The sequence below is a fragment of the Ruegeria sp. ABM4_193 genome, assembly GCF_056158705.1.
In genome coordinates, this window is the sequence record NZ_JBSWTT010000001.1 from 2,444,509 (window position 1) to 2,555,105 (window position 110,597).

Sequence of the window (110,597 nt, forward strand, 5' to 3'; positions counted from 1 at the left end):
TGCTGCCTCGTCCTCATCGGATGTATAAGGGATGCCATGGGAATTCATGGAAATCAACAGGAATTTTTCCATCCGTGACACCTGAGGCACGCGATGTATATACTAAAATACGAGGGTTTTGGCATCAATGCACCACAAATAGTGAAGCTAAATCAAACGCAGACTATATATAGAGAAAATCACTGGGGAAAAATTTCCCGCGTTTTCCCGAAAAAAATTGCATCTTTTCGTTCAGGCTGGATTTTTTGACACGCGTGAAGCAGCCAAACGCAAGAATTGACCATAAAAAGACAACAAAGATTCCGGCATTTCCCTGCCCGCACCAGGATCGCCCACGAATTCCCATAGGTCGTCACTTGGCACTATAAACGCCCTACTTCGTGCTGCCGCCAACCCGAGCGGTTAGAATCGGCAAGACGACTTTGGGCCCTCCAAACAGTCATTTTTTGACATACTGCGCACATCCAGAATCCGTCCTCTGCAATTCAAGTCGCACAAATTCCCGCCGAATGCGCTCAATTCCAAGGCAGTTCACATCGATGCGTTTTTCGGGTCGATCAAGTTGCCCTTGGGTAAAACCTATATTTTAAAGGCGCATATGGTTGCCGGGAAAAAAGCGAACCAATCTATGCGTTTGCTGCATAGCAGCATTGATGACGTGACCCATTGTGCAATCGCAGCATTTGCCTATCTTCAGTCTCAAGCACGGACCGACTGATATCGGTAACGCAAGATAGACGGATGATGAAAATGGCAGTCGCAAGCACACAAACAGCACCCAAGAGCGCACCGGCGTTCGGACTAAACACACTGGTAGAAAACGCCAAGACACGCTTTGCACGCTATCGCATGTACCGCCAGACTGTGAACGAACTTTCCGGCCTGTCGAACCGCGAGCTGGCTGATCTGGGCCTGCACCGTTCGATGATCCGCCGGGTCGCCATGCAGGCGGCAGAAGACCACACCGCGCGCTGAGCGCACCAAATATACAGAGATCAGGCCCTTCCTCCTCCCTTTAGGGTCTGTAATCAGCGGCAACGTCTCTCCTCCTCCCTGACGTTGCCGCACCCTATACCGGCCTCAAGATGCCGGAACCTGATACATCGAGGCTCTCCTCCTCCCTGCCTTGATGTTGAAAGCGCGCGGCGACGTCGTCCTCCTCCCTGACGTCGCCGCGTCTTCCCCATACCGGGCTCAAACCCGGGTTCGCATACATCGGGGCTCTCCTCCTCCCTGCTCTGATGTTGACAAGACGGCGGTTCCCCTTCCTCCTCCCTGGGAACCGCCGTTTTTTGTTGGCAAAACTGACTGCCCCTCGTAGGCTTGGCTTATTTTAGTCAACTGTTTGCTTTGTCTCTTATGAAGAACGCTCTTTCAAAAACCTGGTCGGTAGTCCTGTGGGCCGAACTGTTGTGTTATGTCGCGGGATGGGCATATTACCTTTATTTCATCACAAATCCTGAAGGGTTCATTTCATTCGAACTCAGCCAAGATCCCATGGCCTGGAGCGGGTTTGGCTTGCTATTGATCGGTCTGGCCATCACGAGGTTGGTTCAGTCCAGGTTTGACGAACGTGTGCTCGCCGCAATTCGAAGCGGTGCGATCGAACTAGATTGGTCCGACCAAAGAGTGTCGGCATGGACGCGGGAAATTGCGGGACGGATCTTTATTTTTGTGTTCGCCACTTTGGCGCCGCTCTACCTTTTCGGATTAAGTCAGGTTGACTCAGACGCTCTTGGGGCGATTCATCTAAAGATTGGCGGACTGATGGGCATATTTATGGTCTCTGCCCGTTTTTCCTATGGGATAGCCACCGGTGTCTGCGCAGTTATACTCGTTCGACAATCCAAGAACTTTGTTCTTACACCAAACCATCCGGACAAAGCTGCAGGGTTTGGCAACTTGGGGTACTATTATTTCGAACAGGCGCTGACCCTCTTGTTGCCGGCAGTGTTCATGCTGTTCTGGATCATCGCAATTCAGGTCGATATCGGCAAATACCAACGAACAGATTTCGCCAACGAAATCATCGCTTTTATGGAAGGATCGCCGGAAAACAAGCAAACCACCCAGTTTTCAGAGGCGACCAAAACATATGTGGTTTGTTCATCTGAAGATATGGACCTTTACGAATGCCCGCGAGACAACCTGCGTTTTCTCTGGCTAGAGCAGTTCGTTTCCTTAATTCTTTACAATCTTTTGATCTTTACGCTTTCCTGGATGATCCCGATGGTCATCCTTGGCTACAAAATGCGTGCCTACCGTAAAGAACACATAGATCCAGAAACCAAGAACCTTGAAAAGTCGCTCAGAATAGCCCGCGCTCAAGCATTCAAAAGCGACCCTCCAGCAAATCAAAGTCTGCTTCTTTTGGGAACGTGGAACGAAGTAGAACAACTGAGTGCATTCAGAAATTGCCCGGCCTTTCCGATCCCGCTGGGAACAGCTGTAACCGCTTTGCTCTCCAACGTTTCGGCAGTGTTAGGCATTGTGGGCGCGTCAGTCTTCTGACCTTAGAACGGAACGTCATCTTTGTTGGTCAGAAAACGTGACACCACCTTTTTGGTGCCCGCCTTGTCAAAGTCGACCTCAACCTTGTCGCCCTCGATACCGATGACCGCGCCATAGCCGAACTTCTGGTGAAACACGCGCTCACCCAGCGTGAAACTGGCCAAGGCGGTGGCGTCGATCACCGTGTCGCGACTTTCGCGGGGTTGCGACATGCCATATTGCCCCTGCCGCGCCTGCATCCGTTTCCAGCCCGGTGAGTTATAGACATTGGCTTCGGCTGCGCGCGTTTCGATTCCCGCTGTCTGGTGCCCGCCGCCATAGAGGCCGGGAGGAGTCAGAACCTCGACATGGTCTTCCGGCAATTCATCGATGAAACGCGAAGGCATAGAGTTCTGCCACTGCCCAAAAACCCGCCGATTGGCGGCGAATGAAATAGTACAAACCTCTTCCGCGCGGGTGATGCCGACATAGGCCAGACGCCGCTCTTCCTCGAGCCCCTTGAGACCCGTCTCATCCATTGAGCGTTGCGAAGGGAACAACCCGTCCTCCCACCCTGGCAGGAAGACAACCGGGAATTCGAGCCCCTTGGCAGCGTGTAGGGTCATGATCGACACCTTTGCCCCGTCGCTGTCTTGTTCGTTGTCCATCACAAGGCTGACATGCTCAAGAAAACCTTGCAGGTTTTCGAAATTGTCCAGTTGGTTGACCAGTTCCTTAAGGTTTTCCAAACGCCCCGGCGCTTCGGGAGTCTTGTCGTTCTGCCAATGGGCCGTATAGCCGGATTCGTCGAGGATGATCTGGGCCAATTCGATATGAGTGTGCTCGGGCGCACCGAACCGCAGGGGCGATCCGTCATCGATCACCGAGTCGTCGTCCACCTCGATCCTCGGGCCGCGCGTCATCGCGTTCCACCGCGCCAGCCCATCAATCAACTCGCGCAGGGCTTTGCCACCCTTCCCCTTGATCAGCCCATGGTCGACGGCGATCCGTGCACCATCGACCAGAGAAACGCCGTTTTCGCGTGCGGTCATCTGAATGGTCTGCTGCGCCTTGTCGCCAAGGCCGCGTTTTGGCGTGTTCACAATACGCTCAAAGGCCAGATCGTCTTCGGGGCTGATCACCAGTCGGAAATAGGCCATGGCATCGCGAATCTCCATCCGTTCATAGAATCGCGGGCCGCCGATCACTTTGTAAGGCAGACCGATTGTCAGGAAGCGGTCTTCGAACGCGCGCATCTGGTGCGAGGCGCGGACAAGGATGGCGATTTCATCCAGATTCACCGGACGGATACCGCGTGTACCGCCTTGCATCGCGTCGATTTCCTCGCCGATCCAGCGGGCCTCTTCCTCGCCATCCCAATGGCCGATCAGGTTGACCTTGTGACCGTCCTCGGCATCGGTCCAGAGCTCTTTGCCCAGCCGGTTTTCGTTCCCTCGAATGACGTTCGATGCTGCCGCCAGAATATGCGGGGTCGAGCGGTAGTTCTGCTCCAGCCGCACCACATAAGCGCCCGGGAAATCCTTTTCGAACCGTAAAATGTTGCCCACTTCGGCACCGCGCCAGCCGTAAATCGACTGATCGTCGTCCCCCACACAACATATATTCTTGTGTCCTCCGGCCAGCAGACGCAGCCAAAGGTATTGGGCAATGTTGGTGTCCTGATACTCGTCCACCAGAATGTAGCGGAACCAGCGCTGGTATTGCTCCAAAACGTCCGGATGGGTTTGGAAGATCGTGACCATATGCAGCAGCAGATCGCCAAAATCCACCGCATTCAATTCGCGCAGGCGCGTCTGGTACTGTGCATAAAGCTCAATACCCTTGTTGTTGTACGCCCCAGCATCGGCAGAAGGCACCTTGTCCGGTGTCAACGCACGGTTTTTCCAATCGTCGATGATACTGGCCAGCAAGCGCGCAGGCCAACGCTTGTCATCGATGTTCGCCGCCTGAGTAAGCTGTTTCAGCAGTCGCTTTTGATCATCGCTGTCCAGGATCGTGAAATTCGATTTCAGATCGACCAATTCCGCGTGACGGCGCAACAGCTTGACACAGATCGAGTGGAACGTGCCCAGCCACGGCATCCCTTCGGCAGGCTGGCCCAGCAGGCGACCGACACGCTCTTTCATCTCACGCGCGGCCTTGTTTGTGAATGTCACAGAGAGAATCTCGTTCGGACGGGCCCGTGCCGTATTGAGCAAGTGCGCGATCCGGGCCGTCAGAGCCTTGGTTTTGCCCGTCCCTGCCCCAGCCAACATCAGAACCGGGCCCTCCAGATGTTCGACCGCCTCCCGTTGCGCTGGGTTCAGTTCATCCAGATAGGGTGACGGGCGCGCGGCCATAGCCCGCGCCGACAGCGATGCGCCCTCGAAGGCGTCCATTTCGTCAAAACTGCTCATGGGCCCAAACTACGCCGGATAAGCCCGAAGGGAAAGAGTTTGTTCACGGCTTGTTCACAGGCTTTTTGCCTCTGTTCGCATAAATCTTAAACATTTGCTTTGGTGTTTTCCGGGCTGAGTTAAGGCACTGTCAAACCCCTCCGCACATCCTGCCCCCACCAATGCGCGGGAGTGTGGACATGGACGGGGCTGGGACAGCAGGCATCAGCACAAGGCTAAAGACCTTCATTATAACGACAATGCTGCTTGCGCTTACCGCGCTGGTAAGTTGAGGACTCTATGCCATCCTTGGCCCTGTCGTGGATCAAATGCTGGAATCCGATTTACGTCATCGTGTCGTCTAAATGGGGCGCCAAGTCGAAAGCCAGTTGTACGACCCACGGGTGGCTCTTGAACGTGTCCGGCGACACATTGTTTTGCCATTCAATGACAGCTAAGCTATTGATTTTGGATCAACTGAGCAGCCTCGGTCGCAACGAAGTTGTCATAGATGAAACAAAGGCATTCTATCGCGTAGTCAGCGCATATCGGTCCGTCTTTCCACCCAAGCCCAGGAAGAGGTCAGAGAAATCCGCAACCAACTTGTTGGTAAGTTATCCAGGTTTGGTCAATCAAATGCTTCATCTGGAGCATCGTTTTTCGAAGGAGTTACCTTCGCCAGACTGGGCGAGCAAACGAACGACTGGCGAAAGACTAGACACAAATCACTTAAGAGTAGGCGGGACGAACCGCCTATGACTGCCACTTTGGCAGGATGAGTAACATTCAACTTAACATTTCACCAGTTTGGCCGACCCTCAGAGTTCCGCCTTTAACAACCTCAACATAGACACCCATGTCCGTATGACCCATCAACTTCCGAATTAGATAGGGTATCTTCAGGTCCCGCTCGGCCGTATCCGGGTTCACTTCAGTGGCCGCACACCTTTTGGTGCGTGAGAGTATCTTCAACTCGACGTCGCCAAATCTGAAAACTGATCCAACGGCATCCAACTCGGAAAACGAAGTTAAACCATCTATCTCTAAATTCGCCCGGAAGCGCGCCGGGTGGATTTCCGCGTTCAGTTTTTCACCCAACTTGCCCACAGACGCCAGGTTCAAAACGGATATCGCGTTCATCATTTTAGGTGATACGACAGACACATCTGTAAACCGATGAGGAGCAGACGAAACGAAATTTGGCGGTTCGGGATCTTTTAAGCCGATCTCTGAAGAAAGGAAATTTGACGCATTTCTCCGACCGTCTGCTGCTTGCATGTTAAAGCTATGAGTTTTGCCGCTCGCTTTGATCACAAGATCTTGGGTCTCAACATCAAAACTCGTCTTAAGACCTGCCAGTGCAGCCTCGTTCAACAAAACAACAAAGCGATCTTTCGGCAGTGGCTGAGGGTTCTGTGCGTTGAAACCGGAGTTGTAGCGCGCAAATCCGAACAGGCGATCACACGGGATCCCCTCCCCTGCTCGCAGCGTCACGGTTTGCATGGGTTCGGCACTCAAGCCTTTAATGGGATAGCGGTTCAATCTGACGATAGAGAGAGCATTCATATGTCTGTACCTGACCAAACGAGTTATACACGACCCCGTGCGGTACGCGCTGATTGAAGCTATCTCCAATTCTCGAAGGTATCGACCAAATAATCTTAAAGTGCTTCAGCAGAGACTTCGCTGTCCCTGTTGGCTGCACGACGATTGCGGTTGTGGGTTGCGCCACTTTTAGTCGATTAGGCCATTTACATCTCACTGCCTAAAATAGAATCGCATCAAAGATGCGCAAACTATTTCTTTTAAAATCATACATTAAGAAGAAAATCCAACGATCCCCTCTGCCAGTTTGAGGTACGAACCTCAAAAATTTCTGGACTTGAGGTGCGTACCTCAAATAGCCTTGGAGGTATGCCGCGATTCGCACATCCTCGATTGACGGCGCAAAAAGGGAGGAATGGATGACTTACACAAAACTGGCCTCGGCCAGCGCAATAGTCCTTGCCGCTACTACTCTTTCTACCACGGCAAATGCTGAAGATCTGACGCTATGTTGGGCTGCATGGGACCCGGCCAACGCGCTTGTCGAACTATCAAAAGAATTCGAAGCAGAATCCGGCCACACGATGAACTTCGAATTTGTTCCGTGGCCAAATTTTGCGGACCGTATGCTGAACGAGCTGAACTCTGGGGGTAAGCTCTGCGACCTACTGATCGGTGACAGCCAATGGATCGGCGGCGGCGCTGAGAATGGTCATTATGTCCAACTGAACGACTTCTTCGATGCTGAAGGCATCAGCATGGACGATTTCGCACCGGCCACTGTTTACGCTTACTCGACCTGGCCCAAAGGTACACCAAACTACTACGCGCTGCCTGCGATGGGCGATGCAAACGGCTGGTTCTATCGCAAGGACTGGTTTGAAAACCCCGAAATCCAAGCTGCATACAAGGAGGCGACTGGTCAGGACCTACGTGAACCTCAGTCTCAGAAAGAGTTGTTGCAGATCGCCCAGTTCTTTCAGGGTCGTGAAATCGACGGCAAGACTGTCTACGGTGCAGCAATCTTTACCGAGCGCGGCTCGGAGGGGATCACCATGGGTGTGACCGGAGCGCTGTATCCATGGGGTTTCAAGTACGAAAACACTCCAGGGTCATATGACATGGAAGGTGCTGTAAACTCACCGGAAGCTGTTGAAGCTCTGGAGTTCTACAAGGAATTCTACAAAACGGCGACACCTCCGGGATATACCAACTCTTACATGGGTGAGAGCCTGGATGCCTTTAAATCCGGTCAGGTCGCCATGGCGATGAACTGGTTTGCGTTCTTCCCAGGTCTCTATGCCGACCCCAACACCGGCGGTGACAAGATCGACTTCTTTGTAAACCCACCACAAAACCAGGCAGGTTCAACACTTGGCGGACAAGGCATTTCTGTTGTCAGCTACTCTGACAAACAGGACGCCGCCCTTGACTACATCAAGTGGTTCGCACAGCCAGAAGTGCAGGCCAAATGGTGGGAGCTAGGCGGCTACTCGGCGCATAACTCTGTGCTGGAAGATCCTGGTTTCGTGGACAGCCAACCGTTTGCCGGTGACTTCCTTGAAGCAATGGCTGGAGTTCAGGATTTCTGGCAAGAGCCTGCCTATGCGGAACTCCTGCTGGCCATGCAGAAACGCATCCACGACTACGTGGTCGCAGACCAAGGTACCGCTCAAGAAGCGCTTGATCTTCTGATCGAAGATTGGACGGAAGTCTTCGAAGACGAAGGTAAACTGTAGTCCGGACAAAGGCAGGAGCGGGTGCAATCCCGCTCCACCTTCACCCGTGAGTCCTAAACCAACAAGAACTGGCAAAGAGATGTCTGACAGGACTGTAGATCGCGTTGCGCAGGCAACGCCCGAGCGAGTTGCGCGAAAAATACGAGGTTTATCCGATCGCGCGATCGCCTGGATATTCATCTCCCCAACGATATTCCTATTGCTGGCGATCAACATCTTTCCGTTGATCTGGACCATCCAACTGAGCTTTACCAACTACAAGGCCAACCGGATCGGGCGCGAAGTCAAAGATGTCGGGCTCAGGAATTACGAGCGTATCCTGACAGACTCGGACACCTGGCTAAATATGCAGGCGACGGCGCACTTCCTGTTCTGGACGATCTTTTTCCAGGTCTTGATCGGGTTTACTCTGGCCTGGTTGATCAACAAGAAATTCAAGGGCAACGATCTTTGGACCACGATCATTGTGCTGCCGATGATGCTATCTCCTGCAGTCGTCGGGAACTTCTGGAAGTTTCTGTATCAACCTCAAATCGGCCTGTTTAACTACATCGTGTCCTGGTTTACCGGCAAGGACCCATCGAGCTTTGAAATGCTGGGATCCGTTACTTTGGCCCCTTGGGCGATCGTGATTGTCGACACCTGGATGTGGACCCCCTTCGTGATGCTAATTTGTCTGGCCGGGCTGCGTAGCATTCCCGATTACATCTATGAGGCGGCTGAGATCGACAGGGCCAGCAAGCTGCGGCAGTTCTTCACAATCACCATTCCGATGGTGCTACCGTTTCTGATGCTCGCGGTGCTGTTTCGAGGGATCGAGAACTTCAAGATGTTCGATCTGGTGGTTCAGCTAACCGGCGGGGGGCCGGGGTCTGTTACGGAACTCACTTCGATCAACCTGAAACGCGAAGCCTTTGAGAAATGGCGTACGGGCTATGCGTCAGCCTATGCGATCATCCTTTTCGTCACCGTGTTCGGCCTTGCGTCGATCTACGTCAAAGCCCTGAACAAGGTGAAACAGAGATGAGCAGTTTTTCCGTCACCGAACCTTCGAACCGGTCCAAGTGGATCGCAGGCTTTCTGGTCATCGGCTATGCGCTGATCACGATGATCCCGCTGGTGTGGATCTTGCTGACCGGTTTCAAATCGCCCGCCGACGCGATTAGCTATCCGCCCAAAGTAGTCTTTGACCCAACGCTTGAAGGCTACGTCAACCTCTTCACCACGCGCACGCGACAAACGCAGGAGTTTCTGGAAGCTAATCCCCCGCAGAACTGGGCCGATGAGATCGTGCGCCAATATGACATGGTGATCGTCGGGCCATCGAAGTTCGGTGAGCGCTTTATGAATTCGGTTATCATCGGATTTGGCTCGACGTTCTTGAGTATCTTCCTAGGCACGCTGGCCGCCTATGCGTTCAGCAGGTTCAAGGTCCCACTAAAGGACGACCTTCTATTTTTTATCCTGAGTACAAGGATGATGCCTCCGGTCGCTGTCGCCATCCCAATCTTCCTGATGTTCAGAAACCTTGGATTGAGCGATACGCATCTTGGAATGATCCTTCTCTATACAGGGGTCAATATCTCCCTGGCGGTTTGGCTGCTGAAGGGTTTCATCGACGAAATTCCAAGAGAGTATGAAGAAGCGGCCCTCATAGATGGCTACACGAGGTTTCAGGCGTTTTACAAAGTGGTGCTGCCGCAAGCCGCCACAGGCATAGCCTCAACTGCAATCTTCTGCTTGATCTTCGCCTGGAATGAATACGCGTTTGCCGTACTGCTAACATCCGCAAACGCGCAGACTGCACCGCCCTTCATCCCGACCATCATCGGTATTGGCGGCCTGGACTGGCCTGCAGTGGCGGCAGGTGCCACGATCTTCCTGATCCCTGTCATGATTTTCACCATCCTGATGCGCAAACATTTGCTGCGTGGGATCACATTCGGAGCCGTACGCAAATGAGCGAGTTTCTTACCGGATTACTACGGCTCCGCCGCGGCCCATGGGAGATGGTCGCCACCATCCTCATCGCTCTGGGTGTCTTCATGCTGATGCAACCCTTTGTCCTTTGGGCCTTCACCTACTCTTTCATCGTCACGCTGATTGGAACGGTCATGTTCATCGTCGTCAGCCATTTCCCGGAGTAGAAATGGCCCAGATCGTAGTCAAAAACGTAAAGAAGATGTTCGGCGATTTCACGGCTGTTCGCGAAAGCTCGTTCACGATTGAGGACGGTGAGTTTTTCATGTTGCTAGGGCCCTCCGGCTGCGGAAAAACGACGACGCTGCGAATGATCGCGGGGTTGGAGCTGCCAACGTCGGGTGAAATCTACCTGGACGGCGAAGAGATCAGTCAGCGACCGCCATCAGAGCGCGACATTGCCTTCGTGTTCCAGATGTTTGCGCTGTATCCGCATATGAACGTACGCAAGAATATAAGCTACCCCCTGATATCGCAGGGCATGCCGCGTGCTGCCGTCAAAGCCAAAGTAGAAGAAGTCGCGGGAATTCTGGGGATCAACGACATCCTCGATAGCGCCGTAGGTGGACTGTCAGGTGGCGACAGGCAGCGCGTGGCGCTGGGGCGCGCGATCGTTCGCGAACCCAAAGCGTTCATGATGGACGAACCGCTGGGTGCCTTGGATGCCGAGTTTCGGGAGCATATGGCCGAAGAATTGCGCGCGCTTCATGACCGTATGGGCGCAACCACTGTCTACGTCACGCACGATCAGTTGGAAGCCATGCAAATGGGTGACAAGATCGTAGTGATGAACAACGCTGTGATCGAGCAATTCGGCACACCTCAGGAAATCTACGACAAACCAGCCACAATGTTCGTTGCAGATTTTATCGGGTCTCCTTCGATGAACTTCCTGCCGTTTCAGGGAAAAGTCGCGCCTGGCTCGGAAATGGTTCGACTGAATGGCCATGACGAAGCCGTACCCAAACTGATGGAAGGGGCGGAAGGTGACTTGGTTTTCGGCGTTCGCCCCGAGCATGTTTTTCTATCGGATGCGAGCGCATACCGGGCCAAGGTCCTGGCCGCAGAATACTTGGGAACCACCCAGATCGTGACGCTGCAAAGCCCGAACGGAGAGCTGAAAGCCCGGATTGATGCACGCGACGTCGTAAATCCCGGCGAGACGGTGGGATTGGAGTTCCGCTCTCACGCGGTAACCCTATTTGAAAAATCAACCGGGCGCGCGTTGAGGTCCGCTTTGAACGACGAGGTGCTAAGCAATGGCTGAAGTCGTTTTGGAGAATATCTCGAAATCATTTGGCAATCTTAAAGCGGTGGATGATATCTCAATGACGATCCCCAACGGCGCCTTTGTGGTGTTGTTGGGTCCGACAGGTGCGGGAAAAACGACGACGCTGAGATTGATATCCGGGCTTGAGAAACTGGACTCTGGATCAGTACGCATTGCCGGGCGTGACGTCGGTATAGATACACCTGCCCAGCGCGATGTGGCGATGGTCTTCCAGCAATACTCGCTGTACCCGCATATGACGGTGCGCGAGAACCTGTCTTTCCCTTTGCGGTCGCCGATCCTGAAGACACCAGAGGATGAGATCACGAGGAAGGTTAACGAAGTCGCTGAGATCCTGCAAATTCCGCACAAGCTGGACAACAAAGCCACTGAACTGTCCGGCGGTGAAATGCAGCGCGTTTCAATCGGACGTGCTCTTGTGCGTGACCCACAGATTTTCCTGATGGATGAACCGCTCAGCTCTTTGGACGCCAAGCTTCGGGCGGATTTGCGGGTCGAGCTTAAAAGGATTCAGGCCGATCTGGGGTCGACCTTACTGTACGTGACGCATGATCAGGTCGAAGCCATGACAATGGCGACACATATCGGCGTTTTGGAGAACGGCAAGCTGGTTCAGTATGGCACCCCTCGCGACATCTATGAAAATCCCGGCAGTGTTTACGTAGCCAGCAGGTTGGGTCTGCCACGGATCAACATCCTACCGTCCGATTTGTTTGAGGGCGATCACAAAGGTCCGCAGATTGGCCTGCGCCCGGAAAACATCATCGAAGGCGAAGGCAGCGAGGCGCGCGTGATACGCGCCGAGCATCTGGGAGACCAAACACGGCTGCATCTGGATCTGAATGGTCACCCGGTGGTGACCCTGATCGATGTCCATCAGGACTACCCATCTGGAAAGATTATAAAAATCCGCCCCCACAACCCGTTGTATTTTGACGCGTCCGGCGCGCGCGTGACTTAAGGAGCAAAAGCATGGCCCAGTTCCTCAACACAAAAGAAACGCTGGTGACTGAAGCGATAGACGGTCTCCTCGCGTCATCAGGAGGGCGACTGACCCGATTGGATGGCTACCCGCATATCAAGGTTGTCTACCGGGCAGATTGGGACAAATCGAAAGTCGCCCTGGTTTCTGGCGGTGGGTCTGGTCACGAGCCCGCCCACGCGGGTTTCGTTGGTGCCGGTATGTTGACAGCCGCGGTCTGCGGCGAAGTTTTCGCCTCCCCCTCGGTCGAGGCGGTTTTGGCAGGTATTCTTGCGGTCACAGGTGAGGCAGGGTGCCTGCTTATCGTCAAGAATTACACTGGAGATCGATTAAATTTTGGACTGGCAGCGGAACGCGCCCGCGCATTGGGTCGCAAAGTAGAGATGGTCGTTGTTGATGATGACATCGCCCTGCCCGACCTTCCGCAACCACGTGGCGTGGCGGGTACGTTGTTCGTTCACAAAATAGCCGGAGCGCTTGCTGAAAGCGGTGCTGACCTAGATACCGTTGCCACTGCAGCAAGAAACACCATAGCAAAGGTTGTCAGCATCGGAATGAGCTTGGACACCTGTACCGTTCCCGGATCTCCAAAAGAAGACCGGATCGCACCCGGCAAAGCGGAACTCGGCTTGGGCATCCACGGCGAGCCCGGTGTACAGCAAGTCGAATTCTCAAATGCTGTTTCGGCCATGTCCACGGTAGTGGACAAGCTGAAGCAAAAGGTTGGGTCCGGGGATTGTGTGGCGTTGGTCAACAACCTGGGTTCTACAACTCCGCTGGAAATGGCTGTCCTCACACATGCCTTGTTCGAGACTGGTATTGCCCATCATATAATTGGTCCGGCACCAATGATGACATCGCTGGATATGCACGGGTTTTCGGTTTCCATTCTGCCTGTAGATCAGGACGATTTGTCAGCCCTTGAAGCACCCGTTGATCTGGCCGCTTGGCCCGGGGTGAATTCCATCGACCCGATCAAAGTTGCACCATTGCCTGATGGCCTGACCCCGATCGATCCAATCCCTTCGCACAATCCCACCACAAGGGAAACGATCACCCGGCTGTCTGAGCTGCTTATTAACGCAGAGAAGAGCCTGAACGAGCTGGACGCAAAATCCGGGGATGGCGATACAGGAAGCACATTGGCGACTGCCGCAAGAGCATTGCAAGGAAGTCTTGACCGCATGCCGCTTGCCGATTTGACACAACTGTTTCCGGCGTTGGGTAATGAGTTAAGCCAAACCATGGGTGGTTCTTCCGGCGTGATACTTGCAATTTTCTTCAACGCAGCCGGAGATGCCTGTGCGAGCGGGGCTTCGGTATCGAAGTCTCTGGTTGAAGGACTGAATCGCGTCAGCCAGGTTGGGGGCGCCAAGGTCGGTGACAGGACAATGATTGACGCCCTAGCACCGGCACTTACTGCACTGCCATCTGGTCTGAAACATGCGGCCCAAGCTGCCCGCGAAGGTGCGAACAACACCGCGAATATTCGTCGTGCGAAGGCAGGCCGTGCAGCTTATGTTCCCGAAGAAAATCTAGTTGGACATAACGATCCCGGCGCTGAGGCTGTTGCTATGTTGTTTGAAGGCTTAGCGCGGGAGATTGAGGGCTGAAGAACACGTGGAAGATCAAAAACAAAAACTAGAATTGGTGAAAAAGCCAACCGTCAACGACCTCGCGCGCGTCGCCGGTGTCAGTCTGGCGACTGTTGACCGGGTCTTGAACAGACGTCCCGGCGTGCGGGCTGTAACCGTACAGAAGGTGCAAAAGGCAATTGATGAGCTGGGGTATGTGCGTGACACCGCTGCGGCAAACCTTGCACGAAACCGAGTTTACAACTTCCTCTTTGTTCTGCCGGACACGGACAACGAGTTTGTGGAGGCAATCAGCAGTCAGATCGCAGAACAATCCCGCGACCAATTTATCGAGCGGACTCGTATTGCGATAAGGAAAGTCGCTCCGTTTGAGCCGCAAGATATTGTCAATATTTTGAATGCTGTCGACAGTTCAGAAGTTGATGGGGTTGCTGTTTTTGGGCCCGAAACGCCTTCTGTTCGTGATGCGGTAAAAAGGCTCAGGGACAAAGGCGTTCCTGTGGTTGCGTTGGTGTCTGACTTGCCCAGCTCTGAGCGAGACCATTTTGTAGGAATTGACAACGTTTCGGCAGGACGAACCGCCGCTCAATTGATGGGGAGGTTTGTCCATCGCGAAGGCAAGGTCTTGGTTCTTACAGGATCCCGTTTGGCGCGTGACCACCTCGAACGTCGCCAAGGCTTTGACCTAGTTGTAGCTGAGGAATTTCCACACCTCCAAGTCGTCGCATCTGTCGAGGGCCGCGATGACCCGGATCTGATTTACAAGATGATGCCCGAAATCTTTGAAACCTATCCGGATCTGGTCGGAATATACTCGTCAGCAGCGGGCAACGCAGGCCTGATTCAATTTCTTTCAGAGAACAAACTCAGCAAGGATCTGGTGATCATAGCTCATGAGCTTACGCCGCTCAGTCGTGAGGCGCTTAGGCTTGGTACATTTGATGCTTTAATCTCGCAAGACACTGGGCACATTGTTCGTTCTGCCGTCCGTCTTTTGCGGGCAACTTCGGATAAAGTGCCATTCAACAAAGCCCAGGAACGTATCCGTATCGACATCTATCTGAAGGAAAATTTACCGCCATAGAGGCTTAGGTTTTGGGGAGGAAGTTTTATGAAAACGATCAAAGGTCCAGCTTTGTTTCTTGCGCAATTTGCGGGGGACGAAGCGCCGTTCAATTCGTGGGACACGATCACCAAATGGGCGGCTGATTGCGGATACAAGGGTGTTCAAGTCCCCAGTTGGGATGGCCGGTTATTCGACCTCGAGCAGGCCGCGACCAGTACTGATTATTGCGATGATTTCAAAGGCAAAGCCAGAGAAAATGGTGTCGAAGTCACTGAACTGTCGACGCACCTTCAGGGCCAGCTTGTGGCCGTTCACCCTGCCTATGACAGTGCGTTTGATGGCTTCGCGGCCGAAAGCGTCAGAGGAAACCCAAAGGCCCGTCAAGAATGGGCAGTGGACCAGGTCAAAAAGGCGCTATCCGCTTCGAAAAATTTGGGCATTTCGGCACATGCGACATTCTCAGGCGCGCTGGCATGGCCCTATGTCTATCCTTGGCCGCAGCGCCCTGCGGGCTTGATTGAAACGGCATTTGATGAACTTGCGCGCCGTTGGGTGCCCATCCTGAATCACGCCGATGAATGCGGTGTCGATGTCTGCTACGAAATCCACCCCGGAGAAGACCTCCACGATGGTGTGACATACGAGATGTTTCTGGAACGGACGGGCAATCACCCACGGGCCTGCATGCTATACGACCCGTCGCACTACGTGCTGCAATGCCTCGACTATTTGGACAATATTGACATCTACAAAGATCGGATCCGGATGTTCCATGTCAAAGATGCCGAGTTCAACCCGACCGGGAGGCAGGGTGTTTACTCGGGATATCAAAGCTGGGTTGATCGGGCTGGGCGGTTCCGGTCGCTTGGTGATGGCCAAGTAGATTTCGGTGCCGTCTTCTCTAAAATGGCTGCGAATGACTTTGATGGGTGGGCTGTGGTCGAATGGGAATGCTGTCTCAAACACCCCGAGGATGGAGCGCGTGAAGGCGCTCAGTTTGTGTCAGATCACATCATCCGTGTGACCGAGAAAGCCTTTGATGATTTCGCCGACGGTGGTGCAGACGAAGCCGCCAATCGTAAAATGCTGGGGATTGAGTGATGGTCACAGGACGCAGTGAAGAAACCTCGGGTCGCATTCGCCTTGGCATGGTTGGCGGTGGAAACGACGCCTTCATAGGCGGTGTTCATCGCATAGCCGCGCGACTGGACGACAAGTTCGAACTGGTTGCCGGTGCCTTGTCCTCGACGCCAGAGAAATCTCTTGAAAGTGGTCAGGCATTGGGGCTCGAACGGGTCTATGAAGACTATAAACAAATGGCGATAAGGGAAGCCCGGCTGAAATCTGGGATCGAGGCGGTCTCAATCGTCACGCCAAATCACGTCCACTATGCCGCCGCGCGTGAGTTCCTGAAACGCGGTATTCACGTCATTTGTGACAAGCCACTCACCTCGACCCTTGCCGATGCAAAGAAGCTGGTCAAAGCAGCAGAAAGCGCGAATGCCCTATTCATATTGACCCACAATTACACGGGTTATCCGATGGTTCGGCAAGCGCGTGAAATGGTTGCCAACGGCGATATCGGCAAAATCCGCGTGGTTCAGGTTGAATACCCGCAGGACTGGCTGACCGAGCAGCAGGATTTCAAACAGGCGGAGTGGCGAACCGATCCCGAACGCTCGGGCGCGGGTGGATCAACCGGTGACATCGGAACCCATGCATACAACCTTGCCTGCTTTGTAACCGGGCTGACAGCCGAAAGCCTGGCGGCTGACTTGCAGGCCTTTGTGCCGGGGCGCAAAGTCGATGACAACGCGCACGTCTTGCTGCGCTTCGAAGGCGGAGCGCGCGGTATGCTGTGGTCTTCTCAGGTGGCCCCCGGCAATGAAAACGCGCTGCGCTTACGGGTCTACGGCGAAAAAGGTGGGCTAGAGTGGTCTCAGGAAGATCCCAACTCCCTTTGGTTCACGCCCTACAACGAGCCCAAGCGTCTGATCACGCGAAATGGCGCCGGGGCTGGTGAAGCTGCCAATCGGTTGAGCAGAGTCCCACCGGGCCATCCCGAGGGGTATCTTGAGGGTTTTGCTAATATCTATGGCGAGGCAGCCGAGGCGATCCAAGCTTTCCGAAATGGGATTTCACCTGACGCGTCGGTTGTTTATCCAACGGTCCACGATGGGCTTAATGGGGTAAAGTTTGTTTCCGCGTGCGTGCAAAGCTCTTTAAGGAATGCAGCTTGGGTTAGCTTAACTTAAAACCTGGCTTTGGGCATCAGGCAAACATCTTGGAAGGCAGCGTGGGTAGAGTCTGCTTGCTTTCAATCTTAGCGTCGAGCTTGTCCAGGTCGCCATTAGTCTTGCGCTCTGGCCCGCCTTGATGACGTGTCGGCGCGTGAACTCCAGTTAGTGGATGACAAACTCCGCCTGGAACGCGGGGGACGTTTGTTGGGCGAGTTAAACGAACAGCTGCAGTTCAGCCCTTCGCAGGATGAGTTGTTCGATATGGTGTAGCGCTTTCTGACCCACATTCTGCCCGAGGCCGAGGGCAGTGTTCATGTGTATTCCAATTCGCGGGATGAGCTGGATGGCTGCGCCAGTTGGAATGGTGGCACACATAAGGCGCATATTCACCCCGAAGGTGCTGGGGCCTGCGAAGGGGGCGAAGCTTGCTTCCACAAAAGCCGCAAATTGGCACAGCTTTGCACCGAACAGATCAACATGGCGATTGCCAATGTCCGCATGCGCGATCAACTGCATGACCAATCAGTGCGCGACCCGCCGACCGGCCTGTTCAATCGACGTCACATGACCGAAATGCTTCGGAAATCTATATGACGCAGTCAACAGACTGGTGCCGCGTTGGATCAGAATTGCGGTCGGGACGAGGTCGCGCATTACCGGAAACACGGAACCATGCCGCAGGACCTTATACGCGCAGCAGATAATGCGCTTTACGTCGCCAAGGACCAAGGGCCCAACCAGGTTCAAGTTGCTGGCGGGATGCAAAATCAACCCAAACGATCTGAAGCTGACAGTGACCCGAAAAATTCAGATGCGGCCTAACCCCTTGCCGAATCGCACGGCGCGTCGGATCAATCCGCATGGACTTGCACAGCACCTTTCCGGGCATCCCGGACCTGAAACGCCGCGCGCGCCGCCGTTTGCCGCATTTCGTGTGGGAATATGTCGAAAGCGGAACAGGTTCGGAAACGGCCCTGCTGCGCAACCGCAAAGCGCTGGATGACGTTCGCCTTGCTCCTTCCATCCTGCACGGAGAGTTGGAGTTTGATACGACAAAGACGATTCTGAACCGTATTTGTGCTTTGCCCTGCGGTATCGCGCCCATTGGAATGTCCGGGTTGGTCTGGCCGAATGCAGAGCGTTTGTTGGCGCAGGCCGCCGCGCAGGCGAAGATTCCCTATACCCTGTCGACCGTCGCAAGTCAGAGCCCCGAGGATCTGGCCCCGTATCTCGGACCAGATGCGTGGTTTCAACTGTACCCACCGAGGGATCCAGATATTCGCAAGGATATGCTGGACCGTGTACGTGACGCCGGTTTTCGTACGCTTGTCCTGACAGTAGACGTTCCCGTCGCATCGCGCAGGGAAAGGCAAACCCGCTCTGGCTTAAGACAGCCGCCAAAGCTGACACCGCGCTTACTTGCACAGATCGCGATGAGGCCTGCCTGGGCGATGGGAATGCTGCGCAGCGGCGCGCCGCACATGCGCAGTCTGGAAAAATACATTGAAAATCCGGGCAATCTGCCGCCGACGGCGCATATCGGATACTTGCTCAGGACCTCACCGGATTTGGATTATGTCTCGTGGCTGCGCGACCACTGGGATGGGCCTTTGGTGATAAAGGGCATCCTTCGGCCCGAAGATACACACAGTCTGGAACAGGTTGGGGTGGACGCGCTTTGGGTCTCGAATCACGGGGGTCGTCAGTTTGATGCAGCGCCCGCCAGCATAGAGGTTCTTCCAGCCATCAGAACCGCCACCCATCTTCCACTGATCTTTGACAGTGGCATCGAAGGCGGGCTGGACGTTCTGCGCGCGCTATCTCTTGGAGCGGACTTTGTCATGCTGGGGCGCGCTTTTTTGTATGGGTTAGCTGCACTTGGCGCACGTGGCCCTGCCCATGTCATCGACATTCTACGACAGGATCTGCACGCGAATATGGGGCAGATGGGACTGGCAAATTTGTCTCAAATCGAGAGATAACGCTAAACATTTGATGCTGCAGCGCGGCATGACTATAAGGCTGCAGCGGCCAAAGGGCGTTTGCGAGCGGTAACATGCCGGTTCTACCCAGAAGAACGGATATACCTGCGCGTATTGTTTGCCCAATAAGACGCCCAAACACAAAAGACCGGGACCTACTATGACAGACTTCAACAAGATCCTGATCGCCAACCGCGGCGAGATTGCCATCCGCGTTATGCGCGCAGCGAACGAGATGGGCAAACGCACCGTCGCCGTCTACGCAGCGGAAGATAAGCTGGGCTTGCACCGCTTCAAGGCGGATGAGGCTTATCAGATCGGCGAGGGCATGGGTCCGGTCGCAGCCTATTTGTCGATCGACGAGATCATCCGCGTGGCCAAGCAATGCGGCGCTGACGCGATCCACCCAGGTTACGGCCTGCTGTCAGAAAACCCCGACTTCGTGGATGCCTGTGTTCAGAACGGTATCACCTTCATTGGCCCCAAAGCGGAAACCATGCGCGCCTTGGGCGACAAAGCCAGCGCAAGGCGTGTCGCTATTGCGGCAGATGTTCCTGTCATTCCAGCAACCGAGGTTCTGGGCGATGACATGGACGCCATCCGCAAGGAAGCCGCCGAGATCGGTTATCCGCTGATGCTCAAGGCCAGCTGGGGCGGCGGCGGTCGGGGTATGCGCCCGATCCAGTCGGAAGACGAGCTGGAAGAAAAGGTGCTGGAAGGCCGTCGCGAGGCAGAAGCCGCCTTTGGCAATGGTGAGGGCTATCTGGAAAAGATGATCACCCGCGCCCGCCATGTCGAAGTTCAGATTCTGGGCGACAAGCATGGTGAGATCTATCACCTCTATGAACGCGACTGCTCGGTCCAGCGTCGGAACCAGAAAGTGGTTGAACGCGCCCCTGCCCCATACCTGTCCGAAGAACAGCGTGCTGAAATCTGCGAGTTGGGCCGCAAAATCTGCGCTCATGTGAATTATGAATGCGCGGGCACGGTCGAGTTCCTGATGGATATGGAAACCGGCAAGTTCTACTTCATCGAAGTGAACCCGCGCGTGCAAGTGGAGCACACTGTCACCGAGGAAGTCACCGGTATCGACATCGTACAGGCACAGATTCTGATTGCCGAGGGCAAAACTCTGGCCGAAGCCACCGGTGCTGCCAGCCAGGCGGACGTACATCTGAACGGGCACGCGCTGCAGACCCGGATTACGACCGAGGATCCGCAGAACAACTTTATTCCCGACTACGGCCGGATCACCGCCTATCGCTCGGCCACTGGCATGGGCATCCGTTTGGATGGTGGCACGGCATATGCGGGTGGTGTGATCACTCGGTACTACAATTCACTACTGACCAAAGTGACGGCCTGGGCCCCAACACCGGACAAGGCGATCCACCGGATGGACCGCGCCCTGCGCGAATTCCGTATTCGCGGTGTCAGCACAAATATCGACTTTGTCATCAACCTGCTGAAACACCCGACCTTCCTGTCGAATGAATACACCACCAAATTCATCGACACGACGCCGGACCTATTTGCGTTCAAACGCCGCCGCGACAGGGGTACCAAGGTTCTGACCTATATCGCGGACATTACGGTGAACGGGCACCCCGAGACCAAGGATCGCCCCGAGCCGCGCGCAGACCTGAAAGAGGCCAAGCCCCCAGCACAGAAGGCCGAGCCGCAAATGGGCACCCGCAACCTGCTGGAACAGAAAGGCCCGCAGGCCGTTGCCGACTGGATGAAGGCGCAGCGTCAACTGCTGATCACGGACACCACCATGCGCGACGGGCACCAGTCTCTGCTGGCAACCCGGATGCGCTCAATCGACATGATCAAAGTGGCTCCGACCTATGCGGCGAACCTGCCACAGCTTTTCTCGGTCGAATGCTGGGGCGGAGCGACCTTCGATGTCGCCTATCGCTTCTTGCAGGAATGCCCGTGGCAGCGTCTGCGCGACCTGCGCGAGGCGATGCCGAACCTGATGACCCAGATGTTGCTACGTGGGGCAAATGGGGTCGGCTACACCAACTACCCCGACAACGTGGTGCAGGAGTTCGTGCGCCAGGCGTCGCAGAACATCGACGTGTTCCGTGTATTTGACTCTCTGAACTGGGTTGAAAACATGCGCGTGGCGATGGATGCGGTCGTCGAAAACGGCAAGATCTGCGAGGGCACCGTCTGTTATACCGGTGATATTCTGGACCCGGACCGCGCCAAATATGACCTGAAGTACTATGTCGGAATGGCGAAAGAGTTGCGCGATGCAGGCGCGCATATCCTTGGCCTAAAAGATATGGCGGGTCTGTTGAAACCGGCCTCGGCCAAAATCCTGATCCGCGCGCTGAAAGAAGAGGTCGGTCTGCCGATCCACTTCCACACGCACGACACGGCGGGTATCGCCAGCGCGACCATTCTGGCCGCGTCCGAAGCGGGTGTAGATGCCGTGGACTGCGCGATGGACAGCTTCTCGGGCAACACCTCGCAGGCAACCCTGGGCACTGTTGTTGAGGCCCTGCGCCACACCGACCGTGACACCGGCTTGGACATCAAGGCGATTCGTGAGATCAGCGATTATTTCGAAGCGGTTCGCGGTCAGTATGCGGCGTTTGAATCCAGCCTGCAGGCCCCGGCGTCCGAAGTGTATCTGCACGAGATGCCCGGTGGTCAGTTCACCAACCTCAAAGCGCAGGCGCGCAGCTTGGGTTTGGAAGAGCGTTGGCACGAGGTCGCCCAGATGTATGCCGACGTGAACCAAATGTTCGGTGACATCGTGAAAGTGACACCGTCTTCCAAGGTCGTCGGCGACATGGCGCTGATGATGGTCAGCCAGGGCCTGACGCGCGACGATGTGGAAAGCCCGTCGACTGACGTGGCCTTCCCCGACTCGGTCGTGGACATGATGCGTGGTAATCTGGGTCAACCTCCGGGCGGGTTCCCCGACACGATCATCAAGAAGGTTCTGAAGGATGAAGCCCCCAATACCCAGCGCCCCGGCAAGGACGTGCCTGCGGTCGATCTGGAAGCCACGCGTGCCGAACTGTCCAAGCAATTGGAAGGCAAAGACGTCGATGACGAAGATCTGAACGGTTACCTGATGTATCCCAAGGTGTTCCTGGACTATATGGGCCGCCACCGGATCTATGGCCCGGTCCGTACTCTGCCCACGCGCACCTTCTTCTACGGCATGGAGCCGGGCGAGGAAATCACGGCCGAGATTGACCCGGGCAAAACGCTGGAAATCCGCTGTCAGGCGATTGGCGAAACCGATGAAAACGGCGAGGTCCGCGTGTTCTTTGAACTAAACGGCCAACCGCGCGTGATCCGGGTTCCGAACCGGATGGTTGCATCAAGCACACAAGCCCGGCCCAAAGCCGAAGTCGGCAACCCCAACCATGTCGGAGCCCCGATGCCTGGTGTTGTGGCCACCGTCGCCGTGACTGCCGGTCAACAGGTCAAGGAAGGCGACATGCTGCTGACCATCGAAGCGATGAAGATGGAAACCGGCATTCATGCCGAGCGTGATGCAACGGTCAAGGCCGTTCACGTCCAGCCCGGCGGCCAGATTGACGCTAAGGACCTGCTGGTCGAACTGGAATAACCGGTTTAGCATTCTAAGGTTACAAGGGTCGTGCGGGGAACCGGGCGGCCTTTTTCATTGACGGAAAGGAGACACACCTTGCTTTCAATCACTCCGATCTATGCGGCCCTGATCGCAGTTCTTTATGTGACGCTCAGTGTCAAAGTGATTCTGCAGCGTCGCTGTGACAAAATCTCGGTCGGGGATGGCGGCAGCAAAATGATGGTTAAGGCGATAAGGACGCATTCCAATTGCGCCGAATACGCGCCTATCGGCCTTTTGCTGATTGCGATGGTTGAGTTGCAGGGCGCGGGTGGCTGGCTTGTGCATCTGCTGGGCCTGACGTTGCTGGCTGGACGTCTGTTGCACGCTTACGGGTTTGGCAGAACCCCGCAAATCATCATCCTGCGACAGATCGGGATGGGGCTGACTTTCACTTCGATATTGATCGCTGCCATTGCGAATCTGGTTTTGGCGCTCTGACCATCTGCGGGATCAACTTGCCAAAACTCGCGTATCGACCGCCGGAGCTTGAATCAGAACCGGCTCGATCTCTGCCACCCTGTTTTCGTCCCGCGTGCAGATCACCGTTGTCAGCACGATCAAAACCGCCAACACCGCCATTTTCAGGTCTGTTGTATTCGCCATTTCCTTAACTTAGCCCCTCTTGTTTTGTGATGCTCTGAAAATAGAACGCGCCAGAGGCGCATTTCCGTCGAAAGATTTTTCCTCTTTTTTGTGTTTTTCCGCTTGCAGCCCCGCGTGGGAATTTATACATCCCTCCTCACTCAACGGCGCGGGCGTAGCTCAGGGGTAGAGCATAACCTTGCCAAGGTTAGGGTCGGGCGTTCGAATCGCCTCGCCCGCTCCATTGAGAGGTCTTCGGACCACATATGTATCTGATGCGGGCGTAGCTCAGGGGTAGAGCATAACCTTGCCAAGGTTAGGGTCGGGCGTTCGAATCGCCTCGCCCGCTCCAGATACCAAACTTTCTCAATATGCTGGTTCTTTACGCCACGTTGCGCCATTCTGGTTGCATTACGCAACGCAGGATTACCCTATGTCTGATTATACCATTCGCCCGCTCACTGCCGCCGAAGTCCAGCACGCTGTGGATTGGGCCGGGCGCGAGGGATGGAACCCCGGCGTACATGACGCCGAGTGCTTTCGACCAACAGACCCGGACGGGTTTCTGGGTGGGTTCCTGGAAGGAGAGATGATTTCGTCGGTCTCGGCGGTAAATTACGACACCGATTTCGCGTTTCTGGGCTTTTACATCGTTAAACCCGAATTCCGGCACCATGGTCACGGGCTTGAGATCGCGCAACATGCGCTTGCTCATTGCGGCGGTCGTAACATGGGTCTGGATGGGGTTGTCGAGCAACAGGACAATTATCGCAAATCCGGCTTTACCTTTGCTTATAACAACTACCGATTTGCCGGAACTAAAACGCGGATGCTGGCGAAGCTGGGTACATCTTCGAATGATTGCATAGCGGATATGAGCAGCGCGTCAGATGAATTGAAAGCCTATGACCGCGACATGTTTCCCGCTGCACGCGATTTGTTCCTTGAAAGCTGGCTCAGCGCTTACAATCACGTATCAAAGGTCTATTCCGACAACGGCAGAATCCGAGGCTACGCAACGCTGCGCCCTTGCCTCACCGGGTACAAGGTTGGCCCGCTGTTTGCGGACAATGCCGACATTGCAAGGGCTCTGTTGGCCGCTCTGCTGACGGCAATTCCCGAAGACCACAACGAGCATGAGGTTTTTGTGGACATGCCACAGCCCAACACATCAGCCTTCGCTTTGGCCGACGCGCTTGGGCTGGACAAAGTGTTTGAAACCGCACGAATGTATTCCAGCCATCAGCCGGATATCGATCTGGACCGAATCTTTGGCGTGACGACGTTCGAGCTGGGCTAGAACGCCTTGAATGTCATGGTGGTCAGCGAGCGTTCGATGTTGGGAATAACCAGCAGGTGTTCGTTGATAAAATGGCCCACATCCTCGGTTTCGGGGATGTAGAGCTTGAGCAGAAGGTCATATTCGCCGCTGGTGGAATACAACTCGGAATGAATTTCGCGCAGGGCGATTTCCTCGGCCACCTTGTAAGTGGTGCCGGGTTTGCAGCGGATCTGGATGAAAACGCAGGTGGACATGGTGTGACCCCATCGGTTCGTGTTGCTTGCAAGCTGACACGGTGCACAGCCGGGCGCAATCCCCTGCAACAGTTTGGCCTGAATGCCACCTATGGTCTGGATAAGGCTACCCAACCCCGTCTATAAGCGCGCCTGTAGCAAAAGGAATTCGCCCATGCGCAGCGCTTCGATCAGCCGCAAGACCGCCGAGACCGAGATCACGGTTCAGGTCAATCTGGATGGCACCGGCACCTATGACAACCAGACCGGTGTTGGCTTCTTTGACCACATGCTGGATCAGCTGGCGCGCCATTCGCTGATCGACATGACGATCAGCGCCAAGGGTGATTATCACATTGACGACCATCACACGGTCGAAGATACCGGCATCGCGCTGGGTCAGGCACTGACACAAGCTTTGGGCGACAAGAAAGGTATCCGCCGTTATGGCGAATGCCATCTGCCCATGGATGACGCGCAAGTGCGCTGTGCGCTGGATCTGTCGGGCCGTCCGTTCTTGATTTGGAATGTAGACTTGCCGACGCCTAAGATTGGCTCGTTCGACACCGAACTGGTGCGAGAGTTCTTTCAGGCCCTCAGCACCCATGGTGGCATCACCCTGCACATCGACCAGTTGCACGGGTTCAACAGCCACCACATTGCCGAGGCTGCGTTCAAAGCCGTCGCGCGTGCGCTGCGTGATGCGGTCGAAACAGACCCCCGCAAGGCGGATGCAATTCCGTCGACCAAAGGCGCGCTATAAATGCTGACTGCCATTATCGACTACGAAAGTGGCAATCTTCACTCGGCAGAAAAAGCCTTTCAGCGCATGGCGCAAGAGGTCAGTGCCGGTGAGGTTGTTGTGACTTCGGACGCCGATGTTGTCGCGCGCGCGGACCGCCTGGTTCTGCCCGGTGACGGGGCTTTCCCGGCCTGTGCCTCCGAATTACGCGGGCACAAGGGCATCTATGACGCGATGGTTGAGGCGGTCGAACAGAAAGGTCGTCCGTTTCTGGGAATTTGCGTTGGGATGCAGCTGATGGCCTCTAAGGGCCATGAATACAGCGAAACCGAGGGTTTGGGCTGGGTTGCAGGTGATGTTGTCCGAATCGAGCCTTCGGATGCAGCCCTAAAAGTCCCCCATATGGGCTGGAACAATCTGGTCTTGGAAAGCGATCACCCAGTGTTCAACGGGGTGAAAACTGGCGATCACACTTATTTCGTCCACTCCTACCATTTTCGTGTGAACGACCCAACACAGCGGCTGGCTTACGTTGACTATGGGCAAGAGGTCACGGCCGTGATTGGCCGCGACACGATGGTTGGGATGCAGTTCCACCCCGAGAAAAGTCAGGACGTTGGTCTGCGTATGCTGGGCAATTTCCTGACCTGGACACCCTGAGGATTACTGGACGCGCGTCCAGGTCTGACCCCGGCAGATCAAACCGCCAGCCACACACCCCTTGACGGTCAGCTTGTTCTGGCCGTCCAGCGACATTTTCGAATTGTAAGTCTTGTCGCGGTCCGGTGCCCAGATCTTGCCGCTGTCATAGCTGCCGCCACCTTCAGGGATCATGTCCCAAATGATCTGTTTGCCCAGATTTTCATATTCCAGCTGCTGGTTGCCATCTGCGTCAAATGCGCTGTCGATGGTGCCGCAAATCGCGCTCCCGCATTCAGAAATCGTGACATGCAGGTAACCGCCGGTGTCGCCCGGGGCGGTCTTCCACAAACCGTCGACAGGATCTGCTGCCAAAGCGCCAGTCGCAAGAAGCGACAAGCCCGCTGCAAAAGTGAATTTCTTCATGATTTTCTCCCTGTTTTGAGGGCAGTCTGACCCGCCAAGGACCGACGGGCAAGAATGACCCAGCGTCGCGTTGCATCCCCTGCCCTGCCTGTGCGATATCCCGCGCGTGTATCACAGATATAGGGCCGCCCGACATGATCCTCTACCCAGCCATCGACCTCAAAGACGGCCACGCCGTGCGCCTGCTGCGCGGTGAAATGGACAAGGCCACTGTATTCAACGAAGACCCCGCGGCGCAGGCCCGTGCCTTTGTTGATGCAGGCTGCGAGTGGTTGCATCTGGTCGATCTGAACGGCGCATTTGCGGGTGAGCCGGTCAATGCCGCCCCGGTTGAGGCGATTCTGAAAGCCTGCGACGTGCCTGCTCAGTTAGGCGGTGGTATCCGGGACATGGCCACGATCGAAACATGGATTGACAAGGGATTGGCGCGGGTCATTTTGGGTACAGTTGCGGTTGAAAACCCTGATCTGGTGCGCGAAGCGGCCAAAGCCTTCCCCGGCAAGGTCGCCGTGGGCATCGATGCGCGCAACGGGATGGTGGCGACCAAAGGCTGGGCCGAGGAGACTGATGTTCAGGTCACCGATCTGGCCCGCAGTTTCGAAGATGCAGGCGTCGCAGCCATCATCTACACGGACATCAACCGCGACGGTGCGATGCAGGGCCCGAATGTCGAGGCCACCGCCGCGCTTGCACAGGCCGTATCCATCCCGGTTATCGCCTCGGGCGGTGTCAGCTCACTGGAAGACCTGATCGCTTTGCGCGATTGTGGTGTCGAGCTGAATGGCGCGATCTCGGGCCGGGCGCTCTATGATGGCGCGATCGACCTGGCTGAGGCCATTCGCGCCCTGTCTTGATGGATTACTGCGCGGCGGCGGCAGTCAGCTTGGCCAGTGCGCCGCGCATCTTTTCGATGACGGGTGAGTTTTCAACATCATCCAGTTCATCCATTGTTTCCTTGGGGTCTTCATAGGCCAGCCAGACCTGACCGTTGGCGTCCTCATAGGCCTGAACCTTAAGCGGCAGGAACAAACCGGCGCGTGGGTCGATCTGCATCGCGGGCGTGCCCAGCGCTGGATTGCCAAAAATCAGCACCTGATTGGCGGGAATGGGTGTACCGACCTTTTCCGCACCAGCTGCGTGGTCAATGCGGGCAAACACAGTGGCACCGGCATTGCCAACCGCCGCTTCCAGCGCATCCAGCGCTTCAGAAACGGATTTATCTGTTTGTACTTTGATGATGTCGTCAGCCATAGCGGACAGCGCGCCTCCAAACGTGAGAATTGAAGCCAGAAGAAGATGTTTCATTTCGATATTCCTTTTCATGAATTTCGCCTCTAATTTCCATGGCTTCACGATGGATCACAATCACAAGTCTGGCATCGGCGGGGCTTTGCCGCTAAAGGTCCGGCAACTAAGGACGCCCACATGCTGAAAACCCGGATCATCCCCTGCCTTGATGTTGCTGACGGCCGCGTGGTCAAAGGCGTGAACTTCGTCGGCCTGCGCGATGCAGGCGACCCCGTGGAGTCAGCGAAAGCGTATGACGCCGCTGGAGCGGACGAAATCTGTTTTCTGGATATCCACGCGACGCACGAAAACCGCGGCACTATGTTTGATGTGGTGCAACGCACGGCCGAGCAATGCTTTGTTCCACTGACAGTAGGCGGTGGCGTGCGCACCAAGGATGATGTGCGTGCCCTGTTGCTGGCAGGGGCGGACAAGGTCAGTTTCAACTCGGCTGCCGTCGCCAACCCGGATGTGATCGCGGAATCGGCGGACCAGTTTGGCAGCCAATGCATCGTTTGCGCCATCGACGCCAAGACCGTCAGCCCCGGCAAGTGGGAGATTTTCACCCATGGCGGACGCAAGCCCACCGGTATTGATGCGGTCGAATTTGCCAAAACGGTTGTTGCCAAAGGGGCCGGGGAAATCCTTTTGACGTCGATGGATCGTGACGGCACCAAGGCGGGCTTCAACCTACCCCTGACCCGCGCCATTTCCTACGCGGTGAATGTGCCGGTGATTGCCAGCGGCGGCGTCGGTAATCTGGACCATCTGGTCGAAGGTGTCACCAAAGGCGGTGCAAGCGCCGTACTGGCTGCTTCGATCTTCCATTTCGGCGAATACACCATCCGCGAGGCCAAGGAACACATGGCCGCTGCGGGCATTCCCATGAGGCTGAAATGAGCATCCTGCACGATCTGGCCCGGACGATTGAAGACCGCAAAGACGCAGACCCGGACTCCAGCTGGACAGCCAAGCTGCTGGCCAAAGGTCCCGAGAAATGCGCCGAGAAGTTTGGCGAAGAAGCCGTTGAGGCGATCATCGAGGCCGTCAAGGATGACAAAGCCAAGCTGACCTCTGAGGCGGCTGATGTTCTGTATCACCTTCTGGTCATGTTGGCCGCGCGGGACGTGGCGCTGGATGATGTCCTGACCGAACTGGCACGTCGTCAGGGCGTCAGCGGTATCGCAGAAAAAGCATCCCGCCCCAAGGGGTAACGCCTGGGTTCCGCGCTGCTGTTTAGGCCGCTATACTCGGACGTCAGATTGGCAGGCCGAGGGCGCGACATGATCCGAGTTTTGATGCTTGTGGCAACGCTTGCCATTGCTGCGGCCTGTTCTGCGCCACCACCCTCGACCGGGGATGAGGTCCAACGGCTGGCAACTCAAATCCAAAGCTTGGGGCCTGATGTAGATCCTGACGAAGCCCAACGCGCGGCGCAAGTCGCTTATGCCTACACCGCGCAACTTGTTGATGAATATCAGATCACCGACCCACCCTTGATCCACAATACAAAAGTCAACAAGGGACTACGCCCGCGCGGCTTATGCTGGCACTGGGCCGAAGACATTGAGCGCCGCCTGAAACAGGAAAACTTTCAAACGTTGGAGATGCACCGCGCGATCGCCAATGCCGACAACCCGTTTAGGATCGACCACAGCACGGCAATCATCAGCCGCAAGGGGGAATCGCTTTATGACGGTGTTGTGCTGGACCCGTGGCGCTATGGTGGAGTTTTGTTCTGGTCTCCACTGGTCGAGGACACCCGATACGAGTGGGTGCCGCGCGACGTGGTGCTAGAGAAACGGCGGCAGGAACAGGTGGCCCGGTTGAAACCCTATCAGCCGACAACGCCCTAAAGCTTGGACGAGATAATCCCAGTCGAAAACCCGCCCATACGCAGTTCGCCAAACAGGCGCTGATATTCGATCTTGGGACAACGGTTCATCACCACCTCCACACCACGGGCTTCGGCGAGGGCGGCTGCTTCGGGGTGTTCGACACCGATTTGCATCCAGATCGTGCTGAGGGAAGGGAAGGTCGCCAATGCTTCGTCAACGATAGGCGGCACAGCTTCGGACCGCCGGAAAATGTCGACCATGTCCACTGGCCCGGATACCTCTGACAAACTGCTACGCACCGTCTGGCCAAACAGTTCCTTGCCCGCGTGTCCCGGATTGACGGGGATCACATCGAACCCTTTCAGCGAAAGATAGCGCGCAACGTAAAAGCTGGGCCGCACAGGGTTCATCGACACCCCAACAACGGCAACCGTCTTGGTCCGTTGCAGAATGTTCTTGAGGTGCTGATCGGAATAGTCTGGCATACCCTATCCTTAACAGGGTTCCCAAAAGAAAAAAGCGCCCAAGAAACCTTGGGCGCCAGTTGTTGGAACGAGGGACAGTGAAATGACCCGCGGCAGTTCCGTTCCGCGGTCACTGTGACATTTAGGCATGAGTTGGTTAAAAAAAAGAGGGGGCGCGCATTTTTGTGATGACTTTTCACAATTAGCTGATTCTCGCCTATTTCTGATACAAGATCACCGGCCAGTTTTCTTCTGCCATTTCAATGTACTCGGCCCTGTCCTGCCGCCACATCACTTCGATCTGCGGTGAATGCGTCAGGTACAGTCGACCATCGACAACCTGCCACGCATTGGGATCCGTGCTTTTCAGGACGCCGTTGGCCATCGCGTATGAACAATATCCACCAAACTGCGGAGCAAAAGCGCGCGGATTGCTTTCAAAACGCTCGCGGTTTTCGGCTGACGAAAAGTGCCATTTTGCCCCTTTCCACATCACCGCATTTTCCGGGGCACCCATCACAGGCGTCGCGCCTTCGAAATAGGTCACGGGGTCATACCCGGCCAAGGCCACGCCTTCGGTGGCAAAATAGACGGGTTTATCCTGCGCAAACGCGACAGAAGAAAGGAAAAGGGCGCTCAGCGCGCCAAGGATGGTACGTCGGATCAGCATCGTCATGTCAGAATCTGCGTTCTTGAGAGTATCAAGATGCAAGTTTTCACGGGCAACGGAAGCCCTGTTGACAAGGATGTGATCGAGTTTCAACGCCAGGGAGATCAGTCGAAAATATCCTCAATCACATCCCAAGCCTCGTCGAATACGCGCGAGAACATGCTCTTTTTCTTCTTTTTGCGTTTCGCCTTTGGAGGCGCCACATGAGACACAGCAGGTCGCGCCGGCTTGGTCTTCTCAGCCTTGCGCTTTGGCAGCATCTTCAAATCATGCAGCGGCGCACCGCAGCTTGAACAACTAAGCTCATGCCGCTCTTTTCCCTTCAGGACCAGGGCCGCACGGGTCCCGCAATAACAGCAGGTGGCGATTTTGGATGGGCCGGAAATGACGCTCTCCTTTGCTCAGGGACGAGATGCATATAAGGCGATTGCCGCAGCGTTTGAGACATTCAGTGACCCAAACCCACCAGCTGCGTCAATTTTCACCAACTGATCCACCGTCTCTTTGGTTTTTTGCCGCAAGCCTGGGCCTTCCGCGCCAAGCACAAGGGCCACAGGGCGATCACGCCCTTCGTCCAGTACGCCTTCGATCGTCACCTCGGCTTCGCCGTCCAGTCCAAGAACCAGAAAACCCATGCCCTGAAGTTCGATGATCGCATCCGCAAGATTGCGGACCCGCAGATAAGGCTGACGCTCAAGTGCGCCGCTGGCGGTTTTTGCCAACGCCCCCGTTTCAGGTGCAGAGTGATGGCGCGTACCAATCACGGCGCTGGCCCCCAGAACTTCGGCTGAACGCAGAATCGCCCCGACGTTATGCGGATCGGTCACGCGATCCAGCAGGATGACGCGCGGGTTTTCCCGACCGATACAGTTTTCAGCCAGACCGCCCCAATCCAACGGTTTGACCTCAAGTGCCGTACCCTGGTGAACCGATCCCGCATCTATGGGCGCTGAAAACTTGCGCGGATCAACCATTTCGGCCTCGATCCCTGCAAATTCAACAGCTTCCGCCAGCTTGTCCCGCGCATTTCGGGTCACGATCAGGCGCAATTTCTGACGATTTGGATTCATCAAAGCATCCCGAACCGCATGCAAGCCAAACAGCCAGACGGTTTCGGCGGCAGCAGCTTTGCGCGCCTGTTCCTTTTCGACGACCCATTTGGGTTTCTTCATTTTAGGGGCCTCCGGGCCGAGAATTCGGTTTCCTGCGTCAAAGCGGAATTTTCCTGTTGACGCTCCTTTGGTGCGCTAGTAATCACGCCTCCACGTCAGGTGCAACGCCTGACAGTGGGCGACAGGCCGCAAGGTGTGGCAGGGGACTGTAACTCCCTCGCGGAGACGCACGCCTGGTTCAATTCCAGGGTCGCCCACCATCTTCCAAAGATGTGTGATTCATTGCAACCTGCTGTTAATTCGGCAGGGTTTCCCATTCCTGTACAACCGCACCATCCCGTACAGCCAAAACCTTGCCAAATTGGTTCAACACCGCTTCGCTTTGCGTCGGGCGTAGCAAGGCAATGTCACCAGGTTGCACAATACTAGACGCCGGGCCTGTCCAGACCTCCTGATTGCTGGATCGGCCGAAGATTGAGGAATAGGAAAATCCTTCTGGATAAACCGGTTGCGCAAGAAAATGCCCGCCAAACACGGCAACATCCGTCTTGCGTCGCGGTAGGAACTCTAACCCGGGCAAAGCATTGCCGGGCATGGTCTTGAGTATTGGCGTCGCGATAAAAGCTGCAGGTTGAAAAGCCGCTGTCGAAGGATGGTCGAAATCCGAAGGCTTGACGAGAACCGAACCAAAGGCGACCTCGGTTGCGGAACCGGTTGCGCCATAAGCCTGAAAGGTCAGGCTGCCACCTGTATTTAGGCACAGCCCTGCGCCGCTGTGGGGCAGAGCTGCAACGGCTTGGCGATAGGCTTCGGCGCAGCGCCGCTCGGCTTGGGGCCTGAACAAATAAGGCAGCTTCGCCAGATGCGCCTCATATCCCATCACGCCGCTCAACTGCGCCAACGGGTGCGCGACAATCGCTTTTACTACACTGGCAAACTGATCCGCGCTCAGGCCACCGCGATGCAACCCAATGTCCAATTCAAGCGACAAACGCAAAGACAAGCCGGTCTGGTCCGCAAGCGTCAGATAGTCCTGCAAGCGTTCTGGGGTGTCGATCAGCCACTGCACCCGATCTGCGGCATCGGGGTTTGCCTGAAGCACACGCGCTGCAGAGCCAACGGGCAAAGGCTTGCCAATCAGGTGATCGGTGCCACCTTCGGCTTGCAACAAGGCGGTCAACATTGGTTCTGAGAACGTCATAAGCCCCGAGGTTGGGATCAGACCCCGGATTTGATCCAAAAGTGGCAAGCAAGGCAAAGATTTAGCAACCAAGCGATTCTCAAGCCCGGCATCAACACCGGCCATCGCCATCGCGCAATTGGACTCGAGCCGGTTCAGGTCAATTGCGATGGCTGGATGATCCACACCATAAATTCGCAGCGATTGCGACAGACGGGCGACATACGGGTCGTTCATGGCTGAAACAGCTTCGACAAGGCAGGTGTCAGGAACTTGCCCTGCGGATCAAGCTGTTCACGCAAGGCGCAGAAGCGGTCGAAATCGGGGTAAAGGCCGGATAGTTCCCGGTATGTCAGGCTGTGCATCTTGCCCCAATGCGGGCGACCACCGGCCTCGACAAAAAGCGGTTCCAGCGCGTTGAAGTAGCTACTGTGGTCCTCATCCGCATCCGTGTGAATAGCAACAGAGATACGCGGGCCGCCCTGAAACGGCGAAAGGCACGCAGTGTCGCCTGCGGTCTGTCGCACCTCAATGGGGAAATAGATGTCTCTGTGGTCCCGTTCGAGACGGCGGAACACCTCAGCCAACACGTCGCTGGCGACCTCAGGGGGCAGGTGATACTCCATCTCTTTAAAGCGGAAATGGCGGTCACTGCACAGAACCCGCCAGCTTTCGCCTACATAATCCTCGTCGGATTGCGCCATCGTCAAAAGTCTAAGCAGTGCTGAGCGCAAACCACCGCTGAACCGCCCTGCGTTTCGGGCAAGTTTCAGAACCTTGACCGCCAGCATATCCAGATCACGCGGGGCCTTGGTTTCGGGCGCGTCGACCACTGAATGGCGAAGTTCGACGGCCTTGCCAGTGAAAGGAATGTAGAAAAATTCGAAGTTTCGGTGCTCAGCCCAGTTCTTGTGCATGTTCAACAGGCACTCCGGCAAATCGGTCAGCGTGACCTGACGGCGCAGATTGTACTTGGGCACAACGTTGATGCGGGCTTCGGTCAGAACACCCAGCAACCCAAGCGTTACTTGTGCCATGTCCAAAGGAATATCGGCTGAGGTTAAGGCCTCACCGCTTGCACCGACAAAGCGCGCATCCGTGATTTCTGCGGCAAGACAGGGCAACTCGCTCCCCGTGCCATGGGTCGCGGTCGAAACCGCCCCAGCCAGCGATTGAGTATTGATGTCGCCAAGATTGCGAAAAGCCAGCCCCCGGTCAGCCAAAGCAGGGGACAGATCGCGCAGGCGTGCGTTGGCGTTCACCCAGACCTGCCCGTCCTCAGCCGCACCGATTGTTGGGGCCTCAAGCTGCGACAGGTCCAGAATACGCTCGGCCCCTGCCACAATAGGTGTGAAAGAGTGGCCAGCGCCAACGACCCTCAGGGTCTGAGGCGACATTACAGCGCGTTGCAACGCATCCAGTGTTGTCGGACGCATGACCGCAGTATTTGTGTTTTCGTTTCCTGCCCAGTTTGACCACATTCAGCTCGTCCTCCGTATTGCGAGGATTGCAGCCCGAAGTCAGCGAAACAAGGCAGGGATTCAGCGTGTTACGTGACGTGACTTGGCTTAGGCCGCGGTGGCCTGCTGCGCGTTTACGCGCTCGAACCAAGCGACGATTGCGCTCAGGTCCGAGTCCAGCTGTTCCGCATCACCACCTGTGAAGTCCTGAAACTTCTCACTGTTCAGACCGTTCACACCGACCAGGACCGGGATGTCCTGAGCCAGTGCTTCAGCGATCACCGGGCGAAACCCGCGGCCATCGGCCTCGTGCTTGCCAAACTTGTTAATGATCAACAGTTGAGGTGCGTCGAACAGCGACGACGTTACATATCCGACCGCCTGTTCCAGCGCCGCCGGATCCAGACGGCAACCGCGCGACTGGGTTCCCAGCGATTGCGAAATACGAATGGTCTCACCTTCGGGCAGCACGCGCACATCCATGTCGCATTTGCTGCTGTCCGCGCATTCTGTGTTGGTCTGAACAACGCCCGCAAGTTTCGCACCCGAAGCCAGCAGGTGTTCTGCAACAGCGCTTAACAGGCGATCAGTGGCACCGCGATCGGTGGTGGTGACGTAGGCCAGATTCATCTTGGACCTCTTGTTTTTCATTGCGACATTTCAAATAGCACGCTCAGGTACATCCGACCACTCCCCCAGCTACGGAAGCGGAGACAGGCCGATCACAGGTGCGTGCAGGTGAAGTAGAACCGCATAAGCGGCCAGTGCGGACAGCCACACCCAGGGGCGCGGCCAAGGACGCGGCACGCGGAGTGAAAAGCGCGCAGTATTTCGCGACAAACGGATCCATTCCATGCCCATTTCGCTATGTTTGCGGCGGTCGATCAAGGCCATACCCATGGCTGCGAAACCGGCAAACAGGCCAAACAGGATGACATGCGACAGGCTGCCATTGGCCAGGAAGTGCGCCAATGCCCACATCATCAACGCGGCAAGGACCGGATGGCGGGTGGTGCGCAAGATACCAGGCTTCTCAGGATCAAAGGTCCGGTTGCCTAGCCCGCCGAACGAGAACGGATTTTGAATGGCAAGCCCCGCAAGGGCCAGCCAACAGACAACCGGCATGATCAAGACCGGCACCCAACGCAATACAGGAAACGGTGGAATGACCTCCACATAAGGTGCGTTTGCGGCTGCAATGATCAGCCAGGCCAGCACAGCCAGCGACAGGATGGAATACCCTGCAAAGTACCCACGATGCCCCAGCGTTCCGATCAACCACCCGCGCACCGTCGGCCGCACGGGAATCGCGTGACTGAGAAGAAATGTGACAAGCGCTGCAAGGAATAGAACCCAACCGGTCATGGTGATCTCCGAACGTATTGGGATCGGTCTAGATCAGAATAGCGCTGGGTTCCTTGTCCGAAATCAAGTTTTGCGCAGGGGCAAACATGCCGCCCCTGCCCTGTGTTACAAGCCAAGCGCCGCGCGGCGTTCTTCGGCAAAGCCTTGCACAATGCGGTCTGCGATCAGTGCCAGAATCGCCATCGCAGCCCCGGCCGAGAACTCGCCGATCTGAAACACAGTCAGGACCGGGCTCATGCACTGGCAGCTATATTTTTTGATTGCAAAGGCGGAACAAAAGGCAAACACTCAGAAGATGGTATCTGAGGCTGGATAAATGCGCGCATTTGACGAAATCTTCGAAATTGCTGCCGAACGACATGGCGGGCCAGATGCGTTGCAAGCTATGCTGTACAAACCCAAAACCCAGGATGAACTGGTAGCCCTGCCAGAAGATCGTTGGCTGGCCATCATTACAAAATGCATCTTTCAGGCTGGGTTCAACTGGAAAGTCATCGAAAACAAATGGGATGGCTTCGAAGCCGCGTTTGACGGTTTTGACGTGGGGCGGTGTGCCTTTATGGATGACGAAAAATTCGATGCGTTGTTGCAAGATACGCGAATCGTACGCAACGGCACCAAGATTTCGACGGTGCGTGACAACGCTGTTTTTCTTATGGAATTGCGTGAAGAAGGCGGCGCGGGCAAAGTGCTGGGTGGCTGGCCTTCGGAAGATTATATCAGCTTGCTGGCAATGTTGGCCAAGCGCGGCTCGCGTCTGGGTGGGGCGTCGGCACAATATGCTATGAGGTTTATTGGGCGCGACAGTTTTATTCTGTCCCAGGACGTTACCGCCCGGCTGATTGCCGAAGGCGTGATCGACAAACCTGCCACGTCCAAAAAGGCGATGGTGGCTGTCCAGCAAGCATTCAACACTTGGATGGATCAATCCGGGCGATCCTTGACGGAAATCAGCCGGGTTCTGGCTATAAGCGTTTGAAAACGGTTTGCTGAACGGGCGCAGCAGACTAGGATTCTTCATATGGTTCTGCGCGTTTTTCTAGTTTCTCTCTTATTTCTATCGTCCTGCGGGCGTCCGCTGACAGAACCAGAGCGCGTGTTTGCAGAGAGCATTCAAGGCGACACACTGAGTCTAGACAATGTGCGATTGGTCGAAGGTGCCCCGGTCGCTCCGGTCACGTATTTCCGGGAAGAACGCCCACGTTTGGCCTGCCGTGAGCTTATTTTGCCGCCTGTCGAAGCGGGGTTTGTTACTGGCAAACCCGCAGCCGTCGCCCTGTTCAACAAGGTCTATTTTGCACGCGACTGGTATCTGGAAGATTACATGACCGACTTTCCCGATCAGATGAACCTGATCGCCGCGATGTTACTGGCTCATGAATTGACCCATGTATGGCAATGGCAGAATCGCGCAACCACCGGCTATCACCCCTTGCGAGCAGCGGCAGAACACGGCGGAAGACGGGATCCGTATCTGTTCGATCTGGATACCTCACCTGACTTTTTGTCCTATGGCTTCGAACAGCAGGGCGCGATTGTCGAGGAATACGTGTGTTGCCGTGCGCTGGACCCTCAGGCCGAGCGCACAGCAAGGCTCCACACTATGTTGGGTGCACATTTCGACCTGTCCCCGTTGCCGGAAAAAGGGCGCGAACGAGCGGTTCTTTTGCCATGGAGCGAGGCAGAAGTAGACGGAATTTGCAGTCAGTCCTGAAGCGTTTCCAGATAGGCAACCAGATCCACAATAGGCTGGCTTGTCAGGATCGGCTGGCCCTGCGGTGTTTTCATGGACGTGTCTTGCCCGTCGAAATGCGGACCATAAACCGGCATCGGGCTGCCGTGGCTGACCAACGGATCACGCCCATCGATTCGGGCAACCACACGAGCGGTTGGGAATACGCCGCCTTCGCCAGACAAGCTGGTCAAATCACTCGGCTGCACAACCAGCACGCTGGCCATCGGCCCCTGCCCTGTCGCATCGATCCCATGGCAAGTTGCACAATAGTGCATGTAAAGCTCCTCACCGATCTTGGCGTCTTGCGCAAAAACCGCCTGAGACGTGGCGAGCGAAGTTGATAAAACCAGCACACCAAGTTTTGCTTTGAACATCGTATCCTCCTGCCACGATAGACATTTGCAGGGTTGCCCGGTGGACACCTTGGCGCAATGATCCAGATCAACGCAGGCGGGAGGATGCAGGACATGACACAATACGCAGCCATAATGTTGGCAGCCGGGATCGGAGTGCCAATTCTGGCCGCTTTGAACGCAGCCTTGGGCAAGCTGATCGGATCGCCGACCACTGCCGCCGTGATTCTGTTCGCAATTGCTTTTGCCGCATCAGCGCTAGTGATGCTGCTGTTCCCGGGGTTCGAAGCGCTATCCAAGGTCGCTGAGGCCCCGAAACACCTGCTGCTGGCAGGCGTGCTGATCGCGTTCTACGTTCTGTCAATCACCCACGTCGCCCCGCATTTCGGAGTAGGCAACGCAGTGTTCTTTGTTTTGCTGGGCCAATTGATCAGCACAGCGGCCATTGACCATCTCGGCCTGTTTGGAGCTCAGATCACGCCGCTGACATGGATGCGGGCCGGGGGTATTGCCGTGATGGCCGTTGGTGTTGCAATCACTCAACTGGCCTGAGCACCCCAGCCTCAAGTCTAACCGTCCGATCCATACGCGCCGCCAGTTCAAGGTTGTGCGTCGCAATCAAGGCTGACAACCCCTCGTCCTGGACCAGTGACATCAGCGCATCAAACACCTGATCCGAGGTTTCGGGGTCCAGATTTCCGGTCGGTTCATCCGCCAGCAAAACCCGCGGCTTGTTGGCCAGCGCCCGGCAAAAGGCCACGCGCTGTTGCTCACCACCCGACAACGCGGCTGGGCGGTGACTGGCACGCGGGGCAACGCCCACCCGGTCCAGAAGATCCATGGCCCGCTTTTGCGCGGCTTTTTCGGAAATGCCGTTCGCCAGTTGTGGCAGGGTGATGTTTTCGAGCGCTGTAAACTCGGGCAGCAAGTGGTGGAACTGATAAACGAACCCGACATCCTGTCGGCGCAGCGCGGTTCTGGTTCGGTCGCCCTTTCCGCTTACGTTCTGCCCTCCGATTTCAACGGTTCCGTCGTCGGGCATATCCAACAGTCCTGCAATGTGCAGAAGCGTTGATTTACCCGCACCGGACGGGGCCACCATCGCTACGGCCTCACCCGCGCGCAGGTCCAGATCGACACCGCGCAGAACCTGTACTTCACCCGGCGTGCCCTTGAGGTAGGTTTTGGTCAGGCCATTCAGGCGCAATGTGACATCATTCATAGCGCAACGCCTCAACCGGGTTCAGACGCGCCGCACGACGCGCTGGAAAATAGGTGACGATGAAAGACAGACCAAGCGACAGGCCTATGGCTTTGAGCACGTCGCTCAGGTGCAGTTCGGCCGGCAAAGCATAGATGCCGCGGATCGACGGGTCCCAGACGCCGCCGCCCATCACATAATTCACGAAGGAAAAGATCGGATCGATATAGATCGCAAAAAGGCATCCCAGAATGACTCCCATCGCCGTTCCGATCAGGCCGGTGAACGCCCCACAGATAAAAAAGACACGCAGAACCGACCCTTCGCTAAGTCCAATGGTGCGCAGGATGCCAATATCGCGCCCCTTGTTTTTGACCAGCATGATCAAGCCCGAAACGATATTCATCGCAGCGATCAGAACAAGGATCGACAAGATGATGAACATCACGTTGTCTTCAACTTCCAGCGCCCGCAGAAAGCCTCCCGACGCATCCTGCCAAGTCCATATCTGGCTGCGTTCGCCCGAGGCTTCGAGAATTGAGATCAGGATCGAGCCCAGTTCTTCTGGCTTTTCCACCATCACCTCAATCTCATCCGCCACACCTTCACGGTTGAAAAAACTTTGCGCCTGCGAGAACGGCATATACACGCGGGTGCGGTCGATATCATAACGACCTGCCGAGAACACATAAACGACGCGATACGCGTTCACACGCGGCGAGGTGCCAAAGGCTGTTTTGACACCATTGGGCGAGGTCAGTTTTACAACATCCCCCACGGTGGCACCGATGCTACGCGCGACGCCGGATCCAATGGCAATGACATCTTCACCGCTTTGAAACTCGGTCAGATTTCCTGCAGACTGTTCTGCCTGCGCGATACCTGGCAGGTCGCGCAGATCGTCAGGTCGGATGCCAAACACCTCAACCCCGCTGCTGCGGTCGCGGTTGGTGATCAACACCTGTCCTTTGACCAAAGGTGCTGTTCTTTCAACACCGGGCACCTGCGCGATCCGGGCCGAGCGGTCCTCGTAATCGGCCATTGTTCGGTCGACCCGACCCTGCGCGTCGATCTCACCTGAGGAATAAACCGTCACATGCGCGTTGGCCCCCAGAATGGTGCCCACAAATTCCGAACGGAAACCAGAGCGGACCGACAATGTCGCAATCAGCGCAAACACGGCGAGGGTGATCCCGATCAGTGAAATCCAAGTCATAACACTGACACCACCTTCGGCCCTGCGGGCCCTCAGGTAACGCCATGCAATCTTCCATTCAAAAGGGGCAAAGGGCGGGGGTGTGTTGGCCATGCCTGCTCCGGGGTGTTTCTTGTTTGCGGCGACAGTTTCGGCATTTCACCCGATGGTCAAGCCGGTAGTCACCAAGACTTGGTTCCTCGGCCTGAATGCGTAGCAGTGATTCGGGTCACCGCTTACAAGTCGCAGCCAAACGGACGACTTCAAAACGCGGCGCTACACCGTGAGTTGTGAAGCCCTTCACAGACAAGGTGATATTGTTTCAGTTATGAAGTTAATCATCGCACTTTGTGAGTTTGTGAATTGAAAAGGCAACAATGAGGGCGAAATTTTATTACTATTTTTGATTATTTTCAGAAACTTTGTCACCCTAACTATGGGGGAACACATTTAAAGAGCGGGGGTCGCTCAATGAATTTTCAAATCTCTAACAATGGCGCGGGCGCAATTCCGACCCGCAGGGCATCAACAGAACTGGATTGTGAGACAGCGGCACTGCTGCGCGCGGCTATTCGGCCGATCTTTGTCAGCGCAGCAAGCTGGAGCAATCTGGCTGATATCCTCAAGGAAAAAGGATACCGGCTGGCGTTCCGTCAGGGGCGTTTGTGCATCACGGATCGGACGACCGACGCACGCGTTTGCGGGCTGCGGTTTCTGGGTCTCGAGTTTCGCGAACTGGTCAGCCGTTTGGGCCGACCGATTGTGGTCGCGCGCGGTGACGGTGCCAATGGCGATGTTCTGGCAGAGCGCCCGACGGCAGACCAGGACTGAGGGCAAAGCTAGGCAACCTGAGTTGGCCGCGGTTGACGGCCAGATCGGAATGCTGGCCGCCTAGTTTGTTCTAACGAGTTCACGGTGACTGTTAATTGTGCACCTGAAGATTGCGATCAGGCGATCTTCTCATAGATTTCTGCAACCTTGGTGACTGCCGCTTCCGGGCTCAGCTCCTCGCTTTCACCCGTACGGCGGCAGGTCAGCTCAACCACACCGTTCTTCAGACCGCGCGGGCCTACGGTAATACGCCAGGGCAGACCAATCAGGTCCATGGTTGCAAACTTGCCCCCTGCCCGTTCGTTGCGATCATCATACAACGGCTCCAGACCCAAGGCGGTCAACGCCGAATAGATCTTGTCGCAGGCCGCATCTGCTTCTTCATCACCCTGCTTCAGGTTCACAATTCCGCAGTGGAACGGTGTTACGCCCTCGGGCCAGATGATGCCTTTGTCGTCATGACTGGCCTCGATGATCGCGCCGATCAGGCGGCTAACGCCGATACCGTGGCTGCCCATGTGAACCGGGACGGATTTTCCGTCAGGACCCTGAACCGTTGCGCCCATTGCTTCAGAGTACTTGGTGCCGAAGTAAAAGATCTGACCAACCTCAATACCTCGGGCCACGCGACGGCGTTCTTCGGGGATTTGATTGAACAATTCCTCATCATGCGTTTCGTCCGTGCGCGCGTATTTCGAGGTGAACTCTTCCAGTATAGCCTGGCACTGTTCGCGGTTGTCATAGTCGATCTGGCGGTCGCCAAAAGTCAGGTCGGTGACTGCGCTGTCATAAAAGACCTCGGATTCGCCGGTATCGGCCAACACAAGGAACTCATGCGTGTCATCGCCGCCGATCGGGCCTGAATCGGCGCGCATCGGAATGGCCTGTAGGCCCATGCGTTCGTAAGTGCGCAGATAGCTGACCAGATGACGGTTGTAGGCGTGCAGCGCGTCTTCCTTGGTCAGGTCGAAATTGTAGCCGTCCTTCATGTAGAACTCGCGCCCGCGCATCACGCCGAAACGCGGGCGGATTTCGTCGCGGAATTTCCACTGGATCTGATACAGCGTCAGCGGCAGGTCTTTATAGCTGTTGACGTGACCGCGGAAGATATCTGTCACCAGTTCTTCAGCGGTGGGCGTATACAGCATGTCGCGACCGTGACGGTCCTGCATGCGCAGCATTTCCTGACCGTAATCATCATAACGGCCGGATTCGCGCCACAGGTCGGCCGATTGCAGGATCGGCATCTGGATCGCGATGTGGCCTGCACGCGCCTGTTCCTCGTGCACGATGTTTTCCAGCTTGCGCAGCACTTTGAAGCCCAGCGGCAGCCACGAATAAATACCGGCGGCGGCCTGCTTGATCATACCCGCGCGCAGCATCAGCCTATGGCTGACGATCTGGGCCTCAGACGGGTTTTCCTTGAGAACGGGCAGAAAGTAACGGCTCAGGCGCATGGATGGACCTTCAAAGGTAAGAATTCGACTGCACAGGTGATTATTCCAAAGCCCCGCCGGGGGCAATCGAACATTGGCAGTTTTGCGACTTCGCGTCAGTCGGTTTTTTGATTGACCCGCCAATCGAGAGCTTCAATTGTAACAGAATTGCGAAACTCAAGAGGCGCCGATGCAAACAATTCAGGAACCCGCCCGCCAAATCCCCGTCATCCATCAGACCGACGTTTTGGTTGTTGGCTCTGGTCCCGCAGGGCTGGCCGCAGCACTGGCAGCGGCGCGGGCCGGGGCCGAAGTATCTCTGGTCGACCGCTTTGGTTGCATGGGCGGCAACATCACTGCTGTGGGCGTCGAGGGGTTTGCCTGGTATCGCCATGAACAGACGGTCGAGGCCGGCGGCATCGGCATGGAATTCGAAACCCGTGCCAAAGACATGGGCGCGGCTGTCCCCGAAAGCCAGTCGCTGAGTTATGAGCTGGACAGCGAAGGGTTCAAACTGGTGGCCGATAAGTTGGTCGAAGAGGCAGGCGTGCATCCAATGCTTCATCGTCAGTTCGTCGCCCCCATCATGGAGGGCGACCGGATCACCGGCATCATCACCGAATCCAAAGCCGGGCGCGAGGCGATCCTGGCCAAAGTGGTAATCGACGCCACCGGCGACGCGGATGTGGCGCACCGCGCAGGCGCACCGACCCACAAGACCCCGCGTGAAGACATGATGGCCGCCTCGGTCATGTTCCATCTGGCTGGCGTCGATAAACGCGCGTTCATGGAGGGCGTGAAGGCCGACCCGAAGACCTACAAGGACTGGGGCGGCGGCGGTGAGTGGAATATCGAGACTAGCGGCAAGGAAGACGACATGTTCTCGCCCTTTGTTCACAAGCCATTTCAGCAAGCCATAGATGAAGGGCTGATCCCGCCGCATCTAAACACCATCGCAGGCACCTGGGGCGCAATGCATGACACCGGTGAGCTGACGTATATGAACCTCATCCACTTGGCCGAAATCGACGGCACCGACCCCGACAGCCTGACACGCGGCGAGATCGAGGGCCGCCGACAGTCGATGCTGGCTATTGACGCTTTGCGCCGGTTCATGCCGGGCTGTGAAAACGCGCGGCTTCGAAACTTTGGTATGACCATTGGCATCCGCGACACGCGCAAGATCGACGCGGTGTACAACATGACCGAAAACGATGCCCGCCATCAGGGTCGGTTTGAAGATACCATTGGCATCTATCCCGAATTCATCGACGGTTATGGCATTCTGATCCTGCCGACCACGGGACGGTACATGCAGGTTCCCTACCGGTCGATGCTGCCAAAGGGTATCAAGGGGTTGCTCGTTGCAGGCCGGTCGCATGGTGCAGATCGGGTAGCGCATGCAGCTACGCGCAACATGGCCTGTTGCGCGGTCATGGGTCAGGGTGCAGGCATTGCGGCAGCGCTGTCATTGAAAAGCAATCAGGACCTGGACCAGTTGAATTTGGCACCTGTTCACACGGAACTGGAACGCCAAGGGGTCAGGATTCACTAATGGACAGCATTCCAACAATCGACATCTCGCCTTTGACCGAACCAAAAACCGATGCATACGAAGCAACGGTGCAGCACATCCTTGAGGCTTGTACCGGGATCGGGTTCCTGTCCATCACCGGGACAGGCGTGGCTCAGGAAACTGTTGATCAAGTCAGACAGACGACCAGAGAGATTTTTGCCATCGATAGGTCGCGTAAATGGGATCAGGCCATTACCCGCGAAAACTATCGCGGCTATATCCCCATGGGGTTCTTCACACCCAACGATGGCTCGGGCAACGCGGACAAATACGAAGGCTACAAGCTGCATCACGAAGTCGCGGCAAATGCCCCGATACGCTCGGTCTGTTCTTTGTACGGGCCGAATCTGTGGCCGGACGAAGTACCCGGCGCCAAAGAGATCATTCTGGGTTACTGGAGCCAGCTGGACCGGGTCGCCGATCTTTTGCTCGGGGCGTTAGAGACAGGTCTGAACCTGAAGCCAAACACGCTGCGCAGTGCGTTCCAGGATCCGATGACCAACATGACCCTGCTACACTATCCGCCGCAGGCTGCGGACGAGGCTGGCTATGGCATCCACCCGCACAAGGACACGGACGCGCTGACCATCATCGCCCCAGATCCGGTGGGCGGACTTGAAGTACAGACGCGCACTGGGGGATGGATCACACCAAACTGCCCGCCGGGCGGGTTTGTCGTCAATATCGGCGACATGCTGGAGCTTTGGTCAGGCGGCCGGTTGAAATCCACGCCGCACCGGGTGGTTAACCGGTCAGGCAAAGAGCGATATTCTTTCCCCTACTTCGCCGTCCCCCGCCACGACGTTATCGTCGAGCCGTTATTGGCTGCGCTGCCTGGTTTCGACCGCCCTGCTGTTCATTGCGGGCATTGGTCTGCAGAAATCTGGCGCACCAACTGGCCCGATGAGACCGCAGACGACAATACGCCGGAACTGGGTACACTTCAGGACTAAAGGCTGCAATTTCAGGCCAAATGAAGCGCTTGCATCACTCGCCTTGATACGCCAAGAACACCATCAAAGGCCTGCAAAAGGGGATCGCGATGGCATTGCCGGTTAAGGATCAGATGAGATACTGGGGCGTTGCCACTGTTGTTTTTGTATTGATCCTCTGGGCCTTGGGAGATGTCCTGCTGCCGTTTGTGATCGGCGGGGCCATTGCCTATTTCCTTGATCCCGTTGCGGATCGGCTTGAACGGCTTGGCCTGTCCCGCATGGCGGCCACAGCAATCATTACCGTTGTTGGCATTCTGGGGTTTGTGTTGGCTATCCTGATGGTCGTGCCAGCCCTGATCACCCAGTTGCTGGATCTTGTGGACGTGATGCCTGAACTGTTTAAGCAATTGCGTGGTTTCGTAGAAAAACAGTTCCCATCCCTGTTGGACCGGGAATCCAGCACGCACCAGATGCTCGTGTCTTTTGGCGAAACGCTCAAGTCTAAAACCGGGGACGTTTTACAAACGGTGCTGACCTCGCTGGGGTCTGCCATCAACATTGTGGTTCTTCTGGTGATCGTGCCGGTTGTTGCAGTCTACCTTCTGTTGGACTGGGATCGCATGATCGCCCGGATTGGAGAGTTGCTGCCACGCGATCACGCCCCCACTATCAAACGCTTGGCGAGCGAGATTGATGCCGTTCTGGCCTCCTTCGTGCGCGGGATGGGTACGGTCTGTCTGATCCTTGGCACGTATTATGCGGTGGCCCTGATGCTCGCGGGTCTGCAATTCGGTCTGATCGTGGGTTTCATTGCGGGGTTGGTGACGTTCATTCCCTATCTGGGTGCTTTGATCGGTGGCACGCTGGCCATCGGACTGGCACTGTTCCAGTTCTGGGGCGACTGGGCTCATATCGGCCTGATCGCGGGTATTTTTGCCATTGGGCAAGTGACCGAGGGCAATTTTCTGACACCCAAACTGGTCGGGAATTCCGTTGGGCTTCACCCGGTTTGGCTGTTGCTGGCGCTGTCGGTCTTTGGCGCGCTGTTTGGCTTTGTCGGGATGTTGGTTGCCGTTCCGGTCGCAGCGGCCCTTGGCGTTTTGGCTCGGTTTGGAACCTCGCTCTATCTGGACAGCCGCCTGTACACCGGTCTTGAAAGCCAGGATCAGGAAACCGAGTAAATGGCCCGACAACTCAGCTTTGATCTGCCCGCCAAAACTGCGCTTGGGCGCGAGGACTTCTTTGTCTCGCCTGCCAATGCTTTGGCCGTAGCAATGATCTCGGCCACGTCCTGGCCCGGAAACAAACTGGTGCTGAGCGGCCCTGCTGGCGCTGGCAAAACTCACCTGGCGCATGTTTGGGCCGCTGAAACCGGCGGTCGCATCATTCAGGCGTCTGAATTGCGCTATGACGATGTACCGGAACTGGCGCGAAAGCCGATTGCAGTCGAAGATGTCCCGATGGTTGCCGGTGATCTGGAACAGCAGAAAACGCTGTTTCACCTGCACAATCTGGTTCTGGCCGAGGGGCACGCCCTGTTGATGACAGGCAGGCTTGCGCCGAAGTTCTGGGAAATGCCGCTGGCGGATCTACAAAGCCGGGTTGAAGGGGCCCACCACGTCGCGTTGGATCCGCCCGACGATGCGTTGCTGGGCGCAGTGCTGGCCAAGCTGTTTGTGGACCGTCAGTTGAATCCCGGCCCCGAGGTCATTGCCTATCTTGTCAAGCATATGGACCGCCGGTTTGAAACCGCCGCAAATGTTGTCAAACAACTGGACCACCTGGCATTGACGGAAAAACGTGACATCACACGCGCATTGGCCGTCCGGGTTTTAAACACGAGCCCGGATGAGATCGAGACGGGTGATTGACCCGCAAGCTCCAATTTCGCATCCTCTGACTGCACTATCTGGAAGACACATGGATCAGACCGTCGAAACCGACATCCCGGACTGGGGACCCTTCGGAAAACCATTGTTCGACGACCCTGGCACGCGGGCTCTGTCACGGGTCGGGGTGGTCGATGTTGGGTCGAACTCGGTGCGAATGGTCATCTTCGACGGGGCGGCCCGATCACCCGCATATTTCTACAACGAAAAGGTAATGTGCGAACTGGGCGCGGGTCTGTCCGAGACAGGGCGTTTGAACCCGCGCGGGCGCGACCGCGCGCTGGCGGCGCTGCGTAGGTTCCAGCATCTGGCAATGGATCTGGATCTGCCCGGGCTACACGTGGTGGCCACAGCCGCCGTGCGAGAGGCCGAAGACGGCCCGGATTTCTGCGCGCAGGTCAAAGCGGAAACCGGGCTGCATGTGGCCGTGATCGACGGCGCTGAAGAGGCCCGCCTGTCAGCGCAAGGCGTGTTGTTGGGCTGGCCCGGTGCTTACGGCCTGATCTGCGACATTGGGGGCTCGTCGATGGAATTGGCCGAAATCGGCGACGGTCAAGTCGGCCGCCGTGTGACCTCAGCCCTCGGGCCGCTGAAGCTTCGCGACATCAAGGGCGGGCGACGGGCGCGCAAGGCGCATATCAAGTCTACGATGGAAGAGCTGCGCGATCAGATGGGGCCGCAGCGGGATCGTCTGTTTCTGGTCGGTGGCAGTTGGCGAGCTTTTGCACGACTGGACATGCTGCGGCGGGGCTATCCGCTGAACGTGCTGCACGAATACCGCATGACCACCAAACAGGTGCGTGAAACGATCAAGTTCATCGAAAAGAACGATCCCGACAAGCTGCGCAGCCAAGCTGGGGTCTCAAGCTCGCGCATGTCGTTGATTCCTTATGCGATGGACGTGCTGGCGCGGCTGATCCGAACGTTCAAGCCCAAGGATATCGCGATTTCAAGCTATGGCATCCGCGAAGGCCTGCTTTACGAACAGATGTCACAGGAACTGCGCGACCGCGACCCTTTGATCGAGGCCAGTCGTTTTTCCGAAGCCAAAGATGCGCGCCTGCCCGGCTTTGGTCGCCACCTTTATGATTTTGTGATGCCCTTGTTCCGGTCAGCACCGCCCAGCCGGGTACGCCTGATCAAGGCGGCCTGCCTGTTGCACGACGTCACTTGGCGGGCCCACCCGGATTACCGGGCCGAAGCATGTTTCGACTATGTCACCCGCGCAAATCTTGGTGGCCTGAAGCATTCCGAGCGTGTTTTTATCGGGCTAGCATTGCAGCATCGTTATCGCAACAAACGTGAAGGCAACCGTTTTGCCCCGTTGTATGAGTTACTGGACGAGAAAGACCAAAAACAGGCCGAGATCCTGGGTAAGGCCATGCGATTTGGCGCGATGCTGTGGATGCACAACGATGCCAATATGGGACGACTGAAACTCTATCCCAAAAAACGCGAGCTAGAGCTGTACCTGCCCGAAGCTGCGGCACCATTGTTCAGCGAAGTGGCCGAAGCGCGCCTGAATTCACTGGCAAGCGCACTGAAATCCGAAATGCGCGTGATCATCAAGAACTGAAATTGTCTCAGATATCAGTTGCGCCTTCGGGAACCTCTTCATCCTTGTCTTCAGGCTCGGGCAGATCTTCAATCGGTTTTTTGCGGATGATAATGTCGCCGTTGGGCAGGATTTCCGGCACTTCATAAGCGCTCCAATCCTTGACCTCAGCCGCCAGTTCCGCCAGCGCGGGGCCCATCTCTTGCAGGAAAGATTGCATGGCCGGCCCAAACTCGTCCGCCATCCCAAGCAACTCATCCAGCGCTGGTTCCATTTCCTTGCGCAGCCCTTCGAAAAACAGCTCAGCCCCCTGCTCCATCAGGGATTTTCCAGTGTCTTCTTGTGCCAGTGTCGGCACCGCCAAAGATGCCCAAACGGCGCTGATCAAAACAATCCGTTTCATAACGTTGATATAAGCGTTCAGACGCAAGCTGCAAAGACTACAGATCAATATCCAGAGTGACTGGGAAATGGTCCGAGGCTGCCAACAGCGCCTGCCGCAACTCTGGTTCAGACCAGCATGCAACATCCCGAAACGGGTGCCATATGCGCCAGGCTGGATCAAAGGCACGCAAATCCTCTGAGATCATAATGTAGTCCAGCAACGCCTCAAGAAACCGGCCTTCGTCGGGGCGCGCGAAACGTGCAGTGGACGGCACTGATCCCGGCCTGAACTCATGCGCCTTGACCGCATGCGGATCGTACAGCCCCGCTTGCAACAAAATCTCAACCGACGACCGTCCGAACAGATGTTCAAACTCATCCAGACCCGGTCCGTCATTCAGATCGCCTAGCAAAACGACAGACTCATTCTGCGCCAAATGCGCCTCGACCCTTCTGGCCAGCCAAACCGCCTGCGCAAGTTGTTTGCGGCGATTGGCAATCGAAATGCGGATCGCCTCATCCCTTGAATCTGCCCCATGCGGCGCTTTTGACTTTAGATGCGCCCCGATCAACCTGACGTCCTTGCCCGAACGCGTTGTCAGAGCCAGTTCCATTGGCGGTTTGGAAAACCGGACGATGTCTTCGGTCGCATCAACATCCAGGTCAATTTTGAATTCTCCATCGAACCGAGGGGCGGACAGGTCGTCGGCGTCTCCTTTTGGGTCGTGGCGCACGTGCAGAACTGACCTGTCATATAGCAGCGCCAATTCCTGATGTGTGTCATTGGCAAAACCCATCACCGCGTCAGAGGTGCGAAGATCGAATGCCTCGGCAAAGGCCTGCAGTGCGCGTACCGTGTTCTGGCGTTTGCCGGTATTCGGTGCCTCAACGATCAGAACCGCATCAGCATCTATCGCGGTCAGAACCTTGGCAATTGCCTCGACCTGCTGGGCCTTGGTGACGTCGTGCCTGCCCGACCAGCTTTCATCGACAATGAGGGCGTCGTTTTTGTCGAAAAGATTGGCGAACCACTCGATATTATAGGTCGCCAGCCGCATCTTCTCAGGCCGCCGCGCCGTTGATTTCATCCCAGGCGCGGTTGATATCGATCATCTTTTTTTCAGCCAACCGGATCGCTTCTTCCGGGACACCGCGTGCCATCATCGCGTCTGGGTGAGTCTCGCGAACCAGTTGACGCCAGACTTTGCGGATCTCAGTTACCGGCATGTCCCGTGATACGCCCAGCACCACGTAAGGGTCATTGGGTGCCTCGGGTACAAACCGCGCGCGCAAGGCCAGAAACTGCGCGTCGGTCTGACCAAAGATGCGGCTGACCTCTTCCAGGAATTCGTTTTCATTGGGATGGTAAAACCCGTCTGCCATAGCGATGTGGAACAGCCCTTCCATCAGGTCGCAGAGGGTCGTGTTGTCTTCGGAAAACATCCGGGCGATCTTGCGGGCATAGTCCTGGTATCCGGCAACATCCGTGCGCGCCATATTGAAAACCCGTGCAGCGCCTTCTTCATCCTCGCGCGCAATCTGGAACACGTCGCGGAAGGCCGTGACTTCGTCCCGCGTCACCTGCCCGTCTGCTTTGGCCATTTTTGCACCCAACGCAATGACGGCAATCGTGAACGCAACCGAGCGTTCAGGCGGCGAGCGTAGCTTTTCAAAAACAGCGGTCAGGCTTTCGCCCTGTGCAAGGGCGCTGAGCGCGTCGGATATGCGGGTCCAGATCGACATGGCCGTACCCTAGCGCCACAATCCGGGACTGTCAGGTGCGATAGATCATTCCGGTGAAAGAATTTTCTGCATCAGCACAAGATCCAGCCACTGCCCCCATTTGTAACCGACTTGAGGCATATACCCGACCTGTTCGAACCCCAACGCTGTGTGGAATGCAATGGCAGACGGGTTTGCGGACGAGATGCCAGCAACCAGCACATGGACGCCTTCGGCACGCGCGGCCTTTTCAAGTGCCGCCATCAGGGCGCGGCCAGCACCCTTGCCGCGCGCGTCGGGTGCCAGTTGGATCGAGTGTTCCGAGCTGTGGACATACCCGGGGCCTGAGCGGAAAGGCCCAAAGGTCGCAAACCCGACCACGCGGCCTTCAATTTCTGCAACCAAAAACCCGGGACCTCGGGCGAGGATATCTTCGGCGATACTCTCAACGCTGCGGGTATCGGTTGTGAACGTCACCAACGTCTCGCGAATGATCTGATTGGTGATCTCGGCAATCGCGTGTGCATCTGCAAGCTGCGCCTGTCGGACCTTCATTCCAACACACGCACGCCGTGCGGGGTTTCAAACTCGGCCCGCAAAGCGGCTGGCCCAGTGTCGAACACCACCCAGTCCAACGCGCCAAGATGCGTGGCTAAGGTCAGCGCATCCGGGTGGAACACGACCAACCTGCGAAGACTGCAGCCGCTGTCCTGCAACATCTGCGCCGGGTGCAGATCCCCCTGCCACTGAATCAGCGCGGGAAACAGGTTGTCAAAGGAAAGTCGGCCGGTCGGTGGCACGGCCATGCGCCAACTCAGGGCCCCGCGTGTCAGATCAATCGGCGTTCCAACACCATCGGGAAACACCGAAAGAGACGCTTCGATATCCGGCACGCGACAAATCCAATTGGTCAGCCGCGGTTTACCTGTGAACCGGTCCAGATCGAACCAGCGGGTCCGTTCCGGCGTGGGCGCGTCGGGATCAATGGCAATTGCCTCAAGATACAGGCCGTCCTTGAGTCCCAGCAATCGATTATAGGTGCCAAACTTCTCGTGTTTGCCGCCCGCCTGCAGCGCAACGCCCAAAGCCTGTTCGACATGCGCGGATGCTTCTTCCAGCGTTTCTCCGGCGACGGCCAGATGATCGAGCAACATGCGCCCCTCCTAAAAACAATTCGACCAGACCCAATCAGGTCTGGTCGCATGTTTCCGCCATCGGCGCGCGATCACAAGATTTTTCGACGAAAAACCTTAGCCACTGTTTAGCCGCGCGCTTCGCTGATCAGACGCAGGATGTCCTGCGCAGCTTCGGGGATATTGGTGCCCGGCCCAAAGATCGCTTTCACCCCATGATCATACAGGAACTGATAATCCTGTTGCGGGATCACGCCTCCGCAGATGACGATGATGTCCTCGGCACCAGCTTTCTTCAGCTCTTCCACCAACTGCGGGGCCAGCGTCTTGTGCCCTGCAGCTTGCGAGGAAATCCCAACCACATGCACGTCATTGTCCACCGCGTCCTGCGCGGCCTCGGCGGGTGTCTGGAACAAAGGCCCGACGTCGACGTCAAACCCAATATCGGCAAAGGCCGTGGCGATGACCTTGGCACCCCGGTCATGCCCATCCTGACCCATCTTGACCACCAGCAAACGGGGGCGACGCCCTTCAGCTTCGGCAAACTCTTCAATGGACTTCTGGATCGCGGCAAAACCTTCGTCACCTTCGTATGCCGCGCCATACACCCCGGCCAGGGTTTTCACTTCGGCACGGTGGCGACCGAATTCCTTTTCCATTGCCATGCTGATCTCTCCTACGGATGCGCGGGCGCGGGCGGCCTCGACCGCAGCAGCCAGCAGGTTGCCACCCTCGCGGGCAGTTGTGGTCAGCGCGTCCAGCGCAGCCTGACACGCTGCCTCGTCGCGGGTTGCGCGGATACGTTCCAGTCGCGCGACCTGTGCTTCGCGCACCGCAACGTTGTCGACATCCAGAATGTCGATCGGATCTTCCTGTTCTTTGCGGTACTTGTTGACACCGACGATCACCTCGTCGCCCCGGTCGATCATCGCCTGACGGCGCGCCGCGCTTTCCTCGATCCGCAGTTTGGGCATGCCGCTGGCCACGGCTTTGGTCATGCCGCCCATCTCCTCGACCTCTTCCATCAAAGCCCAGGCCTTTTCGACCAGTTCGTTGGTCAGGCTTTCGATGTAATACGAACCGGCCAAAGGATCGACCACGTCGGTCACGCCGGTCTCTTCCTGCAACACCAACTGCGTGTTCCGCGCGATACGCGCCGAAAAGTCGGTTGGCAGAGCAATCGCCTCGTCCAAAGCGTTGGTGTGCAAGCTTTGCGTACCGCCCAGAACCGCACTCATTGCCTCATAGGCTGTGCGGATCACGTTGTTATAGGGATCTTGCTCCTGCAACGAAACGCCCGAGGTCTGGCAGTGCGTCCGCAGCATCTTTGACCGCTCGGATTTTGCACCGAATTCGGTCATCACGCGATGCCATAGGGTCCGCGCCGCACGCAGTTTGGCGATCTCCATGAAGAAGTTCATGCCGATGGCGAAGAAGAACGACAAACGCCCCGCGAACTTGTCCACGTCCATCCCGGCCTCAGTCGCGGCGCGCACGTATTCGCGCCCGTCCGCCAACGTATAGGCCAATTCCTGCACCAGGTTCGCCCCGGCCTCTTGCATGTGGTAGCCCGAGATCGAGATCGAGTTGAACTTGGGCATCTCGTTCGAGGTGTATTCGATGATGTCCGAGATGATCTTCATCGACGGCTCAGGCGGGTAGATGTAGGTGTTCCGCACCATGAACTCTTTCAGAATATCGTTCTGAATGGTGCCGGACAGCAGGGATTTGTCATGCCCTTGTTCTTCGCCCGCGACGATGAAACTCGCCAAAATCGGAACCACCGCGCCGTTCATGGTCATCGAGACCGAGACCTTGTCCAAGGGAATGCCGTCGAACAGGATCTTCATATCCTCGACGCTGTCGATGGCCACACCGGCCTTGCCCACATCGCCCACAACACGCGAGTGATCACTGTCATAACCACGGTGTGTCGCTAGATCGAAGGCGACCGAGACGCCCTGTTGACCGGCTGCCAGATTTCGGCGGTAGAAAGCGTTTGACTCTTCAGCGGTTGAAAAACCTGCGTATTGCCGAATGGTCCATGGACGACCGGCATACATCGTCGCCTTCACCCCGCGTGTGAACGGACCAAACCCGGGCAGAGAGCCCATATGTGGCAAATCAGCGGTATCTTCTTGCGTGTACAGCGGTTTGACGGCGATGCCTTCCAGCGTTTCCTTTGTCAGATCGTCCAACGGACGTCCGCGCAGCTCTTTCTCGGCCAACGCTTTCCAGTCCTTCTTGTCGGTCATTTCAATTTCCTCTCGTCAACTCGGGTGGCGGCCGCAAAAAGCGTCCGCATTGAGGTCCTGCGCTTGACCATTGCGTCGGGGCGCAAGCGCGAAATTTTGAGTGTTCTGTGTAAATCGTCAGTCGCAATCGCGGAGACAGGGGCTATATTCGAAAGAACAGGAGGCCACATGACTCGCACGCTTGCCTTTGTTTTCTCGGCACTAATCCCTCTGGCCGCTTGGGCGGCGGACGGCACGGCGCCCTCGGATGACAGCTTTGTTCGCCCGGTCGGGGACAGCGAACTCAGCGAATTTCTATGGGTCAACCGGCCTATCGTAGTTTTTGCGGACACACCTGCCGACCCGCGCTTCCAACAACAGATCGACATGCTGCTGGACGGCGAAGAGGCCATGCGTGACCGGGATGTGGTGGTTTTGACCGATACCGACCCATCGGCGCGGTCTCCGATTCGGTCACAGTTGCGTCCACGTGGGTTCCAGATGGTGTTCGTCGACAAGGACGGTGTGGTCAAACTGCGCAAACCTGCCCCTTGGAGCGTGCGAGAAATCGGTCGGTCCATCGACAAGACACCCCTGCGTGAGCGCGAAATCCGCGACCGGCGCGAGGGCGGTTGAGCGCTTTCGCAATACCCCGCAGCTCCGGCGCAGAACGCCGAAGACCGTCGGAGGTATAGTGAAAGCACTGGCATGATCACTCGAACTCGATGATCACTTCGTCCACGGCAAGGCTGTCGCCGGGGCCAGCGTTGATCTTTGCAACCGTGCCCTTCTTCTCGGCCCGCAAGATGTTTTCCATCTTCATCGCCTCGATGGTGCACAGCGCCTGACCTTCCTGAACTTCCTGCCCCACTTCGACATCAATTTTCACGACCAGACCAGGCATCGGGCACAGCAGCATTTTCGAGGTATCCGGCGGCAGTTTTTCCGGCATCAGTTTGGCCAGCTCTGCCTGTCGCGGACGGCGCACCAGAACCTTCAGGTCGGCCCCACGGTTGCGAATGCGGAACCCGCCCGAAACCTTGCCAACCTTCAGAACCAACGGGCCGCCATCGACATCTAGTACGGCCAGCTGATCACCCGGCGTCCAGTCCGAGGCCACACGCAGGGTCGAGCCATCTTCGAATTTGACGGTTGCCCCATCTTTGTCAGCGTTGACCTGAACCGGGAACTCGTGGCCTTCCAGCGAAACAACCCAGCGTTTGCCGACTTTACGTTCGTGATTGTCCATCCGGCCCGACACGCGGGTGCGGCGGATCTCGGCCACGCGGTGCATTGCTGCGCAGGATGCCGCGATCCGGCGCAGATCAGCTTCGGGCAAGGAAACACCTTCGAACCCATCTGGGTATTCTTCAGCAATAAAGGCGGTGGTCATGTCACCACTGATGAATTTCGGGTGGTCCATCACAGCAGACAGGAACGGCAGGTTGTGACCGATGCCTTCAACCTCGAAACTGTCCAGGGCAACGCGCATCGCCTCAATCGCGGCTTCGCGGGTCGGTGCCCAGGTGCAGAGTTTTGCGATCATCGGGTCGTAATACATGCTGATCTCGCCGCCCTCGTAGACGCCGGTATCGTTGCGTACGGCGGCCTCACCCTCAGGCGCTTCGCCCTGCCATTTGCCGTTGACCAACATCGGACCGGCCGCAGTTTCCTGCGGAGGACGATACCGGGTCAGACGGCCAATCGACGGCAGGAAGTTGCGATAGGGATCTTCCGCATATAGGCGGTTTTCAATGGCCCAACCGGTCAGCGTCACGTCATCCTGCGTGATCGTCAAAGGCTCACCCGCTGCCACACGGATCATCTGTTCCACCAGATCGACGCCTGTGATCAGCTCGGTGACCGGGTGTTCCACCTGCAGACGGGTGTTCATTTCAAGGAAGTAGAAGTTCTTTTCACCGTCAACGATGAATTCCACCGTGCCTGCGCTGGAATAGCCAACCGCCTTAGCCAAGGCCACGGCTTGTTCGCCCATCGCCTTACGCGTTGCTTCATCAAGGAATGGCGACGGTGCCTCTTCCACCACTTTCTGGTTCCGGCGCTGGATCGAGCATTCGCGCTCGCCCAAATAGATCCCGTTTCCGTGGCTGTCACACAAAACCTGAATTTCGATGTGGCGCGGCTGGGTCACGAATTTCTCGATAAAAATCCGGTCATCCCCAAACGAGTTCGCAGCTTCGTTCTTGGACGACTGGAAGCCCTCGCGCGCCTCTTCGTCGTTCCACGCAATCCGCATGCCTTTACCACCGCCACCGGCGCTGGCTTTGATCATGACCGGATAGCCGATCTCATTCGAGATTTTGACCGCCTCATCTGCATCCTCGATCAGCCCCATATAGCCCGGAACCGTCGACACGTTTGCGTCCTGAGCGATTTTCTTCGACGTGATCTTGTCGCCCATCGCCTCGATTGCACCTTTCGGGGGACCGACAAAGGCCACACCTTCAGCTTCCAGCGCTTCGGCGAATTTGGCGTTTTCCGACAGGAACCCGTAACCCGGATGCACCGCCTGCGCACCGCTTTGGCGAATGGCGTCCATGACCTTGTCGATCACGATGTAAGACTGGTTCGCCGGGGGCGGGCCAATGTGCACGGCTTCATCCGCCATCGACACATGCAGCGCGTTCTTGTCCGCATCCGAATAAATAGCAACTGTGCCGATACCCATTTTGCGGGCGGTCTTGATGACTCGGCAGGCGATCTCGCCCCGGTTGGCGATCAGGATCTTATTGAACATGGAACGTCCTTTGGCTTGGTGTTCTGGAAACGCAAAACGCCGCCGCAGGGAGCGATCCCCACGACGGCGTGATGCGAGATGACGGACGAGGCGACAGGCGCCCCGAAATAGATGCGTTAGTTACAGGTGTTCTGTGTTTTGCAATACAGCACGTTGCCCGCTGCGCCGACGGCCGCGCCGAAAAGCGGGTCTGCGTTGAGAACGGCTGCGCCAACAGCGCCGGCCCCGCCGCCCAAGATTGCCTGTTCGCCCGTTGTGTCACCGCAGGCTGCCAAGCCTGCGCAGGCCGCCGCAACAAAGATGAACTGAGAGATTCGCATGATATCTGCCCTTTTTGGTTTCTTGATTTGTTGAGGGTCAGATGCGCGAAGCGCGGTCTGTTATTCAATATCAATGTGCGCGCAGGCGGGATATGTGCAGGTTTTTGCCTCTTTTCACCTGCCAGACGCCCAAAGAAAAACGCGGACAGGTTTTTGTGGGGAACACAAGCCTGCCCGCGTAAGGAAGGGGTACGGAATAGTAGGTGCATGTGCGGCGCAGGCAAAGTAGAGCCGCACGGCCCACTCACTGTGCACGCCACAATATCACCTGCAAACACAGTATTGTTTCCACGCGATATCTCGGCTGGTTTCTGCCCACACCGAGACAGCTCACGCAAATTCGTGCCGATCCAGGATCTCTGGTAAATCGGTGTCAGCCCCTGCCTACCCGTCACATTGCCGTTACATTTACCCAAACAGAGGCGGCCGTTTGCACGTGCGGCATCACGCAGCGACATTTTTCTGCACTGCAAAAGTGCATTCACATTCATATGGTTGACAGATCGGTTCACCCTGACGTGATTTTTCCAGGGCCGAGTCGCACATTTCCTTGAGATATTTGGGCTTTTTCGTCCCATTCTCGTGATTTCCGTCGTCACGGGCCGCGTGAAACGGTGCGGATGCACACTCGCACACAAGGAAACACCCACATGATGACGACACGAATGAAGGCACTCCTGCTTGCTGCCTCGGCGCTTAGTGTGACCGGCACGCTTGCCTATGCTCAGGATGCCCAAACTCAAGCCGAACTCGATGCCTTGCGCGCACGGGTTGAGGCGCTGGAATCCGCCGATAGCAGCCCCGCTGACGGAGATTTTCGGATCGGCAACACCACTTTGGACGTTTATGGCTACGTCAAGGCCGACTTCTTCTACGATTTCGACTTTGATCAGGGCGATACTGCCTTTGTGAACGTCATCGGTGAACCGTCTGCGGCAACCGATGGCACCTTTGGTGCGACAGTACGCCAATCGCGGATTGGCCTGCGGACCACCACGCCAAGTGGGATCGGCGACATCGGGGGTCAGCTGGAGCTTGATCTGTTTGGCTCGGGTGGCACCGCCGAACTGCGTATACGCCACGCAAACATCACGATCGGTGATCAGTTCCTGATCGGCCAGTACTGGACCAACTTCCAGCCGCTGGACACTTATCCCACCTCGGTTGAATTTAACGGCCCGGTCGGGATTGCCTTCGCCCGTGTCCCGCAGCTGCGGTACACAGGGCAACTCGGGGGCAACGCTCAGTTCGCCGTTTCGGTGGAAGAAAATGTTGGCGGTTCGAACTCTGACGATCCGGTCTTGACGGCTTCGGCGGAATACAATGACGGCACATATATTGCGCGGGGCGCACTGCTGTATGGCAAAGCCAATTCCGGCAGTGTGGAAGTTGACCAAACGGGTTTCACTGCCTCTGCCTCGGTTCGCCCTTGGCAAGGTGGGCTGTTCCAAGTCAACTACGTGACGGGTGAGGCCCTTGGCCCCTATCTGATCGGCCTTGGCGATGCGATTGTCGGCGGGCAAGCGAACGATGTGGATGGCTATACCGTCGAATTCAGGCAAGACCTGAGTCCAAAATGGAATGTCGGCATTGCGTACGGTCGCGAGAATTATGATCTTCCCACCTCGACCGGCACATTGTCCTTCACCGAGCTGGAGACGATCCATGTCAACGCCTTCTACAAGGCAACTGACAACCTGACGCTCAGCGCCGAGTACATCTATGGAGAGCGGAACGACGCGCCCACTGGCCGTACCTTTGACGGTAGCCGCGTTCAGCTGGCCGCTCAGCTCAACTTCTGAAGCCGCACACAGATCCTGCCCAGTTGCGGGCAGGATCGCCACGACACCGGATTCAGCATACTGATATGCGGCAGCCAATGACAAAATCAGCCCACCCCGTCGATGATTTCGGGAAAAGATGCGCGGGCCACATCCACATCAATGACCAAAAGCGCGTCATAGCTGGACGGATCAAACGGGTCCTCTGCAGGCACAACTTCGCGCCCGAACAACCAGCTCAGGCGACCCGCGTCCAGATTGCCCCGCTCGAAGGGCTGATCCCCGAAATGCGCCCAAAGCGCTTCCATGAACGCGGTATCCGCACGCTTGTCGGCAGGCTTACGGTCGCGGAACCGTTCCCGACGCGTCAAAGGTGTCACGCCCTTGGGATTGGCCCTGCGAATGGTAAACTGAAAATCCGTGCCAGACAGACGCCCGGGGAAGCCGCGATGCTTCAGCATGGCAATACCTCCGGCTTAACGCTGACAGACAAAGAAATATCAAACCCGAAAAGGGATGGGATCATGTTGCGCACCTCCGAAGCCGCACCGTTGGTCTGAGATGCTCTGACGTCAAAAAAGAAAGAATTCATGGTCAAAGCCCCTCCCAGATACACCGGGACTGCTCCAGCCGGTAGGCTTCAAAAAACTGCGTCGCGTCCGGGGCGGCATCGCCAAATTCTACCGGTCGGTCCGCCAATGAAATAACGACCCGCACAGGCTGTAAGTCATGCTGGGCCACATAGGGAACGGCCAGTATTTGGCACAGATGCTCCATGTCTTTGGACGCAACATCGTAAGTGATCCGTCCTACCGTCGCGCCAATCTTTGGAGCGATGAAACGAAAGCGCACCCAAAGCTCGCCTGGATTGTTGTCGAGCAAGACATCATCCAAGTGCACAGGCTGGCCAGACGGCACCGGCAACGGCGTATCTGATTGAGCAAAAACGGGTGAGCAGACCAGGCAGATCATCAGACAAATGGCGCGATCCCGGACCCGCCAAGGGCGAGCTCCTCCTTCCGGGATCGCGCGCGCAGTGCTTGTGAACTGCGCTGTTCTATGTCTGATGGGTCGGATCATTCAACTATTTGCCAATTCTTGTCAATTCCGCCTCAATTTTGAGCGGGTTTTGCCCAGTTTTTAGCCTGACGACGCACAGGAACACCGGAGCGGCCTGACCGCCCCAGGTCGGTTACAACGGAATATTGTCGTGCTTTTTCCATGGGTTCTTCAGTTGCTTACCCCGCAAGCTGGCAAACGCTCTGGACACACGACGACGGGTCGATTGCGGCATGATCACTTCATCGACAAAGCCGCGCTCGGCCGCGACGAAGGGGTTGGCAAACCGATCTTCGTAATCTGCAACGTGCTGCTCGGTCTTTTCCGCATCCCCAAGATCTGCGCGATGGATGATTTCGGTTGCGCCTTTTGCCCCCATCACCGCAATCTCGGCTGTGGGCCAGGCATAGTTAAAATCACCACGCAAATGCTTGGACGCCATAACCACATAAGCACCGCCATATGCTTTCCGTGTAATCACGGTCACTTTGGGCACTGTGGCCTCACCATAGGCATAAAGCAGCTTTGCACCGTGTTTGATCACACCGCTATATTCCTGCTGCGTGCCCGGCAGGAAGCCCGGAACATCCACAAAGGTCAGGATCGGGATTTCAAAACAATCGCAGAAGCGCACAAAGCGCGCCGCCTTGCGCGAGCTGTCAATGTCCAGACATCCCGCCAGAACCATCGGCTGGTTGGCAACGACCCCGACGGTCTGACCCTCCAGACGGATAAAACCGGTGATGATGTTCTTGGCAAAGTCTTCCTGGATCTCGTAGAAGTCGCCCTCATCCGCCACTTTGGTGATAAGTTCCTTCATGTCGTAAGGCGTGTTGGGATTGTCGGGCACCAAGGTATCCAGCGACGGCTCAAGCCGTCCGGGCTCGTCAAAGAACGGACGGACCGGGGGTTTCTCGCGGTTGTTAAGGGGCAGGAAATCCACCAGTCGGCGCACTTCGGCCAACGCCTCGACATCGTTTTCAAACGCCGCGTCCGCAACCGAAGACTTCTTGGTGTGTGTCGACGCACCACCCAGCTCCTCGGCAGTCACCACTTCGTTTGTAACCGTTTTGACCACGTCGGGACCGGTCACAAACATGTAAGACGAGTCTTTGACCATGAAGATAAAGTCGGTCATCGCCGGGCTGTAGACCGCGCCACCGGCACAGGGGCCCATGATCACACTGATCTGAGGGACAACGCCCGATGCCGTTATGTTGCGCTGGAACACTTCGGCATACCCAGCCAGCGATGCAACACCCTCTTGGATTCGCGCCCCGCCCGAGTCATTGATCCCGATGACCGGCGCTCCGTTCTGCACAGCCATATCCATGATCTTGCAAATCTTCTGCGCGTGGGTTTCCGAGAGCGACCCGCCGAAAACGGTAAAGTCCTGGCTGAAAACATAGACCATACGGCCGTTGATTGTGCCCCACCCGGTAACGACCCCATCACCCGCAGGCTTTTGGTTTTCCATACCGAATTCAGTGCAGCGGTGGCTGACAAACATATCGAATTCTTCGAAGCTGCCTTCATCCAGCAGCAATTCGATCCGTTCACGTGCTGTCAGCTTGCCGCGTGAATGCTGGGCATCGATCCTTCTTTGCCCACCGCCCAGTCGTGCCTCATCTCGGCGATTTTCCAACTCCGAAAGGATGTCCTTCATGACGCGTATCCCTTTTAAAATTTGACGGGACACTACCTGCAAGACAGTCTGAGCCAAAGCTCTTTTCGGCAAATTTGCAAAGTTTCAGCAACAACATTCTGGATAACTGCAAATTAGCTAAGTATCGAATTGATTTTTCTCAACGACTGGCATTCCGAATTTCAATAGCTATACATGTGAACTATGCAGTTCAGCTTAGGCGCCGCGCAGCGCACACCACCCACATTGGCAACACTTGTCTTGCTCTCAGGCCTATCCGCCCTGAGCATGAACCTGTTCCTACCCAGCCTTCCAAACATGGCCGTGTACTTCGACACCGATTACAAGGTCATGCAACTCTCGATTGCCTTGTACTTGCTGATCAATGCCGTTTTGCAAATCGTGATTGGCCCAATTGCCGACAAGGCGGGTCGTAGACCGGTTTTGCTTTGGGGGCTCGCGCTTTTCCTACTGGCTACTTTGGGATGCATTTATGCGCCGAACGCCGAGATATTCCTGGTCTTCAGGATGTGTCAGGCAGTCATTGTCGTAGGTATCGTGCTAAGTCGCGCGGCCGTGCGGGATATGTACGATCAAGACCAGGCCGCATCCATGATCGGTTATGTGACCATGGGCATGGCCGTGGTCCCCATGATCGGACCTGCAATTGGCGGCATTCTCGAAGAGGCGTTCGGCTGGAAAGCAAACTTCTGGCTGCCATTCGCCATTGGTGCCTTGACGCTTTTCCTGACATTTACGGATTTTGGCGAAACGGCAGCAAAAAGCGGAAAATCACTCATACAGCAATTCAAAGAATACCCCGAATTGCTGACCTCGCCTCGCTTCTGGGGTTACTCACTGGCCTGCGCATTCTCGTCGGGAGCGTTCTTTGCTTATCTGGGTGGCGCACCATTTATTGGAACTGAATTATTCGGACTGAGCGCCGCGCAAGTTGGCATCTATTTTGGCGCACCTGCCGTTGGGTACTTCGCGGGGAACTTCATCAGCGGGCGCTATTCTATGCGCGTCGGCGTGAACCGCATGGTGTTTTGGGGCAGCCTGCTAAATGCTTTCGGCGTCGCCCTATCGGCAACGCTTTTTCTTGTGGGCAGCGGAACGGCGCTCAGCTTCTTTGGACTCATGACCTTTGTCGGCATCGGAAACGGTATGGTCATCCCCAATGCAACCGCCGGCTCCCTGTCTGTCCGCCCGCACCTGGCTGCAACCGCGTCAGGCTTGAGCGGTGCCATCATGTTGGGCGGCGGCGCGGGTCTAAGCGCATTGGCGGGCGCGTTATTGACACACGAAACTGGCGCTATGCCTCTTTTATGGTTGATGCTGACAACAGCCCTTTTGGCTATTTGTGCGATTGCAGCAGTCATCCGGCGGGAACGGCAACTTGGGCTCTAATCGGTTGCGCGGATCACTTTGCAAAGTTAGGATTCGGATTTAGGAAACTTGCAAAGGCCCCCAATGGCGACTCAAAAACTTTATGCGGGCGCAAAGCTCCGCGAGATGCGCACACGTCTGACTCTGACCCAGCGGGAATTCGCAGCCAAACTGGGTGTTTCCCTGCCTTATCTGAACCAGATGGAGAACAACAACAGACCGATTTCGACGACGGTTGTGTTAGCCTTGGCGCAGGAATTCGGCATGGACGTGACCGAACTCAGCACCGGCGACAGTGAGCGGCTGGTATCTGACATGCGTGAGGCATTGGCCGACCCGGTATTCGCCGATGCCCAACCTCCACTGGCTGATTTGCGCCTGACAGCATCCAACGCCCCCGCCTTGGCGCGTGCCTTTATCGAGTTACACAAAACCTACCGCCAAACACACGAACGCCTTGCGTCACTGGACGAAGCCTTGGGGCGCGAAGATGCACGTATTCAGGCCAGTCCGTGGGAAGAAGTGCGAGATTTCTTTCATTATTGCGACAACTACATCGACGCTGTGGACAGGGCGGCAGAATTGTTCGCCAATCGGGCAGACGGCCCCGGAGGGATACGGCAGGCCGCCCTGAACAGCCTGTCAGAGCGCGGTATTCAGGTCGTTTTTTCAGATATGGACCCACTGCGCAGTTACGACGCAGAAAGCAAGATACTGCGCCTGTCCTCGCGCGCTGCGCCGCAAACCCAAGTGTTCCAATTGCTGTTGCAGGTTGCATTGATCAGCCAGGACAAGCTGTTGGAAGCAACGCTGGATTTTGCAAAGTTCCAAAGCGACGAGGCTCGGTCGATTGCAAAGATCGGCCTTGCCAACTATTTCGCAGGCGCGTCTTTGATGCCTTATTCCGTCTTCCTGACCGCCGCGCAAGAAGAGCGCCACGATCTGGAACTGCTCAGCAATCGGTTCGGAGCGTCAATCGAGCAGATTGCCCATCGGCTATCGACGCTTCAGCGCCCCGGAGCAAAGGGGATCCCTTTCTTTTTTGTTCGGGTGGATCAGGCCGGCACGATTACCAAACGACACTCGGCCACGCGCCTGCAATTTGCGCGGTTCGGCGGCGCGTGCCCCTTGTGGAACGTGCACCGCGCCTTTGAAACACCGGGGCACTTTCTTCGCCAACTGGCAGAAACACCAGATGGGGTTCGTTATATTTCTCTTGCACGTGACGTATCAAAGTCCGGTGGATCCTTTGGCGCCCCTGTCCGGCGCTATGCGATTGCCTTGGGGTGCGACGTTCGGCATGCTCCGGCACTAGTCTATGCCGACAATCTCGATATCAATAACGCCAGTGCATACGAACCGATCGGCATATCTTGCCGAATCTGCGAACGGCAAACCTGCCACCAGCGCTCGGTTCCGCCCTTGGAACGTCGCCTAAGCATAGACACCCATCTGCGCGGCACCCTGCCCTACGAAGTCACCTGATCTTCACCTGGCCCAAAATACCTCGGGGGAGTCGCGGCCTAGGCCGCGACGGGGGCAGAGCCCCCGACACTTGGTTTACGCTTTGGACAGGATCGCCCAGATCTCATCCTTCAAAGCCGCGCGTTTTTTGCGCAGCTCAACCTCAGCCAGATCTTCCATCGGATCGACATTCGTTTCTGCCCGATGAACCACGCGGTTGATTTCGTGATACTCGTCGGCCAGCCGGGCAAAATGCGCGTCCGATTGCTTGAGCTGGCTCATCAATTCAACTTTGTCCGGAAACTCTTCAGCCAGTTCATGCGGGGTGTGGGACATATCTGTTCGCTCCATAATAAGTCGTTGCAAATCAGGCGTAGACGCGTCCGGAAGAACCCGCTTTGACGCGGATCAATTTCATGCAGGTTTCATACAGATTTTAGCGCTTTGACGCGCGCCATCCTGCGGCACGGGCGGCGGCGGCAGAACAGAACCAACGCTCGCCGCTGGATGTACTGATCCGGGTATTGGCATAGAAGGTCTGGCCCGGGATGTGGTATATCTTTTCGCCCTTGGCCGAGATGTTTCCTTTGATCCGGCACCCATTGGATGACGCGGACTTCCTGGCGGCGCGATGCACCCAAGGCACTTGAACTTGCTGCTGATGCAGCCCAACACGTCGCGCCTTTGCGTCTTGCTCAGCGCTTTCATAGGCATGTGAATACTTGCGATAGGCAAAGGCCAAACCCAGCCGCACCAGTTGATCGGCTGCATCTTGCGCCTCGAACATACACTTTGCGACAACCCGACCATATCGATCGCGGTCCATCGGCATGCATGATGCTGTTTTTCCCTGGAATAGCTGGCGAACCTCCTGCGTCACCCAAGCACCGCATGGCCACGTTGATCCTTCGGCATCCTGACAGGATTGATCCAGCTCGGGCGCATCGATTCCATGCAGGCGAACTCGGATGCCGCCGACATCCCAAGTATCGGCATCTACTACATTAACTTGGCCTGAAAGACGTTCAGCGGCCAGTGTCACAGATGGCAGAAGCAGAACAAAAACTAAACAAATCCTTAACATGCCCCCGATATGCGCCTGAAATCACGCATATTCAACCGAGGGCATGTCAAAAGGTTAACGCTGTGCCGTTGCCCAGTTCGGGTGGATCCAAGGCCGGTCATTGGCCTTGGGCAACGGGTCTTTGCCCAATAGGGAATCCGACACTTTCTCACCCACCATGATCGACGGCGCGTTGAGGTTACCGTTGGTGATCTGAGGAAAGATCGAGCTGTCCGCAACACGCAGCCCATCCACACCTATGACGCGCCCTTCGGGATCGACCACAGCGTTTTTGTCGTCTGCCCGCCCCATCCGGCAGGTGCCGCAGGGGTGATATGCGCTTTCGGCATGTTCCGCGATAAAGCCGTTCAGCTCTTCATCTGATTGCACGGCAGCACCCGGTTGGATTTCCTTGCCCGCGTAGGGCTTGAATGCATCCTGGCCAAAGATTTCCCGGGTCAGACGGATACAGGTGCGGAAATCTTCCCAATCCTGTTCATGGCTCATGTAGTTGAACTTGATCACTGGCGCGTCCGCAGCTTGAGCGGACCGAAGCGTCACAGCCCCTCGCGACGGAGACCGCATCGGACCGACATGCGCCTGGAACCCGTGACCTTCCGCTGCCGCCTGCCCGTCATAACGAACCGCGATGGGCAGGAAATGGTACTGAATGTCAGGGTATTCTACGCCCGGCTTCGACCGGATGAAGGCCGCGCTTTCAAACTGGTTCGACGCACCCAGGCCGGTTTTTGTGAACAGCCATTGTGCCCCGATCAGACCTTTGCTGAACAGATTCCAATGCTTGTACAACGTGATTGGCTGCAGCGAGGCTTGCTGGATGTAAAGCTCCAAATGGTCCTGCAGGTTGGCACCAACGCCCGGTCGATCCGCAACAACGTCAATCCCGTGCTCGGCCAGATGCGCGGCCGGGCCGATGCCGGACAACATCAACAGCTTGGGCGAGTTGATCGAGGACGCTGCCAAAACGACCTCACGCCGGGCTTTGATGACTTCAGACTTGCCGCCGCGGATCAGCTCCACCCCGGTGGCGCGCCCGTTTTCCATCACAACCCGAGACGCAAGACCCCGTACGATATCGCAATTGTCGCGCTTGAGCGCTGGTTTCAGATAGGCATTTGCCGCCGACCAACGCCGCCCTTTCCAGACGGTCTGTTCCATCGGGCCAAAGCCTTCCTGCTTTTCGCCGTTATAGTCGCCCGTGACCTCGTATCCGGCCTGCTGGCCCGCGTCGACAAACGCGTTGAACAAGGGATTTTCGCGCGGGCCGCGCGAGACATGCAGCGGACCGTTCGTGCCACGCCATGCCGGATCACCACCATGACCCCCGTCGTGCCAGCTTTCCATGCGTTTATAGTATGGCAGGACATCAGCATAGGACCAGCCATCGGCGCCCATCTCGGCCCATGTATCGAAATCACGTGCGTGGCCGCGAACGTAGACCATGCCATTGATCGAAGACGAGCCCCCGATCACCTTACCACGCGGACAAGCCAGACGACGGTTGTTCAGATGCGGCTCGGGCTCGGACTGATAGCCCCAGTCGTAACGCGACATGTTCATCGGATAGCTCAACGCGGCTGGCATCTGAATAAACGGTCCCGCGTCCGTCCCGCCGTGTTCGATCACCAGAACCGAGGCCCCGGCTTCGCTAAGGCGATATGCCATTGCGCAGCCTGCGGACCCTGCGCCTACGATGACAAAATCTGCTTCCATTTCCACAACTCCTGTCCCGCCGAGAAGGTTGGATGCCTCCGGCGGGAGTATTTTCGAAAAGATGAAGAGGTTATTCGCCGCGTGGGAACCGGGCGTTTTCCTCGACGATGTTCAGATCCATGTGATTGCGCATGTAGCGTTCCGATGCTTTCTGCAGCGGCTGGTAATCCCATGGGTAATATCCGCCTTGCCGCAGCGCTTCGTACACGACCCAGCGCCGCGCCTGGCTGGCGCGGACGTCGGCGTCAAAGCGATCCAGATCCCAACGGGCTTCGGATTTAGCGCGCAAGGTTTGCAGCGTACCCGCATGTTCGGGACCGTCTGCAAGATTGGTGAGTTCGTGCGGGTCGGCCTCGAGATCAAACAGCTGATCCGGGTCCAACGTGCAGCGGTTGTATTTCCACTTGCCATAGCGCAGCGATACCAGCGGCGCGTAGGATGCCTCGGCGGCGTATTCCATAGCCACCGGCGCGGTGCGTTCGACACCTTTCGCCAGCGGAACGAGGTTTTCGCCGTCCGTCCATGGCGCGATTTCATCCATGTCGACACCTGCCAAGGCCCCAAGGGTCGGGGTTACATCGATTGTGGAAACCGGCGTGTCGATCCGCCCGGCAGGCAGATCAGGGGATGAAATCATCAGCGGCACACGCGCGGAACCTTCGTAGAAGTTCATTTTGAACCACAAGCCGCGTTCGCCCAGCATGTCACCGTGATCCGAGACAAACAGGATGATCGCCTCTTGACGGGTTGTTTCCAATACTTCGATGATCTCACCGATCTTGTCGTCCAGATAGGAGATGTTTGCGAAATAGGCGCGGCGGGATTTGCGAATGTCTTCTTCGGTGATGTCAAAACTGCGCCAGTCATTGGCGTCGAAGATCCGCTTGGCGTGCGGGTCCTGATTGTCGTAGCCGATATCAGCGACCTCGGGCAGAAGATGCTCACAATCCTCGTACAAGTCCCAATACTTGCGGCGGGCGACGTATGGGTCGTGGGGATGCGTAAAGCTGACGGTCACACACCATGGACGTTCATCCTTGCCGCGCGCCAGATCATAAAGCTTGGCCTTGGCGTTATAGGCAACCTCGTCATCGTACTCCATCTGGTTGGAGATTTCGGCAACACCCGCGCCGGTGACGGAACCCATGTTGTGATACCACCAGTCGATCCGCTCGCCCGGTTTGCGGTAATCCGGCGTCCAGCCGAAATCGGCCGGGTAGATGTCGGTGGTCAAACGATCCTCGAACCCGTGCATCTGGTCGGGGCCGACGAAATGCATTTTGCCGGACAGGCAGGTATAGTATCCCGCCCTGCGCAGGTGGTGTGCATAGGTGGGAATGTCGCTGCGGAACTCGGCTGCGTTGTCATAGACGCCGGTGCGCGAAGGCAGTTGGCCGGACATGAAGCTGGCCCGCCCCGGTGCGCATAACGGCGAGGCCGTGTAAGCGTTGGCAAACCGGGTCGACCGTTCGGCCAGTTTCTTTAGGTTCGGGGCATGAAGCCAGTCTGCGGGACCGTCGGGAAAGAGGGTTCCGTTCAGCTGATCCACCATCAGGATCAGAATGTTTGGTTTTGTCATTTTTCGGCCTCGAGCAGAGTGTTGAGCACGCGCATTGCGTGGTTCACCGCCAATTGCGGCTCTTCCGGGGCGCTGAGAGCCGCTCGGATGTATAGCCCATCAATCAAGGCGATCATGTTTTCTGCCGCCTCAACCGGATCCTTCATCTTGGGGCGAAGCGCATCGATAAGGTTCGAACGGATGCGCGCTTGATAGACCTGCCAAAGGCGCAGCGCGTCATCATTGGTTTGCGCCAGAACATAAAAGGTCATCCACGCGGCAATCACGTCCGGTGTGAAACATGAGGGGGCAAAGCACGCCTGAATGATTGCTTTTGCTCGCTCCTCGGGCGCGGCCGCCTTTAACTTTGCGCGCGCCTCTTCGCCAAAATCCGTCAGGATTTGACGCATGGCTGCCAAAAATATCTGATCCTTGCCGCCAAAATAGTGATGCGCCAGTGCACTGGACATGCCTGCTCGTTTCGCAATCTGGCTGACTGTCACATCAAGGGATTTCTGCACGCCCAATTCGGCAATCGTGGCACGGACAATTGCATCCCGGCGGATCGGCTCCATTCCTACTTTAGGCATCATTCCCCCCTGAACAGGCGTTATGATCCCAAATTAGGAGTTTTTTATTGACTCGTCAATCAATGAAAGGCGCGGTAGGACCTACCTCATAGCTTCGGCGCAATACTCGGAGGCGTCAAGTCTCGGCGATTCAGCACGGCTTCGCGCCATGAGATGAAGCTGACAGCGCATAAGATCAAAGTTCCACCGGCAACGACCCAAACATCCACGCTTTCGTGAAATACAACAGCGCCCAGCAATGTGGCCCAGATTAGCTGAAGAAAAGTAATCGGCTGCGTGACGGCCACTGGTGCAGCTTGCAATGCCAAGGTCATGAAATAATGCCCGGCAGTGGCAAAACAGGCTACCAGAAACAGAACCCCGAGATCGCGAAGGCTGGGCTGAGTCCAGACCGCCACAGCAAAGGGGATCAGTGCTAATGTCACCCAAATCGAAAGATGCGCAACAACAACCGAAGGTGGCACATCGCGCACCAACAGCTTAGCCAGCAGGTACGAACCGCCCAGCGTCAAAGCTGTGCCCAGCATCGCCAGATGCCCCGGAGACACCTCTCGGAAGCCCGGTCGCAGGATGATCAACACCCCGACCAAAGCAACCAGAATTGCTGCGATCCGCCGAAAGGCCAGTTTTTCGCCCAGAAAAAGGGCTGCCCCCAAAGTCACGTAGACGGGTGTCATGTAGTTCATAGCCGTAACTTCAGCCAACGGGATCTGCGTCATGGCAAAGAACCACAGCATCACCGCAACAGCATGAACCACACCCCGCACGCCGAACAGAGTCAACAAACGGGGCGTTAGCCGTGTTGCCATGATCGACCGCAGAGCCGGAAGCAAGAAAACCAGCCCCAAAGCGTATCGCAGAAACGCTGCCTGAATCGGGTTCATGGTCGTCCCCAAGGACTTCACCAAAGCCGTCATCACAACAAAAGACAGCCCGGCGGAAAACATCCAGAACATGCCTGCTATGGGGCGGGATGAAACGGCGTGTGAAGTCATGGCTTAGGTTGAACACCGAAACCCGGTCAGGAACAACCCTTCACATGACAACAAGTTTCAGTGCGATCCCCAGCATGACAACGCCAATCCCGGCATCCAGCACCTGCCACGCCCTCGGGCGGGTAAAAACAGGCGACAGAACGCCTGCTCCGTACCCTAGCGAGAAGAAGAAGACAAAGCTGGACGTCATTGCGCCCAGTGCAAACCCCAGACGGTCGTCATACTGCGCCGAGATTGAACCGATCAGCACGACAGTGTCCAAATAGACATGCGGGTTCAGCCAGGTGAAGGCGAGCACCGTGAGAAGCGCAGTTTTCAAGCTGGTGCGCTGACCATTGCCGATCTCCATCACTGCGCCACCCTGCCAGGCCGAGCCAAGGCTACGCAGCCCATACCAGGTCAGAAACGCGGCACCGCCATAGCGCATCACGGTTTCGAACCATGGCACCGCCTGCGCCAGAGTGCCAAAACCGGCCACTCCCGCGCCGATCAAAACAGCATCGGACACAGCACAGGTCAGGCACAGAATGAAAACATGCTCGCGCCGCAGTCCCTGCCGCAGGATAAAGGCATTTTGCGCACCGATCGCAAGGATCAGGCTGAAACCCAGTGCAAAACCGGCAATCATGGATGTTGGCATGGAACCTCCTGAACCTTTCCAAGCGTTGACTAAGCCCCTTGGCTTGACCTATCAAATTAAAGATTCTGCTCTGACTTAAGAAACTCTAATGCTGCTGGATCCAAACCAACTGTCCGCATTGTCAGCCATCCTGCGCCTTGGGAGCTTTGAAGCCGCCGCTGCGGAACTGGCTGTCACGCCTTCTGCAGTTTCCCAGCGGATCAAAGCGCTGGAGGATCGGGTCGGCGCATCCTTGATCCATCGGGTTACACCTTGCACCGGAACGCCCGCAGGGTTGCGTATTGCCCGCTATGCCGAGGATGTCGGTCTTCTTGAGGCGCAACTTGCCCGCGAACTGGCGTTGGAACAGAACCCGCGATCCGGGCGGGTGCGCATAGCGGTGCCTGCAGATGTTCTGGCCACATGGTTTATCGATGCAATGGCGCAAGTGCCCGACATGCTGTTCGATTTAGTCGTTGACGACCAGGACCATTCAGCGGATTGGCTGAAACGCGGAGAGGTCAGCGCAGCCGTCACTGTGGGCGGGCGTCCCGTGACAGGATGTGACGTGACGGCGCTGGGTGTGCTGCGGTACCTGCCCACAGCCAGCCCTTCCTTCATCAACACGTGGTTCAAGGATGGTGTGAACGAGGGCACGCTTAGCAAAGCGCCCTGCCTGGTTTTCAACCAAAAGGATGGTTTGCAAAAGGCATGGCTGTCGCAATACATCGCGGGCCAGATGTCGCCGCCGTTTCATTTCCTGCCATCCTCGAACGGCTTCGTGGATGCTGCGATTGCCGGGCTGGGATGGGGTATGAACCCAGCGGCCCTGGCCAAAGACGCCTTGGAACAAGGGCGGTTGCTGCCCCTCCTGGCCAATGCTCCGCTGGATGTTGCCCTCAGCTGGCAGGTTGGTCGCGTACTTGCACCTGCCCTCAAACCGCTTACACATGCGGTTCAACGTGCCGCCAAGCAGGTCCTGCTGCCGCCCAGCGCGAACTGATCGCACACCAAAGTTTCGGAGGAACCGATGTTTTCACGCGATGCCCTCAGCTATGATCCCATTCCATTGCCTGACCGGTCCGAGATCAGCGATGCTGACATGCAAGGTGCCGCACAAGAGTTCTACGACAAGATGCGCCAGCGCCACACGGTGCGAGATTTCAGCCTCCGCCCCGTGGACCGTTCTGTGATCGAAACGTGTCTGCGTACGGCGGGCACCGCGCCGTCTGGCGCCAATCATCAACCCTGGCATTTTGCTGCGATCTCGGCCCCTGACCTAAAGCAGCGCATCCGGGAAGAAGCTGAAGAAGAGGAGCGCCGGTTCTACGCAGGCGGCGCAGGTGACGAATGGATAAAAGCGTTGGAGCCCATCGGCACCAACGCTGTCAAAGAACATCTGACTATTGCACCCTGGCTGATCGTGGTGTTCGCCCAGCGCTGGGGACACTTCGAAGATGGGACGCGGTACAAGAACTACTACGTGCCGGAAAGCGTGAACATTGCCACCGGGTTTCTGCTGGCTGCGCTGCACCACGCGGGCCTCAGCACTTTGACCCATACCCCGAATCCGATGCGGTTTCTGAACGATGCACTGGACCGCCCTGCATCGGAAAAACCGACAATGATCATCGCAGTAGGTCACCCTTCGGAAAACGCAACGGTACCTGCGGTGGCAAAGCTGAAGAAACCGCTTGAGGAGATTTCTTCGTTCTTCTGAAGGCCACTGGATTATTCCTGCGAAAGGGGCGCGTCCTTCTGTACGGGTGACATCATGCGATAGCATGTCGCGCAGGCCACCAAACTGGCGGCAACGATGAAGCCGACCGCCAAGGCGACCTCGTGCATATGCGCGACAGCGGCCAAGGCCGCCGAGAGCAGAACCGCGAACAATCGTGTGAACGACTTGATCGCGGCTGATCCCTGCACACGTTGTTCCTTGGGCGCGACATCCAGAAAATATAGTTTTCGCGCACTACTGATCCCTGTCACTGCGACCGTGACAACAAACAACGCGACGGCATGCAGATGAACCTCGTGATCGATGCCCAAGTAGTGGAACGCCAAAAGAACAGTTCCGGTCGCTGCCACCATCAAGGTGCCAACCACCATGACGGCGCGATGAGACTTCATGTTCACGATTTGCCACAGCGGTCCGGAAACGAGATACCCCGAGGCGGAAGACACGATCATCGCAGTCAGACCTTTCGCCGAACTGTGATGCGCCTCGGCCGCGATGAGCGCGAAAAACGGGACAGATAGCGAGACTGCCACCAAAGGGATACGCATGGCCATGTAACGCCGAAACCAGGCCTGCTCGAACATACCCAGAATACCTTGAACATTGGACCTGAGCGACAACCTTGTTTTGGTTTCAGTCGGTTTTGCCGGTGCGGCAGAGCGTGCATTCTCTGTCATCGCCAGCATCAACAGACCCGATAGCAGAAAGAACGCGACAGACACGCCGATCATTGTGGAATGGCGTGAGAAGGGTGGGTTTTCCTTGGTGATCTGATGCACCAGCAATGCAAGGCCAATGGCACATAATCCACCTCCGCCAAGCTGCAGATAGTGCATAACCATGCGAGATCGGGAATGGACATGATCGCCCAGCAGATCGGTGAACATCAGGTTCTGAACCTCGTCGACCAGACCGATCACAAAAAAGACTGAAACGAAAACTACGGCGATCAAAGGGACGACGCCGGTCGCGGCTGCGGCCATTGCAAGGACAAGACAGGCACCGATAACGGCCTCGGTTATGGCAATTGCGCGCTTCTTTTGCGGTTTTGCTGCAATGGATTGCGCCAGAAAGAAATCGGAAATCATGCTTCCAACCATCCGCACCGAAACCAGCGCGCCTGCCACAAACATGGGCAGTTCGAAAGACACCGCCAGAAACGGCAATACCACCGATGGGCTGCCCAGCGTCCACGCAACCTGTGACACAATACTCTGGCCGGTCAGAACCGGTACATTGCGCTTGGCGGTATCAGGTGTTTCGGATGTCATTGGCCTTTCGGTTGCGCCTTCCCTGCGGATCAACACCCGCCCAGCCTATGCGTTTACGGGGATTCAGCCAATAACCCTCAGAATTTGTGCCAAAACGAAAAAACCCGACCAGATTGGCCGGGCTTCGTATTGGCGATTTGCAGCAGCTCAGAGCTGAGCCATCACTTCGTCAGTGGCTTCGAAGTTGGTTGTGACGCGCTGCACGTCGTCATCGTCTTCCAGCGCATCGACCAGCTTCATTAGCTTTTGCATGTCTTCCAGACCCAACTCGGTCGTCGTAGTCGGTTTCCAAACCAGCTTGGTGGATTCTGATTCACCCAGTGCTTCTTCCAATGCGTTTGACACATCGTTCAGGTCAGTGTCCGCACACCAGATGATATGGCCATCTTCCGAGCTTTCGACATCTTCGGCACCGGCTTCGATCGCGGCTTCGAAAATTGTGTCTGCATCGCCAGCATCCGCCTGATAGACAACTTCGCCCTTACGGTCGAACATAAACCCGACCGAGCCCGTCTCGCCCAGATTTCCACCGTTCTTGGAAAAGGTCGAGCGCACGGTCGAAGCGGTGCGGTTGCGGTTGTCTGTCATGGTCTCGACGATCACCGCGACACCGTTCGGGCCGTAACCCTCGTAGCGGATTTCTTCGTATTCGTCGCCTTCACCTGCAACCGATTTCTTGATTGCGCGGTCGATCACGTCCTTGGGCACCGAGTTCGACTTTGCCTCTTTCACCGCCAGACGCAGGCGCGGGTTCTTGTCGGGATCGGGGTCGCCCATCTTGGCGGCCACTGTGATCTCTTTCGACAGTTTGGAAAACAGTTTGGACCGCGCGGCGTCCTGACGTCCCTTGCGGTGCTGGATGTTGGCCCATTTGGAGTGGCCTGCCATAGTGCGTCCTCGTCATCGTGATTACGTGTTCGGCGCTCATATAGACGTTTGCAGGGGGCGGGATCAAGAGAGCGACTTGCTCCTTGCGAGGCTGGGACTATGGTGACTGTATGACGACAGATCAGATTATTCTTTTTGCGCTATTCATTACGGTTTTTGGAATGCTGCTTTGGGGTCGGTTTCGTTACGACCTTGTGGCTTTTGCCGCACTGATGATCGGTGTCGTGCTGGGTGTTGTGCCAGTGGATGACGCTTTTGCAGGGTTCGGCCACCCGGCCACCATCATCGTGGCGCTGGTTCTGGTCGTCTCTGCCGGTTTGGTCCGGTCAGGGGCGGTGTTCATGATCACCCGCACATTGGTCGATGCCTCACGTGGGCTGGGCGCGCATATTGCGCTGATGGGCGGGATCGGTGCGGTCTTGTCAGCCTTCATGAACAACGTGGCTGCGCTGGCTTTGCTGATGCCGGTGGACATCCAAACCGCGCGCAAGGCGGGGCGATCAGTGGGTCTGTCGCTGATGCCGCTGAGCTTTGCCACCATTCTTGGGGGGATGGCAACACTGATCGGCACCCCTCCGAACATCATCATCGCTTCGATCCGGGCCGAGACGCTGGGCGAGCCGTTTCACATGTTCGATTTTGCGCCCGTGGGCGGGATAGCCGCAATTGCGGGTCTTGCCTTTGTCGCTCTGGTCGGCTGGCGTCTGATCCCAAATCGCGGGCCGCAAACTGAAACATCGGAAGCATTGGCGGAGTATATAGCCGAGCTAACTGTCCCCCCTGAATCCGCGCATATCGGCAAACGCGTCAGCGAGCTTTATGAGGCCGCTGAAAAGTCCGACGTCGCCATCATCGGTCTGATCCGCGATGGCAAGCGGCGTTATGGCCGATCCGCCCATGCCACGTTGAAAGAGGGCGACGCATTGGTTCTGGAAGCCCGGCCCGAGGCGTTGGACGAATTTCGCGCCGCGCTGAACCTCGACTTCTCGGACACGCGACGGCAAGAAGTGTTGACGGCAGAAGGTGACGGATTGGACGTCATCGAAGTGGTCGTACCGGAAAGCGCTCGTGTCACCGGACGCACCGCACAGGGTCTTGGACTGGCCTGGCGGCAGAGTACAGTGCTGATGGGCATCTCACGTCAGGGGCGACAAATCACCCAACAGGTTCGCAAAACCGAGGTAGAACCCGGCGATATCCTGCTGCTGCTCTGCCCGCGCGACCGCGCGGCGGATGTCACCGAATGGTTGGGCTGCCTGCCCCTTGCCGGACGCGGTCTGAACGTCACAGCAAACGATAAGGCGTGGCTTGCCATTGGGCTGTTCGCTGCTGCGGTTTTGGCCGCAAGTGTGGGACTGATCTATTTGCCCATTGCCCTTGGACTGGTGGTCATTGCCTATGTGCTGACCAAGATCATGCCGATTGCGGATATCTACAATCACATTGAATGGCCGGTGGTTGTCCTCCTGGGTTCGATGATCCCACTCGGCAGTGCTTTGGAGACTTCTGGCGGGACTGAATTGATCGCAAATGCGCTGATCCAGCTGACCGATGGCCTGCCCGCCTGGGCGATCCTGACTGTGCTGATGGTCGTAACCATGACTTTGTCGGATGTGCTGAACAACACCGCCACCGCCATTGTCGCCGCGCCGGTCGGAATACAAATGGCCCGCACGCTCGAGGTTTCGCCCGACCCATTCCTGATGACGGTTGCCGTAGCTGCCTCGGCCGCGTTCCTCACGCCAATCGGGCACAAGAACAATACGCTGGTTCTGGGCCCCGGAGGCTATCGGTTCGGCGATTACTGGCGCATGGGTCTGCCGCTTGAGGTGCTGATCATCGCGGTTTCCATACCTGCCATCCTTGTCTTCTGGCCGCTTTGACGGGTAAAGGCAGCACATGAAACGCTTTTTTATCCTTCAACTGCGACCTGAAACGGATGCATCCGACGCCGAATATGCTTCGATTCTGGACAAGACTGGCCTTGCTCCCGAGCAAACCCACCGTATCCGGCTGGATTGTGAGGACCTACCTGAAAGTTTGGACGTAACAGACTATGCAGGTGTCATCGTTGGCGGTGGTCCCGGCTGTGTCAGCGATGATCCCGCGACGAAATCTGAACTGGATGCAAAGATCGAAGGTGCGGTCATGGGGCTCATGCCGCAGATCACGGCGCAGGATCACCCCTTCATGGGCTGCTGCTATGGTTTGGGCGTTCTGGCCGCACATCTGGGCGGTGACGTGAGCAAAGCCCAGTACAGCGAACCCGTCGGGCCGTCGGCCTGCCGCCTGACGGAAGATGGTGCCAATGATCCACTGACAGCCGGGCTGATCCCGGAATTCGACGCCTTCGTTGGTCACAAGGAAGCTGTTCAGGCATTGCCTGAAGGCTGCGTGCATCTTGTCGCCTCAGACCCCTGCCCATTTCAGATGATCCGCTTTGGTCAGAACGTCTATGCCACGCAGTTTCACCCCGAAGCGGATGCAAAAGACTTCGAACAGCGCATCAATATCTACAAGCATCACGGCTATTTCCCGCCCGAAGATGCCCAGCGTTTGATCGACATCTGCAACGCCGCAGACGTCACCCAACCCGGCGAAATCCTGCGCCGTTTCGTCGAACGCTACAAGTGACCCAACGGCGCGGTTGCCTGCGCCTTTCATGCTCGCATAGGCTGATCCGAAACGACTTTGGGAGGAGTTGTTCTTGGACTTGCTCATCAATGTTGGCCTGCCGATCTCGCTGGCCATTATCATGCTGTCACTTGGCATTGGTCTCGAGACCGCAGATTTCCGGCGCGTACTGAGCCGAAAATACCCGTTTGCAATCGGTGCGGTCTGTCAGGTGGTGCTTTTGCCCATCGCTGCATTCCTCACCGTCACTCTATTTGGCCTGCCCCCTGAAATCGCAGTTGGCTTCATGCTGCTCAGCTTTTGCCCCGGCGGTGTGACCAGCAATATTCTGACCAAATTGGCAAAGGGCGACGTGGCGCTTTCCGTCAGCCTGACTGCGGTGATCAGCATCTTGTCAATCCTGACAGTGCCCTTTCTGGCCGCGTGGTCCATCACCTATTTCATGGGGGAAAACGCACCTGATGTGTCGATCAGCGGCCTGGCCATTGCCATGTTTCTGATCACAACCCTTCCCGTCGCCATCGGGGTCGTAGTTCGCAGGTTTGCAACCGGGTTTGCAAACCGTATCGAGAATGGGCTTTCAAAGCTCGCAACCGCTTTGTTCGTATTGATCGTTGTGGCCGCCCTGGCCGGGAACTGGCAGATTTTTATTGATAACCTGGGCATCATGGGCGCCGGTCTGATCTCGCTTAACGTTGCCCTTTTACTTATCGGGCTGGGGATCGCACGCGCTGCAAATCTGTCATGGGCCGAGTGTAAAAGCATATCAATTGACACTGGCATCCAGAACTCGACACTGGGCATTACACTGGCGGCCCTTATTACAGGCACAGAGAGCGGATTTAGCCCTCTGGCCCTGCCGTCCGCAGTCTACGGGATCACGATGTATGCCGTCGTGTTGCCGTTCCTCGTTTGGTTTCGCCGACGCTGAAAGGACAGTTTATGACCAAGAACACAGCAGATGCGATTGTCGTCGGCGCGGGCCTGGCTGGATTGGCAGCAGCGGCTGAACTGGGTGACCGAGGCAAGAAGGTGATCATTGTCGATCAGGAGCCCGAGAGCTTTCTGGGTGGTCAGGCGTTCTGGAGCCTCGGTGGTTTGTTCATGGTCGACACTCCGGAACAACGCCGGATGGGCATACACGACAGCCAAGAGCTTGCCCTTCGTGACTGGATGGGCAGCGCACAGTTCGACCGCGCGGAAGACGCCTGGCCCCGCAAATGGGCCGAGAGTTATGTCGAGTTTGCGGCTGGTGAAATGCGCCCGTGGTTGCACGAGATGGGTTTGCGCTGGTTTCCGGTCGTAGGTTGGGCAGAACGCGGTGGCTCTTATGCGAACGGGCATGGCAACTCTGTCCCGCGTTTTCACATCACTTGGGGCACTGGTCCCGGCGTTCTGGAGCATTTCATCCGACGTGTGAAAGAACATGCCAGCGCCGGTCTGATCCAAATGAAGTTCCGCCATCAGGTCAGCCACATCATCATGCAGAACGGCACTGCCAAAGGCGTATCTGGCGAGGTTTTGGCCGACGACACCGCCCAACGTGGCGGCAAGACCAACCGGGACGAAGTGGGTGAGTTCGAGGTTTATGCGCCGTCGGTCATCGTTACCTCGGGCGGTATCGGCGGTAACTTTGAAATGGTTCGGCAGAACTGGCCCAAAGATCGTCTTGGTGAACCGCCAAAAGACATGGTGGCTGGTGTGCCCTTTCATGTCGACGGCCGCATGATCGGGATCAGCGAAAAAGCGGGCGGACACGTCATCAATGGCGACCGCATGTGGCATTACACCGAAGGCGTCCGCAACTGGGATCCGATCTGGCCTGCCCATGGCATCCGCATTCTGCCCGGCCCCAGCTCAATGTGGTTCGACGCCAAAGGGAACCGTCTAGAACCACCCTGCTTGCCGGGATTCGATACGTTGGGGACGTTGAAGGAAATCCTGAAAACAGGGTACGAGTACAGCTGGTTTGTTCTGACCCAAAAGGTCATCAAGAAGGAATTCGCGCTGTCTGGGTCGGAACAGAACCCCGATTTCACCTCGGGCAGTTGGAAAGAAGTGATCCGTCAGCGCATCCTGTCCGGGTCCAAGGCAACCGCCCCGGTCGAGGCGTTCAAAGAACATGGCGAGGATTTCGTCGTGGCCAACACGCTGACCGAACTGGTCAACGGGATGAACCATCTGGGCGGTGGGTTGATCGACGAAGCGCACTTGCGTGGGCAGATCGAAGCGCGCGACTCGCAGGTCGACAATCCTTTCTCGAAGGACGCCCAGATGATGGCGATTCTGGCCGCCCGAAACTATCGCGGAGACAAGTTGATCCGCACTGCCAAACCGCACAAGTTCCTCGACCCGGCCAACGGTCCGCTTATTGCGGTTAAGCTGCACGTCCTGACCCGCAAAACGCTGGGGGGGCTACAAACCAACCTTGACAGCCAGATGATCGGGGAAGATGGAAACGTGGTGCCCGGCCTGTTCGCCGCAGGCGAAGTCGCCGGTTTTGGCGGAGGCGGCTATCACGGGTACAACGCGCTGGAAGGAACCTTCCTGGGCGGATGCATCTTTTCGGGGCGCAACGCAGGGCGGTCTAGGGCCGTCGCCTGACGGCCTTGCAGCTCTATTTACGGACCAGCTTGATCACAGGCTCTCCCTCAGCATCAAGGAGAGCCAGCGCATCCCCCTCCATCGCAAAGGATGTGATGGCCTGCATCGACTTCAGAAACGCGCGCTCAACCTCATCCAATTCGGGCGGGCAAGCCATGAGGGTTGCGGCCATGTTGTCCGGAAAGGTAATCCGGTTGCCCGAAACCTCTGCCTGACCATTGAAACGGTTGCAGCCGCCACTGCCCCCAAAGGCCCCGCCTTGCCCAAAGCTCAGTTCGGGGCGTCTTTCAGCCTGCAGCGGTGCGCCGTTTAGTGTTGCCGCGACCCATTCGGTGTTCTCAAGTGTTGCGCTTTTTTGGCTTTGAACCTGGACCAGCAACAGGTCAGCCGAGTTCCCCGCTTCGTTTGTCAGGACAGGATAAACCGTGTCTGTAGTGAACAACAGCTTTTGCCCCTGCGTGACCGTCGCGCGCACCGCATAGCTGTGCCCTTCCTTGATCAACGCGTCATCATAGGTCAGTTCAAACTGCGCAGGCACACCTGTCAGCGCGTATCGTTGCGCCGAGAGTGTTACGGCTGGTGCATCGGCCAGCGAAATATCCTGAAGCTCGACAAACAGGGTTGCGTCAGGTGGAAGCGCAATACGCTCGCGGTAGGTTGCAGTTCCCTCAATCGTACCGGCCATTGCGGCACCACTGATCATGGTTGCAATTGCTGCGCCTGCCAATGTGGCTTGGGCTGCTGTCAGCATGGCAAATCCCCTTTGCAAATCACATTCACAAAAGATTGTGTGTCACCCGGGATTTACAAGTCTAGCAGTTTACGAGTGGCGATTCCGCGCCGACATTAGATAGGCCAGATCAACGGGATAAGCAGGGACGCCAGCAATCCGACCGTCAGGTTCAACGGGACGCCCACCTTCAAGAAATCGGTAAACCGATAGCCGCCGGGACCGTATACCATCATATTCGTCTGATAGCCGATCGGCGTCGCAAATGATGCCGAGGCCGCAACCATGACAGCGACGACAAGGGGGCGCGGGTCCATCCCAACAGCCTGAGCCAGCCCGATTGCAATCGGTGTAACAACGACGGCCACGGCATTGTTTGAGACCAGCTCGGTCAGGACCGAGGTCAACAGATAAACCGCCCATATGATCAGGAACGGTGGCAAGGCACCTAGCCCGGGCGCAACGGCCTCGACGATCAGCGACACCGCGCCAGAGTTGTCCAGTGCCGCACCGATGGCGAGCATGGCAAAAATCAATGCCAACAATCGACCCTCCACAAAGGAAAACGCTTCGTCCGCGTCAATGCAGCGGGTCATCAGGACCACAGCGACCGCTACAATCGACAACAGAAGGATCGGCGCGATGCCCAGCGCGGCCAGGGCGACAATCCCGACAAGCGCACCAATTGCAATGGGTGCGTGACGACGGCGGAAAGCCCGCGCGGACGGTTGTGTAACGTCGACCATGTCCATTTCCGCTGCAAGGCGCTGGATGTCTGAGGGTGCACCTTCCAGCAGCAGGGTGTCACCGACGCGAACCACCAGTTCGTCCAACTGACGACCGATGTTTTGATTGCGGCGATGAACGGCCAAGACATAGACGCCATAGCGCCTGCGCAGTCGCAGCATGCCCAAGGCCCGTCCCACCATCCGGCAACCGGGCGTGATCAGCACCTCGACCGTCTTGGTTTCAACGGCAGACACCTGGTCCACGCGCTTGAGTTCCTTGTTGCTTTGCAAGCTCAACAACTCGGTCATCTCGGTCCGCAACACGACACGGTCGCCGACCCGCAGTTCGACGCCTTTCAGGTTACGCCGAAGAGATTCATCCCCTCGGAGAACATCGATCAAGCGTACACCCGGCCGCTTGAACAATTGAACACCTGTCACCTCGCGCCCAATGAGGTTGCTGTCTGGCGGAATGACGGCCTCGGTAAAGAACTTCATCTTCGACCGGTCGCTGAGCAGCGACGCCATGCTGTCGCGCTCGGGCAAAAGCTTGGGCGCAATGAAGCGCAGGTAGAACATCCCATAGATCACAAGGACGATCCCCAGTGGCGTGACTTCGAAGATTGTAAAGGGTGTCATCCCTTGTGCGCGTGCTACACCATCGACCAGCAGGTTGGTCGATGTGCCAATCAGCGTCAGTGTGCCGCCCAGAATGGCGGCATAACTCAACGGAATCAGCAGTTTGGACGCGGGCACATTCAGGGTGCGGGCGATTTGCACGAATACAGGAATCATGACCACCACAACTGGCGTGTTCGACACTACAGCCGAGGCCACAACAACAAACCCCATGAGCAAACCAATCGCGATACGTGGATTCACCTGCGCCTGCTTCTGCGCGGTTGAAGTGAACGAGTCCAACGCCCCCGTTCGCACCAAGGCCCCCATGATGATGAACATCGCCGCAATGGTCCACGGCGCAGGATTGGACAAAACCGCCAATGCGCTTTGATAGGGCAGGATACCAGTCACAAGCATCAGCGAGACGCCTCCGATGGCCACAACCTCGGTCGGATACACCTCGCGCAGGAACATGATGAACATGCCCGCAACAATAAGCAGCGCCAGAACTGCGCTGCCCGTGTCTGTCAGTGAAAGGAAATTCATTCGTGGTATTCTGTCCGAACCCGGGCCCAAGCGCCTGATGACATGCAGTTTCACGCATTGCGCGCAGCAGAGCAAGCCTGACGTTGATTATTCGGGCCCAGCCTGCTCCAAACGCCCGCCGACGCGCACCATTTGAACAGTTTTAGCCTGACCGTCACGATCATCGGTCTCCACGAACACGCCGCTCAGCGTGGCTTCACCGTTTGCAGGGGTGAACCGCGCCTTGGGCATACCGGTGATGAAGCGGCGCATCGGTTCCTGCTTGTCCATCCCAATGACCGAGTCGTAGTCTCCGCACATACCGGCATCTGTCAGATACCCTGTACCACCCGGTAGAATCTGAGAATCCGCGGTCGGAACATGGGTATGCGTTCCTACAACGAGGCTGGCACGCTTGTCGCAGTAGTGGCCCATCGCCATTTTCTCGGACGTCGCCTCGCAATGCATGTCCACGATAATGGCTTGCGCCTGCCCCCCGCGAGGGTGGGATTTCAGGATCGGTTCGATGGCCGAGAACGGGTCGTCAAAGGGCCGCTTCATGAAAACCTGTCCCAGCACCTGCACGACCAGAACCTTGCGCCCACCCGGTGCATTGAACAGCCGATGACCCCGCCCCGGCGCGCCTTTGGCAAAATTCACTGGGCGCACGATGCGCTGCTCTTTCTCGATATATTGCAACATGTCCTTCTGATCGAAGGCATGATCACCCAGCGTCAGGCAATCCGCACCCGCATCCAAAAGCAGCTTGGCGTGATCGCCGCTGAGTCCCATACCGTTCGACGCGTTTTCGCCGTTGACCACAACAAAATCCAGCCGCCATTCGTCGCGCAGGCGCGGCAAGTGCTGCTGAACGGCGGCGCGACCCGCGCGCCCCATGACGTCACCAAGAAACAAAATCCTCATGATCCGGGTCGTAGGGGCTGTGCAGGGCAATAACAAGGCGGAAGCATGAAATTTGCCGCCGAGTTGAGGGTTGAATCCACATTCAGCCGTGGCAATGTATTGAAACAGCGTTTGAATATAGAAGGAATTCTTCGTGAAATCTCTAGTTTTATTGACCGCCAGCGTCTTTGTCGCTACGTCCGCCGCTGCCGAAGGCACCAAAACCTCCATGCCCAACCCTGCGGCAACATTTTGCATCGAAAACGACGGGACGTATCAACTTCGGAAAAACGAAGATGGCAGCGTCTACGGCGTCTGTATCCTTAAAGACGGCACCGAAGTGGATGCCTGGGATTACTTACGCAGCCATTTCGAGCAATAACAGCTAGAAGGTCAGCACCCGACTTTCCGTGATGACCATGTCCAACGGTTGGTCTGTTGACTCCAACGGCAGGCCCTCGGCCTCTTGCGCGTCAAAGGCGAAACCGATGGCCAGCGTCGGGCGTTTGGCGCGCAAACCTTCTAGCGTGCGATCATAGAACCCGCCGCCATAGCCCAGCCGACCGCCATTTGCATCAAACGCGACCAGCGGCACGACCAGAATCTCGGGATCGAAATAGTCATCCACCTCGGGCACTTTGGCACCAAACGGGCCATCTTTCAGCACACCTTCGGGCGTCCAGCGAGAGAATTTCAAAGGTTGACCAGCGGCCTGAATGACCGGTACGCCAACCGGCCCGTAAGCCGATGCCTCGGCCATCGCGGGCAGAGGGTCGATCTCGGTTCTGATGGGCATATAGCCTGACATGGGTACGCCCCGGTGCCCCGCCAGAACCTCGGACAACCGTCCGGCTGCACCGGGCAAACGCGTATCGAATGCAGCCTTGCGGCGCGCAAAGGCCGCCTTACGGGCTGCGGCTTTGATTTCGGTCAGATCGGTCACAAGAGCACCACGCTGGCAAGGCCAAGAAAGATGAAGAACCCCATGACATCCGTTGTAGTCGTCACGAAGGTTCCGGACGCCAGCGCCGGGTCAACACCCAAACGGTCCAGCACGACAGGTACTACCGTACCCGCGAACCCGGCGATGATCATGTTCACGACCAAGGCCGATCCGATCACGACACCCAGCAGCGGAGAATCGAACCACAACATCCCCACGGTTCCCAACACGATGGCAAAGCACAGCCCATTGAGCATGCCGACCAACAATTCGCGCCGGATAACACGCATAACGTTTGCATTGGTCAAGTCGCGCGTCGCCAGAGCACGCACCGCCACCGTCAGCGATTGCGTGCCCGCATTGCCCCCCATCGACGCCACAATCGGCATCAGGATGGCAAGTGCGACCAGTTGATCAATCGCAGCCTCGAACTGTGAAATCACCAGCGAGGCACAGATCGCGGTACATAGGTTCACCGCCAGCCAAGGCAACCGCCGCCGACTGGTCGCTGCGACACTGTCGGAAATGGAGCTTTCGTCACTGACACCGGCAAGACGCAGGATGTCTTCTTCGTGCTCTTCATCCAGAACCACCATCGCATCGTCGATGGTGATGACACCAACCAGACGTCCATCTGCGTCCACAACCGGGGACGAGATCAGGTGGTACTGATTGAAGGCATACGCCACGTCCTCCTCGTCCTGATCGACAGGGATGATGTGGAACTCCTCTTCCGTCAGATCATGCAACGGCACCTCACGTCGGGCCGCCATCAGCTTGCCCAAAGTCACCTGCGCCACTGGCTTCAGGCGCGGATCGACCAGCACCACGTGATAAAACTGCTCGGGCAGATCATCATTGGCGCGCATGAAATCAATCGTTTGCCCGACGGTCCAATGCTCGGGCGCCATGACGACCTCGCGCTGCATGAGACGGCCGGCCGAATTTTCAGGGTAGGACAGCGCCTGTTCGGCGGCGATCCGTTCGGAATCCTCCAGCGCATCCAGGATGGTTTCCTGCTGAGGCTCCTCAAGGTCTTCGAGCAGGTCAACGACGTCGTCGCTTTCCATCTCGCGCACAGCGTCCGCAAGAACATCAGGCTTCAGGACTGAGATCACCTCTTCCCGAACCGATTCATCCAGTTCGGACAGGATGTCGCCGTCGAATTCCTTGTCATACAGGCGGATCAGGCGGGCCCGGTCAAACGGGTTGATCTGTTCAAGAAGGTCAGCGATGTCAGCCGCGTGCAACGGCTCCATCAACTCGATCAGCTTTTCGCGATCATCGATATCCACCGCATAGAGGATCGCAGCCACTGCTTTGGGATCCAGTGCGTAAGCGTCGTCCTCCCGGGGCAGATCGTGTCCGGCTTCGTCACTGCCTGTCGTCATGCGCTGCCCCCTTTATTCGGCGATTGGCTTCTAAATAGAAGAAGCAGCTACCGGAAAACAATGACAATGCGCCGATTTACCCACTTCTTTCGTCCGCCTATGCTGATGCGTGGTTCCAAACAGGTGGAGAACAGGGCAAATGGCGCAAAAGACGCTTTTGAAAGGGCGCGTTCTGAGCTTTAACGGCTCACCCTTTGACGGAGAGCCGACCGACGCCACGCGGTTGGACGAAGCGGTTGTGATAGAAGACGGGCGCATCGCAGATTTTGGCGCCGTCGATGCTTTGGCGCTGGCTCATCCTGATGCGGTCACCAGGGATCACGGTAATCATCTGATCATGGCCGGTTTTGTTGACCCGCATGTGCATTACCCGCAGACGGCAATGATTGCCAGTTGGGGAAAGCGGCTGATTGACTGGCTGAACACCTACACCTTCCCGGAAGAGATGAAGTTTGGCGATCCCGTCTATGCAAGTGAAATCGCCAATCGCTATCTGGATCTGACCACCGCACATGGCACCACCACGATGTGCAGCTTTTGCACAATCCACCCCGAAAGTGTGGATGCATTCTTTACGGCTGCGCAGCAACGTGGACAGCGGGTGGTGGCGGGCAAGACCTGCATGGATCGCAATGCGCCCGAAGGTCTTCGCGATACGGCTCAGACCGCCTATGACCAATCTGCCGCGCTTCTGGAAAAGTGGCATCGTATCGACCGGCTGTCCTATGCCATCACCCCGCGCTTTTCGCCGACCTCAACCCCCGAACAGCTTGAGGCGATGGGCGCGCTTTGGGCAGAGCATCCTCATTGCCTGATGCAAACCCATCTGAGCGAGCAAACAGATGAAATCGAATGGGTTCAGTCTCTGTTCCCCGACGCGCGGGACTATCTGGACACTTACGAGAAGTTTGGCCTGCTGGGTCAAAACGGCCTGTACGGGCACGTCATCCATCTGGAGGACCGAGAGCGCGATCGGCTGCGCGAAGTTGATGCCTCACTGATCCACTGCCCCACTTCGAACACCTTCATCGGGTCGGGTTTGTTTGACATGAGCGGTCTGATCCATGATGGCCACCGCATCGGTCTGGCCACGGACACAGGCGGCGGGTCCAGTTTCTCGATGCTGCGCACAATGGCGGCGGCCTATGAGATCGGCCAACTGCGTGGCCGCCCGCTGCATCCGGCGCAATTGCTGTGGCTGGGCACAGTCGGGTCCGCGCGTAGCCTGCGCATGGATGACTGCATCGGCAATGTCGCACCGGGGATGGAGGCGGATCTGGTTGTGCTGGACCTCGCCTCGACCCCAGCCATCGCCCAGCGCGAGGCCCATGCAAACGATGTGTGGGAGGCAGTCTTCCCGACAATCATGATGGGTGATGATCGGGCCGTGGCCGAGGTTTGGATCGGCGGGCAACAGGTTGCTTAAGCCTGCAACGCCCGCGCAAGCGCATTCTGACGCTCGATCACACGGGGCAGATCAATCGTAGTGATATGCCCATCCCGTACGACCTGACGGCCTTCTACAAACAGATGCTTAACGGTCATCGGTCCCGCGAGAAGCAACGCGGCAGGATCCCAACTGCCTGCGCTTTCGATGCAGCCTGTGTCCCACACCGCGATATCCGCGCGTTTGCCGGGCATAAGTCGGCCGCAATCAGTGCGGCCCAGCACATCGGCCCCGCCACGCGTCGCGATCTCTAACGCTTCGCGGGCCGACATGGCATCTGCACCATTGGCGACTCGCTGCAGCAGCATCGCCTGTCGGGCTTCCAGCATCAGGTTGCCATTGTCGTTGCTGGCCGACCCATCCGCGCCAAGGCCAACCTTGACGCCTGCATCCCGCATTGCACGCACCGGCGCGATGCCAGACCCAAGGCGGCAATTGGAACAGGGGCAGTGGGCCACACCTGTTTTGGTGCGTGAAAACAGATCAATCTCGGCCCCATCCAGTTTGACGCAATGGGCGTGCCAGACATCGGGACCGGTCCAGCCTAAATCTTCGGCATACTGACCGGGGCGGCACCCGAACTGCGCCTGCGAATAAGCGATGTCCTCATCATTTTCAGCCAAATGTGTATGAAGCATCACACCTTTGTCTCGCGCCAGCAAAGCTGCATCGCGCATCAGCTCACGGCTGACAGAGAACGGCGAACACGGGGCAAGGCCAACGCGGCACATCGACCCTACTGACGGGTCATGAAACGCGTCAACAACCCGGATCATATCGTCCAGAATGGCGGCTTCCTGTTCAACAAGGCTGTCCGGCGGCAGTCCACCATCGCTCTCGCCGATGCTCATCGCGCCACGCGTTGGGTGGAACCGCATCCCCAGCTCGGACGCAGCAGAAATCGTGTCTTCGAGCCGCGCGCCGTTGGGGTAGAGATAAAGATGATCAGAGCTGAGCGTACAACCCGACAGCGCCAGTTCAACCAAGCCAATCTGGGCCGAAGTGAACATCTCGTCCGGTCCGAACCTTGCCCAGATCGGGTAAAGCGTTTGCAGCCACCCAAACAGCAACGCATCCTGACCGCCCGGAACGGCACGGGTCAGGGTTTGGTAAAGGTGGTGATGAGTGTTCACCAGACCGGGTGTCACCAGACAGCCCGAGGCATCGTGAACTTCGCCCTGCGTGTGCAAGCCCTTCCCGATCTGGGCAACCTGCCCGTCGCGGATCAGAATGTCAGCCCCAGACAACTCCCGCCGGGTGTCATCCATCGTCAGGATAAGGTCAGCGTTCTTGAGTAGGATTTCGGTCATATCGCTCTCCTGCATCTGCCCGTTTCATGCAAGGAGTGCGTTGGCCGGCGGAAAACGGGCTCAAGAACCGGCTATATCCGGTTTAACCGCCATTCGTGTGCGCGGCAACAGTGTTCAGAAATGGCGCAGTATCTCAAGGGCGGCGGCATGAATGTCCGCGTTTGCAGCTGCCAAGGCACGACCACCATCATGCGCTGGGCCACCTTGCCAATCTGTCACGATCCCGCCTGCCGCTTGAATGACCGCTATGGGCGCTTGAATGTCGTAAGAGTTCAAACCTGCTTCGATCACCAGATCCGCCTGCCCCGCCGCAAGCAGCGCATAAGCATAGCAATCCATTCCATACCGCGTCAGTTGCACCTGCTCGGATACCGTCTGAAACCCTTTCCGGTCTTCCAAGGTCCCAACTTCGGGAAACGTAGTAAACAGAGTTGCCTGATCCAGTGTATTGGTATCGCGGGTTTTCATACTGCGGGTGCCCAACGGACCAGAAAAATGAGCGCCGGATGGCGATCCCACAAAGCGCTCTCCTATATAGGGCTGATCAATGACCCCCATAAACGGCCCATTCTGATCGCTCAGCGCAATAAGAACGCCCCAGGTTGGTGTGCCGCTGATAAATCCGCGTGTGCCGTCAATAGGGTCTAGAACCCAGGTTCGGCCGCTGCTGCCTATAAGCTCACCAAACTCTTCACCCAGAATGCTGTCTTCGGGGCGGCGCAGGGCTAAAACCTCTCGCATCGCCTTTTCGGCTGCACGGTCAGCCACTGTGACCGGATCAAACCCATCGGTCAGCTTATTTGCTGTTTCCAGATTGGTTTGACGAAAAAAGGAAGAATGGCCGCGCGCGCTGCGTCAGCCATTTCTTCGGCGATTTCGATGTCGTTCAAAGCTGTCGGTTGCATGGCCCACAGGTGCGAGCAACGCCCAACAAAGTCAAGTCACTCAGGCGACGTCGCTGAGAACCCGCGCCAGTTCGAACAGACGGCGGCGCTGGTTTTCCGGAATCGCATAGTAAGAACGCACCAGATCCAGCGCTTCCTTGTCGCCCATAAGATCGGCAGGAACAGATTTCTTTTCCGCGTCGCTTTTTTGCGCTTCTTCCAGTCCTTCGAAGAAAAAGCTGACTGGCACTTCCAATGCCTCGGCGATGTCCCAAAGGCGGGATGCGCTGATTCGGTTGGCTCCGGTCTCATATTTTTGGATCTGCTGAAACTTGATACCAACTTGTTGCGCCAACTGCTGTTGGGTCATGCCAATCAGCCAGCGGCGATGCCGAACGCGCTTGCCCACATGGACATCGACGTGATGAGTCATTGGTATTCTCCTATACTACACAAACATCTGCGTGGGAGGTCGCGACGTCCGCTATCGCATGCATAGAGGGTTCCCCTTAATTACCCCCTAATACGGACTGTACCGCCCCCTACACAGCACTAAGCGTTTATAATGCCGGTTTTTGAATTTTTTTCAAGACGGTTGAGTCACACACCCTTTAGAAGGGTTGTGGTTGTATAATGAATTACCCAACGCTCCGGATGGCAATGTTGACAAAGGACCTTTTGCTTTCCGGTGCCCGCCGTCATGCTAAATTAATTGACTTTCGCCAACTCACGCGCGCCTATGACCCAAAATGCGAGGAAAGTGATGCGGGCCTATTGCGTTCAATCTGACGGAGCAGCGGCGCAGTTGTGCAATCTTGATGTCCCGGTTCCGGGCCCGGGTCAGGTGCGTGTGGCGATCAAGGCTTGTGGCCTGAACTTTGCCGATCTTCTGATGCAAAAGGGCACGTATCAGGACACGCCCCCTGCCCCGTTTACGCTGGGTATGGAAATAGCGGGTGTCGTGGATGAGGTCGGGCCGGACGTGTCAAGTTTGATGCCGGGTGACCGGATCGCAGTCTATTCTGGGAAGGACGGGCTTGCAGAATTCGGCGTTTTTGACGCGGATCGAGCGATCCCGTTGCCAGATGCCATGCGTTTCGAAGATGCCGCAGCGATACAGATCGCCTATGGCACCAGTCACATGGCGCTGGATTACAGGGCCAGATTGCAACCGGGCGAGACGCTGTTGGTCACCGGTGCGGCGGGCGGCGTTGGTTTGACAGCTGTCGAGATTGGCAAACTTATGGGTGCCAGGGTGATCGCGCAGGCGCGCGGTACGGAAAAGCTCGCCGTCGCCCAGGCCGCAGGGGCTGATCACCTGATCGACACCTCAGAAGACCTGAGAGAGCGCGTCAAAGCGTTGGGCGGCGCAGACGTCGTGTATGACGCCATCGGCGGCGACGTGTTCAAAGCCGCCTTTCGCGCCACCAACCCCGAGGGCCGCTTGCTTCCGATTGGTTTTGCCGGGGGCGAGGTTCCACAGATTCCGGCAAACCACTTATTGGTTAAGAACCTGACCGTTATCGGTTTCTATATCGGCGGATACCTGAAGTTTCGCCCCGAAGCTGTGCGCAACAGCTTCGAGACCCTTTTCCAGTGGCATACAGAAGGGCGGATCAAACCACATATCAGCCACACTCTGCCGCTTGATGACGTCGCTCATGGAATGCAACTTCTGAAAGAGCGGAAGTCGACGGGCAAGATCGTGATCACGCCCTGATCGCATTTACCCCACCACCGCACGCAGCGGTGTGCCACCCAGCATCCGAAAGTTCTGACGCACCAACTGCGCCAACGCCTCGACGACTGCGCCACGGCCCGACTCGCCGCCATAGAGGTTGATCTTGTGGGCCGGCAAGTCAGGCAATGCGCCGCCGGATTCGATTTGTTCAAGGTGCGAGGCTTCGGTTCCGTCCAACATGGCGTGAACTGCAAGATCGGCACTGACCGTGGCTTCAATCGTCCGGTCATTCTCGGTTTCCACTGACAGCTCCCACGGGATTCCAGCGGCATCCAGTGCCGAGATCACCTGCGGTCGGAACAGACATCGACGCCCAAGCGCCAGTGGCAGCGGCTGTTTGCGCCAAGCAGACCCGCCCGGCGCACCAATCCAGCGCAAAGGAAGCTCGGCTATGGTTTCTGAGCCCTCAGCCGTGGATGGCTCAGTTGTTAGGATCAAGTCGCATTCACCACGCTTGTACATGTCTTTCAGTTGGAGCGAATACGACGACACCAATTGCACACGCACACGCGGAAAATCCACGTTGAACCGCTGCAAAACCCGCGGGATCGCCGGATAGACGATGTCATGGGGCACACCCAGAACCACTTCGCCCTCGAATGCCTGATCCGTCAGACGACTGATGACTTCATCATTCAGGGCAATCATCCGGCGGGCATAAGCCAGTAACTGCTCGCCTGACGCCGTCAAAGCGATAGTGCGACCACTGCGATCCAGCAATTCCAAACCCAGCAGCTCTTCCAACCGCTTTAACTGCATGGAAACCGCGGATTGCGTGAGGTGCAAAAATCCAGCGGCGCGTGTGACACCGCCCTGATCCGCAACCGCCACGAAGGATCGCAGGGTCGTAATGTCCAGATTTCGCATCTTCACGATTCCTTATGCGTGTCATCAAAAATATTCGTTTTTAAAATATGTCATATACCTCCATATGAATCAAGGAAATTGATGTCGGATACAGAAAGCATCGAAAAACCTGGAAAGGACAAAGATTATGACCCAAATTGCACTTCATACAACTTGCAGCCCAGCCAAACTGTCCCTGATGTCGCGGTTTTTTCGGGCATTGGAACTTAACCGGCAGCGTCGTGAACTGGCACAACTGGATGATGCCGCGCTTGAGGACATCGGAGTGACCCGCGCTGAAGCCTCTGCCGAGGCGCGTCGGCTCTTCTGGGATGCGCCTGATTTCTGGAAAAGATAAGTTCAAAACTCACTTTTTAACGGCGATGGGTGGCTTTGCATCACCTGTCGCCGAATTTGTTGCGTGTTTTAGTCGGTTTTCGCCCGGAATCTCTTGAAACACAGCCTCTAGTTGCCGATATTTACGGGGAAACCGCCCCGCACTGCCGGGGCGACTAAACTTTTCGATAAGGGAGACCCTTTGATGGCACAATTCGACACGATCCGGACGGCATCCGGCGCGCGCGCCGCCGAGATTGATGAGGGCCTGCGCGCCCATATGAACAAAGTCTACGGCACAATGTCCGTGGGCATGTTGATCACGTTCGCCGTGGCCTGGGCCGTTGGTTCAAACCCTCAATTGCTTTCGGTATTCCGTGATCCGGTCACGCTGAGCCCGAACATCCTGGGTTGGATCATCATGTTTGCTCCGCTGGCCATGGTGTTTGGCTTTGGTGCCGCAATCAACCGGTTGTCGGCAGCGGGTGCCCAACTGTTCTTCTACGTTTTCGCGGCGGTTATGGGCCTGTCGCTCAGCTGGATATTTGTTGCCTTCACCGGCATTTCGATTGCTCAGGTCTTCCTGGTAACTTCAATCGCCTTCGCCGGGCTGTCGCTTTACGGCTATGTCACTAAGAAAGACCTGTCGGGCATGGGCACGTTCCTGATGATGGGCGTGATTGGTTTGGTTGTTGCAATGGTCATCAACCTTTTCCTGCAGTCGCCTGCCGTTATGTTTGCCGTATCCATCCTGGGCGTTCTGATCTTCGCGGGTTTGACCGCTTATGACACCCAGAAAATCAAGACCACTTACCTTCAGATGGCCCACGCAGGCGATCAGGAGTGGTTGGGCAAAGCCGCAATCATGGGCGCGTTGAACCTGTATCTGGACTTCATCAACATGTTCATGTTCCTGCTGCAACTGCTGGGTAGCCGCGAATAATAGCTTATTCTCTAGTCGAAAGGGCCGGTCATTGACCGGCCCTTTTCTTTTTTAGCCCGTCATTTTTTCCAATCCCCAGAATCAAAAAGCCCCACCAATCAGGTGAGGCCCTATTCCCGGTTTTAACCGATCAGCTACAATTCAACGGAACGGCAAAACCGGAACTCCGCTCGGATGTACCTTTGCGGAATACTCCGCCCGCTGGCAGGCATCCGGTGAATCGCTCGGTTTCTTCCGCAAAGCCGATCCCAATCGAATTTTCGACTGTCACGCTGTTGGTTCCAGTGCGTAATACGCCGAACAACGTTCCGTTGACGCTGACAGTGCTTAGGAACAGGTCAGTGTCGCTGCCTTCGAGCTGAACAGCTGTATTCGGCGACTGTCCGCCACTGTTGATTGCCGCCGATGCCACTTTGGACGGATCGGTCTCATCGACCAGCAAAGTCACGGTCGGAATCTTTGCCAGTTCTGCAGGAACGTTTGTGGCCTCTGGAAGAAAGGCAACAGCGCCCGGTACATCAGAGATAGTGCGCGGCTCCCCATCAATTCCGGTGAATCCGACACCTTCGCGGTTAAACGGATCTTCACAGGCCGCGAGGGTCAGGACGGCGAATGTGGACAACAAGATTTTTTTCATGGCGCTCAACATTTTGTGGCGGTTTGCTGAAGCGTACTGGCAGGGTGCCGTAAAAAGCAAGCCGAGGTCGATGCGATTGCCCTAGCCGCTGATGCGCCGCTGCAACGGAGGCGCATCAGATTGCCCCAGACTTTTCATCACTGGGCCGCGGAACTGAACAGAAAAAAGGGCCCTGCCAATCAGAGCCCCTTTTAAAATAATGTCCACGTGGAACGGCAGATTACTTAATCTTGCCTTCCTTGTACTCAACATGCTTACGAACGACCGGATCGTATTTACGAATGGTCATTTTCTCGGTCATGGTACGCGCGTTTTTCTTGGTCACGTAGAAGTGGCCCGTGCCCGCGGTCGAGTTCAGGCGGATCTTGATTGTCGTCGGCTTCGCCATGGTTATCTCCTGCGTCCGAAAAGGCAGGGGCCTTTCGGTTGAATTCCTATGAGCGTGCGCTTTTACGCGCTGCACCAACTATGTCAAGGCCAATCGGCCTATCCTGCAGTGGGAATCCTTCCCGAGATCAATCCGTCAGGGTCGGGGCCCCCATATACGTGTGAATCTGGTCTCTTTCCGCGTCTGAGAGGCCCAGCGCAGTGGACAATTGCCGCAGGTAAGACGCTTCGCGCGCGTTATCCAGACGAATGGCGGCAAGAGATGTGGCGTAGATTTGTGCTCTCAGCGGCGCGCCAGAATCAGCCGCCAATCCCATGACATCAATCGGTGCATTCAACTGCTCTTGTACAAACGCCCGTTCCTCGTCGCTGATGTCGTCACCCAATTCACCCAGGATGATTTCTTTTTCGTGATCATCCAACTCGCCATCCGCCTTGGCCGCCTGAATCATGGCGCGCAGCATCAGTTTGGCTTGTGCTTCCATCGCTGCGCCAGCCGGGGTGCCACTGAACACAGTTTCCATCATGTCACCGGTCTGTTGGTTGGCCGTTTTCGCGGCCCCTTGCATTGCGTTCAACAAGCCTCCTAAACCCGCAGCTCCGGCAGCGCTGCCGCCGAGCCCCATCTTGCCCATCATGTCCTGAAGTCCTGCTGCACCTCCGGGCAAGCCAAATTGCTCGGCCATTTTGCCAAGCTGGTCCATACCAAATCCACCACCCGAGCCCTGCATCATATCCTGAAGGCCCGCCATTCCACCCATTTTCTGATACTTGTCCATGCCCTTTGCGGCAGCAAACCCGATGGCCACAGACGCCAGCGTTTTCATAAAACTCATAATCAACCTCCCGGATTAAAATCTGTGCCTCAAACCTAACAGCCGAACGTAAAATCGAATACCGCATTCAACTCACGCGCGATTGGACCTCGTAGTAAAGCCTGTATCTCGCAGCTTAATCGGAGTCATGTTTGTACATATCACAGGTTTGTGATACGTTCGAGCATCCAAGAAGCCAAATCCAGGCTCGATTTCCGAGGCAGCATGTGCGGGATCGCCCCGCGTTGAGCAGAGTTGTTTTACACGACTTTTCTTGGGGGGTTATCATGACAGAATGGGTTATTCAGGCCGAAGAATTGGCCAATTGCAATTGCAACTTTGGCTGCCCTTGCCAGTTCAGCGTTTTGCCGTCTCATGGCAATTGCGAGGCGGTCGTCGTCTTCGACATTCAAAGCGGCCACTATGGCGACACTGATCTGGGTGGTCTTCGGGCGGCAGGTGTTTACCATTGGCCGGGACCTATTCATGAAGGCAACGGTCAGATGCAACTGATCATCGATGAGAGCGCCTCGGCCGATCAGCGGGCCGCCTTGCAGGCAATCATGACCGGAGAAGACACCGACGAAATGGCCACATTCTGGTACGTCTTCAGCGCGATGGCCCCGACCAAGCACGAAACACTGTTCGTTCCGATCGAGTTGGACTGGAGCCGCGAAGATCGCAGCGGGTATGCAAAGGTCACGGGTGTTTTCGACGTTGAAGTCAGCCCAATTCCCCATATCGTCTCAGGCGCGCCACATCGGGCGGCGATCCATCTGCCAAACGGGTTCGAATACCGCCAGGCCGAAGCTGCGTCGGGTTCGGCAAAAACCACCGGCAGCAAGATAAGCCTGACCTTTGATGCCACGCACGCCCATCTGGCGCATCTGAACATCTCGGGTCACGGCGTATTGGGCGCTTAAACTTGGGTGCCTCATGACAAGGCAACACTCCTCGCACCACGCCGGAGCCGTTGAACGGCTGTTGCGACAGGACACTGTGATCGTTTTGGGCAGCGTTCTGCTGATCGTTCTTGCTGCCGCGTGGTACACGGTGGCCGGGGTTGGCATGAATATGTCCGCAGTTGAAATGACGCGGATGGCGGGCCCGATTGGCGAGCCCATGACCATGGGTTCTGCCACAGCCTGGAGCATCGGTTACGCCCTGCTGATCTTTCTTATGTGGTGGGTCATGATGATTGCCATGATGACCCCAAGCGCTGCGCCTGCTGTGCTTTTGTTCACCGCGCTCAAGCGCGTAGGGCCAGACAAAGCGCGTGCCGCCACATTCAGCTTGTGCTTTCTGTCGGGCTATCTGGTGGCGTGGGCGGCCTTCAGTTTTGCCGCAACCGCCTTGCAATGGGGGTTAGAGCATATCGGACTGTCTGACGGTCCGATGATGACTATAAGTTCCGGCGCCTTTGCAGGAATCGTTTTACTGGCTGCAGGCGCCTATCAATTTTCGGAGCTGAAGACCGCGTGCCTGCGTCATTGCCAAAGCCCCGCCCGATTTGTGGCGGACCACAACCACCCCGGTCTTTTGGGGGCGTTCAGAACAGGCGGCCTGCATGGCACCTATTGCTTGGGGTGCTGCTGGGCTTTGATGCTGCTGCTGTTCGTCGGCGGCATCATGAACCTGTACTGGATCGTCGGGATCGCCGCCTATGTGGCGCTTGAAAAACTGCTCCCCACCGCCCGTTGGCTGGTTCCGGTCTCGGGTTTGGCACTGATCGGTGCGGGAGTTTGGTTAATCGCGGCCCCGTTTCTTACCGGCGGCTGACACCAATCGGCCCAAGGGGCCAGCCGATGCAATGGCCCCAATTGATTGTCAAAACTCGGAGGTTTCAATGCCCATTTTCATTACTTATGCATCTTACTCGCAAGCTGGCGTCAAAGGCATGTTGCAGAAGCCCGAGAACCGCACAGGCCCGGTCAAAACCTTGCTCGAGAAAGTCGGCGGCAGGTTGCTGTCTTTTTACATGACCACGGGTGGCAACGATGTTGTTGTGATCAGCGAAGCCCCCGACGGGACCGACGCCGTCGCAGTGGGCATGGCCGTTGCCGCATCGGGTGCCGTGACGAATATCGAGACGGTCCGCGCCTGGACCGCGGATGAATTCGTCGCGGTCACCGAAAAAGCCGCCCGGCTGACCGGGGCTTACACGCCGCCCGGAGGGTAATTAAATACGCGCGGAGGGCCTGTAAGCCGGATCTTGTTCCGGGGTTAACCCCTTCGATGACCATTCCTCTAGGCCGTGCATTGCTGCACGGCTCAAGCTGCCAACCCGGTCCCTCTCGGCCAAGACGCGCTTAGCGGTGGTATCGGCAGACGCCGACCATCCCGCGCGGGGACCCTATTTGGCATTGCTCCCGGTGGGGCTTGCCGTGCCGCCCCTGTTGCCAGCGGCGCGGTGGGCTCTTACCCCACCGTTTCACCCTTACCACATGTGTGGCGGTCTGATTTCTGTGGCGCTTTCCGTCGGGTTGCCCCGCCCGGGCGTTACCCGGCACCGTTGTCTTGTGGAGTCCGGACTTTCCTCTCGGGCCTTGCGACCCCAGCGGCCATCCGGCCCTCCGCGCGGGGGATGGGTAGGCTTTGCGCCCTGCGGCGTCAAGAGTGGAAAGCGGGAAAGGGGCCAGCCCCTTCTTGGCCTGCGGCCAATTCAACCCCGAGGTATTTTTAGCCAGATGAAGAGCGGATCAGGTTATTGTGTTGGGCTGCGTTAGCGCATTCAAATCCGCAGTTTCAAGCGGGCCTTTTGCCCAAGGGCGAAACCGCAGTCGAACGGCAGCCAGCAGTTGAGTATCTTCCACCGGGGCAGTGAAACCTGCCCGTCGCGCGGCGGCGCGGAATGCCATCAGACTTGGTGGCGCTGACGGGACGTCTGAACCACGCGGTTTTGCCAGAGCTTGCCGCTCTAGCCGTTGCCAATCAAAATGGGGTCCAGGATCTGATTTGCGGCCCGGAGCCATGTCGGAATGGCCGATCACACCCGACGCCGGGATGGACCAGGTGTTCATGATCCGAGGTAGCAAAGTTTCGAGCGTCGTCATTTGTGGTTCGGAAAAAGGATGTAACCCTGTGTTATCCAATTCGATACCGATCGACCGCGAATTTATGTCGTTCTTGCCATCCCACTCACCTGCCCCGGCGTGCCATGCGCGGTCTTCTTCGCGCACCATTTGCCAAAGCGTTCCGTCATTGCCGATCAGGTAATGGGCTGAAACCTCAGCCTTATGGTCGCAGAGACGCTCCAGTGCTGCCTGGGCGCTGCCCATGGCTGTGTAGTGGATCACGATTAAAGACGGCGTTAGACCGTCTCGGCGTTCGCCAAAATTAGGCGAAGGATGCCAAATGGGTGAGAGTTCAATTGTTGACAGCACTGCGGAACGGGCTTGGATCCCAGCCGCAAGCATAGCCGTCTCCGTCCGGATCCAGCCCCTTGCGATCGCGCTGTGGTCCGCCATTTGACAGGAATTCTATCTGAGCCTGATCGGGGGATGGGAATTGCGCGCAGTTCCTCTGAGCCTTAGCTTGCAGGTTAAATCCTGCGCGGCTGTAGAGTTGTGTGCCGACCGGGTTCGAGGTGCTAAGGGCGTATTGCACAATGTTGGGCTGACCGCTTGCGTTGCGCTCTGGCACGGCGGTTGGGGCCACAACTTCGTAAGTTTGGCGGTTTTGCTCGAGCCGTGCGGCGTCGGATTCGATGCTGCGCCGTTCAGACACCGCGGCAAAGTCCTGCTCGTCGGAAATTGCGCTGTTGTTTGACGCCGGTGCCGCAGGCACAACGCCAGAGCCCTGCCCCGATGTGCTGGCCAAGGCTGCAGCGGCCTGATTGGCAATATCGGCGTTTTCACCGGTTGCGAAGCCTGCCGAACCGGGCGCGCCCAGCGGCTGCTGGGACACATCGACAGGAGCCAACAGCGGGTTGCCTGCTGCGCCTTGCCCGGCCAACTGCGCCTCGCGCTGTGCCTGATACTCGGGCGTATTGAACCCGGTGCTGGTCAGCGGCGCGACATCCGTACAGGCCGCAACCAGCGTCAGGGCAGGGACCAAAAGCAAAACGCGCATCACTTGGCTCCGTATCTCGTGCTTCAGTTGCCTGAGGCTTACCACCATTTCCCGGGCTTGGCCACAAAACCAGCCGCGTTCTCCAGCGCATAGGCGGTGTTGAGCAGATCGCCTTCTTCCCACGGGCGTCCGATCAGCTGCAGACCTAGCGGAAGACCTTGTTTGTCGAGCCCTGCGGGCACCGAAATACCAGGCAAACCAGCCAGGTTAACGGTCACTGTGAAGACGTCGTTCAAATACATTTGAACGGGATCTGCCTCGGTCATTTCGCCCAGGCCAAAGGCCGCCGAAGGGGTCGCCGGGGTCAGGATCGCGTCAACGCCTGCAGCGAACACGTCCTCGAAGTCTTTCTTGATCAGGGTACGGACGCGGCGCGCGCGGTTGTAGTAAGCATCGTAGAAACCTGCCGACAACACATAGGTACCGACCATCACGCGGCGCTGCACCTCGTGACCGAAACCTTCGGCGCGGGTCTTTTCGTACATCTCGGTTATGCCGTCGCCCTGTGCCAGCTGCGCGCGGTGACCGTAGCGAACACCGTCATAACGGGCCAGGTTCGAGGACGCCTCGGCCGGGGCAATCACATAATATGCTGGCAGCGCGTATTTGGTGTGCGGCAGCGAGATATCGACGATCTCGGCCCCAGCAGCTTTAAGCATCTCAGCTCCTTCAGCCCAAAGCTTTTCAATCTCGGATGGCATACCGTCCATACGGTATTCCTTGGGGATACCGATTTTCTTTCCTTTGATATCGCCAGTCAGCATCGCCTCGAAATTCGGCACGGCCAACTCGGCGCTGGTGGAATCCTTGGGATCATGTCCGCACATCGCCTCAAGCATGATGGCCGCATCGCGCACGTCTTTGGTCATCGGACCGGCCTGATCCAGCGAGGATGCAAACGCTACGATGCCCCAGCGCGAGCAACGGCCATAGGTGGGTTTGATACCCGTGATGCCCACAAAGGCGGCAGGCTGGCGGATCGAACCGCCCGTGTCGGTACCGGTCGCGGCTAGACACAGATCGGCTGCCACGGCAGAAGCTGACCCCCCCGACGAACCACCGGGTGTCAGTTGTGCATCATCATTGCCACGGCGCCACGGGCTGACCGCATTGCCGTAGACAGAGGTTTCGTTGGACGAACCCATGGCGAATTCGTCCATGTTCAGCTTGCCCAGCATCACCGCACCCGCATCGGCCAATTGCTGCGAGACAGTAGATTCATATTCAGGCTTGAAGCCTTCAAGAATGCCCGATGCGGCTTGCGACGGTACGCCTTTGGTGCAGAACAGATCCTTGATACCAATCGGCAGACCGCACATCGACGGCGCGTCGCCACCCTTGATCCGCTCGTCCGCTGCTTTGGCACGCTCCAGCGCGATTTCGGGCGTCTTGTGGACAAAAGCGTTCAGCGCATCGGCCTCATCAATGGCCTTCAGGCAGGATTCGGTCAGTTCAACCGAGGTAACGTCACCTTTGCGCAGCGCGTCGCGGGCCTCGGCCAGGCCCAGTTTGTTCAGATCGCTCATGTCTTACTCCACCACTTTGGGGACTGCGAAGAACCCTTCGCGCGCGTCGGGGGCGTTGGCCAGAACCTTGTCCTGCTGGTTACCGTCGGTCACTTCGTCCTGACGACGCTTAAGGCGCATCGGCGTGACCGAAACCATCGGCTCAACCCCTTCGACATCCACTTCGTTCAGTTGCTCGATGAAACCCAGGATGGTGTTGAATTCGGATGCCAGCGCCGGCAGCGCGTCATCCTCGACCTTGATCCGGGCCAGTTTGGCCACTTTGGCGGCGGTGCTTTGGTCAATCGACATCGGCTTCCCTCATATACGTTATGGGGCGTTTACCCGTCTGTTGCGGCAGTCGCAAGACCGCTGCGCAACAGGCAAGCCCGAGTTTTGGGCTCCGCGCCTTTGCCTGCCATTCAAATCTGAATGAGGGGTATACGAAAAAGTAAACCGATTAGTTCATTATCGATCTTGAAAACTGAACTGTACTGTTCACTTTATAAACAGCGACACAACGCAAACCGGAGAAACACAATGAAATCCCTGATCACAGCCGCAGTCTTGTCCGCCACGTTTTTGGCCGCGCCGGCCATGGCTTTGGGTATCGACACAAGCAACCTGACACGCACGTTGACCTTCCCGTCCCCTGTCGCGGAACCGGTCACGCAGGATCAGGTTAAACCTGCCAAATAAAGCGCAGGTCCCGGCCGGGTCGGACATCCCCTCTCTGACCCGGTCTTTTTGCATTTTCCAGGATGCGCATCCCACTGCAAGCCGTTAGCATGAGCGACAATATCCAAGACGGCTGCGAAACTTTCGTGGCGTAGGCAAGCCAGTGGAGCAAAATATGAGCGCGCAAAAGCAGGCGGTTCTGGACGCAATCGATGCAGCCAATGCACATGACCCCAACCTCGACGAGGGCCGACCCGAAGCGCTGCTTTACGGCGAACGCATGTCCGCCGAGTTGGACCGTTTGTTCCCGAACGCTTCTGACGCCCTTCAGATTGCAGCCCGTGGTCAGCATGTAGAGCGCTGGAAACTGGCCCGTAGTGAATATCCCCAAGGCCGGGCGGGTTATCTGGCCTGGCGCAAGGCGCAGGCCGTACATCACGCCGAAGTGGTCATGGGCTTGATGATCCGTGAAGGTTATGAATTAGACCAGGTCGAGGCCGCAAGGCGGATGTTGCGCAAACAGGGCATCAAGCGCGAAGAAGAGGTACAGGCACTGGAAGATGTGATCTGCTTTGTGTTCCTGAAATGGTATTTCCAGCCCTTTGCCGCGAAACACTCGGCTGAGAAAATCCAAAGCATCGTTGAAAAGACTGCCCGCAAGATGTCACCCGAGGGTCGCGCGCGGGTTTTGACTGAATTCGACTTGCCGGAACAACTGGCCGCAGCTTTTCAGGATTGAGTTGGAACTGACGCAGTCTGGAACGCTCTTTTCTTACTTAGAGGACGATCGATAGGGACGGTCCCGTCGCCTTTCAGGCTTCAAGACCTGTTGCAAAGCGGCCCCGTATAAGGGCCGCGCGATACACTTCGATCTTTTGACCGAGCATGGATGTAAGCTGTTGATTTGTTAGGCGCAGTCGGACCAATCCGAAGCGCCTAACAGTCAGGTAACAGCTATGAGCGATCCAAAAGACAAAACCATCGGCATAAAGGTCAGCGCCGATCAGCTTTCCCTAATTAAAGCCGCCGCTGATCAGGACGGCACGTCACCCGCAACGTGGGTCCGTATGGTTGCGCTGCGCGAAGCGCGGACCATGACGAAAGAGGTGCGGGCATGACCGAACGAGAACCACAGCCGCGCGTCGGTGAGGCCGAAATGGTCGAAAAGCTGAAATGCGTCGCCAAGCATGGCTGGGGATTGCGTCTCGACACCCGCAGCCAAGTCGCCCTTGCCCAAAAGCTGATCGAAGAACATGGGCTCAAACCGGTTGAGATAAAGGTGAACGAATGCGCCACAGCTTGAAATCCAGAAACCAGACCAGCCGCGACCGCGCCAAGGCGGCAGACCTGATCAAGATGGCGCGGTCAAACTTGGAACACGCCGCAACGCCGTTGTCGGACGGCGAAGTCACCGACCAGATCGCGTCCACCAAGATCGCAGGTCATGCGCAGGCGCTGGAAGCACACAGGCAAGGCTTGGGGCGGAAGGAATGAGACACGCGTGCCACATAGGATGGGCACCGCCTTTTGAGCCCGACGTCGCCGCAGCGATGCGGCAGAGGAACGCCAACCCACTGGCGTTTCACCGGGCCCGTCTTGAGCAAATACAGCAGGCCATTGCGGCGATGGAAGAAGACGGCTGCACGCCGAAAACGTGCCGACGTCTGCAAACCGCGCGGCGCGCAGAACGGGACGCCGAGCGCGAAATCGAATGGCACAGGCGGCACCCATGAAACCCACAGCTAAAATTCAGGCGCTACTGGATGCGGGCATCCTTGAGCCCGAGGACATACGCAACAAGATCGTTTCGATCTACGCCGAAGAGGTCGTCAAAGGGCGGTTTCGTGGGCGCAGCTACACCCACATCCGCACCCGGCTGGTCAACTACACCAACAAGGCAGGCCGACCCGAAGAGGCCGACCGCATAGACGAAGCGATAGACCACATCCGCATTCTGCGCGGAGAGGAAGGAATGGAATGAAGGTCATCACCCTTGAGGAAAGCATGTCGGCAGGCAAAACGCGTATACGGCTGGACTTTGACGCCATGTCGCTCAGCCGCATGATCAGCATTAGCCACGATCTGATCAACGATGGCGTGGCCGACCTGATTCTCAACGCACTAATTGCCAATGGTTACGTTATTCACGTCACCCGGTTTGACGGGTCGCAAGAGGTCTGGGACCAGCATCGGCAACCAAACGTCTTTTTGCCACCCTTGATCACAAAGGCTGCCGAATGACCCGTCGCCAAATCGGTCAAATCGGTCAATGGTCCACGCCATGAAAACCGCGTCGGAATTTTTGCAGGCCGTTTTTGGTCAGGATTACGGGCCGCTGGAACGCCCCTGCATCGCCCGTCAGCTACCAGACGGTCGACAACCCGCTCACCCGTGGCCCGAAACCGCCATACAGGGTCATACGCACTTTTCCGTTGGTCTGTTTGAGTACAACACCGTCCGCGTCGCCCGCGAAGGTTTCAAGCGGCGATTTGAGACATGCACAGGCGCGCGGATGCTGTTGCTTGACGACATTCACGAAAAGGTCAAACCGCCCAAGCTTGAGCCCACGGTCAAGATCGAAACCAAGCCGGGTTCAGAGCAATGGCTTTACGTGTTCAAAGAGCCGATGAAAGACCTGTCGGCGATGGATCAAATGATGCGAACCCTAGCGGAAGCGGGCCACGCAGACGCAGGTGGATCAGTAGGCAAAACGGCATCCATACGCCTTGGGCGTCTCCCCGGTTCTGACCCGAAAGGTCGAGGCGTCGAGGCCCGCGTCGTCTGGTCGGACATGTCGCGCCTCTTTCCGCCTGACCCCGAACGCTTATTCGGTCCAAAAGGGTTTGATCTGCCGTTAAAGCAAAAACAAGCCCTTGCCACGTCGCCAGACAAGGTGGTCATGCTGGACCCGTCGTCGGATTTTCTTCTGAATTGGTTGACGACCCACGGCCTCGTCAGGGAAGCCGCCAACAGTCAGGGATGGGTCCAGATCAGGTGCCCGTGGGCGCATAACCACAGCCGCGATCCAAGAGGCCAGTCCGTTTTGACGGGTACAGACTACCAAGCCGCAACCCCGCGCGGCTTTCACTGTTTCCACACCCATTGCCAAGACAAACACGCCCTAGATTTCCTGATCTGGTGCGCCGAAAACGGGGCTCCTTTCGATTGCGGACCCAGCACAGGGCAGAGCGATATTCGCCTCGCTTGGCGGTTAGATACAGACACAATCAGCGACACGCTATGGCTTGCCAGAGAACGCCAGCAAGGAATGCGTCGGCTGGCTTGGCGTATGGCCGCAACCCGTATGGAAGCCGCAGACATTCGGGATGTTTTGCGCGATTATTGCGGGCTTACAAGTCCAATTTCCGATGCAATTGCGGGCCACGTCGCAAGCCGAGAAGCGGTCAGAATAGCGGAAGGTGACGCGAAACTTTCCGAATTGACGATATTAGGCGAACGAATAAACGCCACGCCCGACCCATTCGAGGCTGGACCCAAATCGACAAAGACGGCAGACTAAACGAAGCAAGCAACTCGGGCTGCGTCGGCAATGCCTTTGAGCGATAAGACCGACAAACCGTGACGGTGAAAAACCGGCAGGCGCAGACGGCATGAGGCACAGGGGCCGCGCCGCTTTACCCTATCGCTAAAACGAGTGAAGGCGCGTCCCGAAAGACACGCCAACACCCCATAAAGCTCTACACAGAAAGCCCAACACCAGTGGCTTTACTGTAGAGCCAAGGGGAGTGTTGGGCAAGTCGGGAAACGCCTCGACAACCATAGGCCCGTCATGACCGAGGATAACAATTCACAGCCGACACGAGAGCAAGCACTCAATATCATAAAATTAAAGTCCGGCGACGGACGGCGGAAGATAATTGACGAGGGGAACGACCAAGCCCCAATCATCCGAGAAGTGATCGCCGCGCTAAACGCCGAGCACGAGGTCTTTTCTTTTGCTGGCAGATGCACCGTCATTCGAAGCGTTCAATCCGTCGTCCTGAAGGCAGGAACCGACGAAGACGCAGACCTGATTACGCGACGCGTTCCAATTCCCGCAAACACCGCAACGATTTTGGAGCCTTTCGAAAGAGCAATCCAGTGGCATAAAAAAATGTGGGTTGAGGAAAACGACGAAATGGTCGAGGTCGCCGTCCCTACCCGCGTCGCAGGATGGATCAAAACGCACTTGGTCAAAATGGAAGGCGACCGCCTGACCCCGTTAAACGGCGTCGCGGACTTCCCCGTCATGTACGGAAAGCAACTGTTGCAGGGCCGTCAGGGATACCACCCGAAAACAGGCCTTTGGATAGATTGCGACCCCGTCGATGTGAAACAGCACACGTGGAAGTCGTCACATGAAGCATTTGAATGGCTGCGCGACGAATGGTTCAAAGATTTCCACTTCAAAACCCCGCAAGACCTGATCCGCGCGATTTGCCTGCCAATAACAGTTATGAAACGGCGCACACTGATCCAGAACGGGGCCCCGCTGTGGATGATTTCAGCGCCAGACCCAGAGACAGGAAAGTCGAAGCTGGTCGAAACCCTGACCCTCGCGGTCACAAACGAAGTGCCCCCGGTCTTGGATTTCAGCATGGATAGCGAGGAAATAAGAAAAGCATTTATGGCCGCGCTGATGGAAAGCCCTGCGGTCATTTTCTTTGACAACCTGCCCAGAGGCCACGCCCTGAATAACAAGAATTTCGACATGTACGCCACGTCTGACAAATACAGCGACAGAGTTTTAGGGCGAACAGAAACCGCCACCGTAGCCGCCACCGCTTCAATCATCATGACAGGCAACAATATTTCAAACCAAACGCAGGACAGCTCGTCCAGAACGATCCTAATCGAAATGCAAAAGCCAATTCAGGCGAAGCGACCAGACCGGGACATATTGCAGTGGACCAAAGACAACAGAGCCAAAATCCTGTCCGCTTTGTTCGCCGTCGCCAGCGCCAACCCGCCAAAAGACAAACGCCACGATTTTACCTGCCGTTTCATGTCTTGGAAAAGCCGTGTTGCCGACCCCGTTTTGTTCGCCGCAAAAAGCGACGCCACGCCGTTTTCCAGTTGGGACGACAAAATAAACGAGGGCGTCGTTTTCGAAATTATCGCCGACCTTTGCGTCGTCATTAAGCAGTGGCAGAAGGCGCAGGAAAACGCGGGGCTTTCCAGAACACTTAATAGCGATGAAGCCAAGGAAGCAGCGCGAAGAGCGACCAACGGATTTTCCGCAACTGAACTACTCAGCAACAAAAAAGCCCGCCTTTTGCTCGAACAAATCCAAATCGTTTCTGGAAATAATGACCCTTTAACGCCGCACAGAGTGCCGAAAATTCTAAAAATGAATTTGGGGCGAATTTACGGAAAACTGCGTTTGGCGGCGAACCCCAAAAAAAATAAGAAAGGAAAAACAGTCACTTACTATTCTGCGGAAACCAAATAAATGGCGACCCCCCTTCCACCATTGTCCGCCCTAGCTACCACCCGGAAAAATAGTCGATCCGGTAAGAAAATATATAAAATTCTCTGGGGGGCACAAAGGGGGGTAGGTGGTGGAAGGGGGGGGGTAAACCCTTCGCCCCGTCGATTTTCACGACTTTTGACGACCGAATTTAACCCGTTATTCTGACCTGAAAGGAGAACCCTATGGCAGGAAGACGCCGCAGCACCGCCGCAAACGCCCTGCGCGAAAAACCGATGAAAATCGAATTGACACGCGGCTGGGCCAACACGCCCGAGGAATGCGTCATGGCGTCATGCGACGCCACCGACGATCTGGGCGAACCGTTCAAGTTTGAGACCGCAGGAGACGACGCCCCACAGGCGTTAGAGCGGATTTCACAGGAACTGGACGAGGCAGGCCACGGCGGTCGTCTCGCGTGGATCGCAGGAACGTTTAAACTGCCCGGTCAACGCGCGCAAAAGGCAGCAGGAACACAACGCGCGCGGCTTGACCAGAACACACCCCAGAGGCCAATTGGATGAGTGAGATCGCCCACGTCCCCGGCGAACCACACCAGTGGTGTCCCAACAAGGCAAAGATCATCCAAGACGGAGCTTTAAAAGGGCTTAGTCCCCGTTCTATTGCGCACCGAGCGGGCATTAGCGTTTCGACCATGTACCGACACTACCGCGACGCCTACGAGGTAGGCATGGGTGACAACGAAAGCGTCCTTTTGGGTACCATGCAGCGCAACGCGCAACAAAAGGACAATCTGAACGCCAGCAACACTGCGTCGGCCTTTCTGCTGGAACGCCGCCATGGGTACAACGAACAGGTCGGCGTCGACCTGAACATCAACGACGAGGCCGAGACAGAGGCAGTGTTAGAGAGCCTCCGCGCCAAGGCCGAAACCATGATGCGCGCGCCCCTGCAACTCGACCGACAACTGGCCATTTTGCAGAACAAAGTCACAACCGGCGACTTCAATGGTGATCTGGATGCCTTCAAAGCCGCCGTTGCCGCCCTGTCTGCGCCGTCAGCGGCCGAAGTTGAAAATTCAGGCACCGCTGTCACGCCCGAGACTCCCGAAACACCGCCACACGGGGCGGAACACGGGACCCCGGAGACAAGGGCCGAGAAACCTGAGTACAAGAAAGGCGTAAATGGCAAGAAAAAACCCCCGATGCCGGGGGTGCATTAACCGCAATCGCCGTCTAGTCGGCCCGAACAGTGAAAGGCAAATGAGGGTTTTACTGACCCGGCGCGAACCAGACGAACCGGGCCGAAGGTCGCAGAAGGTCAATTATGTAAAATTCTATTTTTGGAATTAATTTGATTCACGTATCGTTTTCAATGACTTGCGCAAAGGCGTGCTTCTCCACCTATTTTACGGAAATGCGCGCAGTAGTAGAACTCAGGCAACTGCCGCATAACGCATTGAATTCGCAAAATTATCCTTATTCTTCTGAATATCCCCTTCCCCCGCTTTAGCGGGCTATTAGTAGTCGCTTGAATTATTCGTTTGTATACATTTTGTATGTACACTTTTGGAAGTTGGTGTGGGCCGCGTCAGCGGCCACAGGAATAACCAAATATTGCTTGTGACAAAGAACGTCCTCCCAATTTCACGACGCACACGTTATCATTTCACAAGACCAAGTACTTGTTCCTTTAGGGCCAGATTGGAAAACTCTGCGCCTACACTTGATTGCAACGACCATTTACCCGGACAAGAATGAAGTTTCTGATCAAGACCTTCCTAGATTTTTTTCGTCGACTTCCGGTTTCGAGGCCGCTCTTTGTCAGGCTTCGATACCTTAGAAGAAAGTGGAATTTATCGCACAGATACAACCCTCGAGTGATCTTTCCGATGCTAGTTGTATGCGTCGGACTAGTCGCTGTGTTTCCTGACCGTTTTTTGGGTTTTTTCTCGCTGGACGCAAAATGCCGAGAACTCCTTGTGGATAGTGACCAACCGCTCTCCGCTGGCGAAAACGAAATGGCTTTTGGAGACACGCGTGACTGTATATCAGACGAAGCAATTACAATCGAGTTCTTCAATTTCCACAGAGACTTAGAGGCGCCTGTTCCAGAAATGGCACCTATGCGTGTATCTGGAAACCTTTTCGTAAATGGACAAGCGACCCGACCAAAAGCTCCGAACGGATGGTTTGAATACAGCCTCTTCACACAGAATGATCTGTCTGGAAACAGGTTTATCTTCGAAGCGTCAGATTTGACCCGTGTAGGATTAAGAAAGGGAGGCTGTGGATACGTACCAGAAGAAACACCACGCAATATGCGCGAATATAGGCAAGGTTACGTACTGGAAAGCAGCCCTCGTGCTGACTTCTATGCTATTTTGCGAGAGTTGGGAGACACCCCCAGCGCCGACGGGTTGGCGATGGAGCGATGGCTGAAATGCTTCGAAGGTCGTCACGACTCTGCAAGGTGGTCCGAATGTAAGTGGATGAGGTACGAGATATTCATTCCTAGTTTTTCAACTGATGAGTTATGTGCAACAGATAGCTACCTTGAGAAATGGAAGTGGTTTGGCGAGAAGAAGCGTAACTTTGTTGATGCAAAAGCCCACAAGAGACTCGAAGCCCTAGGTAAGAACCGCTGGCGCCCGTACGATGATCGTAGGTCCGCAAGGTATACTGAATTCAAGGAGTTGGTGGCGGGTACGCCGAAACTGTGTTGGCGTAGAGTTGGGATGGACGGCCAGCCAAGGGGTTCCATTGTCGATTGGACAGTTTTTGGCCACGTCACAAGCATCCGATGTGATCGCTGAAATAGTCTGAAGCGCCTCTTGCAGTCCTTGCCCACGCAGGGGCGCCAGAAAATGGTTAATCAGGGCTAACAGTTGGACGAGATCAGATTCCACTTGAAATTTACCCCATTGGGGTATAAGTAGTTAATACGGGCAAACGGGATATACTCGGGCGCCAGTCGGATTGGCTCCGGCCAAAACTGGGAGGAGATGACATCAAACCCCGAAGCAACCCTGAAACTTCATGAAAGGAGACAAAATAAAGGCTGCGAGAATGGTCTCGTAGTCAAACCTTTGTCATTAGGAGATGAAACTATGACAACGATCCCGCAAACTGGTGGGTAGGATTCCTTCGGGATGTCATCCTACAACACTTCTAACACGCTACGATTTACAAATCATTTCTTGGATGGTGCCAAAGACTTACTGAG

118 protein-coding genes, 3 tRNA genes, 1 other RNA gene and 1 pseudogene (1 of these 123 running past the window's edge) are annotated in these 110,597 nt (G+C 56.6%); 67 read left to right on the forward strand and 56 right to left on the reverse strand.

Features of this window, described 5'->3' with window-relative positions:
- Positions 1-750: 750 nt before the first annotated feature.
- Positions 751-975, forward strand: coding sequence for a DUF1127 domain-containing protein (locus ACXADZ_RS12185; protein ID WP_171092343.1), 225 nt, complete (start codon positions 751-753; stop codon positions 973-975).
- Positions 976-1,359: 384 nt separating this feature from the next.
- Entirely contained in the window at positions 1,360-2,511 is a 1,152-nt protein-coding gene (locus ACXADZ_RS12190) for a hypothetical protein (protein ID WP_475196681.1), read from the forward strand.
- Positions 2,512-2,513: 2 nt separating this feature from the next.
- Here ACXADZ_RS12190 and ACXADZ_RS12195 read toward each other — a convergent pair whose 3' ends face one another.
- Both ACXADZ_RS12195 and ACXADZ_RS12200 read right to left on the reverse strand, forming a co-directional pair.
- Complete coding sequence (locus tag ACXADZ_RS12195; RefSeq protein ID WP_475196682.1) at positions 2,514-4,907, reverse strand: ATP-dependent helicase; 2,394 nt, start codon at positions 4,905-4,907, stop codon at positions 2,514-2,516.
- Positions 4,908-5,672: 765 nt separating this feature from the next.
- A complete protein-coding gene (locus ACXADZ_RS12200; protein ID WP_475196685.1) occupies positions 5,673-6,452 on the reverse strand; it encodes an MOSC domain-containing protein in 780 nt (259 codons plus the stop codon).
- A gap of 398 nt (positions 6,453-6,850) precedes the next feature.
- Between ACXADZ_RS12200 and ACXADZ_RS12205 the strand changes: the two genes are divergently transcribed.
- The 14 genes from ACXADZ_RS12205 (at position 6,851) to ACXADZ_RS12270 (ending at position 23,366) form a co-directional block, all read left to right on the forward strand.
- On the forward strand, positions 6,851-8,170 hold the full coding sequence (locus ACXADZ_RS12205) for an ABC transporter substrate-binding protein (RefSeq protein ID WP_475196687.1): 1,320 nt from the start codon (positions 6,851-6,853) through the stop codon (positions 8,168-8,170).
- Positions 8,171-8,249: 79 nt separating this feature from the next.
- Positions 8,250-9,197, forward strand: coding sequence for a carbohydrate ABC transporter permease (locus ACXADZ_RS12210; protein ID WP_170332156.1), 948 nt, complete (start codon positions 8,250-8,252; stop codon positions 9,195-9,197).
- Positions 9,194-10,132 carry a carbohydrate ABC transporter permease gene (locus ACXADZ_RS12215; RefSeq protein ID WP_171092356.1) on the forward strand — a complete coding sequence of 313 codons (939 nt, stop codon included), beginning with the start codon at positions 9,194-9,196 and terminating at the stop codon, positions 10,130-10,132. Before ACXADZ_RS12210 ends, ACXADZ_RS12215 begins: the two co-directional genes overlap by 4 nt.
- Positions 10,129-10,317, forward strand: coding sequence for a hypothetical protein (locus tag ACXADZ_RS12220; protein ID WP_475196690.1), 189 nt, complete (start codon positions 10,129-10,131; stop codon positions 10,315-10,317). Before ACXADZ_RS12215 ends, ACXADZ_RS12220 begins: the two co-directional genes overlap by 4 nt.
- A gap of 2 nt (positions 10,318-10,319) precedes the next feature.
- Positions 10,320-11,417, forward strand: a complete 1,098-nt coding sequence (locus ACXADZ_RS12225; protein ID WP_475196692.1) for an ABC transporter ATP-binding protein — start codon at positions 10,320-10,322, stop codon at positions 11,415-11,417.
- The gene (locus ACXADZ_RS12230; RefSeq protein ID WP_475196695.1) at positions 11,410-12,402 is read left to right on the forward strand and encodes an ABC transporter ATP-binding protein; all 993 of its coding nucleotides are present in this window, start codon (positions 11,410-11,412) and stop codon (positions 12,400-12,402) included. Before ACXADZ_RS12225 ends, ACXADZ_RS12230 begins: the two co-directional genes overlap by 8 nt.
- Before the next feature lie 11 nt (positions 12,403-12,413).
- Positions 12,414-14,036, forward strand: coding sequence for a dihydroxyacetone kinase subunit DhaK (locus ACXADZ_RS12235; protein ID WP_475196697.1), 1,623 nt, complete (start codon positions 12,414-12,416; stop codon positions 14,034-14,036).
- A gap of 7 nt (positions 14,037-14,043) precedes the next feature.
- On the forward strand, positions 14,044-15,102 hold the full coding sequence (locus ACXADZ_RS12240; RefSeq protein WP_171092364.1) for a LacI family DNA-binding transcriptional regulator: 1,059 nt from the start codon (positions 14,044-14,046) through the stop codon (positions 15,100-15,102).
- Between the two features lie 27 nt (positions 15,103-15,129).
- Entirely contained in the window at positions 15,130-16,185 is a 1,056-nt protein-coding gene (locus ACXADZ_RS12245; RefSeq protein WP_171186551.1) for a sugar phosphate isomerase/epimerase family protein, read from the forward strand.
- Positions 16,185-17,339, forward strand: a complete 1,155-nt coding sequence (locus ACXADZ_RS12250) for a Gfo/Idh/MocA family protein (RefSeq protein ID WP_475196699.1) — start codon at positions 16,185-16,187, stop codon at positions 17,337-17,339. The genes ACXADZ_RS12245 and ACXADZ_RS12250 overlap by 1 nt, the downstream gene beginning before the upstream one ends.
- A gap of 300 nt (positions 17,340-17,639) precedes the next feature.
- On the forward strand, positions 17,640-17,918 hold the full coding sequence (locus ACXADZ_RS12255; protein WP_475196701.1) for a hypothetical protein: 279 nt from the start codon (positions 17,640-17,642) through the stop codon (positions 17,916-17,918).
- Between the two features lie 266 nt (positions 17,919-18,184).
- Positions 18,185-19,306 carry an alpha-hydroxy acid oxidase gene (locus ACXADZ_RS12260; RefSeq protein ID WP_475196703.1) on the forward strand — a complete coding sequence of 374 codons (1,122 nt, stop codon included), beginning with the start codon at positions 18,185-18,187 and terminating at the stop codon, positions 19,304-19,306.
- Between the two features lie 160 nt (positions 19,307-19,466).
- Entirely contained in the window at positions 19,467-22,904 is a 3,438-nt protein-coding gene (locus tag ACXADZ_RS12265) for a pyruvate carboxylase (RefSeq protein WP_475196705.1), read from the forward strand.
- A gap of 78 nt (positions 22,905-22,982) precedes the next feature.
- Positions 22,983-23,366: an MAPEG family protein gene (locus ACXADZ_RS12270; protein ID WP_475196707.1), complete on the forward strand. Its 384-nt coding sequence runs from the start codon at positions 22,983-22,985 to the stop codon at positions 23,364-23,366.
- Positions 23,367-23,378: 12 nt separating this feature from the next.
- Here the strand turns inward: ACXADZ_RS12270 and ACXADZ_RS12275 are convergent, their stop codons facing one another.
- Positions 23,379-23,531 (reverse strand): hypothetical protein, encoded by a 153-nt coding sequence (locus ACXADZ_RS12275; protein ID WP_475196709.1) that lies wholly within the window; start codon positions 23,529-23,531, stop codon positions 23,379-23,381.
- Between the two features lie 148 nt (positions 23,532-23,679).
- Here ACXADZ_RS12275 and ACXADZ_RS12280 point away from each other — a divergent pair.
- The 3 genes from ACXADZ_RS12280 (at position 23,680) to ACXADZ_RS12290 (ending at position 24,810) form a co-directional block, all read left to right on the forward strand.
- Positions 23,680-23,754: transfer RNA gene (locus ACXADZ_RS12280), tRNA-Gly, on the forward strand.
- Between the two features lie 33 nt (positions 23,755-23,787).
- Positions 23,788-23,862: transfer RNA gene (locus ACXADZ_RS12285), tRNA-Gly, on the forward strand.
- Between the two features lie 81 nt (positions 23,863-23,943).
- Positions 23,944-24,810 (forward strand): GNAT family N-acetyltransferase, encoded by an 867-nt coding sequence (locus ACXADZ_RS12290; RefSeq protein ID WP_475196711.1) that lies wholly within the window; start codon positions 23,944-23,946, stop codon positions 24,808-24,810.
- On the opposite strand, the gene ACXADZ_RS12295 is transcribed toward ACXADZ_RS12290, so the two are convergent.
- Positions 24,807-25,046, reverse strand: coding sequence for an Lrp/AsnC family transcriptional regulator (locus ACXADZ_RS12295; RefSeq protein WP_050602861.1), 240 nt, complete (start codon positions 25,044-25,046; stop codon positions 24,807-24,809). The two genes, ACXADZ_RS12290 and ACXADZ_RS12295, sit on opposite strands and share 4 nt — an antisense overlap.
- A gap of 154 nt (positions 25,047-25,200) precedes the next feature.
- Here ACXADZ_RS12295 and hisB point away from each other — a divergent pair, with 154 nt between their 5' ends.
- Both hisB and hisH read left to right on the forward strand, forming a co-directional pair.
- Positions 25,201-25,788 (forward strand): imidazoleglycerol-phosphate dehydratase HisB, encoded by a 588-nt coding sequence (gene hisB / locus ACXADZ_RS12300; protein ID WP_475196713.1) that lies wholly within the window; start codon positions 25,201-25,203, stop codon positions 25,786-25,788.
- Positions 25,789-26,427, forward strand: coding sequence for an imidazole glycerol phosphate synthase subunit HisH (hisH, locus tag ACXADZ_RS12305; protein WP_475196715.1), 639 nt, complete (start codon positions 25,789-25,791; stop codon positions 26,425-26,427).
- A gap of 3 nt (positions 26,428-26,430) precedes the next feature.
- Here hisH and ACXADZ_RS12310 read toward each other — a convergent pair whose 3' ends face one another.
- The gene (locus ACXADZ_RS12310; protein WP_475196717.1) at positions 26,431-26,832 is read right to left on the reverse strand and encodes a DUF2147 domain-containing protein; all 402 of its coding nucleotides are present in this window, start codon (positions 26,830-26,832) and stop codon (positions 26,431-26,433) included.
- A 134-nt stretch (positions 26,833-26,966) separates the two neighbouring features.
- Here ACXADZ_RS12310 and hisA point away from each other — a divergent pair, with 134 nt between their 5' ends.
- A complete protein-coding gene (gene hisA / locus ACXADZ_RS12315) occupies positions 26,967-27,686 on the forward strand; it encodes a 1-(5-phosphoribosyl)-5-[(5-phosphoribosylamino)methylideneamino]imidazole-4-carboxamide isomerase (protein ID WP_475196719.1) in 720 nt (239 codons plus the stop codon).
- Positions 27,687-27,690: 4 nt separating this feature from the next.
- Here the strand turns inward: hisA and ACXADZ_RS12320 are convergent, their stop codons facing one another.
- Positions 27,691-28,137, reverse strand: coding sequence for a DUF302 domain-containing protein (locus ACXADZ_RS12320; RefSeq protein ID WP_475196721.1), 447 nt, complete (start codon positions 28,135-28,137; stop codon positions 27,691-27,693).
- Between the two features lie 120 nt (positions 28,138-28,257).
- On the opposite strand from ACXADZ_RS12320, the gene hisF reads away from it, so the two are divergent.
- The 3 genes from hisF (at position 28,258) to ACXADZ_RS12335 (ending at position 29,975) form a co-directional block, all read left to right on the forward strand.
- Complete coding sequence (gene hisF / locus ACXADZ_RS12325; protein ID WP_475196723.1) at positions 28,258-29,019, forward strand: imidazole glycerol phosphate synthase subunit HisF; 762 nt, start codon at positions 28,258-28,260, stop codon at positions 29,017-29,019.
- Positions 29,016-29,333 carry a phosphoribosyl-ATP diphosphatase gene (locus tag ACXADZ_RS12330; RefSeq protein ID WP_171092391.1) on the forward strand — a complete coding sequence of 106 codons (318 nt, stop codon included), beginning with the start codon at positions 29,016-29,018 and terminating at the stop codon, positions 29,331-29,333. Before hisF ends, ACXADZ_RS12330 begins: the two co-directional genes overlap by 4 nt.
- A 69-nt stretch (positions 29,334-29,402) precedes the next feature.
- Complete coding sequence (locus tag ACXADZ_RS12335; protein WP_171092393.1) at positions 29,403-29,975, forward strand: hypothetical protein; 573 nt, start codon at positions 29,403-29,405, stop codon at positions 29,973-29,975.
- Here the strand turns inward: ACXADZ_RS12335 and ACXADZ_RS12340 are convergent.
- The 4 genes from ACXADZ_RS12340 to rlmB all read right to left on the reverse strand — a co-directional run bounded on the left by ACXADZ_RS12340 (position 29,972) and on the right by rlmB (position 32,263).
- On the reverse strand, positions 29,972-30,442 hold the full coding sequence (locus ACXADZ_RS12340) for a CoA-binding protein (protein WP_475196726.1): 471 nt from the start codon (positions 30,440-30,442) through the stop codon (positions 29,972-29,974). The genes ACXADZ_RS12335 and ACXADZ_RS12340 overlap by 4 nt on opposite strands.
- A gap of 196 nt (positions 30,443-30,638) precedes the next feature.
- Positions 30,639-31,097 carry a YHS domain-containing (seleno)protein gene (locus tag ACXADZ_RS12345; RefSeq protein ID WP_171668753.1) on the reverse strand — a complete coding sequence of 153 codons (459 nt, stop codon included), beginning with the start codon at positions 31,095-31,097 and terminating at the stop codon, positions 30,639-30,641.
- A gap of 98 nt (positions 31,098-31,195) precedes the next feature.
- Entirely contained in the window at positions 31,196-31,477 is a 282-nt protein-coding gene (locus ACXADZ_RS12350) for a hypothetical protein (protein ID WP_171092649.1), read from the reverse strand.
- A gap of 15 nt (positions 31,478-31,492) precedes the next feature.
- Positions 31,493-32,263, reverse strand: coding sequence for a 23S rRNA (guanosine(2251)-2'-O)-methyltransferase RlmB (rlmB, locus tag ACXADZ_RS12355; protein WP_475196728.1), 771 nt, complete (start codon positions 32,261-32,263; stop codon positions 31,493-31,495).
- Between the two features lie 116 nt (positions 32,264-32,379).
- On the opposite strand from rlmB, the gene ACXADZ_RS12360 reads away from it, so the two are divergent.
- Positions 32,380-32,463: transfer RNA gene (locus ACXADZ_RS12360), tRNA-Tyr, on the forward strand.
- A 35-nt stretch (positions 32,464-32,498) separates the two neighbouring features.
- Here ACXADZ_RS12360 and ACXADZ_RS12365 read toward each other — a convergent pair.
- The 5 genes from ACXADZ_RS12365 to ACXADZ_RS12385 all read right to left on the reverse strand — a co-directional run bounded on the left by ACXADZ_RS12365 (position 32,499) and on the right by ACXADZ_RS12385 (position 36,445).
- On the reverse strand, positions 32,499-33,620 hold the full coding sequence (locus tag ACXADZ_RS12365) for an alanine racemase (RefSeq protein WP_475196730.1): 1,122 nt from the start codon (positions 33,618-33,620) through the stop codon (positions 32,499-32,501).
- The gene (locus ACXADZ_RS12370; protein WP_475196732.1) at positions 33,617-34,864 is read right to left on the reverse strand and encodes a D-arabinono-1,4-lactone oxidase; all 1,248 of its coding nucleotides are present in this window, start codon (positions 34,862-34,864) and stop codon (positions 33,617-33,619) included. The genes ACXADZ_RS12365 and ACXADZ_RS12370 overlap by 4 nt, the downstream gene beginning before the upstream one ends.
- Positions 34,865-34,951: 87 nt before the next feature.
- Entirely contained in the window at positions 34,952-35,473 is a 522-nt protein-coding gene (locus tag ACXADZ_RS12375; protein WP_475196734.1) for a DUF2478 domain-containing protein, read from the reverse strand.
- Between the two features lie 69 nt (positions 35,474-35,542).
- Positions 35,543-36,208 (reverse strand): NnrU family protein, encoded by a 666-nt coding sequence (locus tag ACXADZ_RS12380; protein ID WP_475196738.1) that lies wholly within the window; start codon positions 36,206-36,208, stop codon positions 35,543-35,545.
- Between the two features lie 105 nt (positions 36,209-36,313).
- Entirely contained in the window at positions 36,314-36,445 is a 132-nt protein-coding gene (locus ACXADZ_RS12385; RefSeq protein WP_256367957.1) for a hypothetical protein, read from the reverse strand.
- A 79-nt stretch (positions 36,446-36,524) separates the two neighbouring features.
- On the opposite strand from ACXADZ_RS12385, the gene ACXADZ_RS12390 reads away from it, so the two are divergent.
- Positions 36,525-37,187 carry a DNA-3-methyladenine glycosylase I gene (locus tag ACXADZ_RS12390; protein ID WP_475196740.1) on the forward strand — a complete coding sequence of 221 codons (663 nt, stop codon included), beginning with the start codon at positions 36,525-36,527 and terminating at the stop codon, positions 37,185-37,187.
- Between the two features lie 42 nt (positions 37,188-37,229).
- Positions 37,230-37,922 (forward strand): hypothetical protein, encoded by a 693-nt coding sequence (locus ACXADZ_RS12395; RefSeq protein ID WP_475196743.1) that lies wholly within the window; start codon positions 37,230-37,232, stop codon positions 37,920-37,922.
- On the opposite strand, the gene ACXADZ_RS12400 is transcribed toward ACXADZ_RS12395, so the two are convergent.
- On the reverse strand, positions 37,913-38,317 hold the full coding sequence (locus ACXADZ_RS12400) for a c-type cytochrome (RefSeq protein WP_475196745.1): 405 nt from the start codon (positions 38,315-38,317) through the stop codon (positions 37,913-37,915). The two genes, ACXADZ_RS12395 and ACXADZ_RS12400, sit on opposite strands and share 10 nt — an antisense overlap.
- A gap of 93 nt (positions 38,318-38,410) precedes the next feature.
- Between ACXADZ_RS12400 and ACXADZ_RS12405 the strand changes: the two genes are divergently transcribed.
- On the forward strand, positions 38,411-38,848 hold the full coding sequence (locus ACXADZ_RS12405) for a DMT family transporter (protein WP_475196747.1): 438 nt from the start codon (positions 38,411-38,413) through the stop codon (positions 38,846-38,848).
- Here the strand turns inward: ACXADZ_RS12405 and ACXADZ_RS12410 are convergent.
- Both ACXADZ_RS12410 and ACXADZ_RS12415 read right to left on the reverse strand, forming a co-directional pair.
- On the reverse strand, positions 38,832-39,518 hold the full coding sequence (locus ACXADZ_RS12410; protein WP_475196749.1) for an ABC transporter ATP-binding protein: 687 nt from the start codon (positions 39,516-39,518) through the stop codon (positions 38,832-38,834). The two genes, ACXADZ_RS12405 and ACXADZ_RS12410, sit on opposite strands and share 17 nt — an antisense overlap.
- Complete coding sequence (locus ACXADZ_RS12415) at positions 39,511-40,806, reverse strand: lipoprotein-releasing ABC transporter permease subunit (RefSeq protein ID WP_475196750.1); 1,296 nt, start codon at positions 40,804-40,806, stop codon at positions 39,511-39,513. Before ACXADZ_RS12415 ends, ACXADZ_RS12410 begins: the two co-directional genes overlap by 8 nt.
- A gap of 357 nt (positions 40,807-41,163) precedes the next feature.
- On the opposite strand from ACXADZ_RS12415, the gene ACXADZ_RS12420 reads away from it, so the two are divergent.
- Complete coding sequence (locus ACXADZ_RS12420; RefSeq protein WP_171092418.1) at positions 41,164-41,523, forward strand: hypothetical protein; 360 nt, start codon at positions 41,164-41,166, stop codon at positions 41,521-41,523.
- A 116-nt stretch (positions 41,524-41,639) separates the two neighbouring features.
- Here the strand turns inward: ACXADZ_RS12420 and proS are convergent, their stop codons facing one another.
- Positions 41,640-42,980: a proline--tRNA ligase gene (proS, locus tag ACXADZ_RS12425; protein WP_171668764.1), complete on the reverse strand. Its 1,341-nt coding sequence runs from the start codon at positions 42,978-42,980 to the stop codon at positions 41,640-41,642.
- A 169-nt stretch (positions 42,981-43,149) separates the two neighbouring features.
- Between proS and ACXADZ_RS12430 the strand changes: the two genes are divergently transcribed.
- The 5 genes from ACXADZ_RS12430 (at position 43,150) to ACXADZ_RS12450 (ending at position 48,935) form a co-directional block, all read left to right on the forward strand.
- Positions 43,150-44,514: an FAD-dependent oxidoreductase gene (locus tag ACXADZ_RS12430; RefSeq protein WP_475196752.1), complete on the forward strand. Its 1,365-nt coding sequence runs from the start codon at positions 43,150-43,152 to the stop codon at positions 44,512-44,514.
- A complete protein-coding gene (locus ACXADZ_RS12435) occupies positions 44,514-45,488 on the forward strand; it encodes an isopenicillin N synthase family dioxygenase (RefSeq protein ID WP_475196754.1) in 975 nt (324 codons plus the stop codon). The genes ACXADZ_RS12430 and ACXADZ_RS12435 overlap by 1 nt, the downstream gene beginning before the upstream one ends.
- Before the next feature lie 89 nt (positions 45,489-45,577).
- The gene (locus ACXADZ_RS12440) at positions 45,578-46,651 is read left to right on the forward strand and encodes an AI-2E family transporter (RefSeq protein ID WP_475196755.1); all 1,074 of its coding nucleotides are present in this window, start codon (positions 45,578-45,580) and stop codon (positions 46,649-46,651) included.
- Positions 46,652-47,341, forward strand: a complete 690-nt coding sequence (locus ACXADZ_RS12445; protein ID WP_171092427.1) for a P-loop NTPase family protein — start codon at positions 46,652-46,654, stop codon at positions 47,339-47,341.
- Between the two features lie 49 nt (positions 47,342-47,390).
- Entirely contained in the window at positions 47,391-48,935 is a 1,545-nt protein-coding gene (locus tag ACXADZ_RS12450; protein WP_171092428.1) for a Ppx/GppA family phosphatase, read from the forward strand.
- Between the two features lie 7 nt (positions 48,936-48,942).
- Here ACXADZ_RS12450 and ACXADZ_RS12455 read toward each other — a convergent pair whose 3' ends face one another.
- The 6 genes from ACXADZ_RS12455 to scpA form a co-directional block, all read right to left on the reverse strand.
- Positions 48,943-49,317, reverse strand: coding sequence for a hypothetical protein (locus ACXADZ_RS12455; protein WP_475196759.1), 375 nt, complete (start codon positions 49,315-49,317; stop codon positions 48,943-48,945).
- Positions 49,318-49,354: 37 nt separating this feature from the next.
- Positions 49,355-50,356 (reverse strand): endonuclease/exonuclease/phosphatase family protein, encoded by a 1,002-nt coding sequence (locus tag ACXADZ_RS12460; protein ID WP_475196762.1) that lies wholly within the window; start codon positions 50,354-50,356, stop codon positions 49,355-49,357.
- A gap of 4 nt (positions 50,357-50,360) precedes the next feature.
- Entirely contained in the window at positions 50,361-51,041 is a 681-nt protein-coding gene (locus ACXADZ_RS12465) for a molecular chaperone DjiA (RefSeq protein ID WP_171092432.1), read from the reverse strand.
- 45 nt (positions 51,042-51,086) lie between these two features.
- Entirely contained in the window at positions 51,087-51,575 is a 489-nt protein-coding gene (locus tag ACXADZ_RS12470; protein WP_475196763.1) for an N-acetyltransferase family protein, read from the reverse strand.
- Entirely contained in the window at positions 51,572-52,174 is a 603-nt protein-coding gene (locus tag ACXADZ_RS12475) for a VOC family protein (protein ID WP_475196765.1), read from the reverse strand. The genes ACXADZ_RS12470 and ACXADZ_RS12475 overlap by 4 nt, the downstream gene beginning before the upstream one ends.
- Before the next feature lie 107 nt (positions 52,175-52,281).
- Complete coding sequence (gene scpA, locus ACXADZ_RS12480; protein WP_475196766.1) at positions 52,282-54,408, reverse strand: methylmalonyl-CoA mutase; 2,127 nt, start codon at positions 54,406-54,408, stop codon at positions 52,282-52,284.
- Positions 54,409-54,576: 168 nt separating this feature from the next.
- On the opposite strand from scpA, the gene ACXADZ_RS12485 reads away from it, so the two are divergent.
- Entirely contained in the window at positions 54,577-55,023 is a 447-nt protein-coding gene (locus ACXADZ_RS12485) for a DUF4174 domain-containing protein (protein ID WP_171092440.1), read from the forward strand.
- Positions 55,024-55,099: 76 nt separating this feature from the next.
- On the opposite strand, the gene ACXADZ_RS12490 is transcribed toward ACXADZ_RS12485, so the two are convergent.
- Both ACXADZ_RS12490 and ACXADZ_RS12495 read right to left on the reverse strand, forming a co-directional pair.
- Positions 55,100-57,145 (reverse strand): acetyl-CoA carboxylase biotin carboxylase subunit, encoded by a 2,046-nt coding sequence (locus ACXADZ_RS12490; RefSeq protein WP_475196768.1) that lies wholly within the window; start codon positions 57,143-57,145, stop codon positions 55,100-55,102.
- A gap of 116 nt (positions 57,146-57,261) precedes the next feature.
- Positions 57,262-57,465: a hypothetical protein gene (locus ACXADZ_RS12495; RefSeq protein ID WP_171092444.1), complete on the reverse strand. Its 204-nt coding sequence runs from the start codon at positions 57,463-57,465 to the stop codon at positions 57,262-57,264.
- A gap of 650 nt (positions 57,466-58,115) precedes the next feature.
- Between ACXADZ_RS12495 and ACXADZ_RS12500 the strand changes: the two genes are divergently transcribed.
- Positions 58,116-59,267, forward strand: coding sequence for a DcaP family trimeric outer membrane transporter (locus ACXADZ_RS12500; protein WP_475196772.1), 1,152 nt, complete (start codon positions 58,116-58,118; stop codon positions 59,265-59,267).
- Positions 59,268-59,353: 86 nt separating this feature from the next.
- Here ACXADZ_RS12500 and ACXADZ_RS12505 read toward each other — a convergent pair whose 3' ends face one another.
- The 3 genes from ACXADZ_RS12505 to ACXADZ_RS12515 all read right to left on the reverse strand — a co-directional run bounded on the left by ACXADZ_RS12505 (position 59,354) and on the right by ACXADZ_RS12515 (position 61,971).
- Complete coding sequence (locus ACXADZ_RS12505) at positions 59,354-59,707, reverse strand: hypothetical protein (RefSeq protein ID WP_171185072.1); 354 nt, start codon at positions 59,705-59,707, stop codon at positions 59,354-59,356.
- Positions 59,708-59,840: 133 nt separating this feature from the next.
- Complete coding sequence (locus ACXADZ_RS12510) at positions 59,841-60,326, reverse strand: DUF6497 family protein (RefSeq protein ID WP_171092448.1); 486 nt, start codon at positions 60,324-60,326, stop codon at positions 59,841-59,843.
- A 112-nt stretch (positions 60,327-60,438) separates the two neighbouring features.
- Positions 60,439-61,971 carry an acyl-CoA carboxylase subunit beta gene (locus ACXADZ_RS12515; RefSeq protein WP_475196775.1) on the reverse strand — a complete coding sequence of 511 codons (1,533 nt, stop codon included), beginning with the start codon at positions 61,969-61,971 and terminating at the stop codon, positions 60,439-60,441.
- Between the two features lie 183 nt (positions 61,972-62,154).
- Between ACXADZ_RS12515 and ACXADZ_RS12520 the strand changes: the two genes are divergently transcribed.
- Both ACXADZ_RS12520 and ACXADZ_RS12525 read left to right on the forward strand, forming a co-directional pair.
- Positions 62,155-63,360, forward strand: coding sequence for a multidrug effflux MFS transporter (locus ACXADZ_RS12520; RefSeq protein ID WP_475196777.1), 1,206 nt, complete (start codon positions 62,155-62,157; stop codon positions 63,358-63,360).
- A 63-nt stretch (positions 63,361-63,423) separates the two neighbouring features.
- Positions 63,424-64,824, forward strand: coding sequence for a helix-turn-helix domain-containing protein (locus tag ACXADZ_RS12525; RefSeq protein WP_475196779.1), 1,401 nt, complete (start codon positions 63,424-63,426; stop codon positions 64,822-64,824).
- 75 nt (positions 64,825-64,899) lie between these two features.
- On the opposite strand, the gene ACXADZ_RS12530 is transcribed toward ACXADZ_RS12525, so the two are convergent.
- From ACXADZ_RS12530 to ACXADZ_RS12560, 7 genes are all read right to left on the reverse strand, one after another.
- A complete protein-coding gene (locus ACXADZ_RS12530) occupies positions 64,900-65,139 on the reverse strand; it encodes an HP1242/YdcH family protein (protein ID WP_475196780.1) in 240 nt (79 codons plus the stop codon).
- A 100-nt stretch (positions 65,140-65,239) separates the two neighbouring features.
- Positions 65,240-65,887, reverse strand: coding sequence for a thermonuclease family protein (locus ACXADZ_RS12535; RefSeq protein ID WP_475196782.1), 648 nt, complete (start codon positions 65,885-65,887; stop codon positions 65,240-65,242).
- Between the two features lie 54 nt (positions 65,888-65,941).
- Positions 65,942-67,600, reverse strand: a complete 1,659-nt coding sequence (betA, locus tag ACXADZ_RS12540) for a choline dehydrogenase (RefSeq protein ID WP_475196783.1) — start codon at positions 67,598-67,600, stop codon at positions 65,942-65,944.
- A 70-nt stretch (positions 67,601-67,670) separates the two neighbouring features.
- Positions 67,671-69,179: a choline-sulfatase gene (betC, locus tag ACXADZ_RS12545; protein WP_475196785.1), complete on the reverse strand. Its 1,509-nt coding sequence runs from the start codon at positions 69,177-69,179 to the stop codon at positions 67,671-67,673.
- Positions 69,176-69,748 carry a choline-binding transcriptional repressor BetI gene (gene betI / locus ACXADZ_RS12550; protein WP_171092463.1) on the reverse strand — a complete coding sequence of 191 codons (573 nt, stop codon included), beginning with the start codon at positions 69,746-69,748 and terminating at the stop codon, positions 69,176-69,178. The genes betC and betI overlap by 4 nt, the downstream gene beginning before the upstream one ends.
- A gap of 86 nt (positions 69,749-69,834) precedes the next feature.
- Positions 69,835-70,743 carry a DMT family transporter gene (locus ACXADZ_RS12555; protein ID WP_171092466.1) on the reverse strand — a complete coding sequence of 303 codons (909 nt, stop codon included), beginning with the start codon at positions 70,741-70,743 and terminating at the stop codon, positions 69,835-69,837.
- A gap of 40 nt (positions 70,744-70,783) precedes the next feature.
- Complete coding sequence (locus ACXADZ_RS12560; protein ID WP_171185085.1) at positions 70,784-71,383, reverse strand: LysE/ArgO family amino acid transporter; 600 nt, start codon at positions 71,381-71,383, stop codon at positions 70,784-70,786.
- 88 nt (positions 71,384-71,471) lie between these two features.
- Between ACXADZ_RS12560 and ACXADZ_RS12565 the strand changes: the two genes are divergently transcribed.
- Together ACXADZ_RS12565 and ACXADZ_RS12570 are read left to right on the forward strand one after the other, a co-directional pair.
- Positions 71,472-72,365, forward strand: a complete 894-nt coding sequence (locus ACXADZ_RS12565; RefSeq protein WP_171092470.1) for a LysR family transcriptional regulator ArgP — start codon at positions 71,472-71,474, stop codon at positions 72,363-72,365.
- Positions 72,366-72,392: 27 nt separating this feature from the next.
- A complete protein-coding gene (locus ACXADZ_RS12570) occupies positions 72,393-73,082 on the forward strand; it encodes a nitroreductase family protein (RefSeq protein WP_171105729.1) in 690 nt (229 codons plus the stop codon).
- 11 nt (positions 73,083-73,093) lie between these two features.
- Here ACXADZ_RS12570 and ACXADZ_RS12575 read toward each other — a convergent pair whose 3' ends face one another.
- Both ACXADZ_RS12575 and ACXADZ_RS12580 read right to left on the reverse strand, forming a co-directional pair.
- Positions 73,094-74,374, reverse strand: coding sequence for an MFS transporter (locus tag ACXADZ_RS12575; RefSeq protein ID WP_475196790.1), 1,281 nt, complete (start codon positions 74,372-74,374; stop codon positions 73,094-73,096).
- 147 nt (positions 74,375-74,521) lie between these two features.
- Entirely contained in the window at positions 74,522-75,262 is a 741-nt protein-coding gene (locus ACXADZ_RS12580) for a YebC/PmpR family DNA-binding transcriptional regulator (protein ID WP_170352472.1), read from the reverse strand.
- Positions 75,263-75,372: 110 nt separating this feature from the next.
- On the opposite strand from ACXADZ_RS12580, the gene ACXADZ_RS12585 reads away from it, so the two are divergent.
- The 4 genes from ACXADZ_RS12585 to ACXADZ_RS12600 all read left to right on the forward strand — a co-directional run bounded on the left by ACXADZ_RS12585 (position 75,373) and on the right by ACXADZ_RS12600 (position 80,500).
- The gene (locus ACXADZ_RS12585) at positions 75,373-77,145 is read left to right on the forward strand and encodes an SLC13 family permease (RefSeq protein ID WP_475196794.1); all 1,773 of its coding nucleotides are present in this window, start codon (positions 75,373-75,375) and stop codon (positions 77,143-77,145) included.
- A gap of 16 nt (positions 77,146-77,161) precedes the next feature.
- Entirely contained in the window at positions 77,162-77,896 is a 735-nt protein-coding gene (locus ACXADZ_RS12590) for a glutamine amidotransferase (RefSeq protein WP_475196796.1), read from the forward strand.
- A 73-nt stretch (positions 77,897-77,969) separates the two neighbouring features.
- Positions 77,970-78,827, forward strand: a complete 858-nt coding sequence (locus ACXADZ_RS12595; protein ID WP_475196798.1) for a bile acid:sodium symporter family protein — start codon at positions 77,970-77,972, stop codon at positions 78,825-78,827.
- Positions 78,828-78,838: 11 nt separating this feature from the next.
- Positions 78,839-80,500 (forward strand): FAD-binding dehydrogenase, encoded by a 1,662-nt coding sequence (locus tag ACXADZ_RS12600; protein ID WP_171668784.1) that lies wholly within the window; start codon positions 78,839-78,841, stop codon positions 80,498-80,500.
- Between the two features lie 13 nt (positions 80,501-80,513).
- On the opposite strand, the gene ACXADZ_RS12605 is transcribed toward ACXADZ_RS12600, so the two are convergent.
- The 3 genes from ACXADZ_RS12605 to ACXADZ_RS12615 all read right to left on the reverse strand — a co-directional run bounded on the left by ACXADZ_RS12605 (position 80,514) and on the right by ACXADZ_RS12615 (position 84,028).
- Positions 80,514-81,251, reverse strand: coding sequence for a YbaY family lipoprotein (locus tag ACXADZ_RS12605; protein WP_475196800.1), 738 nt, complete (start codon positions 81,249-81,251; stop codon positions 80,514-80,516).
- 95 nt (positions 81,252-81,346) lie between these two features.
- Complete coding sequence (locus tag ACXADZ_RS12610; RefSeq protein ID WP_171092485.1) at positions 81,347-83,125, reverse strand: SLC13 family permease; 1,779 nt, start codon at positions 83,123-83,125, stop codon at positions 81,347-81,349.
- Between the two features lie 87 nt (positions 83,126-83,212).
- Entirely contained in the window at positions 83,213-84,028 is an 816-nt protein-coding gene (locus ACXADZ_RS12615) for a TIGR00282 family metallophosphoesterase (RefSeq protein ID WP_475196803.1), read from the reverse strand.
- A 133-nt stretch (positions 84,029-84,161) separates the two neighbouring features.
- Between ACXADZ_RS12615 and ACXADZ_RS12620 the strand changes: the two genes are divergently transcribed.
- Positions 84,162-84,389, forward strand: a complete 228-nt coding sequence (locus ACXADZ_RS12620; RefSeq protein ID WP_216602834.1) for a putative hemolysin — start codon at positions 84,162-84,164, stop codon at positions 84,387-84,389.
- Between the two features lie 3 nt (positions 84,390-84,392).
- Here the strand turns inward: ACXADZ_RS12620 and ACXADZ_RS12625 are convergent, their stop codons facing one another.
- Positions 84,393-84,950 (reverse strand): 5-formyltetrahydrofolate cyclo-ligase, encoded by a 558-nt coding sequence (locus ACXADZ_RS12625; protein WP_171668788.1) that lies wholly within the window; start codon positions 84,948-84,950, stop codon positions 84,393-84,395.
- Entirely contained in the window at positions 84,947-86,341 is a 1,395-nt protein-coding gene (gene mgtE / locus ACXADZ_RS12630; RefSeq protein ID WP_171092493.1) for a magnesium transporter, read from the reverse strand. Before mgtE ends, ACXADZ_RS12625 begins: the two co-directional genes overlap by 4 nt.
- Before the next feature lie 139 nt (positions 86,342-86,480).
- Between mgtE and guaD the strand changes: the two genes are divergently transcribed.
- Positions 86,481-87,767: a guanine deaminase gene (guaD, locus tag ACXADZ_RS12635; RefSeq protein ID WP_475196807.1), complete on the forward strand. Its 1,287-nt coding sequence runs from the start codon at positions 86,481-86,483 to the stop codon at positions 87,765-87,767.
- Here guaD and ACXADZ_RS12640 read toward each other — a convergent pair.
- The 3 genes and pseudogenes from ACXADZ_RS12640 to ACXADZ_RS12650 form a co-directional block, all read right to left on the reverse strand.
- Positions 87,764-89,098, reverse strand: coding sequence for an 8-oxoguanine deaminase (locus ACXADZ_RS12640; RefSeq protein WP_475196809.1), 1,335 nt, complete (start codon positions 89,096-89,098; stop codon positions 87,764-87,766). The two genes, guaD and ACXADZ_RS12640, sit on opposite strands and share 4 nt — an antisense overlap.
- 114 nt (positions 89,099-89,212) lie before the next feature.
- Positions 89,213-90,003 (reverse strand): annotated as a pseudogene (gene hisN / locus ACXADZ_RS12645) (histidinol-phosphatase).
- Positions 90,004-90,043: 40 nt separating this feature from the next.
- On the reverse strand, positions 90,044-90,415 hold the full coding sequence (locus ACXADZ_RS12650) for a helix-turn-helix domain-containing protein (RefSeq protein ID WP_171092502.1): 372 nt from the start codon (positions 90,413-90,415) through the stop codon (positions 90,044-90,046).
- A 330-nt stretch (positions 90,416-90,745) separates the two neighbouring features.
- Here ACXADZ_RS12650 and ACXADZ_RS12655 point away from each other — a divergent pair, with 330 nt between their 5' ends.
- The gene (locus ACXADZ_RS12655) at positions 90,746-91,702 is read left to right on the forward strand and encodes an NADPH:quinone oxidoreductase family protein (RefSeq protein WP_475196810.1); all 957 of its coding nucleotides are present in this window, start codon (positions 90,746-90,748) and stop codon (positions 91,700-91,702) included.
- A gap of 6 nt (positions 91,703-91,708) precedes the next feature.
- On the opposite strand, the gene ACXADZ_RS12660 is transcribed toward ACXADZ_RS12655, so the two are convergent.
- Entirely contained in the window at positions 91,709-92,590 is an 882-nt protein-coding gene (locus ACXADZ_RS12660; RefSeq protein ID WP_475196814.1) for a LysR family transcriptional regulator, read from the reverse strand.
- A 127-nt stretch (positions 92,591-92,717) separates the two neighbouring features.
- On the opposite strand from ACXADZ_RS12660, the gene ACXADZ_RS12665 reads away from it, so the two are divergent.
- Entirely contained in the window at positions 92,718-92,927 is a 210-nt protein-coding gene (locus ACXADZ_RS12665; RefSeq protein WP_171092506.1) for a DUF1127 domain-containing protein, read from the forward strand.
- A gap of 183 nt (positions 92,928-93,110) precedes the next feature.
- Positions 93,111-93,848, forward strand: coding sequence for a Bax inhibitor-1/YccA family protein (locus ACXADZ_RS12670; protein ID WP_171092507.1), 738 nt, complete (start codon positions 93,111-93,113; stop codon positions 93,846-93,848).
- 130 nt (positions 93,849-93,978) lie between these two features.
- Here the strand turns inward: ACXADZ_RS12670 and ACXADZ_RS12675 are convergent, their stop codons facing one another.
- From ACXADZ_RS12675 to ACXADZ_RS12685, 3 genes are all read right to left on the reverse strand, one after another.
- The gene (locus ACXADZ_RS12675; protein WP_171668794.1) at positions 93,979-94,485 is read right to left on the reverse strand and encodes a hypothetical protein; all 507 of its coding nucleotides are present in this window, start codon (positions 94,483-94,485) and stop codon (positions 93,979-93,981) included.
- A gap of 220 nt (positions 94,486-94,705) precedes the next feature.
- A complete protein-coding gene (rpmG, locus tag ACXADZ_RS12680) occupies positions 94,706-94,873 on the reverse strand; it encodes a 50S ribosomal protein L33 (RefSeq protein ID WP_037309480.1) in 168 nt (55 codons plus the stop codon).
- Between the two features lie 127 nt (positions 94,874-95,000).
- The gene (locus ACXADZ_RS12685; protein ID WP_171185120.1) at positions 95,001-95,708 is read right to left on the reverse strand and encodes a DUF533 domain-containing protein; all 708 of its coding nucleotides are present in this window, start codon (positions 95,706-95,708) and stop codon (positions 95,001-95,003) included.
- A gap of 266 nt (positions 95,709-95,974) precedes the next feature.
- Between ACXADZ_RS12685 and ACXADZ_RS12690 the strand changes: the two genes are divergently transcribed.
- The 3 genes from ACXADZ_RS12690 (at position 95,975) to ACXADZ_RS12700 (ending at position 97,866) form a co-directional block, all read left to right on the forward strand.
- Positions 95,975-96,610, forward strand: coding sequence for a DUF1326 domain-containing protein (locus ACXADZ_RS12690; protein ID WP_475196824.1), 636 nt, complete (start codon positions 95,975-95,977; stop codon positions 96,608-96,610).
- 13 nt (positions 96,611-96,623) lie between these two features.
- Positions 96,624-97,466: a DUF2182 domain-containing protein gene (locus tag ACXADZ_RS12695; protein ID WP_475196826.1), complete on the forward strand. Its 843-nt coding sequence runs from the start codon at positions 96,624-96,626 to the stop codon at positions 97,464-97,466.
- 67 nt (positions 97,467-97,533) lie between these two features.
- Positions 97,534-97,866 carry a GYD domain-containing protein gene (locus tag ACXADZ_RS12700; RefSeq protein WP_171092518.1) on the forward strand — a complete coding sequence of 111 codons (333 nt, stop codon included), beginning with the start codon at positions 97,534-97,536 and terminating at the stop codon, positions 97,864-97,866.
- Between the two features lie 6 nt (positions 97,867-97,872).
- On the opposite strand, the gene rnpB is transcribed toward ACXADZ_RS12700, so the two are convergent.
- From rnpB to gatC, 5 genes are all read right to left on the reverse strand, one after another.
- Positions 97,873-98,264, reverse strand: an RNA gene (rnpB, locus tag ACXADZ_RS12705) — RNase P RNA component class A.
- Between the two features lie 122 nt (positions 98,265-98,386).
- Complete coding sequence (locus tag ACXADZ_RS12710) at positions 98,387-99,103, reverse strand: N-acetylmuramoyl-L-alanine amidase (RefSeq protein ID WP_475196828.1); 717 nt, start codon at positions 99,101-99,103, stop codon at positions 98,387-98,389.
- Entirely contained in the window at positions 99,054-99,758 is a 705-nt protein-coding gene (locus ACXADZ_RS12715; RefSeq protein WP_171092522.1) for a hypothetical protein, read from the reverse strand. Before ACXADZ_RS12715 ends, ACXADZ_RS12710 begins: the two co-directional genes overlap by 50 nt.
- A gap of 38 nt (positions 99,759-99,796) precedes the next feature.
- Complete coding sequence (gene gatA / locus ACXADZ_RS12720; protein WP_475196832.1) at positions 99,797-101,284, reverse strand: Asp-tRNA(Asn)/Glu-tRNA(Gln) amidotransferase subunit GatA; 1,488 nt, start codon at positions 101,282-101,284, stop codon at positions 99,797-99,799.
- A gap of 3 nt (positions 101,285-101,287) precedes the next feature.
- Positions 101,288-101,575: an Asp-tRNA(Asn)/Glu-tRNA(Gln) amidotransferase subunit GatC gene (gatC, locus tag ACXADZ_RS12725; RefSeq protein WP_171092525.1), complete on the reverse strand. Its 288-nt coding sequence runs from the start codon at positions 101,573-101,575 to the stop codon at positions 101,288-101,290.
- 228 nt (positions 101,576-101,803) lie between these two features.
- On the opposite strand from gatC, the gene ACXADZ_RS12730 reads away from it, so the two are divergent.
- The 14 genes from ACXADZ_RS12730 to ACXADZ_RS12795 form a co-directional block, all read left to right on the forward strand.
- Positions 101,804-101,962, forward strand: a complete 159-nt coding sequence (locus ACXADZ_RS12730; protein WP_171092527.1) for a hypothetical protein — start codon at positions 101,804-101,806, stop codon at positions 101,960-101,962.
- 154 nt (positions 101,963-102,116) lie between these two features.
- Positions 102,117-102,680, forward strand: coding sequence for a DUF4202 domain-containing protein (locus ACXADZ_RS12735; protein WP_475196838.1), 564 nt, complete (start codon positions 102,117-102,119; stop codon positions 102,678-102,680).
- Positions 102,681-102,897: 217 nt separating this feature from the next.
- Entirely contained in the window at positions 102,898-103,059 is a 162-nt protein-coding gene (locus tag ACXADZ_RS12740; RefSeq protein WP_475196839.1) for a hypothetical protein, read from the forward strand.
- The gene (locus ACXADZ_RS12745; protein WP_475196840.1) at positions 103,056-103,244 is read left to right on the forward strand and encodes a hypothetical protein; all 189 of its coding nucleotides are present in this window, start codon (positions 103,056-103,058) and stop codon (positions 103,242-103,244) included. Before ACXADZ_RS12740 ends, ACXADZ_RS12745 begins: the two co-directional genes overlap by 4 nt.
- Entirely contained in the window at positions 103,229-103,435 is a 207-nt protein-coding gene (locus tag ACXADZ_RS12750; protein ID WP_475196842.1) for a hypothetical protein, read from the forward strand. Before ACXADZ_RS12745 ends, ACXADZ_RS12750 begins: the two co-directional genes overlap by 16 nt.
- Positions 103,432-103,674, forward strand: coding sequence for a hypothetical protein (locus ACXADZ_RS12755; RefSeq protein ID WP_475196843.1), 243 nt, complete (start codon positions 103,432-103,434; stop codon positions 103,672-103,674). Before ACXADZ_RS12750 ends, ACXADZ_RS12755 begins: the two co-directional genes overlap by 4 nt.
- Positions 103,671-103,922, forward strand: a complete 252-nt coding sequence (locus ACXADZ_RS12760) for a hypothetical protein (RefSeq protein ID WP_475196846.1) — start codon at positions 103,671-103,673, stop codon at positions 103,920-103,922. Before ACXADZ_RS12755 ends, ACXADZ_RS12760 begins: the two co-directional genes overlap by 4 nt.
- On the forward strand, positions 103,919-104,182 hold the full coding sequence (locus ACXADZ_RS12765; RefSeq protein ID WP_475196850.1) for a hypothetical protein: 264 nt from the start codon (positions 103,919-103,921) through the stop codon (positions 104,180-104,182). Before ACXADZ_RS12760 ends, ACXADZ_RS12765 begins: the two co-directional genes overlap by 4 nt.
- Before the next feature lie 40 nt (positions 104,183-104,222).
- The gene (locus ACXADZ_RS12770; RefSeq protein WP_475196852.1) at positions 104,223-105,461 is read left to right on the forward strand and encodes a hypothetical protein; all 1,239 of its coding nucleotides are present in this window, start codon (positions 104,223-104,225) and stop codon (positions 105,459-105,461) included.
- Between the two features lie 270 nt (positions 105,462-105,731).
- Positions 105,732-107,393 carry a hypothetical protein gene (locus ACXADZ_RS12775; protein WP_475196854.1) on the forward strand — a complete coding sequence of 554 codons (1,662 nt, stop codon included), beginning with the start codon at positions 105,732-105,734 and terminating at the stop codon, positions 107,391-107,393.
- A gap of 203 nt (positions 107,394-107,596) precedes the next feature.
- Positions 107,597-107,935, forward strand: a complete 339-nt coding sequence (locus ACXADZ_RS12780) for a hypothetical protein (RefSeq protein WP_475196855.1) — start codon at positions 107,597-107,599, stop codon at positions 107,933-107,935.
- Positions 107,932-108,594: a hypothetical protein gene (locus ACXADZ_RS12785; RefSeq protein ID WP_475196856.1), complete on the forward strand. Its 663-nt coding sequence runs from the start codon at positions 107,932-107,934 to the stop codon at positions 108,592-108,594. Before ACXADZ_RS12780 ends, ACXADZ_RS12785 begins: the two co-directional genes overlap by 4 nt.
- A gap of 699 nt (positions 108,595-109,293) precedes the next feature.
- Positions 109,294-110,187 carry a hypothetical protein gene (locus ACXADZ_RS12790; protein ID WP_475196857.1) on the forward strand — a complete coding sequence of 298 codons (894 nt, stop codon included), beginning with the start codon at positions 109,294-109,296 and terminating at the stop codon, positions 110,185-110,187.
- A 336-nt stretch (positions 110,188-110,523) separates the two neighbouring features.
- Positions 110,524-110,597: the beginning of a hypothetical protein gene (locus tag ACXADZ_RS12795; RefSeq protein WP_475196859.1), read on the forward strand. Its footprint extends 352 nt past the window's final position; only the first 74 of its 426 coding nucleotides appear in the window; it begins with the start codon at positions 110,524-110,526; the stop codon falls past the right edge of the window.

Excerpts from the sequence above, each read along its gene's own strand:
- ACXADZ_RS12215 (WP_171092356.1), top strand. The coding sequence starts at position 9,194 with ATGAGCAGTTTTTCCGTCACCGAACCTTCGAACCGGTCCAAGTGGATC.
- ACXADZ_RS12610 (WP_171092485.1), bottom strand. The coding sequence starts at position 83,125 with ATGAATTTCCTTTCACTGACAGACACGGGCAGCGCAGTTCTGGCGCTG.
- ACXADZ_RS12560 (WP_171185085.1), bottom strand. The coding sequence starts at position 71,383 with ATGCCAACATCCATGATTGCCGGTTTTGCACTGGGTTTCAGCCTGATC.
- ACXADZ_RS12365 (WP_475196730.1), bottom strand. The coding sequence starts at position 33,620 with ATGAACGACCCGTATGTCGCCCGTCTGTCGCAATCGCTGCGAATTTAT.
- ACXADZ_RS12485 (WP_171092440.1), top strand. The coding sequence starts at position 54,577 with ATGACTCGCACGCTTGCCTTTGTTTTCTCGGCACTAATCCCTCTGGCC.
- ACXADZ_RS12470 (WP_475196763.1), bottom strand. The coding sequence starts at position 51,575 with ATGAAGGTCCGACAGGCGCAGCTTGCAGATGCACACGCGATTGCCGAG.
- ACXADZ_RS12380 (WP_475196738.1), bottom strand. The coding sequence starts at position 36,208 with ATGACCGGTTGGGTTCTATTCCTTGCAGCGCTTGTCACATTTCTTCTC.
- ACXADZ_RS12515 (WP_475196775.1), bottom strand. The coding sequence starts at position 61,971 with ATGAAGGACATCCTTTCGGAGTTGGAAAATCGCCGAGATGAGGCACGA.
- hisA (WP_475196719.1), top strand. The coding sequence starts at position 26,967 with ATGATCCTCTACCCAGCCATCGACCTCAAAGACGGCCACGCCGTGCGC.
- ACXADZ_RS12420 (WP_171092418.1), top strand. The coding sequence starts at position 41,164 with ATGAATTTTCAAATCTCTAACAATGGCGCGGGCGCAATTCCGACCCGC.
- ACXADZ_RS12230 (WP_475196695.1), top strand. The coding sequence starts at position 11,410 with ATGGCTGAAGTCGTTTTGGAGAATATCTCGAAATCATTTGGCAATCTT.
- hisF (WP_475196723.1), top strand. The coding sequence starts at position 28,258 with ATGCTGAAAACCCGGATCATCCCCTGCCTTGATGTTGCTGACGGCCGC.
- ACXADZ_RS12520 (WP_475196777.1), top strand. The coding sequence starts at position 62,155 with ATGCAGTTCAGCTTAGGCGCCGCGCAGCGCACACCACCCACATTGGCA.
- ACXADZ_RS12430 (WP_475196752.1), top strand. The coding sequence starts at position 43,150 with ATGCAAACAATTCAGGAACCCGCCCGCCAAATCCCCGTCATCCATCAG.
- ACXADZ_RS12235 (WP_475196697.1), top strand. The coding sequence starts at position 12,414 with ATGGCCCAGTTCCTCAACACAAAAGAAACGCTGGTGACTGAAGCGATA.
- ACXADZ_RS12750 (WP_475196842.1), top strand. The coding sequence starts at position 103,229 with ATGCGCCACAGCTTGAAATCCAGAAACCAGACCAGCCGCGACCGCGCC.
- ACXADZ_RS12505 (WP_171185072.1), bottom strand. The coding sequence starts at position 59,707 with ATGCTGAAGCATCGCGGCTTCCCCGGGCGTCTGTCTGGCACGGATTTT.
- ACXADZ_RS12465 (WP_171092432.1), bottom strand. The coding sequence starts at position 51,041 with ATGTCGATCTGGACCCGCATATCCGACGCGCTCAGCGCCCTTGCACAG.
- ACXADZ_RS12340 (WP_475196726.1), bottom strand. The coding sequence starts at position 30,442 with ATGCCAGACTATTCCGATCAGCACCTCAAGAACATTCTGCAACGGACC.
- ACXADZ_RS12385 (WP_256367957.1), bottom strand. The coding sequence starts at position 36,445 with ATGAGCCCGGTCCTGACTGTGTTTCAGATCGGCGAGTTCTCGGCCGGG.
- ACXADZ_RS12395 (WP_475196743.1), top strand. The coding sequence starts at position 37,230 with ATGGTTCTGCGCGTTTTTCTAGTTTCTCTCTTATTTCTATCGTCCTGC.
- ACXADZ_RS12220 (WP_475196690.1), top strand. The coding sequence starts at position 10,129 with ATGAGCGAGTTTCTTACCGGATTACTACGGCTCCGCCGCGGCCCATGG.
- rpmG (WP_037309480.1), bottom strand. The coding sequence starts at position 94,873 with ATGGCGAAGCCGACGACAATCAAGATCCGCCTGAACTCGACCGCGGGC.
- ACXADZ_RS12710 (WP_475196828.1), bottom strand. The coding sequence starts at position 99,103 with ATGCTTGCGGCTGGGATCCAAGCCCGTTCCGCAGTGCTGTCAACAATT.
- scpA (WP_475196766.1), bottom strand. The coding sequence starts at position 54,408 with ATGACCGACAAGAAGGACTGGAAAGCGTTGGCCGAGAAAGAGCTGCGC.
- ACXADZ_RS12745 (WP_475196840.1), top strand. The coding sequence starts at position 103,056 with ATGACCGAACGAGAACCACAGCCGCGCGTCGGTGAGGCCGAAATGGTC.
- ACXADZ_RS12765 (WP_475196850.1), top strand. The coding sequence starts at position 103,919 with ATGAAGGTCATCACCCTTGAGGAAAGCATGTCGGCAGGCAAAACGCGT.
- ACXADZ_RS12190 (WP_475196681.1), top strand. The coding sequence starts at position 1,360 with ATGAAGAACGCTCTTTCAAAAACCTGGTCGGTAGTCCTGTGGGCCGAA.
- ACXADZ_RS12570 (WP_171105729.1), top strand. The coding sequence starts at position 72,393 with ATGTTTTCACGCGATGCCCTCAGCTATGATCCCATTCCATTGCCTGAC.
- mgtE (WP_171092493.1), bottom strand. The coding sequence starts at position 86,341 with ATGACGACAGGCAGTGACGAAGCCGGACACGATCTGCCCCGGGAGGAC.
- betA (WP_475196783.1), bottom strand. The coding sequence starts at position 67,600 with ATGGAAGCAGATTTTGTCATCGTAGGCGCAGGGTCCGCAGGCTGCGCA.
- ACXADZ_RS12675 (WP_171668794.1), bottom strand. The coding sequence starts at position 94,485 with ATGAAAAAAATCTTGTTGTCCACATTCGCCGTCCTGACCCTCGCGGCC.
- betI (WP_171092463.1), bottom strand. The coding sequence starts at position 69,748 with ATGCCTAAAGTAGGAATGGAGCCGATCCGCCGGGATGCAATTGTCCGT.
- ACXADZ_RS12295 (WP_050602861.1), bottom strand. The coding sequence starts at position 25,046 with ATGTCCACCTGCGTTTTCATCCAGATCCGCTGCAAACCCGGCACCACT.
- ACXADZ_RS12615 (WP_475196803.1), bottom strand. The coding sequence starts at position 84,028 with ATGAGGATTTTGTTTCTTGGTGACGTCATGGGGCGCGCGGGTCGCGCC.
- ACXADZ_RS12605 (WP_475196800.1), bottom strand. The coding sequence starts at position 81,251 with ATGCTGACAGCAGCCCAAGCCACATTGGCAGGCGCAGCAATTGCAACC.
- ACXADZ_RS12580 (WP_170352472.1), bottom strand. The coding sequence starts at position 75,262 with ATGGCAGGCCACTCCAAATGGGCCAACATCCAGCACCGCAAGGGACGT.
- ACXADZ_RS12375 (WP_475196734.1), bottom strand. The coding sequence starts at position 35,473 with ATGAATCTGGCCTACGTCACCACCACCGATCGCGGTGCCACTGATCGC.
- ACXADZ_RS12660 (WP_475196814.1), bottom strand. The coding sequence starts at position 92,590 with ATGCGAAATCTGGACATTACGACCCTGCGATCCTTCGTGGCGGTTGCG.
- ACXADZ_RS12400 (WP_475196745.1), bottom strand. The coding sequence starts at position 38,317 with ATGTTCAAAGCAAAACTTGGTGTGCTGGTTTTATCAACTTCGCTCGCC.
- ACXADZ_RS12445 (WP_171092427.1), top strand. The coding sequence starts at position 46,652 with ATGGCCCGACAACTCAGCTTTGATCTGCCCGCCAAAACTGCGCTTGGG.
- ACXADZ_RS12510 (WP_171092448.1), bottom strand. The coding sequence starts at position 60,326 with ATGATCCGACCCATCAGACATAGAACAGCGCAGTTCACAAGCACTGCG.
- ACXADZ_RS12495 (WP_171092444.1), bottom strand. The coding sequence starts at position 57,465 with ATGCGAATCTCTCAGTTCATCTTTGTTGCGGCGGCCTGCGCAGGCTTG.
- ACXADZ_RS12245 (WP_171186551.1), top strand. The coding sequence starts at position 15,130 with ATGAAAACGATCAAAGGTCCAGCTTTGTTTCTTGCGCAATTTGCGGGG.
- ACXADZ_RS12500 (WP_475196772.1), top strand. The coding sequence starts at position 58,116 with ATGATGACGACACGAATGAAGGCACTCCTGCTTGCTGCCTCGGCGCTT.
- ACXADZ_RS12460 (WP_475196762.1), bottom strand. The coding sequence starts at position 50,356 with ATGCGGCTGGCGACCTATAATATCGAGTGGTTCGCCAATCTTTTCGAC.
- ACXADZ_RS12475 (WP_475196765.1), bottom strand. The coding sequence starts at position 52,174 with ATGTTGCTCGATCATCTGGCCGTCGCCGGAGAAACGCTGGAAGAAGCA.
- ACXADZ_RS12450 (WP_171092428.1), top strand. The coding sequence starts at position 47,391 with ATGGATCAGACCGTCGAAACCGACATCCCGGACTGGGGACCCTTCGGA.
- ACXADZ_RS12410 (WP_475196749.1), bottom strand. The coding sequence starts at position 39,518 with ATGAATGATGTCACATTGCGCCTGAATGGCCTGACCAAAACCTACCTC.
- rlmB (WP_475196728.1), bottom strand. The coding sequence starts at position 32,263 with ATGAAGAAACCCAAATGGGTCGTCGAAAAGGAACAGGCGCGCAAAGCT.
- ACXADZ_RS12490 (WP_475196768.1), bottom strand. The coding sequence starts at position 57,145 with ATGTTCAATAAGATCCTGATCGCCAACCGGGGCGAGATCGCCTGCCGA.
- ACXADZ_RS12260 (WP_475196703.1), top strand. The coding sequence starts at position 18,185 with ATGGACTTGCACAGCACCTTTCCGGGCATCCCGGACCTGAAACGCCGC.
- ACXADZ_RS12415 (WP_475196750.1), bottom strand. The coding sequence starts at position 40,806 with ATGGCCAACACACCCCCGCCCTTTGCCCCTTTTGAATGGAAGATTGCA.
- ACXADZ_RS12775 (WP_475196854.1), top strand. The coding sequence starts at position 105,732 with ATGACCGAGGATAACAATTCACAGCCGACACGAGAGCAAGCACTCAAT.
- ACXADZ_RS12730 (WP_171092527.1), top strand. The coding sequence starts at position 101,804 with ATGAAATCCCTGATCACAGCCGCAGTCTTGTCCGCCACGTTTTTGGCC.
- ACXADZ_RS12780 (WP_475196855.1), top strand. The coding sequence starts at position 107,597 with ATGGCAGGAAGACGCCGCAGCACCGCCGCAAACGCCCTGCGCGAAAAA.
- ACXADZ_RS12665 (WP_171092506.1), top strand. The coding sequence starts at position 92,718 with ATGACCCAAATTGCACTTCATACAACTTGCAGCCCAGCCAAACTGTCC.
- ACXADZ_RS12650 (WP_171092502.1), bottom strand. The coding sequence starts at position 90,415 with ATGACTCATCACGTCGATGTCCATGTGGGCAAGCGCGTTCGGCATCGC.
- ACXADZ_RS12575 (WP_475196790.1), bottom strand. The coding sequence starts at position 74,374 with ATGACATCCGAAACACCTGATACCGCCAAGCGCAATGTACCGGTTCTG.
- ACXADZ_RS12310 (WP_475196717.1), bottom strand. The coding sequence starts at position 26,832 with ATGAAGAAATTCACTTTTGCAGCGGGCTTGTCGCTTCTTGCGACTGGC.
- ACXADZ_RS12690 (WP_475196824.1), top strand. The coding sequence starts at position 95,975 with ATGACAGAATGGGTTATTCAGGCCGAAGAATTGGCCAATTGCAATTGC.
- ACXADZ_RS12655 (WP_475196810.1), top strand. The coding sequence starts at position 90,746 with ATGCGGGCCTATTGCGTTCAATCTGACGGAGCAGCGGCGCAGTTGTGC.
- hisH (WP_475196715.1), top strand. The coding sequence starts at position 25,789 with ATGCTGACTGCCATTATCGACTACGAAAGTGGCAATCTTCACTCGGCA.
- ACXADZ_RS12670 (WP_171092507.1), top strand. The coding sequence starts at position 93,111 with ATGGCACAATTCGACACGATCCGGACGGCATCCGGCGCGCGCGCCGCC.
- ACXADZ_RS12200 (WP_475196685.1), bottom strand. The coding sequence starts at position 6,452 with ATGAATGCTCTCTCTATCGTCAGATTGAACCGCTATCCCATTAAAGGC.
- ACXADZ_RS12715 (WP_171092522.1), bottom strand. The coding sequence starts at position 99,758 with ATGCGCGTTTTGCTTTTGGTCCCTGCCCTGACGCTGGTTGCGGCCTGT.
- ACXADZ_RS12455 (WP_475196759.1), bottom strand. The coding sequence starts at position 49,317 with ATGAAACGGATTGTTTTGATCAGCGCCGTTTGGGCATCTTTGGCGGTG.
- gatC (WP_171092525.1), bottom strand. The coding sequence starts at position 101,575 with ATGTCGATTGACCAAAGCACCGCCGCCAAAGTGGCCAAACTGGCCCGG.
- ACXADZ_RS12225 (WP_475196692.1), top strand. The coding sequence starts at position 10,320 with ATGGCCCAGATCGTAGTCAAAAACGTAAAGAAGATGTTCGGCGATTTC.
- ACXADZ_RS12590 (WP_475196796.1), top strand. The coding sequence starts at position 77,162 with ATGAAACGCTTTTTTATCCTTCAACTGCGACCTGAAACGGATGCATCC.
- gatA (WP_475196832.1), bottom strand. The coding sequence starts at position 101,284 with ATGAGCGATCTGAACAAACTGGGCCTGGCCGAGGCCCGCGACGCGCTG.
- ACXADZ_RS12535 (WP_475196782.1), bottom strand. The coding sequence starts at position 65,887 with ATGTTAAGGATTTGTTTAGTTTTTGTTCTGCTTCTGCCATCTGTGACA.
- ACXADZ_RS12290 (WP_475196711.1), top strand. The coding sequence starts at position 23,944 with ATGTCTGATTATACCATTCGCCCGCTCACTGCCGCCGAAGTCCAGCAC.
- ACXADZ_RS12320 (WP_475196721.1), bottom strand. The coding sequence starts at position 28,137 with ATGAAACATCTTCTTCTGGCTTCAATTCTCACGTTTGGAGGCGCGCTG.
- ACXADZ_RS12565 (WP_171092470.1), top strand. The coding sequence starts at position 71,472 with ATGCTGCTGGATCCAAACCAACTGTCCGCATTGTCAGCCATCCTGCGC.
- ACXADZ_RS12390 (WP_475196740.1), top strand. The coding sequence starts at position 36,525 with ATGCGCGCATTTGACGAAATCTTCGAAATTGCTGCCGAACGACATGGC.
- ACXADZ_RS12345 (WP_171668753.1), bottom strand. The coding sequence starts at position 31,097 with ATGACGATGCTGATCCGACGTACCATCCTTGGCGCGCTGAGCGCCCTT.
- ACXADZ_RS12600 (WP_171668784.1), top strand. The coding sequence starts at position 78,839 with ATGACCAAGAACACAGCAGATGCGATTGTCGTCGGCGCGGGCCTGGCT.
- guaD (WP_475196807.1), top strand. The coding sequence starts at position 86,481 with ATGGCGCAAAAGACGCTTTTGAAAGGGCGCGTTCTGAGCTTTAACGGC.
- ACXADZ_RS12555 (WP_171092466.1), bottom strand. The coding sequence starts at position 70,743 with ATGACTTCACACGCCGTTTCATCCCGCCCCATAGCAGGCATGTTCTGG.
- ACXADZ_RS12785 (WP_475196856.1), top strand. The coding sequence starts at position 107,932 with ATGAGTGAGATCGCCCACGTCCCCGGCGAACCACACCAGTGGTGTCCC.
- ACXADZ_RS12250 (WP_475196699.1), top strand. The coding sequence starts at position 16,185 with ATGGTCACAGGACGCAGTGAAGAAACCTCGGGTCGCATTCGCCTTGGC.
- ACXADZ_RS12405 (WP_475196747.1), top strand. The coding sequence starts at position 38,411 with ATGACACAATACGCAGCCATAATGTTGGCAGCCGGGATCGGAGTGCCA.
- ACXADZ_RS12440 (WP_475196755.1), top strand. The coding sequence starts at position 45,578 with ATGGCATTGCCGGTTAAGGATCAGATGAGATACTGGGGCGTTGCCACT.
- ACXADZ_RS12205 (WP_475196687.1), top strand. The coding sequence starts at position 6,851 with ATGACTTACACAAAACTGGCCTCGGCCAGCGCAATAGTCCTTGCCGCT.
- ACXADZ_RS12530 (WP_475196780.1), bottom strand. The coding sequence starts at position 65,139 with ATGTCCCACACCCCGCATGAACTGGCTGAAGAGTTTCCGGACAAAGTT.
- ACXADZ_RS12770 (WP_475196852.1), top strand. The coding sequence starts at position 104,223 with ATGAAAACCGCGTCGGAATTTTTGCAGGCCGTTTTTGGTCAGGATTAC.
- ACXADZ_RS12685 (WP_171185120.1), bottom strand. The coding sequence starts at position 95,708 with ATGAGTTTTATGAAAACGCTGGCGTCTGTGGCCATCGGGTTTGCTGCC.
- ACXADZ_RS12265 (WP_475196705.1), top strand. The coding sequence starts at position 19,467 with ATGACAGACTTCAACAAGATCCTGATCGCCAACCGCGGCGAGATTGCC.
- ACXADZ_RS12195 (WP_475196682.1), bottom strand. The coding sequence starts at position 4,907 with ATGAGCAGTTTTGACGAAATGGACGCCTTCGAGGGCGCATCGCTGTCG.
- ACXADZ_RS12330 (WP_171092391.1), top strand. The coding sequence starts at position 29,016 with ATGAGCATCCTGCACGATCTGGCCCGGACGATTGAAGACCGCAAAGAC.
- ACXADZ_RS12525 (WP_475196779.1), top strand. The coding sequence starts at position 63,424 with ATGGCGACTCAAAAACTTTATGCGGGCGCAAAGCTCCGCGAGATGCGC.
- ACXADZ_RS12735 (WP_475196838.1), top strand. The coding sequence starts at position 102,117 with ATGAGCGCGCAAAAGCAGGCGGTTCTGGACGCAATCGATGCAGCCAAT.
- proS (WP_171668764.1), bottom strand. The coding sequence starts at position 42,980 with ATGCGCCTGAGCCGTTACTTTCTGCCCGTTCTCAAGGAAAACCCGTCT.
- ACXADZ_RS12755 (WP_475196843.1), top strand. The coding sequence starts at position 103,432 with ATGAGACACGCGTGCCACATAGGATGGGCACCGCCTTTTGAGCCCGAC.
- ACXADZ_RS12585 (WP_475196794.1), top strand. The coding sequence starts at position 75,373 with ATGACGACAGATCAGATTATTCTTTTTGCGCTATTCATTACGGTTTTT.
- ACXADZ_RS12185 (WP_171092343.1), top strand. The coding sequence starts at position 751 with ATGGCAGTCGCAAGCACACAAACAGCACCCAAGAGCGCACCGGCGTTC.
- ACXADZ_RS12275 (WP_475196709.1), bottom strand. The coding sequence starts at position 23,531 with ATGGCGAATACAACAGACCTGAAAATGGCGGTGTTGGCGGTTTTGATC.
- ACXADZ_RS12695 (WP_475196826.1), top strand. The coding sequence starts at position 96,624 with ATGACAAGGCAACACTCCTCGCACCACGCCGGAGCCGTTGAACGGCTG.
- ACXADZ_RS12760 (WP_475196846.1), top strand. The coding sequence starts at position 103,671 with ATGAAACCCACAGCTAAAATTCAGGCGCTACTGGATGCGGGCATCCTT.
- ACXADZ_RS12210 (WP_170332156.1), top strand. The coding sequence starts at position 8,250 with ATGTCTGACAGGACTGTAGATCGCGTTGCGCAGGCAACGCCCGAGCGA.
- betC (WP_475196785.1), bottom strand. The coding sequence starts at position 69,179 with ATGACAAAACCAAACATTCTGATCCTGATGGTGGATCAGCTGAACGGA.
- ACXADZ_RS12435 (WP_475196754.1), top strand. The coding sequence starts at position 44,514 with ATGGACAGCATTCCAACAATCGACATCTCGCCTTTGACCGAACCAAAA.
- ACXADZ_RS12740 (WP_475196839.1), top strand. The coding sequence starts at position 102,898 with ATGAGCGATCCAAAAGACAAAACCATCGGCATAAAGGTCAGCGCCGAT.
- ACXADZ_RS12370 (WP_475196732.1), bottom strand. The coding sequence starts at position 34,864 with ATGTGGTCAAACTGGGCAGGAAACGAAAACACAAATACTGCGGTCATG.
- ACXADZ_RS12335 (WP_171092393.1), top strand. The coding sequence starts at position 29,403 with ATGATCCGAGTTTTGATGCTTGTGGCAACGCTTGCCATTGCTGCGGCC.
- ACXADZ_RS12700 (WP_171092518.1), top strand. The coding sequence starts at position 97,534 with ATGCCCATTTTCATTACTTATGCATCTTACTCGCAAGCTGGCGTCAAA.
- hisB (WP_475196713.1), top strand. The coding sequence starts at position 25,201 with ATGCGCAGCGCTTCGATCAGCCGCAAGACCGCCGAGACCGAGATCACG.
- ACXADZ_RS12640 (WP_475196809.1), bottom strand. The coding sequence starts at position 89,098 with ATGACCGAAATCCTACTCAAGAACGCTGACCTTATCCTGACGATGGAT.